The sequence below is a fragment of the Pseudomonas luteola NBRC 103146 genome (assembly GCF_002091675.1).
Classification (GTDB): domain Bacteria; phylum Pseudomonadota; class Gammaproteobacteria; order Pseudomonadales; family Pseudomonadaceae; genus Chryseomonas; species Chryseomonas luteola.
The window spans coordinates 1-115,343 of record NZ_BDAE01000005.1 but is presented as its reverse complement, the minus strand read 5'-3'; the positions used below and the strand labels follow the sequence as shown (position 1 = coordinate 115,343).

The following is a 115,343-nucleotide window of genomic DNA, read 5'->3' as shown; positions in this document are numbered from 1 at the left end:
CACCGCCGAAGTCAGCGTGACCGGGTGTATCCACGATGTTGATGTTATAGCCGTTCCACTTGATCGCCGTGTTCTTGGCCAGGATGGTAATACCACGCTCTCTTTCCTGGTCGTTGGAGTCCATGACGCGCTCGCCTTCGGCTTCCTTGCGGTCCAGCGTACCGGACAGCTTCAGCAGCTTGTCTACCAGCGTGGTCTTGCCATGGTCAACGTGGGCGATGATGGCGATATTACGAAGATTCTCGATCACTTTTTCAGTCTCGTTATCAAGTTGAGCCGGGCCGCAGCGGCTGATCACAGCAAGCCCGACACGACATTCAGCAAAATTCATTCAAGCCCAAAGGGCATTTAATCCAGAGAAACAAAGGCGCCAATGAGATCTGCGCCTACGAGCAGCCCGACAGGCCTGCCCTCAACCCCGGTCGGGAGGGCGATGGCGAATGCTGCCGCCAAACAGCCCGGGCTGTTTAGTCCGGGCGATAAACACGTACATTCGCATGCCCCTCATTGAGCAAATGATGAGCATGCAGGCGACTCATGACCCCTTTGTCACAGTAGAGAAGGTACTGGCGACTCTCGTCCAGCTCCTTGAATCGATTGTTCAGTGCAAAGAATGGCATAGCCTGCACTTCGACACCGTCCACGGCCAGAGGATCATCCTCCTGACTATCTGGGTGACGAATGTCGAGCACGATCTGACCAGGCAGCGCCTGGCTGACTTCCTCAACCTTCAAATCCTTGCCAAGCTCGTCGATCACCTTGTCGACTGTCATCATCGTAGCGCGCTCAAGGGCTGCGTCCAGGATGGTCATGTCGAATTTGGTTTCTTCGTGCTCGATACGGTAGCCCTTGGCCTTGGTCGTCGGGTTCACCGAAATCACGCCGCAGTACTCCGGCATGTGCTTGGCAAATGCCGCCGTGCCGATCTGTTCGGCCGTGTCGATGATGTCCTGCTTGTGACTGGCCAGCAGTGGACGCAGCACCAGCGTATCGGTGACACGGTCGATTACGGCCAGGTTGGGCAGGGTCTGGCTGGAAACCTGCGAGATCGCCTCGCCCGTGACCAGCGCATCGATGTCTAGGCGCTCAGCCATGCGGCTGGCTGCGCGCAGCATCATGCGCTTGAGGATGACGCCCATCTGGCTGTCATCCACCTTGGTCAGGATCTCGCCGACCACCTCTTCGAACGGCACGCTGATAAACAGCACGCGCTGGGAACGGCCGAATTTCTCCCACAGATAATGGGCAACCTCCATAACGCCCAATTCATGAGCACGCCCACCCAGATTGAAGAAGCAGAAATGACTGACCAGGCCGCGACGCATCATTTGGTAGGCGGCAACGGTTGAGTCGTAACCACCGGACATGAGCACCAGCACCTGTTCGAGAGCACCCAGTGGATACCCTCCCAGACCGTCGTGCTGCCGATCAATCACGAACAGGCGGTCATGGCGGATCTCGATGCGTGCAAGCACCTCGGGATCCTTGAGGGAAATCCCCGCACCGCCACAGCGCTGGCGCAGTCCGCCCCCGACGTAGCGCTCTATGTCCATGGAGCTGAAATCATGTTTGCCGGCCCGCTTGCAGCGCAAGGAGAATACCTTGCCGCGAATGCGCTCACCGAAATGCTGGATGCATTTGTCGAGAATATCTTCGAAGTCGCCCAGCGGGTATTCATGGACCTCCAGGAAATGACCGATCCCTGGCGTGCAGGTCAGGCGCTCGATCATCTCGCGCAGAACCTTCGGCTCGGTCTGCTGTGTTTCGACTTCCAGGTTATCCCACTCACCCTCCACCGTCAGGTTCGGGTCCAGATCCCTCAAGACCACCCGGATATTCTTCGCCAGCTGGCGAATGAAACGCTTGCGCACCGGACGACTTTTGATAGTGATTTCCGGAAAGACTTTGACGATGAGCTTCATGAAATTTTAAAGAAGAGCGGAAACGACGAGAAAAGGTCGACAAGTATAGCTCAAACTGAAAGTTCTGACTTCCATTGGTCTAAATACATAAAAGCACCAATTTGGTGCTATAAAAAATATAAAGCACGCTTTTGGTGCTCAGTGGTCTATTCCAAAGGCACTATTAACGGCCAAGGCCTAGTGTTAGTGCGGCCCTGTCCATTACAGGGCACTGGCACGCTACTTGCTCCCTTGTGAGGCAGTAGCCCTTAGGCGAGGATAGGGCTCTTCTGAAAGCGCAACCGTTTTCAGAAGTGCCCTTGCTACGGGTACACCTGATCCTGGGAGTTACGCCAACCGCTCCCAGCCTCAATCCCTCTGGAGGAAAACATGTCGAAGGCGGTTCAACTGATCAAAGAAAACGACGTGAAGTGGATAGACCTGCGCTTCACGGACACCAAGGGAAAGCAGCAGCACGTTACTATGCCCGCTCGCGACGCCCTCGATGAAGACTTCTTCGAACACGGCAAAATGTTCGACGGCTCCTCCATTGCTGGCTGGAAAGGTATCGAAGCTTCCGACATGATCCTGATGCCGGACGACAGCACCGCCGTGCTGGATCCGTTCACTGAAGAGCCGACCGTGATCCTGGTCTGCGACATCATCGAACCGTCCACCATGCAGCCTTATGAGCGCGATCCCCGTGCTATTGCCAAGGCTGCCGAAGAGTATCTGAAGTCCACCGGTATCGGTGACACTGTATTCGTAGGTCCAGAGCCCGAGTTCTTCATCTTCGACGAAGTGAAGTTCAAGTCTGACATCTCCGGCTCCATGTTCAAGATCTTTTCCGAACAGGCATCCTGGAACACTGACGCTGATTTCGAAAGCGGCAACAAGGGTCACCGTCCGGGCGTCAAGGGCGGTTACTTCCCGGTTCCGCCGGTCGACCACGACCACGAAATCCGTACGGCCATGTGTAATGCGCTGGAAGAAATGGGTCTGGTTGTTGAAGTTCACCACCATGAAGTGGCGACTGCCGGCCAGAACGAGATCGGCGTGAAGTTCAACACGCTGGTAGCCAAGGCGGACGAAGTCCAGACGCTGAAGTACTGCGTACACAACGTCGCTGATGCCTACGGCAAGACCGTAACCTTCATGCCGAAGCCGCTGTATGGCGATAACGGCTCGGGCATGCACGTTCACATGTCTATCTCCAAGGAAGGCAAGAACACGTTCGCAGGCGAAGGCTATGCCGGCCTGTCCGATACTGCCCTGTACTTCATCGGCGGCATCATCAAGCATGGCAAGGCTCTGAATGGCTTTACCAACCCGTCCACCAACTCCTATAAGCGTCTGGTTCCCGGCTTTGAAGCACCGGTCATGTTGGCCTACTCGGCTCGCAACCGTTCCGCCTCGATCCGTATCCCCTACGTTTCCAGCCCGAAAGCCCGCCGTATCGAAGCGCGCTTCCCGGACCCGGCGGCCAACCCTTACCTGTGCTTCGCTGCACTGCTGATGGCGGGCCTGGATGGTATCCAGAACAAGATTCATCCTGGCGATGCTGCCGACAAGAACCTGTACGACCTGCCGCCAGAAGAGGCCAAGCAGATCCCGCAGGTATGTGGCAGCCTGAAGGAAGCACTGGAGTCCCTGGACGCTGACCGCGCGTTCCTGACCAAGGGTGGCGTCTTCACTGATGAGTTCATCGATACCTATATCGAGCTCAAGAGCGAAGAAGAGATCAAGGTTCGCACCTTCGTTCACCCGCTGGAATACGACCTGTACTACAGCGTCTAAGCCACCGGTTGTACAGCAGAGGCCTCCTTCGGGAGGCCTTTTGCTTATGGGCGCTTGTCATAAGGGCCTGTCAGTGCAACGCTTATGACTTACTTCTTTCTCTATGTGACGCTAGTGTCACCCTAGGAACAGATATGCGCCTGCTGTTCGCCAGCCTAGTGTTTGCCATGACCTTGCCTGTTCACGCCGAAATCTATCGCTCGGTAGGCCCGAACGGCCAAACAGTCTTCAGCGACCAGCCGCCAGCGAACGCGCCTGCCGAACGGGTCGAACTGCAGCGCCCCAACACCGTGAAAGCCGAAACGCCGGCGTCGACCGCGCCCTCTCCGTCCCCGCCCGACACGGGCGCAGCCACGAGTCAGCCTTATCAAACCCTGCGCCTGGATGCGCCTGACGATGAAGCGCTACGAGCGAACAATGGCACTTTTTCCATTAGCGCGACCATAACGCCTGCCCTATCGCCCGGCCATGAACTTCGCCTGCTGGTGGATGGGCAACCTTATGGTGAGCCGACCCGAGCACCTTTTTTTCATCTGACTAACATAGACCGTGGCACCCACAGCCTGGCCATAGAGGTGGTCGAAGGTACACGTGTCGTACAACAGAGCGAGCCCGTTGAGATCACGGTGCAACGCATCAGCCTCAACAGTCCGAGTCGTTGATCCTTACCGATGCGCTTCATTTATCTGCTTGTACTACTCTTCCTGACGCAGCCGGCCTTTGCAGCCGTGTACACCTACACCGATGCCGAAGGTAACCGCATCTTCACGGACAGTCCTCCAAAGGGCATCAAGGCCAACCCTGTCACGATTCAGCCTTCCAACAGCATGCCGTCGCCTGCTGCACCACGCACGATCAAGCTGTCACCCTCCAATCCGGATATTCGTAAACCGGTGCAGCCATCCGCCCCACCGCCACCTGCTCAGATCGCGTCCTACCAGATGCTGCGCATTCTTGTACCGGAGCCGGACGCTACGATTCGGAGCAATGCCGGTGAGCTGATCGTAACAGCCACCAGCGATCCAGAACTGATGCCTACTCATTTCTACCGGCTGATTCTGGATGGCCAACCCGCAGGAGCCCCTGGGCGCAGTCCGGTATTTCCACTTGAAAACCTGGATCGGGGCACGCATCAGATCGCGGTGGAAATCGTTACGGAAGGCGGCGTCGTGGTCGAGCGTACGCCTAGCCAACCTTTCCATATGAAGCGCATGTCGCTGTCTCAGCGGCGTCTGGCCAAACCCTGCAAGGACGGTGAGTGGGGTATTCGTCCCGAATGTCCGCTTTCTGAAAAACCCGAAGAAGAATAAAGCGCCAGCCCCTTATGCACCATATCAGTGCAATACTGTAGGCCGCACCAAAACGAGACATCCTGATTAGCCAGAAAACAGCTTAAGGCTACGTGCAGTGCACAGGTTATGGGCTTGCCCTAACACAGGGCAGCCTATTTACGTAGCTTGGTTTGTTTCTTGCATTTTCATGGATCGTCACATCAAAGCTGATTCGCCATGCCTACGGAAATGATGCATCGTCTGCTGCTGGATAACCTTACGACGGCAGTCATTCTGCTCAACGCCGAGCTGCGCCTTGAGTACATGAATCCGGCAGCTGAAATGCTGTTGGCTGTCAGCGGTCAGCGTAGCCACGGTCAATTCATCAGTGAATTGTTCACCGAGTCGCCGGAAGCGCTCCAGGCCCTTCGTCAGGCAGTGGAGCACTCGCACCCGTTTACCAAGCGTGAAGCACTGCTGGTGTCCACTACAGGCAACAACCTGACGGTGGATTATGCTGTTACGCCTGTGCTCAGCCCTTCTACGACCTACCTGTTGCTGGAGGTGCATCCCAGGGATCGTCTCCTGCGAATTACCAAAGAGGAAGCCCAGCTTTCCAAACAGGAAACGACCAAACTGCTGGTTCGCGGGCTTGCCCATGAGATCAAGAATCCCCTTGGAGGTATCCGTGGCGCTGCGCAACTCCTCTCTCGAGAGTTACCGGACGAGTCCCTGAAGGATTACACGAACGTCATCATTGAGGAGTCTGACCGCCTGCGCAACCTAGTGGATCGCATGCTCGGCTCCAACAAGCTGCCCAAACTGGCACGTACCAATATTCATGAGGTGCTAGAGCGTGTTTGCAGTCTGGTGGATGCCGAAAGCCAGGGTGGTATCTCTCTGGTACGCGATTACGATCCGAGCATTCCGGACCTCCTTATCGACAAGGAGCAGTTGATCCAGGCAGTCCTCAATATTGTGCGAAACGCCATGCAGGCCATTTCCGAACACAATGAGCTGCGCCTGGGACGTATCACGCTGCGGACGCGTGCGCTCCGCCAGTTCACTATTGCCCATATTCGCCATCGGTTGGTGTGCAAGGTCGAAATCATCGATAACGGCCCGGGTATTCCTGCCGACATGCAGGAAACCATCTTCTATCCGATGGTCAGCGGTCGCCCAGACGGGACCGGTCTGGGCCTGGCCATCACGCAAAACATCATTTCTCAGCACCAAGGCCTTATCGAGTGCCTGAGTCAACCTGGACACACTGCCTTCAGTATTTTCCTGCCGTTGGATAAGGAGCCTTTATGAGCCGTTCGGAGACCGTCTGGATCGTCGACGACGACCGTTCCATTCGCTGGGTACTAGAAAAGGCCCTTCAGCAGGAAGGCATGACGACCGTTGCCTTTGAGAATGCGGACAGCGTCATGAATCGGCTCGGCCGCCAGCAGCCGGATGTCATCATTTCCGATATTCGCATGCCTGGCGCCAGTGGCCTGGACTTATTGTCACGCATTCGGGAGGTTCACCCTCGTCTGCCTGTGATCATCATGACGGCACATTCGGATCTCGACAGCGCTGTCGCCTCCTATCAAGGGGGCGCGTTTGAATACCTGCCCAAGCCGTTCGACGTCGATGAGGCCGTCGCGTTGGTCAAGCGCGCCGGCCAGCATGCCCAGGAACAGCAGGGATTCGAGGAGCCCGCTCACCTGACGCGAACACCGGAAATCATTGGTGAAGCGCCGGCAATGCAGGAGGTGTTTCGCGCCATCGGCCGGCTCTCCCATTCCAACATTACGGTTCTGATCAATGGCGAGTCGGGCACAGGTAAAGAGCTGGTTGCCCATGCCCTGCACCGCCACAGCCCGCGTGCGGCTGCGCCTTTCATTGCGCTGAACATGGCCGCCATTCCCAAGGACTTGATGGAGTCCGAGCTGTTCGGCCACGAAAAAGGGGCCTTCACAGGCGCGGCCAACCAGCGTCGAGGCCGTTTCGAGCAGGCCGATGGTGGAACCTTGTTTCTTGATGAGATCGGAGACATGCCAGCCGATACCCAGACGCGCCTGCTGCGGGTCTTGGCTGATGGTGAGTTCTATCGCGTAGGGGGCCATACCCCAGTCAAGGTGGATGTCCGCATCATTGCCGCAACCCACCAGAACCTGGAGGGTCTGGTCCGGGATGGCAAGTTTCGCGAGGACCTGTTTCATCGCCTCAACGTGATTCGTATCCACATCCCTCGTCTGGCTGATCGCCGCGAGGATATTCCAGCGCTGGCCCGGCATTTCCTGGCACGAGCGGCGCAAGAGCTGGCGGTAGAACCCAAAACGCTAAGACCGGAAACCGAGGAGTACATGAAGGGCCTGTCCTGGCAAGGTAACGTCCGGCAACTGGAAAATACCTGTCGCTGGATCACGGTGATGGCGTCCAGCCGGGAGGTATTGATCGATGACCTGCCGCCGGAACTCCTTAGCCAGCCGCAGGATGCGCAACCCGCCGCCAACTGGGAACAAGCCTTGCGTCACTGGGCGGATCAGGCATTGACTCGTGGACAGTCAAGCCTTCTAGACAGCGCCGTGCCTGCTTTTGAGCGAATCATGATCGAGACCGCGCTCAAGCATACCGCCGGCCGCCGTCGTGATGCCGCGGTTCTCCTGGGCTGGGGACGCAACACGCTGACCCGGAAGATCAAAGAGCTGGGCATGAAAGTCGATGGCCCCGATGAAGAGGGTGAAGACTAAGCCCTATAGGCTAAAAGGCGCCTTAATCGGCGCTTTTTTATGCCTGAACTTTTCGTTCAGAAAATTATGAAAAGTTGGCACGACGCCTGCTATGTACTTGGTAACCAACCTTTTTGGGGACCTCGGTACAGGCAGGCTGGGGAATCCCCTTTTTATTTCAAGACCACCTTCGGGTGGTCTTTTTTTGTTCTGAGATAAAAGGCTACTTCTCAGGCCTTTAAAATCAATAGGTTACAGATACAAAGCTGAACCCCTTCAATTGGACTGGCTTTACAAGAAACACAGCACCATAAAAGAAGAATAATGTTTAGCACTCAAGGCTTGCACCAAAAATGTGCATCACTTGAAATTTGCCTTAATTGTGCGCACGTTTACTGGCCAGCTGAGATCAGTGGAACCTCAATGACCAATTCCCAGTGGTCGCCTTCCTTTTTGTCCAAGTGGTCCTGAGTAGCCAGGGCTCCTCCTAGTCCAACTACAAGCACGTTGACGTCCTTGCCCTGCTGAGTGACTGACCAGGAAAAGCTGCGTGACTCTTTTGTCTTTACCTGAGCACTTTGATTGCCGCCTATCAGACTTATGTTGGGCAAACGCAGATTCAACGCGCCGTCTGGGCGATAACGCTCATACTGAAGGGCCTTGTTCAAGGACAGCACCAGACGATACATAGGCTTCCCAGAGTCTTCGTCAACGTACTCTGCAGCCTGAGCCACGCGTACCTGAGGAACGATTGGCTGCCGAGGCCCTACATCGCCATGATAGATCCGGCCGACCATCAGCCCGAACAGCAGCCCGCCCAATGACATGGCGCCCAACCACACCAGGAGGCGGCGATTGCGAGTCTGTAGCTCACGGCGTAGCTCTTCAGGGTCATCCACCCGTTGGAGTTCTCTTTCACGAGCAGCCTTGGCTTCGCGTACCTCGAGAAACAGACGGCGTACGGCATGAAACAGACGTCTCAACATGCCATCGTTCCGCAACCAGCCCATATCCACCGTACGAAGCAGCAGCCATTGTCGCCGGGTGGCGTTACCATACCGCTCTTTATTCCTGTGTTAGCTACCATGTTTGACGTCATTTTGTTCGAGCCGGAAATTCCGCCCAATACGGGCAATATCATTCGCTTGTGTGCCGTTACCGGCTGCCGTCTGCATCTGATCGAGCCACTTGGCTTTGCGCTTGACGACAAAAAGCTGCGTCGCGCCGGGTTGGACTACCATGAGTGGTCGACCGTGCGGTGTCACGCATCGCTGTCAGCTTGTATAGCAGATTTACAACCCCGTCGGCTGATGGCCTTTTCTACCAAGGCTACACAGTCCTATGCCGATGTCCGCTATGAAGTAGGCGATGCCCTGCTGTTTGGTCCCGAGAGCCGCGGGCTGCCAGCCGAGGTGCGTGATGCCCTTCCCCACGAGCACCTGCTACGCCTGCCCATGCTACCGGATCGTCGCAGCCTCAATCTCTCCAACGCGGTAGCCATTACCGTTTACGAAGGCTGGCGCCAGCTGGGCTTTTTCATGCCGGAATAAATCACTGCGGCATAAAAAAACGCCCCGAAGGGCGTTTTTTCTACAGCGTAGATCAGGCCTGACCTGCAGTCTGCATGCGCGACAGCTCTTGAGCGTACAGCGCATCGAAGTTCACCGGCGACAGCATCAGCGCCGGGAAGGAACCACGCACGACCATGCTGTCCAGTGTTTCACGTGCATAAGGGAACAGGATGTTCGGGCAGAAGGCGCCCAGCGCATGACTCATGGAAGAGGCATCCAGACCCTTAATCAGGAAGATACCGGCCTGTTGTACTTCAGCAACAAAAGCGGTGTCTTCACCGTTCTTCACCGTTACGGTCAGCGTGAGGACGACTTCGTAGAAATCTTCGTTCAGCGCCTTCTGGCGGGTGGATAGATCCAGGTTGACGTTTGGCTGCCAGTCCTGACGGAAGATGTCCGGGCTCTTGGGCGCCTCGAAAGACAGGTCGCGAATATAGATACGTTGCAGGGAGAACTGAGCGCCTTCTTCAGTCTGCTGCGCTCCGTTTAGGTTATCAGTCATGACAGAACCTTATTGTTTATCGGTTAATTCAGGCAGAGAGGAGCGGGTCGAGACGGCCTGAGCGCTCGAGCGCATACAGATCGTCGCAGCCACCCACATGGGTTTCGCCAATCCAGATCTGCGGAACACTGGTCCGGCCGGCCTTGCGTGTCATTTCACTGCGCACTGCAGGCTGGCCATCGACGGCAATTTCTTGGTACTTCACACCTTTACTGTCGAGCAGGTGCTTGGCTCGATGGCAGTAAGGACACCAGGCACTGGTGTAGATGATGACTTCAGGCATGAGAGTACCTCCTGTCCGACAATTAGTTTTTCACGAGCGGCAGGTTTTCCCCACGCCAGGTAGAGAGACCTCCCGTCAACCGGGCCGTAGTGAATCCGGCCTGTTGTAGCGGCGTGCAGGCAGCGCCGGCCTGCTGACCATTGCTGTCGACAACGATAAGGGTCTTATCCTTGTGCTTCTCCAGTTGGGACAGGCTGCTGGCCAGTTTGTCCTGAGGAATGTTCACTGCCCCGACGATATGACCAGTAGCGAACTCCTTCTTCGGACGAATGTCCAGCACAATGCCCTGCTCTGTATTGAGAAGCTTAGTCAGCTCCGCCGTTGACAGGCTGCGCCCGCTACGACGTGTCTCGTGTATCAGCAGAAGGATCAAGAGCACCAACAAGGCGCCAACAAGCAAGTAATGGTGAGTGGCGAACTCGATCAGCCGGGAAACGAATTGCATGGCACGAAGTATCCGGAGTCAAAAAATGCTGGCCAGTATACACACGCGACCTCATGCACCATACCCTGCATGCGTGGCGTCGCTAGGCGTTTGGCAGTTACACTTCAGATAACCGTTGCCTTTCGAAACAGCGCTAACAAGAGTCCGAAATCATGGCATTCACACCCAAACCTCTGGTCCTGATCATCCTCGACGGCTTTGGCCACAGCGAGGAAACCAAGCACAATGCCATTTACGCGGCAAAAAAGCCGGTCTGGGATCGCCTGCTGGCGACACAGCCCCATGGTCTGATCTCCGGCTCCGGCATGGATGTGGGCCTGCCTGACGGCCAGATGGGCAACTCCGAGGTAGGACACATGAACCTGGGAGCCGGCCGTGTGGTGTATCAGGATTTCACCCGTATCACCAAGGCCATCCGCGATGGCGAGTTCTTCGAGAATCCGGTCATTGGCGAAGCCGTCGACAAGGCAGTCGGCGCAGGCAAGGCCGTCCATATCCTGGGCCTGATGTCCGACGGCGGCGTCCATAGCCACCAGGACCATCTGGTTGCCATGGCAGAGCTGGCGGCCAAGCGTGGCGCCGAGAAGATCTACCTGCACGCCTTCCTCGACGGTCGCGATACACCGCCCAGAAGCGCCCAGAGCTCGATCGACCTGCTCGACGCCACCTTTGCCCGCCTGGGCAAAGGCCGTATCGTGTCGCTGATTGGCCGCTATTTCTCCATGGACCGCGACAATCGCTGGGACCGCGTATCCGCTGCGTATAACCTCATTACGGACGGCACCGCGGAATACCATGCGGCAACGGCCACCGAAGGCCTCAACGCAGCGTACGAGCGCGGCGAGAGCGATGAATTCGTCAAGGCAACGACCGTCGGGACTCCCGTCAAGGTGGAAGACGGTGACGCCGTGGTCTTCATGAACTTCCGTGCTGACCGCGCCCGTGAACTGTCCCGTGCGTTTGTCGAGCCGGACTTCAAGGAATTCCCCCGTACCCGGACGCTAAACCTGGCAGGCTATGTCATGCTGACCCAATATGCTGCCAGCATTCCTGCACCCAGTGCCTTTACCCCGGAAAGCTTGAACAATGTCCTGGGTGAATACCTGGCCAAGAACGGCAAGACTCAGCTGCGGATTGCCGAAACCGAGAAATATGCGCACGTCACGTTCTTTTTCTCGGGCGGTCGGGAAGAACCCTTCGAGGGCGAGGAACGTATCCTGATCCCCTCCCCCAAGGTTGCCACCTATGACATGCAGCCTGAAATGAGCGCCCCGGAAGTTACCGACAAGATTGTCGATGCGATTGAAAACCAGCGCTACGACGTCATCATCGCCAACTATGCCAATGGCGACATGGTGGGCCATACCGGTGTATTCGAGGCGGCAGTCAAAGCAGTGGAATGCCTGGACGCCTGCATGGGACGCATTGTGGAAGCGCTGGACAAGGTCGGCGGCGAGGCCATCATTACGGCAGACCACGGCAATGTCGAGCAGATGGAAGATGAATCCACGGGTCAGGCGCATACTGCGCATACCACCGAGCCGGTTCCGTTCGTTTATGTAGGCAAGCGCTCCGTTCACATTCGTGAAGGCGGTGTACTGGCCGATGTAGCGCCCACCTTGCTGACGCTTATGGGTATGGAGCAACCCAAGGAGATGACCGGTCGTACGATCATTACCGTGAATTAAATATCACGGCCTGCTCATTTACCCGATTGGGAGTATCGTTGCGTCCCTGAGGACTCAGCGGTACTTCTGATCATCAACCAATAAAAGAGCACCTAGTCATCTACGGCTCGTCTCGCCGTTTTTTTTGCTAGCCGCCCCGTGCATACTAGGGCGCTTCCTCATGGGATATTTGTTACTCGATGCTTCGCGCCCTTACCCTCGTTCTTCTTGCATGTCTGCTTACTCCGGCCGTGGCCGATCAGCGCGAGGATACCCAGCGCCAGTTGGAAGCCACCAAGCGTGACATCGCCGAACTGCAGAAGCTCTTGCAAGGCATCCAGACCGAAAAGTCCGGCGTGCAAAAGCAGCTCAAATCGACCGAAACGGAGATGGGCGACCTGGAAAAGCAGGTCAAGGATCTCCAGGATCAGTTGGATCAAGGTCAGGAAAAGCTGAAGAAGCTGGATGACCAGAAAAAAAAACTCGATCAGTCACGCCTTGAGCAACAAAAACTGATCGCTATTCAGATTCGTGCCGCTTATCAAAGCGGCCGTCAGGAATACCTGAAGTTGCTCCTCAATCAGGAACAACCGGAAAAGGTCAGTCGCACCCTGACCTACTATAACTATGTCAATCAGGCCCGCCTCGACCAACTCGCGACATTCAACGACACCCTGAAACAGCTAGCCGGGGTAGAGAGTGACATTCGTAACGAGCAATCGCAGCTGACCGCTCAGCAAGCCGCTCTGCAGGAGCGGCAGGACAAGCTGGCCGAAGTCCGCAAGGCACGCCAGGAGACCCTGGCCAAGCTGAACAGCGACTACTCCGACCGCAACCGTGCGCTGCAATCGCGTGAGCAGGATCAGGCTGAACTCGGCAAGGTCCTGAAAACCATTGAAGAGACACTGGCCCGCCAGGCTCGTGAGGCTGAGCAGGCTCGCCAGCGTGCACTGGCACAGGCGCGGGAAGCGGAAGAGCGTAGTCGCGCAAGCAGCAAAACGACACGGCCAACGAACACACCGGGCCTTGCGGTGTCTAGTTCTGCACCAGGCTTTGGCGGTCCGTTTGCCAGCGCACAAGGCAAGCTGCCTTGGCCTGTGAACGGTCGCCTGCTGGCACGCTTTGGCAGTCCGCGTGGCGATGACCCGCGCGCCAAATGGGATGGTGTACTGATTTCAGCCAGCGCAGGCACCCAGGTACACGCTATTCATGCGGGCCGGGTAGTGTTTGCCGACTGGTTACGAGGGGCCGGACAGCTGGTGATCATTGATCACGGCAACGGCTATCTCAGTTTATACGGGCATAATCAAAGCTTGTTAAAGAGTGCAGGTGATCAGGTCAAGGCGGGCGATGCGATTGCAACCGTCGGGACCAGCGGAGGTCAGGATACCCCTGCCCTCTATTTCGCCATACGTCAGAAGGGTCGTCCGTCGGATCCGCTTACCTGGTGCCGTGCCCAGGGTTAGTGCCGGACACATTAGGAGCTACGCATGCCGCATTGCTTTCGTCTCACCGCCTTGGCTTTCTCGCTGATAGGGCTGATTGGCGTTTCAACCGCCTGGGCCCAGCAACAGACGCCAGGAGAAGTGCCCGCTGCGGTGACCCCGGTCGAAGGGGCAGCAGCGCCCATCAACAACGCGCCGCTTCCACTCGAAGAGCTGCGTACGTTCGCTGAGGTGATGGACCGCATCAAGGCAGCCTATGTTGAGCCGGTGGATGACAAGACTCTGCTCGAAAACGCCATCAAGGGCATGCTGAGCAACCTGGACCCGCATTCGGCATACCTTGAACCCAAGGATTTTGCTGAGCTTCAGGAAACCACCAGCGGCGAATTTGGTGGTCTGGGGATCGAAGTGGGTCAGGAGGACGGTTTCGTAAAAGTGGTCTCCCCTATTGATGACACGCCGGCTGCCAAGGCCGGTATCCAGCCGGGAGACCTGATCGTCAAGATCGATGGCCAGCCCACCAAGGGTCAGTCCATCAGCCAGTCCGTAGACAAGATGCGCGGCAAGATCGGCAGTCCGATTACCCTGACTATCGTACGCGGCGGTGGCCGCCCCTTCGATGTCAAACTCAACCGGGCCGTCATCAAGGTCAAGAGCGTCAAGGCGCAACTGCTGGAGCCTAACTATGGCCTGCTGCGCATTTCGCAGTTCCAGGTAAACACGGGCGATGAAGTAACAAAGGCCTTCCAGCAGCTTCGCAAAGAGAACAAGGGCAATAAGCTCAACGGCCTGGTGCTCGACCTGCGAAATAACCCCGGCGGCGTTTTGCAGGCCGCTGTCGAGGTTGCGGATGCCTTTATGACCAAGGGGCTGATCGTCTATACAAAGGGTCGCATCCAGAACTCCGAGCTGAGCTTCTCGGCCGACGCGGCTGACCCCAGCGAAGGTGTTCCGCTGGTCGTCCTCATCAATGGTGGCAGCGCGTCGGCGGCGGAAATCGTGGCGGGCGCGCTGCAGGATTCCAAGCGCGGAATCCTGATGGGTACGGATACGTTCGGTAAAGGCTCGGTGCAAACAGTTCTGCCGCTTAACAACGACCGCGCACTCAAATTGACCACAGCGCTGTACTTCACACCCAAGGGCCGATCCATTCAAGCGCAGGGCATCACCCCTGATGTGGCGGTCGCACCCGCCAAGGTCACCCCGGAAGACAATCCTGAGTTCTTCAAAGAAGCTGATCTGGCCGGTCACCTGGGTAATGCCAACGGCGGCCCGGATCGTCCTACCGGAAGCAAGGCGCCTAACCAGACGCCCCGCCCGCAAGATGATGACTTCCAGCTGTCCCAAGCCCTCAGCCTCCTGAAAGGGCTGAGCATCACGCGCAATCAGTGATCAGGCGTTGGATTGGCTCGCTCCTGCTGCTCGCTCTGGCAGCTGGAGCCGCTGCGGCTGAGCCACCACGCCTGAGCATCGTAATCGATGACCTGGGACAGAACCTCTCCCAGGATCGTCGCGTTCTTGGTCTGCCCGGGCCGGTGACCCTGGCCATCATGCCGGGCACATCCTTCGGCGCGACATTGGCTCGCGAAGCCCATAAGGCAGGCCGTACGGTCATTCTGCATCTGCCTATGGATCCCGCGGGCGGCCCCTTCGCCTGGCATCCCGAGCTTTCCGGTGAGGAGCGCCTTAAGCGCCTCGAAAACGCCCTGGCGACTGTCCCCTATGTCAGCGGGGTCAACAACCATGAAGGTAGTCGGATGACGGCTGATCGTCCGGCCATGAGTCAGCTCATGCAAACCCTGCAGGCCAAATCGCTATTTTTCCTCGATAGCCGTACCAGTGCAGCCACGGTTGCAGCCGCCGAAGCTCAGAGGATTGGGCTGGCGAGCCTTTCCCGCGATGTGTTCCTGGACAATGTAAACCAAGCTGATGCAATCGCAGCGCAATTGCAGGAAGGCGTCAGGCTGGCACGCAAGCAAGGCACGGCCGTTCTGATTGGTCATCCTCGTCCAGCCACGCTAAGCGTTCTGGAGCGAGAGCTGCCCACTTTGATCGCTAATGGCATCGAGATTATCGATGTCGAGCAGATGATTGCTCTACGCAGCAATAAAGCCATGGCCGGTCATGGCAAGAATGGTGTGTACCGCTGAAACAAAAAACCGGAGCCCAGGCTCCGGTTTTGCTACAGGGCCCCTGAAGGGTCACAGGTAGTTATTGGTAATCTGATCGACTATGCCTTCCTTGCGCATCTCATCCAGCGTCTTCTGCAGCTTGGCAACTACATCATCCGGCGTATCCTTGTTGACCGCCAGGTATAGGTCTGCCTCATCGATGACCAACGCGGTTTGCAGATTGGACACCCCTTCCTGCTTGGCCAGATACCGAGCCACAACATCGGTCGTTGCCCAGAAGTCGATTTCGCCCCTCTCCAGCTTGCCGACGTTTTCCTGGTCGCGAAGGGACTCGGTAAACGGAATCTTCTTGTCAGCCAGGATCTGGCTGACCGCCGAGCTTTTGTAAGTACCGATCTTGTACTTGTTCGCGCCTTCCAGGTTGGTCAACTTGATATTGCTGGCGTTAGTCGACATTAACACCTTACGCGTCTTGCCCAGGGGCCCTACCCATTTGAACTGCGACTCGCGGGCAGGTGTGCGGGACGTGGAGAACAGCGCGTAATTAGGGTTTTCCAGCGCCAGGTTATAAAGCCTGTCCCAGGGGAAACGCAGAGAAAGGGAATAGTTGACTCCGGCACGCTTGAACATTTCACGGACAATATCCGTGCTGATGCCGTCAATCCCGTCATCCTTGGCGAAATTCTTTTCGTCGACAGCCATATTGAATGGCGGGAAATTCTCAGTCAGCAGGACCATCGAGTAATTATCGGAGACCGCAGCCTTTGCTGCGCCTGCTCCCAATAACAACCCCAACATCACCACACGCAATATCGACTTGGACATCACTTCAGCTCCTTGTTTCTTATAACTGCTGTGCCACCGGCAAAGGCACAATCGAATGCTTATTTAAAGGTAATGCTCCAGGATGCGCTGGACTTCACCATCCTTGCGCATCTGCTCCAGTGCGTTTTGCAGTTTTTGCACCACATTGTCAGGTGTCTGCTTGTTCAAGGCTAAAAAGAGCTGGCTTTCGTTAAACCGCAGAACGGTCTTGAAGTCAGTAACCCCTTGTTGACGCGCCAGATAACGGCCCGCCGGATCGCCGGTGGCCCAGACGTCAATCTGCCCTGCCTGAAGTTTTTGAACGTTTTCCTGATCCCGCAGTGAGAGGTCTAGGTTTATGCCTTGCTTCACTAAACTTTCGGCGATCGCGTCACCTTTATAGGCGCCAATGCGCAAACCCTGACGCTTTACGTCATCCAGGCTGCCAATTTTTAGCGATGAGTCCGCACGGGCAAGCAGAATCCAGTCATCAGGTCCTATCGGCCCCACCCACTTGAAAGAATCTTCCCGTTCGGGGAGACGAGCCGTCACGAAAACACCGTAGCCAGGCTGCTCCAGCGCGGTCTTGTAGATACGCTCCCAGGGAAAGCGGAGCGTCATCGAGTAAGCAACCCCGGCCCGCTTACAGGCTTCCCGGACGATATCCACGGCTATTCCGCTCAGGCTTTCCTCCTGTGCGAAGTTCTTGCCATCGACCGACATGTTGTAAGGGGGAAAATTTTCTGTCAGCAGATCAATACGATTGTTGGCACTGGCTGCCTGGGCGGCCCCAGCACTCACCATCAACACACTGACCCAAAACGCCATGACAACGTTGAACATGGACACGCCTCCTGCTTTGTTTTGGGCAATTTCTTTAACAGGAAGCGTGCCAAGCGTGACGCAAATCTCTATTTATCGGACCACAATACCCCGTTCAGCCATATAGGCCTTGGCTTGAGGCACGCTGTATTCTCCAAAATGGAAAATGCTGGCAGCCAATACCGCCGAGGCCTTGCCTTCCAGAATACCGGCAGCCAGGTGCTCAAGATTACCGACACCACCTGATGCGATAACAGGAATATTGATGGCCTCACTGATGGCACGTGTCACGCCGAGGTCGAACCCGCTCTTGGTGCCGTCCTGATCCATGCTGGTCAACAGAATTTCACCGGCTCCCAGGTCCTCCATCTTGCGTGCCCAGGCAACGGCGTCCAGCCCGGTCGGCTTACGGCCACCGTGGGTAAAGATCTCCCAGCGCGGCGTTTCGTCCGGTGCCGAGACCTTCTTGGCATCGATGGCGACAACGATGCATTGCGAGCCAAAACGGTCTGCGGCTTCTCCGACGAACTCGGGCGTAAAGACTGCTGCAGTATTGATTGAGACCTTGTCTGCACCCGCGTTGAGCAGGTTACGAATATCCTGCACGGTACGAACGCCACCGCCCACAGTCAGCGGAATGAACACCTGACTCGCCATACGTTCGACCGTATGCAGAGTGGTATCGCGGCCCTGGTGGCTGGCGGTGATATCCAGAAAGGTGATTTCATCTGCGCCCTGTTCGTTGTAACGACGGGCAATCTCTACCGGATCTCCGGCGTCACGGATATTTTCGAATTTGACGCCCTTCACCACGCGGCCATTGTCCACGTCGAGGCAGGGAATGATTCTCTTGGCAAGTGCCATACGGTATCCCTCGTCTGTCGGCCTGTCTTATGCCTGATAACGATCGCACAGGGCCTGAGCCTCTGCGACGTCCAACGTGCCTTCGTAGATCGCGCGACCGGTAATGGCACCGATGATGCCGGGTGCCTTGGCATCCAGCAGATTCTGGATATCGCCCAGGTTATGGATACCGCCCGATGCGATGACAGGAATTCGGGTAGCGTTTGCCAGCGCGGCAGTAAACGGTACGTTGCATCCCTGCATCATGCCGTCACGGGCAATATCGGTGTAAACAATCGCCGAAACGCCGTCTGCCTCGAAGCGCTTGGCCAGATCGATTACCTGCACCTGACTGACTTCCGCCCAGCCATCAGTCGCCACGAAGCCGTCTTTGGCATCCAGCCCAACAATAACCTTGCCTGGAAAGGCTCGGCAGGCTTCGGCGACAAACTCTGGTTCCTTAACAGCCTTGGTACCGATAATTACGTAGCTGACGCCAGCCTTTACATAGTGCTCGATGGTTTCCAATGAGCGGATACCGCCACCGATCTGGATAGGCAGGGAGGGATAGCGCTTGGCGATCGCAGTAACCACTTCGCCATTGACCGGCTGGCCTTCGAACGCTCCATTAAGATCAACCAGGTGCAAACGACGGCAGCCGCCTTCGACCCACTTGGCCGCCATGCTTACAGGATCGTCGGAGAAAACCGTGGAATCTTCCATACGGCCCTGGCGCAGACGCACGCAGGCGCCATCTTTCAAATCAATCGCAGGAATAATCAGCATAGATCTCTACCCAAGGCATTCGGGGCGGCCTGCATGGCACAGGTTCAGCGCCAGGAATGCGTTCGCTAATGGTGATAAAACGCCACGGGTTGGTTTTGTGCTTGCGCTCAAGCCTTGCCATGGCGGCTAGTACAGTCAGCCAGGCTTACCAGCGGCCATCCCAGGCAACGAAGTTCTGGTAGAGCTGCAAACCGCAGGTTGCGCTCTTTTCGGGATGGAACTGCGTGGCAAAGCGCGGACCGTCAGCCAAGGCGGCGGTAAAGTCCACGCCATAATGGCCTTGACCGACTACCTGGCGAGCGTTGGCGGCCTCGATGTAGTAGCTGTGCACAAAGTAGAAGCGGCTCTGGTCTGGAATACCATGCCAAAGCGGATGATCAAGGGTATGCGCCACCTCGTTCCATCCCATGTGCGGGACTTTAAGCTTTTCACCATTCTCTACCATATCGGCAGGGAAGCGGCGCACCCGACCGGGAAACAGGCCGATACAGTCAACACCGTTGTTTTCCTCGCTGGTTTCCATCAAGGCCTGCATGCCCACACAGACGCCCAGGAAGGGACGATCCTGGCTGACTTCGCGAACCAGCACATCAATGCCCAGGCGGTGGATCTCAGCCATACAATCGCGGATAGCGCCTACGCCCGGCAGGACGATGCGGTCTGCCTCCCGAATGATCTGCGGATTGCCCGTGACCAGCACGCGTGCGCCGCCTGAATACTCAAGCGCCTTGGCAACCGAGTGCAGGTTGCCCATGCCATAGTCGATGACTGCTACCGTCTGCATCAGAGGCACCCCTTGGTAGACGGCATCTGTCCGGCCATGCGCTCGTCCTGGCTGACTGCCATGCGCAGCGCGCGTCCAAACGCCTTGAAGACCGTCTCGATCTGGTGGTGAGTGTTGATGCCACGCAGGTTATCCACATGCAGCGTTACCTGCGCATGGTTGACGAAGCCCTGGAAAAACTCGATGAACAGATCGACGTCGAAGCCTCCGACCGTAGCCCGGGTAAACGGTACATGCCAGTGCAGACCGGGACGCCCGGAAAAATCGATGACGACCCGGGACAGGGCTTCGTCCAGTGGCACATAGGCATGTCCGTAACGGTAGATGCCTTTCTTGTCGCCAATGGCCTGGGCAAAGGCCTGACCCAGCGTGATGCCCACGTCCTCAACGGTATGGTGATCGTCGATATGCAGGTCGCCCTTGCAATGGATGTCCAGGTCGATCAACCCGTGGCGGGCGATCTGATCCAGCATGTGCTCAAGAAAGGGAACCCCGATGTCGAATCGGGCTTGCCCGGTGCCATCCAGATTGATGGATACCTTGACCTGGGTTTCCAGGGTATTGCGCTCGACGGCTGCCTTGCGTTCGGCCATTACCTGCTCCGCGAAATGAGAGGGCAAAAAAGGGTAAACAGTATAGAAGCCATAGCCAGGAAGCAGAAGCCGTGAAAGGTACCTAAACGCAAACGAGAGGAAGGATGGGACGAGTGGCGGGAAACGCGGCAGGCATTGCACCTGCCGCGAGCGGTATCGCTTAGCCGAACAGCACAGCCGTTTTGCCCAGGGTAATGAGAACACCCCATGCCAACGGAATGACGACCACAGCCCACGCCAGAATGACCCAGGTCTTGCTGGACGGGTCAGCCGACCATTCGATTACCAGATTGTCGAAGTTGTTGTCGTTGCTCTTGGAACGCTCAACAGCCAGCTCGGCCTCGGTCATAAAGTGCTTGTCTGCCACCGGGCGTACCAGCAGGTTACAGATAAAGCCGAGGATCAGCAGGCCCGACAGGATATACAGCGTAGTGTCATAGACAGCTGCACGCGGAACCCCCAGGCCCAGCTGGTATTCACGCAGGTAGTTCACCAGCACCGGACCGAAAATACCGGCAGCGGCCCAGGCCGTCAGCAGACGACCATGGATCGCCCCCACCATCTGCGTACCGAAGAGATCCGCCAGATAAGCCGGCACGGTAGCGAAGCAGCCGCCGTACATGGACAGAATCAGGCAGAACGTGAACACGAACAGCGCTACGCTGCCCATGTGGCTGGTCCACGGAATGATCGCGTACAAGGCAAAGCCCAGCGCAAAGAACACGAAAAACGTGATCTTGCGACCGATAAAGTCCGAGAACGATGCCCAGAAGAAACGACCGCCGATGTTGAACAGACTGAGCAGGCCAGTAAAGCCGGCAGCGATCGTGGCGATCTGCGCCAGCTGATCCTTGTTCAGGTCATTGAAGCGGATACCAACGCTGATCAGGCGACCACCGAATACTTCCTGCAGCATGGGCGATGCCATACCCAGGATACCGATACCAGCGGAAACGTTCAGACAGAGTACCGCCCACACCAGCCAGAATTGAGGCGTGCGCCAGGCCTTGCTGACATGCACGTGGCGACTGGTGATCATGTCATTACCGGTCTTTTTCAGCGAAAGCGACCATCCTTCCGGACGCCAGCCAGGCGGCGGTACGCGGTACGCAAGCGCGCCACCTATCATGAAGACAAAATAAACGCCGGCCAGGACCAGGAAGCACTGCCAGACACCAACATCTTCAGCCGTTGCGAAATGGCGCATCAGCATGTCGGCCAGGGGCGCACCGACCATCGCACCGCCGCCGAAGCCCATGATCGCCATGCCGGCCGCCATGCCCCGCTTGTCAGGGAACCACTTCATGAGTGTCGAAACTGGCGAAATATAGCCAAGCCCCAGCCCGATCCCCCCGATCACACCAGCCCCCAGCCAGAGCAGCCAGATATGGTGGGTGTAAACGCCCATGGCCGAGATCACCAGACCGCCACACCACAGGAATGCCGACACGATGCCTGCCTTGCGAGGACCGGCGTGCTCCAGCCAGCTACCGAAAAAGGCAGCCGAGCAGCCCAGGAACAGGAAGAACAGGGTATACATCCAGCCTAACTGGGAGATTTTCCAGTCGCAGCCCGTGGCGAAAAGCTGATCGAAAAAGCCCATGGTGGGTGCGCAAGCAATGGGTGCATCAATGCCAACGGCGCGAGATAGCGGCAACCAGAATACGGAGAACCCGTAGGCCATGCCGATACACATATGAATGGCCAGTGCTGCTGGCGGTACCAGCCAGCGGTTGAAGCCATGGGTGGCAACGATCCGTTCCTTGGATAGGAAAGCGGGACGAGCGGAAGTGCCGCTCTGTGTGAGCGTAATGCTCATGAGAAATCCCCTATATGAAGTGTTGACGACTCGCTGAAATGTTCGCAGAAAAGACCGGGCATTCCCCAACGCACCGTTTTTTTTCAAAAACGCGAACGAATTCTCCTTTAGTCGGGGCGCGACAATAGAGCGCATGGCGTGTAAATACCAGAGCACAGCACTCAATTTTTCGTGCCTACACGCCAAACGGCATTTACAGCGCGACAGAGAGTCTGAGGCCGATATCGCGCTTCTGACGTTCATCCAGCCAAAACGACCACTTGGCAGCGTTATACTCGGCCAATTACTTAAGTTTTTAGATAAGGACCCGTCAATGAAAGCGTTCGGAAAAGTGCTCGGCCTTGTCTTTCTTGGGCTGCTGCTGATCATCGTGGCGCTGGGCTTTGCCTTGACCCACTTGTTCGACCCCAACGATTACAAAGACGAAATCCGCCAACTTGCCCGGGACAAGGCCAACATCGAGCTGACCCTTAATGGCGATATAGGCTGGAGCCTCTTTCCATGGCTTGGCCTGCAACTTCATGATGCGACCATCGCCAGTGCCACCACACCACAAAAGCCGCTTGCCAACGTACAGCGGTTGGGCTTCTCGGTGCGCGTATTGCCGCTGCTTCGCCATGATGTCGAGATGAGTGATATTCGCGTGGACGGCCTCAACCTGACGCTGGCTCGCGACGAACAAGGCCAGGCCAACTGGGAAAACATTGGCCGCCCCGCACCCGATAAAACCCCCGGTACGCCAAACGACCAACCGGCGGAGCAGCCAGCCGGCCAGGATGATAAGCCACGCCGCCCACTCAAGCTGGATATCGATAGCCTGACGGTCAAGGACTCACGCCTCGATTACAGCGATGCCCGCAGCGGCGCGCATTATGCGTTCGAAGGCCTTGACCTGAGCACTGGCAGCATCCGCGAAGGCACCAATATTCCGCTGAAACTGCTGGGCACCCTCACGACCAATCAACCGCCCGTCAATGCCTCGGTGGTCTTGACTGGCGAGCTGCGCTTTGACAATGCCTTGCAACGTTACCAGCTGGACAATGCCAACCTGTCCGGCGATGCCACAGGCGAACCCTTCGGCGGACAGCTGCTGAAATATTCAGCGGAAGGTCAACTTCTTCTGGACCGGGCCGCTCAGGTTGCTGAGTGGAACGGCCTCAAGCTGACTTTCAACCAGCTCAAGGCGCTGGGTGAACTCAAAGTGCATGACCTTGAAAAGGCACCCAAGCTTGAAGGCGGCCTGTCCATTGCACAGACCGATCTGCGTGCTTTTCTGACCAGCATTGGTGTCGCCCTGCCGGAAATGGCTGACGCCAACACGCTCAAGCAGGTTGAGTTCAATACACGCTTGTCTGGCAGCCAGAACAGCCTGGCGCTGGAAGACCTGAACCTTGTACTGGATGGCGGCACCTTCTCGGGTCGTATTGCCGTAGAAGACTTCGCCCGTAAAGCCTTGCGCATTGACCTTAGAGGTGATCGCCTCGACCTGGATCGCTACCTGCCCGCCAAGACGGCTGCCGCTCAGCACGAGAGCAATACGGCTCGCCAGAACGAAGTGACTGCAGCCGATGCGGTTGCCAGCCAGGGCAATTCACCGCTTCCCTCCTCCCCCACTCAGCATGCCTGGAGCAGTGAGGACATTCTTCCTGTAGAGCGGCTCAAAGCACTGGATCTGAACGCTTCGCTCAACCTGGATCACTTCGTGGTCACCAAGCTGCCTATTGATAACGCCAGCCTCAAGCTCAACGGTAAAGACGGCCTCGTCACACTGAGCGAATTGCGTGGCGACTTGTTCAGCGGTCGCTTTCAGGCCAATGGTGCCCTTGATGTTCGAGGAATCACACCCAAACTCAATGTGACCGAACGCATTGCTCAGGTACCGGTTGAAAAAATTCTCCAGGCCCAAGGCCAAAAGCCACCCGTACGGGGGGCGCTGGATCTGGATGCTAACCTGACCGCGCAAGGCAATAGCCAGAAGGCATGGATGGATAGCCTGGATGGAACGGCGCGCTTTCGTCTGAGCAATGGTGTACTGGCCAATGCCAACCTAGAGGGCCAGCTCTGCCAGGGCATCGCGCTGCTCAACAAAAAGACACTTGCCAGTGCGCATGATGGCCAGGACACTCCGTTCCGCGAGCTGAGCGGTAGTCTGACCATCAATAATGGAGTCGCCAGCAACCAGGACCTGATTGCCCGCATTCCCGGCCTGACGGCCAAGGGCAATGGTGACATCGACTTACGCGTGCTGGGCTTGGACTACCGCATTGGCGTAACCGTCGAAGGCGACAAGAGCGACATGCCCGACCCGGCCTGTCAGGTCAATGAGCGCTATACCGGCATCGAGTGGCCGTTGCATTGCCGGGGTCCGCTGGAGCTGGGCGCCAAGGCCTGCCGCCTGGATCGCGACGGCATGAGCAAGATCGTCGCCCGACTGGCGGGTGATCGACTTAATGAGAAACTGGATGAAAAGCTCGGAGACAAGGTCAGTCCCGAACTCAAAGATGCCATCAAGGGGTTATTCCACAAACGATGAATCCGGAACGCTTTTCCAGCGCAGTCCTGAATTGGTACGACATTCATGGCCGCAAGGACCTGCCCTGGCAGCAGAACATCACCCCTTATCGGGTCTGGGTCTCGGAGATCATGCTCCAGCAGACCCAGGTCAGTACAGTGCTGGGCTATTTTGACCGTTTCATGCAGGCGTTACCCGATGTCCAGGCGCTTGCCGCTGCCTCTGAAGACGAAGTACTGCACCTCTGGACGGGACTGGGGTATTACAGTCGCGCCCGAAATCTGCACAAGACGGCAAAGATTGTCGTCACCGAGCACAGCGGTGAGTTTCCACGTAGTGTCGAAGCCCTCGTGGACCTGCCAGGCATAGGCCGCTCGACGGCAGGTGCCATTGCCAGCCTGTCCATGAACATTCGCGCACCGATTCTGGACGGCAACGTCAAGCGGGTTCTGGCGCGCTATTCGGCACAGTCCGGCTATCCCGGCGAGCCCGCCGTCGCCCGAGCGCTATGGGACGTGGCGGAGCGCTATACACCTCACATTCGTGTGGGCAACTACACTCAGGCCATGATGGACCTGGGCGCTACACTGTGCACACGCAGCAAGCCCACCTGCCTGCTCTGTCCATTGAAAGAAGGCTGCCAGGCCCATCGGCTGGGACGTGAAACGGATTTTCCCGAACCCAAGCCACGGAAGACCTTGCCGCAAAAGCGGACCCTGATGCCACTGATCATCAATGATGACAATGCCATCCTGCTCCACCGGCGCCCTTCTTCCGGGCTCTGGGGTGGTCTCTGGAGTCCACCTGAGCTCGATACGGTCGATCAGCTGGGGGCCCTGATTGAGCGCCACAGCCTGATCATGGAACAGCGTCAGGCCTTGCCTGGCCTTACACATACCTTCAGCCATTTCCAGCTCAACATCGAGCCCTGGCTGATTCATGTGGACAGCCGCAATCAATCCATGACCGAACCGGACTGGCTTTGGTATAACCTCGCCAATCCGCCACGCCTGGGGCTGGCAGCCCCGGTCAAGAAATTGCTCAAGCGCGCCGAAGAGGCGTTGAAAGGAGAAACCGTATGACCCGCACTGTCATGTGCCGCAAGCTCAAGCAAGAACTGCCTGGCCTGGATCGCCCGCCTTATCCGGGCGCCAAGGGCGAGGACATTTACCTGAATGTATCCAAGCAGGCCTGGGATGACTGGCAGAAACATCAGACCATGCTGATCAACGAGCGCCGTCTGAACATGATGAATGCCGACGACCGTAAATTCCTTCAGCAGGAAATGGATAAATTCCTTTCTGGCGAAGACTACGCGCAAGCCGAAGGATATGTACCGCCCAGTGAATGATCTGGGGGCTAGCCCTTCTGATTTTGGGGCAAACACTTAAGTCACGGTAAAAATTGAATTTTTTTTCAACTCGCGCTTGACACAAATCGTTTATAACGGTTTAATGCGCCCCGTTGCCCAGGTAGCTCAGTTGGTAGAGCAGGGGATTGAAAATCCCCGTGTCGGCGGTTCGATTCCGTCCCTGGGCACCATGATTCTAAAAGCCCGATCACTGCTCGGGCTTTTTTTTGCCTGCATGTTTGTCCCGCCTCGTATCACTGCCCCGAAAAGGCTTCAGCACGATTCTCTCCCGTTCGCTCAATTGCTCGTCTTGGGTCTTTTATTTGACAACCTGCGGTTAAACAGCTGTAAAGCTTATACAGACCTGTAGATGGAGGAATGAATGAAGCGGCTCAAGCGATGGGTTATTTCTTTGATGGCGGGCTTAAGCCTGTGCGGCACAGCTCTGGCAGCCGACGTTCTCAAAGTGGGCGCTCAAGGCTCGCTTCCCCCGTTCAGTAGCGTTAGTGGTAACGGCAAGCTGACCGGCTTCGATGTGGATATTGCCCAGGCACTGTGTGCAGAACTCAAGGTGCAATGCCAGTTCGTGATCACCAGCTGGGATCGCATGCTGCCTTCACTGAACGCACGCAAGTTCGACGCCATCATTTCCTCAATGTCGATCACACCGGAGCGCGAGCAGCTCGTCTCCTTCACTATCCCCTACTACATGAACAGCATTCAGTTCATTGCCCCCAGGGATAAACCGTTCAGCACAGACCCCCGCGGACTCAAAGGCAAGGTTATCGGTGCCGGCCGCGCGACGCTTTCGGCAGATTGGCTCTCCAACCATCTGGGCGGTCAGGTCAACATGCGCTTCTACGACTCCCAGGAGGAAGCCAACCAGGCCCTTGCAGATGGGCGTGTGGATGCCGTACTGGGAGACCGCTTTGCGCATTACGCCTGGCTGCAGACCCCAGAGGGGCAACGCTTCGAGCTTAAAGGCGAACCCGTCCTGCAAAAGGACCGCATTGCGATAGCGGTACGCAAGAACGATCCGCTGAAAGCCCGCCTGGATGAAGCTCTCAAAGGTATTCTCGCCAACGGGACATACCAGCAGATCAACGCCCGATACTTTCCGTTCAGCCTCTACTGATCACAGCGACAGGGCGGTGCGTTATGCTTCGCCGCCCCGTTAGCCTCCGTGATCGGCATGAGTGAGACCTATCCTGCTTCCTTCCTCCAGGGCAGTGCGTTAGAAGCACGCTTCAATGCCTTGGACAGCTTCCTGATACAGCACCAGGCGCTCTGGCGACCCAAGCCGTTCACCCAGCCAACACTGCCTTGGGAGAAGGCCAACCCGGGGCTATCCTCGTGGCTTCGCACCCGCTCACTTGAAGAGGCGGAGGCTACGCATACACATCCCCATGCACTCAAGGCCCCCTCGCCTTTTCCAGCCTGGGCCGAAGAGGCACGTCAGCTGTGCATGATCGGCGAGTTGCCCAGACAGTACAGCGAAGCGCCTAACAGGCTGAGCGTGGACGTGCCGGGACGCAAATGGCAGCAGGTGGAGGCCTTCGCTCACCACGCCTTGTTCAACAGCCCTCCCTCGCATTGGCTGGACTGGTGCTCAGGCAAAGGCCATCTAGGACGACGCCTGGGCGTCCATGGCGCTGCGTTCGACTGTCTGGAATACGATTCCTCACTGGTAGAGACAGGGCAACGTATCAGCAAGCGCCTGGGGCTTTCAGCCCATCATTATGAACAAGATGTAATGGCTGATTCTGTTACGGAAAGGCTTAAGGCCTTTCACACGCCTGTAGCGCTGCATGCGTGCGGTGATCTCCATGTGCGGTTGATGCAGGTAGCCAGCCAGACAGGCTGCCCTGCCTTGGCGTTAGCGCCCTGTTGCTATAACCGTATCAGCGGCGATGAGTACCGCCCGCTTTCCGCGAACGCCAGGCAGTCAGCACTTCTCCTGAGCAAGGAGGACCTTGGGCTGCCCCTGTGTGAAACCGTGACCGCCGGTGCCCGGGTTCGCCGCCAGCGTGACCTCTCCATGGCCAGAAGGCTGGGATTCGACCTGCTTCAGCGAGAGATCTGCGGAATCGATGAATACCTTCCTACTCCTCCACTGGCAACCCATTGGCTGCAGCGCACCTTTCGCGACTACTGCCTGGAGCTTGCCACGCTCAAAGGCTTGCCGCCCATCCCTGAGCGCAACTGGGAGGCACTTGAGGCCGCCGGCTGGAAGCGTCTCGCCGCTGTTCGCAATCTTGAACTGGTCCGCGGGCTTTTCCGGCGACCACTCGAACTCTGGCTGCTCCTTGATCGGGCGCTCTTTCTGGAGGAACAGGGCTACGAGGTCAGACTAGGCAGCTTTTGCGACCCTAGCCTGACACCCCGCAATCTGATGCTGCTGGCTGAGAAACCTTAAAGAACGGCCGGCGCGCGCCTTACAGGTCGAGCCGGCAGAATGGCTTTCTGTAACGCCACTCCAGCCGGATGCTCAAAACGCAGCCCCGTGGTTACCTTACACTCTTCGGCCAGCCGCCCCTGATCCAGCACAGCCACCCGATGGCACAGCCGCTGTACCAGGCTTAGATCGTGGGTAATCAACAGAAAGGCTGTTCCTTGCGTTTCACGTATTTCGCTGAGCATATCCAGTATCTGCACCTGAAGGACTCGATCCAGATTGGACAGCGCCTCATCCAGTACAATGAGCGAGGGGTTTGATGCCAGCGCCCGCGCAATGCCGACCCGCTGGAGCTGTCCGCCACTGAGCTGGCCGGGGAGCCTGTCAGCCATGGAAGCCGCCAATCCAACCTGCTCCAACAGCTGAGCAACTCGCCGCAAACAGTCCGGCCTGGAAAGACCCATCAAGTGTCGAAGCGGTTCAGACAGACTCCAGCCAATCGAGTGGCGAGGGTTGAATGCGCCTGGTGCATCCTGGAAGACCAACTGGACACGGCGCTGAAACGTACGAAGCGCTTCACCCCGTAGCTCGGATAGCACCTCATTCCGAAAGCTGACGCGCCCGGTTATCGGTCTTTCAAGTCCCAGCAACAGACGCGCCAATGTACTTTTACCACTGCCGCTGTTTCCCAGAAGACCAACGCTTTCCCCTTCGTCAATGTGAAAATCCACACCCTGCAATACGGTCTGCAAGGGCCGCCGTGACCAGAAACCTCCCGAGCGATAGCCGTGCCCGATACCCTCAGCGCTGAGCAGTCTCATTCATAATCCTCCGCCAAGGTGAGCGCCTGATGCGCAGCCAGCAGATCACGCGCGGCAGGGCTACATGGTGCGTCAAACAATTGCTCGACAGACGTAGCCTCCACAAGGCTCCCTTCATCCATCACCAGCACATCGTGGGCGCAACGGGCAACAACTCCCATGTCATGCGTTACCAGCAGAATTCCCAGACCTTTCTCTTCAACCAGTCGATCAAGTACATCCAGCACACGTGCCTGCATGAGCAGATCAAGATCCGTTGTTGGTTCATCGGCCAATAGAAAAGGGGTTTCAGCCAGCAGTGCCAACGCAATCATCATGCGCTGTAACATGCCGCCACTCATTTGAAAGGAATAAAGGTCAAGCACCTGAGAGGAAGTATTCAGGCCAACATCCACCAGGCAGGCGTCCAGACGCGCCTGGGCATCTGCACCACGGATGTTACGCAGCGCCAGCACCTCGTAGGCATGCGCCCGCATCGTCAGTACAGGATTAAAGGCAGAACGGGGATTCTGCATGATCATGGAAACCTGACGCCCCCGCAGATGCTCGCCGCTCGTCCTTTGTCCGTCGCACAGCACGTGTCCTGACACCCTTGTCACGCCTGCGGGAAGTTGATCGAGCATGCCCAGACAGGTCATGGATTTGCCAGAGCCACTGGAACCCACCAAAGCGGTAATACGCCCGGTCCTGACCGTCAGGCTCAGATCCTTGACCAAGACGTGATCATTAACAGCCAGGGTCAGGCCCTGGACTTCCAATACACGACTCATCAATGCCCTCCTGTGCGCAGCGAAGGATCCAGGCGATCCCGCAACGCATCCCCAAGCAGGTTGAAGGCCATTACGGTCAGAAAAATCATAAGGCCCGGCCAGAGTAAGAGTTGAGGATGCGTCCAGAGAAACTCTTTGGCGTCGTTGATCATCACACCCCACTCCGGCGTAGGTGGGCTGACGCCCAGACCGAGAAAGGATAAACCTGATACGTGCAGCATCATGTGGCCGATATCTAGCGAGGCCAGGACCATCAGTTGACCCAGCACGCTCGGCAGGATGTGGCTGACAAAGCTCTGCAGACGTGACGCACCCGCCAGACGGGATGCCAGCAAATAGTCTCGCCCACGCAGCGAGATCACCAGGCTGCGAACCATCCGGGCATACCAGGCCCAATGCGAAAGAGCGATGGCCAGGATGACATTCGAAAGCCCTGTTCCCAGCACACCAATAAAGAAGAGCGCCAGAACAAAGGTGGGTACGGTCATGAACAATTCGCCGACTCGCATCAGCACCGTGTCCAGTCGACCACCGATAAACCCGGCCACACCGCCTACGACAATGCCAAGCGTGAGGATCAGGCATAGCGTCAGCACAACCGTACCCAGGGACAAACGTGCCCCAGTAATGAGGCGCGACAGGACGTCACGCCCCAGATGGTCGGTTCCCAGCCAATGCGCTTCGCTCATCCCCTGTAACCGCTGGCTCACATCGACGGCAGTCGGATCGTAGGGAGCCAACCAGGGCCCCAGCAGCGTCAAGGCGAGCAGAAGGATGACCAGTACACCACCCAGCCAAGCCCCCCATGAGCGCGTCCGGGGCGCGTTCATCGTCTGTACTAGCATGCCTGTGCTCCTTCCAATCGCGTGCGAGGGTCGAGCCAGGCGTACAGTACATCCACAACCAGATTGCAGAGGACAAACAGCCCGGTCATCAGCAGCGTAAAGCACTGCAATACGGGAAAGTCCCGGTTGTAAACGGCACTGACTGCAAAACGGCCCAGCCCGGGCCAGGCGAAAATCGTTTCGATGACCAGCGTGCCGCCAATCAATTCACCGACATGCATCCCGATGGCTGTCACGACGGGTAGCCAGGCGTTGCGCAGGATATGTCTGCGCCATACCTGCCCTTCCGGCAGCCCACGCAGGCGTGCGTACAACACGTGTCGCTGCCCGCTGGCTTCCAATAGGCTGGCACGAAGAAGCCGCGCGTTGATCGATAACGACATCAGCGCCACTGCCAGTACCGGCATGACCAGATGCGCTATTCCTCCCCGCCCCATGGGAGGCAGCCATCCCAGGGTCACGGAAAACAGGGCAACCATCAGGAAGGCTAACCAGAAATTGGGCATCGAGACGCCAAAAAAGGCGATAAACCGTACAAGCTGATCCGGCCAGCCACCCGGTCTGCGGGCCGCCCAGATGCCCAGCGGCAAGCTGACCAGCAAAGTGACCGCCAGCGCAGCGCCTCCTAGCTGAAGGGTGGCGGGCAGGTAATAGAGAAGATCATCCAGGATGGGCCGTCCCGTCACGAATGATGTTCCGAAATCCAGATGCAGCGCGCGCCAGAGCCACATCAAGTACTGCTCAACCAAAGGACGATCGAGCCCCAGCGTATGCCGCGCCTCCGCCAGGGCCGCGTCCGTAGGCGGAATCTGGGAGAGACGCAGGTAATCCAGAGCAGGATCACCCCGCCCCATATGCAGCAGCACGAATACCAGTAGCGAAACAGCAAGCAGGATGGGTATCAGCAGGGCCAGCCGATAGGCGATATAACGCAGCATAAGTTACTCTCCGCCCGGCTTCATGACCTCGAAAGGCACGTCGAAAAGAGTCGCGCCGAACTGCACGTTTTCGACTGAATCGCGGCTTACGCTGGTAGCGGTCAGGTATGAAATCGGCACGTAAACCGCTTGCTCATGCAAAGTAGTTAACACGTCCTTGTAGAGCGCCTGCCGTTTGCCCTCCTCTACCGACGCCAATATTTCACCGATCTCTTGGTCAATGGCGGCCTTCATTGGCAGGCCTTGCTGTGCCTGATAATCCGCATGCCCGGCATAACGCATGGAGCTGACGAAAGAGTGCGGATCGTAGGGTGCGCCCCATGTCTCTGCGAAGATCATTCCAAAGCGACCATCACGTTGGCGCTCTACCAAAGCCCCCTCGTCCTCTCCCTTGAGAACCACATCGAAACCCAGACTACCCAGGTTGGCCTGAACAACCTCAGCCACACTCTTCTGCAATGCATTTGCCCCATAGAAGCACAGCTCCAGGCGTAACGGCTGCCCATTCTTGTAGCGAATCTTCTCGCCTGGACTCAGTATCCAGCCAGCCTGTTCCAGCGCCTCGCTAGCCTTCTCAGGAGAATAGCCATACGGCTTCAGGCCAACATCGGTATACGGCAGGTTGGTTGAGAAAAGCGTATCGGCCCGTGGTTCCAGGCCATACAGGACGTGCTTGACGATCGCATCCTTGTCGACGGCCCAATTGATGGCCTGTCGCACCGCCAGCTCATTGGTAGGCGCAAGGTTGGTATTGAGTGCAATGACCCGGGTCGCCAGAGGCGCTGAGATAGCCGTATGGTAGCCCACCTGTTTCAAGCGAACGAAAGTGTCGGCGGAAACCTCACCCTCGGAACCCTGGATCAGGTCAAGCTGCCCCGTTTCGAGCGCAATCGCCCGCCCACTCGGGTCAGGAATGACCTTAACCAGTACCTCGTCATAGGCAGGCTTTGGGCCCCAGTAATAAGGGTTACGGGCAAAGCGATCAAACTCGCCTCGACGACTTTCAACCAGTTGCCAGGGGCCTGTTCCTATAGGCTGTCCAGGTTGAGCATTGGGCACTGCAAACCGCAGGGGGCGCACCTGTGCCAACTCAAGCAGGGTAGGATAATAAGGATGCTTTAAAACCAGACGCAGCGTATGGGCATCTGGCGCTTCGGCATGATCGATGGTTTCAACCAGCTCCATCCAGGCATGCCGTTTGCGATTTGCCAGAACGGCTTCGATGTTGGCTTTTGCCGCTGCCGCATCAAACGCGCTGCCGTCACTGAAGCGCACGCCATCGCGCAGGGTAAACGTATAGGTCCGTCCATCCGGGGATATATCCCACCGGGTCGCCAGCCAGGGCTCGACACTGCCATCGGCCTTATAGCGTACCAGTGGCTCATAGACCATCGCCTGGGCATACATCTGGTTCGGTGAATAACCGCGAGGATCAAGCGGCCCGGCATTCGTCGGCCAGGAGTAGGTAAGCCCCTCAGCTTGCGCCATAACAGGCAGAACCAATCCCGCTGCCAATAGAAGCACCCCGAGCTTTCTCTTGAAGCCAAGCTGATTCACACTCCCACTCCCGTTATGCGTAGACAAGCGCGGGAGAATAGTCAGGGAAGAGTATGATGTCTACGAGAAAACTTCATACTGAAGGTGATTGGTTTTTATGCAACGAGTAACGATTACACTGGATGATGACCTGTTGGCCGCTGTTGACGATCGTGTGGCGAGCCACGGTTATCAAGGACGCTCCGAGGCCATCCGGGATCTGTTGAGAGAAGGCATGCGCGAGCCCGTCGCGCAGGATCTGCCAGCCGACTCCACCTGTATCGCCACCTTGAGTTATGTCTATGACCATAATGCTCGTGAACTCTCGAAGCGGCTGACCCGTACGTTTCATGCCCACCACGACCTTACGCTGGCTACTTTGCATGTCCATCTGGATCATGGAAGCTGCATGGAGGTCTCAGTGTTGAAGGGAACTACCGCGGAGGTCCGAGAGCTGGCCCAGCATGTCACTGCAGAGCGTGGGGTACGCCATGGCAGAGCGTTCATCGTACCGATGCCCCCTGCCACTCATACCCATGAGCATGACCTCTAAAACCTGTGGATAACTCTGTGCGCAGTTTCTGTATAGCCTGTAGGAAAAGCCCTGATACCAAGGCTCTTGGTAATTTTCAATAGGTGAATAAGAAAATTTCAGCCTTAGAAAAAAGCACTATAAAAAGGAGGCAGACCTGTCCTTATTAGGCCTTATCCATACATTGCTACTGATACTACGAAGCGATCATGGAAACAGACCGGTATCGTTCCTATCTTATCGAGAATGCAGTTGAACTCAGACGCGGCACGTTCACATCGCATAAAGGCCATTATGCCGGCACCCATGCTGGCTATTTTGCTGGCCGCTCTGGATCAAACGATCGTGGCGGTTTCGCTGCCGGCCATCTCTGCACAGCTCAATGACACCGGACTTCTAGCCTGGGTAATATCGGGCTACATGGTTGCCATGACCGTCTCGATGCCGCTCTACGGAAAGTTTGGCGACCTCTATGGCCGACAAAAGATGATGTCGGCAGCTTTCAGCCTCTTTACGGTAGCGTCACTCGCTTGTGCGCTTGCCCAAGACATGCCCCAACTGATCCTGGCCAGACTCTTACAGGGCTTGGGCGCAGGAGGGCTGATTGCCGTAAGCCAAGCGGTTATTGGCGACGTCGTACCGCCACGCGAGCGAGGCCGTTATCAAGGCTATATCAGCAGCATGTATGCGCTGGCCAGTATCGCAGGCCCCGTATTGGGCGGCTTGATGACCGAGTATTTATCCTGGCGCTGGGTTTTCTGGATCAATTTGCCCGTTGGCATTGCCGGGCTCTTCATTTGTTACCGCGTTCTAGCCAGCCTTCCCGTGCCCGGCCGCAAGGCCATCATTGACTACCCGGGCATTCTGCTATTGGCTACCGGCCTTACTGCGCTTTTAATGGCTACAACATTGATCGGCAAAGGAGCGCCCTTAAGCAGCCGCTATCTTCTCTGGCTTGCCGCTGCGGCAATAACAGCTTTGACATTATTCGCATACCATGAGCAGCGCGCCAGAGAACCACTTCTGCCCTTACGCCTACTCCAGAACAGAACGGCCGGGCTCTGCTGTATGCTCAACTTTCTTACCAACTTCCAGGCCATAGGGCTAACGCTGCTGATCCCCTTATGGTTTCAAGCTGGCGCCGGCCATGACATGAGCAAAGCGGCACTGCATCTGATTCCGTTTGCAGCGGGCATTCCCTTGGGTGCCTTTACCTGTGGGCGGCTGACCGCCGTGCTGGGACGTTACAAACCTCAGATCCTGGTGGGTACGCTAATCATGCCATGCGCGCTGGTAATGCTTGCCTTTATTGATCCGCGCAGCGGGTTACTGGCCGGCGGCAGTCTGTTTCTGGCAGGACTTGCAACGGGCATGCAGTTTCCCACTGCACTGGTTGCCGCCCAGAATGCTGTTCCACAGGCTGATATCGGGGTTATGTCCAGTACGATTTCGCTGTTCCGTTCATTGGGGGGCGCGGTAGGCGCCGCTGGCTTGTCCGCACTACTCCTGCTATGGCTACCTCCTATGCAGGGTCATGAGGGCTCCGTTGAAAACGTGCTGCAGACATACCTGGTTGAGTCAGCCGGTACGATCGATCCATTACGCCAAACGCTTCTTGCAACCTTTCATAAACTGTTTCTGGTATCGGCTGGGCTTTCCCTGCTCGCACTTGCCTGCGCCTTGTCTGTACCCGAGCGTCCCTTGCGCGGCCGGACCGACAAGGCAGATCGATGATCCAAGCGATACGCGGAGCGGTATATCGAGCACGCTCCATCTGAAGCACTTGAAGGAATCCAATGATCTTTCAAGCCGCAAAGACAACAACTGTCACTCAAGGTCTAACGAACGGGCTTCAAAAAGAATTTTCTAGAATTTGTAACAGATTCACAGCGACCTTTTATCCCCATGAGCACCGCTTATCGGTGTTGGAATACCTATAAAACTTGAACATCCGCCCACTTTTAACCATTAAAAGGTGATCCAGTTCACCTTTTAAAACGACTATAACCACGCCTTCATCTTTTGCTCCTTGAATGAGTCGGTGACCACTTATCGAGGGCTTCAAAGTCAAGGAACCTTTGAATCTTCGGGCGGTCCTACCGACGGCTATAGTCACCGTTGAAGCATTCCCTGAGTCAGCGCGATGGAATCCTAAACACGTTCGGTTGTTATCGACTACGAATGTTCATCGATCGTTGTCCATGACTATTCGGTCCTGTTGAAGTTCGTGCATACGTTTATGCACAAGGATGGAACTATGAATTTTAAAGAACGTGGTATTTTACATTCGAATTCATCAGCGATCTCACTATCACATCGCTTGTTAGATTTAATGGTAATTTCAGGAACAGCTTATCTGGCTGGCTCCGTGATTCCTGGCGTCCCCATGAAACCTGAGCACTGGGTAATAGTATTCCTTGCTCTTTTGATATTTCATTTCCTGACAGAAATGAATCAAATGTATCTTTCATGGCGTGGCGAAAGAATATCCAATGAACTAATAAAAATATCAACTTATTGGGTATTAACATTCTCAACTGTTTTCATGGTTGATTATTTCTTCTTTAATGAATCCTTTTTAATCAGCAGCACCATGAAGGCATGGCTGGCCCTTTCATTGATTGGCCTGTGCGGATATCGGGTGCTGCTGCGCTCTGTTATGCACTCACTGCGAAAAGCCGGTTTCAATACGCGCCGAGTAGCCATCGTAGGTGCCGACAAGATCGGTCAGCGTCTTGCCCATACAATCGACAGAGCGCCATGGATGGGCCTGCAACTGCTCGGTTTCTATGTCGAGAATCCGCTAGACCATCCCGAGCTCAACCGTAGCGAGCCCGGTTTTTCGATTCGCGGCAACCTGGAACAGCTGGTAGACGATGCGCGCGCCGGTTATATCGACAAGGTCTACATCACCCTGAGCATGGCGCACCAGGAGCACATCAACTGGCTGGTGCAAGAACTCAGCGATACGACCGCTTCGGTCTACATCATTCCTGACGTCTTCATGTTCCACCTGCTCCATGCCCGCAGCGAAAGCATCGATGGTTTGCCCAGCATCAGTATCTTCGATACGCCAATGGATGGTGCCAGCCTGATCGTCAAGCGTATCGAGGACATCGTTCTGTCCCTGATCATTCTGTCGATCATTTCCATTCCCATGCTGGTTATTGCCATTGGCATCAAGCTGTCCTCTCCTGGCCCGGTATTTTTCCGCCAGAAGCGTTATGGCATGGACGGCAAGCCGATCGAAGTCTGGAAATTCCGTAGCATGAAGGTCATGGAGAATGGCGAGAAGGTGACGCAGGCGACCAAGAACGATAGCCGCATCACTCCCTTTGGCTCGTTCCTACGACGCACGTCACTCGATGAGCTTCCCCAGTTCATTAACGTACTGCGTGGTGAGATGTCGATCGTAGGCCCACGACCCCATGCGGTTGCTCACAACGAACAGTACCGCAAGCTGGTTCAAGGCTACATGCTGCGCCACAAGGTCAAGCCCGGTATTACAGGGTGGGCCCAGGTCAACGGCTGGCGTGGTGAGACGGATACCCTGGACAAGATGCAGAAGCGCATCGAGTTCGACCTGGACTACATCCACCACTGGTCCTTCTGGTGGGACGTCAAGATCATCTTCCTGACCCTCTTCAAGGGTTTCATCAACAAGAACGCTTACTGAGAACTGCTGCCGGACCTGACGACCGAAAGGTGATTCAGGCCGGCAACAGCTGAACTTTCTAAGGTAGAGATGTCAGAGCTTGCCTGATCGAATCCCAGTAGGAGTTCAGATGCGGAAGACATGTCAGGGTGAGCTCCAGATACGATTGGTAAATGCCATCAAGAGCATCTGATTTCCCGTCTGGAAGAGTTTTCATGATTAAGTCAGTTTTAGTGGTTTGCGTTGGAAATATTTGCAGAAGTCCAATGGCCGAAACGCTTCTAAGGGAAGGCCTGAAAGGGCGGAATATAGAAGTCAGTTCAGCGGGTATTGGTGCATTGGTAGGCCGCCCTATGGATAGTACGGCTCAAGAAGTACTAAGAGAAAACGGACTTGAGCTATCGACACATAAAGCTCGCCAGGTTGATGCAGAAATGCTTCGGAAGGCAGACCTTATTTTGACGATGGAAGAATTTCATTCTCGTTCTGTTGAAAGTATGGCGCCAGAAATCAAAGGGAGAGTTTTTCTGATTGGTAAATGGGTAAATAACCGTGAGGTACCCGATCCATACCGCCTCTCAAAAGAAATGTTCAAAGAAGTACATATACTTTTAGCAAAATGCGTAGATAGCTGGCTTCCATACATTAGATAAGGGGAAGAAGGAATTTCATGACCACGATGCCTCGTTTTACGGCCACTGAAGTTAAGAACGATACCGATATTAATTTCTCAGCACTCTTTGGAATCCTCGTTGATTACAAATGGCAGCTTCTTTCTATTATCGGTATCTTCACTTTCCTCGGTATTGCTTATGCCATGCTGGCTACGCCCATGTATGCATCCAATGCAATGCTGCAGATCGAAGAAAAGAAAGGTGTAACACGCCTGACTGATCAAACATCCGGCATGCCACCGCCACTTCCGGAGGCAGTGACTGAGATCGAGTTGCTCAAATCCCGTCTGGTGATTGGCAACGCGGTCAAGAATCTGCACCTGGATGTTGTCGTAACGCCCAAGTACTTCCCTATTTTTGGTGGCTATGTCGCTCGTCATTTCAAAGCTGAAAGCGAAGACGAAGTTGCCTCCCCTGTTCTGGGCCTGAACAGCTTTGCCTGGGGCGGTGAGGATGTAGAAGTCGCTGAGCTGCGCGTCCCCGACAGCGCCCAGGACAAGCCTATGACACTGAAAGTCGAAGAAAACCAGAGCTTCACGGTTTTCGATGCCGACAATCAGATCCTGCTGCACGGCACTGTCAACCAGCCTGTCGAGCAGGATGGCTATTTCATCCAGGTCAGCAAGCTGCAAGCACGTCCCGGTACTGAATTCACAGTCATGAAGAAGCGACTGTCCAGAACGATTCAGGAATACCAGGGCCGCATCAGCGCAGGCGAGCGTGGCAAGCAGTCAGGCATTCTGTCTGTTGCCCTGCAGGACTCTGATCCTCTGCGTGCTCAGCGCATTGTTCAAGAAGTGATCGATCTGTACGTTGCTCAGAACATTGACCGCAACGCAGCAGAATCGACTCAGAGCCTTGAGTTCCTGCGTAGCCAGATTCCTTCTGTCAAGAAAGAACTGGAAGACGCGCAGCGTGCGCTGAACGAATATCAGACCAACCGCCGCTCTGTTGATATCGACAGCGAGACCAAGGGTGTTCTGGATCAGATCGTTTCGCTGGATGGCCAGATTTCCGAGCTGAACCTCAAGCGTGTTGAGATGAGCCGCAAGTTCACCACTCAGCACCCGGCATTCCAGGCCGTACTCGGCCAGCTGCGCCAGCTTGAAGTTGAAAAGGACAAGCTTGAGAAGCGCGTAGGCAATCTGCCTTCTACTCAGCAAGAGCTGCTCCGCCTCAAGCGTGACGTTGACGTGACCAGCCAGACCTACACCCTGATGATGAACAAGGTGCAGGAGCTTGATGTTATCCGTGCTGGTACTGTCGGCAGCGTACGTATCATCGATAATGCAAACGCGAACATTGATGATCCTGCAAGCCCCAACAAGCCGCTGATCGTAGTTGCTGCACTGGTTCTGGGCTGCCTGCTGGGCCTAGCCGTTATCTATACCCGCCATACCCTCAAGCGCGGTATTGAAACACCTGAAGCCATCGAGCAGTTGGGTCTGCCGGTTTATGCTTCGATTCCGTACAGCCGCAACCAGTCCGAATCCGAAAAGCTCTTTGGCCGCGGCTCCCGCAAGATTGGCGAATCGGCGCTGCTGTCCATCGCTCATCCTACGGACCTGAGTACCGAGGCGCTGCGTAGCCTGCGGACCAGCCTGCACTTTGCGATGATCGAGGCTAAGAACAACATTCTGATGATCTCCGGCCCAAGCCCGGATGTCGGTAAGTCCTTCGTTTCGTCCAACCTGGCAGCTGTTATTGCCGAGTCGGGTCAGCGCGTTCTGCTGATCGACGGGGACATGCGCAAGGGCTACATGCACAAGATCTTCAATGTGAAGCAGAAAGACGGTCTATCCGACCTGCTGAGCAATCGCATTGCAATCAACGATGCCATCAAGAAGACCGAAGTCGACATGCTTGATTTCATGTCTTGTGGCCAGTTCCCGCCGAACCCTTCCGAACTGTTGATGAGCCATCGCTTTACCACTGTTCTGAAGCAACTCGGCGACCTGTATGACATCGTGATCATCGATACTCCGCCGATCCTGGCCGTAACCGAAGCCGCCATCATTGGCGCCCATGTAGGTACCAGCCTGATCGTCGCCCGCTTCGGCATGAACAGTGCCAAGGAGCTGGAGGCTACCAAGCGTCGCTTTGATCTCAATGGTGTACCGCTCAAGGGTGTGATCCTGAACGCTGTAGAGCGCAAGGCTTCCAACTATTCCTCTTACGGTAACTATCAGTACGCCTATGAGAGACCAAGCAAGAGCTGAAGCCTGTTATAGGCAGCAGCGCTTGCAAACATGGAATGGGACTAAAAAGCACCATGCATAGCATGAGAAAGCTTCAATTGAACGATGAAGCATAAAAGTCCATAGGTAGGAGCTCTTTTGAGCTCCTACGTTATTTCAAGGCTTTTGACCGTTTCAGATCAGTAAATTGATTTTCTAGGCTAAAGGGATATCGAAATGAACGTTGCAATGGTGCTGAACTACAAGGCTCCGCAAGAAAGCATTTCCTGCGCTGAAAGCATTCTTGGCTTTTGTAAGACAATCGACCACGTCGTCCTTATAGATAACGACTCCAAGGACGGCTCTTACGAAGCGATGAAACAATGGAAAGAAACCCATAACGTAGACCGGGTTTCCGTTATCGCCAGCCCTATTAACAGCGGCTATGCCGGTGGTAACAACTTTGGAATGAAATGGGCACGCGAACAGTTCAAGGTTGAGAACTTCTGGATTCTCAACAACGACGCCTATGTTAAAGACGATGCCTTTAAACCGTTACTGGATAAGATCACCGCTGACAAGAACACCATTGCCGGTTCGGTCATTCTGAGTTCTCAAACAGGAAAGATCGAATGCTATGGCGGCGGGATCATGTATCCCCTGTTAGGCAAATCCAAACTTCTCGGCAAAGGGCTTTCTATTGATGAGATCGGCCAGCTCAACCGTGAGCCGGACTACATCATGGGCTGCAGCCTGGCTTTCAACGCCGAGATATTGGATAAGGTTGGCTACATGGACGAATCCTACTTCATGTACTCCGAAGAAGTGGATTGGCAGCACCAGGCGAAAAAGCACGGTATTGCACTGTATGTCGCACCGGATAGCCAGCTCTATCACTATGGTTCGATGAGTTCAGGCGGAAAGTCCGAGTTTTACTACTACTTCCGTAACCGTGCAGCCACTCGCTTCAATAAGAAGTTCTATGGCTCACCGTATGCACTCATGTCTGCGGTTTTCCTATCCGGCATAACCGTATTGAAGGAATACAAAAGTCCAAAGCTGGCCTGGTCTGGTATCAAGGGCGCGTTCAAAGGGGCAACAATGCATGTCTAATGGAGTAGTAAGCCAGGCATTCGGTATCGACTTTTTCCTGGGCACCAAGGATGAGCTACTGAAGCATATTTCAGCCAGCCTGAAAAAACCCTACACCTATATCGTTACGCCAAACATTGATCACGTTGTCCAGTTCCAGGAAAACGAGAATCTGCAAAAAGCGTATCGCACCGCTGACAAGCGTGTCTGCGATAGCCGTATCCTGTCGCCCTTGCTCAAATCCCTGGGCGTTGAGATCAAGGAAGTGATCACAGGCAGCGACCTTACGGTCTCGCTTCTGAAGAAAGCCGACCAGGAAGACTTGTCCATTACGCTGATTGGCTCCGAAGAAAAGGACGTGGTAAAGCTCAAGGCTTTGTATCCACGTATCCGGTTGAATCACTACAACCCTCCGATGGGCTTTATCAACAAGCCTGACGAAGTGCAGAAGTGCCTCGACTTCATCTATGCCAACCCTTCGGACCTCATTTTCTACGCGGTTGGTGCGCCACGGCAGGAAATGCTGGCCAGCATGGTCGATGCTACCAAGCGTACAGGCGTTGGCCTTTGCATCGGGGCCTCGATTCTGTTTGCTACCGGCAGCCTGAAGCGAGCGCCGGTCTGGATGCAGAAAGCCCGTATCGAGTGGCTGCATAGAATGCTATCGGAGCCCCAGCGTCTGGTGCGTCGCTATGTTCATGACGCCACCCATATTCTTCCTATCTATCTCAAAGAAAGATCAGGAAGACGAAGCAGTGAAGAAGTAAATTAATCGATTGCGACTGCATTTTTTGGCCAGTCTGAGGACAGGGAAGACAGCCATGCTGGATGGAATGCAACGTTACGCTGGATGGGAAGCGATATGAGAGCAGTAAGCAAAAGCGGTGCCTACTTCATATTATTAATTTTCGTCTTCGTATTACATTTTGGTATTTTCGAAGAAACCCCCCATAACCCGATTGGCATCTTGTATGTCAGCGAGTTGTATCTGGTTATTTGTCTGGCGTTTACAGCCTTCTATGTACTGGCGTCCGTGGGAAAAGAGCAAAAGGATTTGAAAATCCTTTTAACTTATTGCGCCTACTCGTCGGTTATCTTCATTCTGCTGCCAGCGATTTTCTCGAATCTCTACTATGGGCAACCATTGATATACGGGATTATCGAAGAGCGTCGCATACTGTATTGCTTCACTTTTTCCGTCATGCTTTACCTCGCCCGGAACATGAGTGCTGCCCAATTTGAAAAGGCGTTCCTGTTTGTAGGTTTCATGGCGTGCATTCTGGCCTGGATGTTCAAGTTCTCTGTATTGCCGGACCTGCGGGACAAGGTGGCATCCTTCGACCGGCCAGACCGCTCCTCAATCGGTGCACTGGCACAGTGCCTGGCTTATTTCTATTGCATTCAGGTATGGAATAAAGGGATATCGCCCATTGATGGCTCGCCCAGGTCCAAGACGCCTTATATTGTGTTCGCCTGCTTCATTTTGCTGACTCTGGTCTTTGCAACACAAACGCGCCAGCTGATCTTCCTGTCCCTTTGCTTCACGCTGCTTTGCCTGAAGAGCAAGTCGGTTATCTGGATCGTGGTATCGGGTATTTTGATTTCTCCTCTCTACCTGTTCCCGGATCTGCTGAAAGAGCTGGGACTCAATCTTGACTTCTATGCCGAATCGCTGGAAAACGGTCCAACCGATAATGTCCGTGAACAAACCATCGGTTATATCTTCGGCCATTTGCATGCGAATAACTGGTTACCCAGTGGCTCCTTGTCCCTGATGTGGAACAATGGCTTTATCCCCCACTTTGGCGAGTACTTCTTCCTTTCCGACGTTGGGATATTCGGTACGCTGTTCAGATTCGGCTTCCTGGCCTTCCTGATCGTCCCACTGACCCTGTTCTGCTATTACTACTTCGCCAAGCGCTTACACAGGGATACCAGCTTCACCGTTACCGCCCTGCTGGCGTATATGGTGATCTGGCCGCTTCAGGGTATCTTCGAATATATGCAGGCAACGATTGCGTTCCTGCTTGTGATTCAGGCACTCAAGGCCTACCACCGAAACGTGGAAAGCCCAGCGCTGGATTCGTATGTTGAAGAGCATCCACTGATGCAACCCAGCTTTAGATAGTCCCCTCCCCTGCATGTCTGTCCAACCAGGGCAGACATGCCTTCTGCAAAAGAGCCCTCCATGACAATGCTGAAAAACAGCACCTGGAATATTCTGGGTGTAGTCATTCCAAGCCTTATCGCACTCCCTACCATGGGTGTTCTTTCTCGAAAGTTAGGTATCGAGCAATTCGGCCTGTTTACACTGGCGTTTGCCATTGTCGGTTATGCCACCATTTTTGACGCGGGACTGACACGCGCCGTCATACGAGCCGTGGCCATGCACCATGGCAATGTTGAAAAGAATAAATCCGTTATCGCGACTGCTACTTATGCGGTGGTCGGTCTGAGCGTACTCGCGGTGCTCTTGTTATGGCTGGGCGCAGGAGAACTCGTTTCCCTGCTACACGTTTCGGCAGAAAACGTTGACGTTGCGGTGGCCGGCTTCAAGTGGCTAAGCCTTTCGATACCGCCCTTTCTACTCACCATGATCTGGTTTTCCTATCTGGAAGGAAACGAACGGTTTGCAGAATTCAACCTGTTACGCACCATCACCAACTCCATTCTGGCTGTTTCCCCCCTGGTAGCCGTGCTGGTCGATAAGTCTTTTACCGCGACGGCAATAGGGCTTGTCATCGCCCGCCTTATTTCGATGGCCGTGGCGTTCATTCCATGTTGGCGAGAATTTCCGCCGGGCTTTTACCGATTTGAAAAGAGCGTCTTCAAGGAACTCTTCGCGTTTGGCAGCTGGATGACTGTGAGCAATATCATCAGCCCTGTCATGGTCTATTTCGATCGTTTCATCCTGTCCAATATGGTCGGAGCCCAGCGCGTTTCCTTTTATACCGCGCCCTCTGAAGCCATCTCGCGCATGCTGATCATTCCCAATGCTGTCGCTCGGGTTATTTTCCCGCTTCTGAGCAAGCGCTCGGCGGATGCGACCGCTCAGGCCAATCGAGCGTTCTGGGCCCTGCTCGCCGCCTGTGTAGTCATGGTGCTACCTCTATTCATACTCGCCCCCATGGTCATGACTTTATGGATGGGACCGGAATATGGTCAGGAAGGCGCACAGGTGCTGCGTATTCTCCTGATTGGCTTCATCTTTAACGCGCTGGCACAGATTCCCTTTGCGAAAATCCAGGCGAAGGGCCATTCGAAGATCACCGCTTTTATCCATCTGGCTGAGCTTTTGCCTTATATAGGCTTGCTGGTCGTGTGCATACACCTGTTTTCTCTTCAGGGAGCTGCCATTGCCTGGTCGATCAGGGTGGCTGTTGACTTCATTGCTCTGGAAGTTATGTCACGAAAAATCAGCTAGTGGCTTATTGACATATAACGTCAGGATAAAGCCAAAAATTGGATCGATTTACTTTTAAAAAGAGTGTTTCCGCAAAAGTGAACTAATTTTTTAAGCTTCTGTCACAGCCTGCGCTGATATGTATGGTTTGGTTGGATACGGAGCTGTTACGAATTATCCAGCGCCAGGCGCGCCACAGGCCTACATGATTCATAAAGTTTCTTATGCCCAAACACGTTCTGACGCTTATAAATCGATCGATACGAAGTTTTTAAAAACTTTTTTACAGCGATCAAGGAAGAAAATAGATGAAACGTACCTTTACCCTTGCACTACTTTCCACCCTGCTTCTGCAGGGCTGCGTATGGTCTCCAGGCCAATACCTGCACCGGGACGATTTGAAGACCAACGGCTCCATTGAGGGGACAAAGGTTGAGCTGATTCCTATCACATCGGCTTATTTGAAAAGTCATGACTCCGTTAACCCGACTGCAGACACTGGGAACTGGCAGGAACTGCTCAAGTATCATCCAGCGGCTTATCGTGTAGGCAAGGCGGACCTGCTGTATATCACTGTATGGGATCACCCCGAGCTAACCGCTCCTTCTGGTGCCCAACAGCAGATCGAGGCGAACGGTCGACTGGTACGTCCTGACGGTACTATTTTCTATCCGTACGTTGGCACCCTGACAGCAGAAGGCAAGACGCTTGAGGAGATCCGTAAGGTCATCTCGACTCGTCTGGCGGCCTTTATCGACAATCCTCAGGTCGACGTGAGCGTCCTGCGCTTTGGCAGTCAGAAAGTCACCTTGTCAGGTGCTTTCACCAAGGGCGACTCCATTCCGCTGACAACTGTGCCGATGACTTTGGTCGAAGCACTGGGCCAGGCAGGCGTTGACACCCAGACAGCTGACCTGAGCGGCCTGACCCTGGTACGTGACGGCAAGGAGTACCGCCTGGATGCCGATACCCTGAACCGTAAGGACTCCAAGCTGTATGGCGTATACCTCAAGGATGGCGATAGCATTCACCTACCCTACAATGATAACCGCAAGGTTTACGTGATGGGTGAAGTGAGAAGCCCGCTGGCAGCCAACTTCAAGACCACCAGCCTGACGCTGATGGATGCACTCGGCCAGGCAGGCGGCCTGAACCAGGAAACTGCCGATGCGGATGAAGTGTATGTAATCCGTGGTCCGGAGAATTTCAACTCCTCTCCAGCCGCGAAAGCTCAAGTGTTCCACCTGAGCGCTTCCTCACCAACCGCTTTCGTTCTGGCACAGCACTTTGCACTACAGCCGCAAGACGTTGTATTTGTAGGTCCTGCCGGAATCACCCGCTGGAACCGCTTCGTCAGCCAGCTGCTGGGCTCCTCGAACGTGCTTAGCTCCACTGCAAACGCCAACCAGAGCTTCAAGTAAGAGCTTTCTGGATGGTCAAAAAGCCCTTCGTTTGAAGGGCTTTTTTTATGCCTTAATAAATCCTTCGGAACCGCCTTACTGTTACTGCAGGCTCCCTACAGGTATTAATGCTCAGGACAGGCTTGGCTGAATCTTCAATGCCGCGATATAGCCATAGCTGCTACATATGTACTTACAAGCAATAACTACCTGCAGCACTCAGCCGATACTAGGTCAAGTCAATACGCGACACTCTGCGAAGGGATCTTTATAACGAAGTTATTTGGCAGGCATAAAAAAGCCCAACGTTAGTGTTGGGCTTTTGGCTTATTACATGCCTTAACTAAGCGAGACTTTTTCCTGCAACTTCATTGCAGGCTTCTTCTTTGACTGTATACCAAAGAACGCCAGATTAAGCAGACTGAAACGACCGACTGCCTTCTTGAGGGCCACTGGCAGGATAAGCCCCAGAATCATACTGACTGTAAAGGTAATCCATACATCATGGATTGCCAGTTTGTTCAGTACGATACGGCTGCCCGCCGTTCCAAATACATGGAATAGGTAGATTTCAAAAGAGAAATACCCCAGCCACGCCAACGGTTTGAAATAGACCCGGCGGGTAATGATCATGTAAATGGCAGTAATCCCCAGAGCCGTCCCTATGTAATCCATTCCACGATCACTGATGGAAAGTTGATTCCACAGATAGGCCTGATCAATGACAACCAATGCCGCCAGCACGACGCCAATCACTAGCTGTTTTGAAGCGGTATTCAACTGGTCGGAGAAGCGATAAAGCCCCAGTCCCAACAGAAAGAAGGGCAGCAATTGGATGGCCTTGTACAGGCAGAAGAAGTCCGGGAATACTTCGTAATGCAAGGAGCCCACCAAGGCGATACACATGATGATCAGGTAATTCCTGAGAGAGGACAGCAGGCTGAACTTCTCCATCAGGGCAATCATGACAAAGATGCAGAAGATGGACTGCAGGAACCAGAAATGGGCATAACTGAAGAAATAGATACCGAACACATCGCTCCATTCCGGCTTCGTATTGGTGTTGGGCACCAACGCTTGCGAGATGAAGAAGAGCGTTGAGACAACGATCATCGGGATCAGAATCCGGCGAAACTTGCCCTGGTAGAAACGCGGCAGGGAGCTTGCGGAAGTAACGGGTCTCAAGGCATATACATACCCCGAGATGGCCGTGAAAAGCGGCATGCGAATGTAAACAAGCGAGTCGTAGAGATAACGGAGGAATGAGTCATCCGCGACTTTCATTCCCTGATCACCCGAACTGCCAATAACGTGACCGGCTACCATTAAAAATAGCGCCAACCCCCTGATCGTTTCGATCCTTAAATCTTTTTCGGGTTTGGTAGTGCTCATTAGGCGCCCTTCCTTAAATCAATACATATGATATCGCTCGGATATCGACCACTATTAATCTACTGACCTGAGAGGATAGGCCACAGAAAGCCCTCCATTTTTATATTCACTCAATACTTGGCTTGTATTTGAACTGAATCACTTTCTAACTGCCATATGCTGACTAATGTGCAGCTTTTAAGCTCGGAAGGATGCAGTAGTTTCAATTAATATCGCGTCTCTTCATTGAAAACCTGTGAAATAGAGCTCGCTAGGTCGATCAATTATCTTTTGTATCTGCCAGTGTCAAACTAAGCGACATATCGATATCGTATTGATATCAGACTTCAGCGAACTCAAGCAGGATAAGGACAGATCAATACCCTTATTGTTCGGGTTTATATATTTTTTTTGAGTGAAACTCATTACAAATAGATAAACGGGACTGTTTTGATGGCGGGCGTATCTGCAACGGTCCGCATTTTAGCCGCATGCCGTGACAGATACGCTATGAGCATTATGCGTTAGACGAATGCTTTACCGTCCAGGACTGCTTTACGCCACCGTACGATATTGACCTTTTCTGGCAGGCCAACCTGGCTGAAGGGATCCTGTGCCAAAAAGGCCTCGGCTTCTTCGCGGGTTTCGACATCCACGATGTAGACACTTCCGCTGGCGTTTGCCCCTTCGTCGTCAAGCTTGGCTCCACAGGCGAGCAGCTTGCTGGCATTTTCACGGAGGAAATCCAGATGGGCAGGACGGTTGTCCTGGCGCAGCTGGGTAGTGTTGGGCTTGTCCCAGGTTTCGATCAAAAAAGGCATGGCGTTTTCCTTGGTTGATAGCGTCTCCCTAGCATACCTGTATGACCAAGCCCTGGGTAAAGCGTATCGATCAAGGAGGCATGTCCTTATGCCTCGCCAACCGCGTTATGCCGCGCGGAACAAAGCGTGCGGATCAATCACAAACTTCTTGGGTACGCCCGCATCAAATTCGCTATAGCCCTTGGGTGCATCATCCAGGGTGATAACGTCGACACCTACAATGTCAGCAATCTTGATACGATCCCACATGATGGCTTGCATCAACTGCCGGTTGTATTTCATGACTGGTGTTTGCCCGGTATGGAAGCTATGGGACTTGGCCCAGCCGAGGCCGAAGCGAATACTCAGGCTACCCTGCTTGGCCGCCTGGTCGGCAGCACCAGGATCTTCCGTCACGTAGAGCCCAGGAATACCGATCTTGCCGGCGACACGTGTAACACCCATCAGTGAGTTAAGGACTGTGGCAGGTGCTTCGTGCTGTGATCCGGAGTGACCATGGCCGCGGGCTTCGAAGCCGACCGCATCCACGGCGCAATCCACCTCCGGCTCGCCTAGAAGTGCCGCAATTTGCTCATGTAGGGGCGTGTCTTGGGACAAGTCGGCAATTTCAAACCCTTGCGCCTTGGCATGGGCCAGACGTACCGGATTGACGTCACCCACGATGACCACGGCAGCCCCTAGCAGGCGAGCCGACGCGGCGGCAGCTAGGCCAACGGAGCCTGCACCGGCGATATAAACGGTACTACCCGGTCCGACGCCCGCCGTGACGGCTCCGTGGTAGCCAGTGGGCAGAATGTCCGAAAGGCAGGTCAGGTCGCGGATCTTTTCCATGGCCCGATCCCGGTCAGGCAGCTTGAGCAGGTTGAAATCGGCATAGGGCACCATGACGTATTCCGCCTGGCCACCGACCCATCCACCCATGTCGACATAGCCATAGGCACCGCCAGCGCGGGAGGGATTTACCGACAGGCAGACGCCGGTGTGTTGCTCTTTGCAGGTACGGCAGCGGCCACAGGCTACGTTGAAGGGGACGGAGACCAGATCCCCTACCTTGAGGTTTTCCACCCCTTTGCCCGCCTCGATGACTTCTCCAGTGATTTCATGGCCCAGTACGAGACCCTCGGGGGCTGTAGTACGGCCACGCACCATGTGCTGGTCGGAGCCACAGATGTTGGTGGAGACGACTCGCAGGATCACACCGTGGTCGATTTGACGTCCCTGGGGCGTTTCCATTTTGGGGAAGGGAATGTTCTGTACTTCGACTTTACCAGCGCCCAGGTAGACGACGCCTCGATTGCCTGACATACGCGTTTCCTCTTGTTGTTGTAGTGAGCCCATGAGTGGGCGGTGGTTCATGGAAAGCAGTAAAACATTGAATCCGATAAGGTATCGCTGCGCTTGAACCCTCCTGCGACGGGTATGTTGAGCGTAGAAAGCACGAGCCGAACGTCAATCAAAGCGTGCGATGAGCGCACAAAAGTGGCAGGTTCTGCTTTTGTAATGGTTATCGGCTGGACTGGATTTGATGGGTATCCCGTTGCTCAACCCTCCTACAGGCCACGCTCCATTGCATTATCCGGCGAGCCTTGATTCATCGCGCTGCCAGAGCCCTCTAGAAGGCTCAACCTATCCTTTCGAGAAAAGCGCTTGTAGTGACATGGAGGGTGGCGGTTACAGCACCACCGTCCGGTTGGCATTTAGGAAGACGCGGCGCTCCAAGTGATATCCCACGGCTCGGGCCAAGGTCAGGCATTCGATATCTCGGCCCTTGGCAACGAGATCTTCCGGGTAATACGCATGATCCACGCTCTCTACGCCCTGCGCGATGATTGGCCCTTCGTCGAGGTCATTATTGACGTAATGGGCGGTGGCACCGACCAGCTTTACCCCCTTCTGATAGGCCTGATGGTAAGGCTTGGCGCCCTTGAAGCCTGGCAATAGGGAGTGATGGATGTTAATTGCCCAGCCATCGAGACGACGGCACAACTCGGGCGAAAGCACCTGCATGTAGCGTGCAAGCACGACCAGTTCCGCCTGGGTATCCTGCAGCACCTGCCAGACGCGGGCTTCCTGGGCAGGTTTGTCGTGGGGGTCCAGCGGAAAGTGGTGATAGGGAATGCCATGCCAGCGGGCCAGGGGTTCAAGGTCCGGGTGATTGGAAATCACTGCGACCACATCCATCGGTAATTGGCCGATGCGCTGGCGATAGAGCAAGTCGTTCAGGCAATGATCGGCTTTAGAGACCATGATCACCACCTTTGGGCGGTAGCCTGGCGCGGTCAGCTCCATTTGCATGTCGAACGGTCCCAAGGCATCGGCAAGACCGGCACGAAAAGCAGTCTCGTCGAAGGCAGTCGGCGCCTTGAACTCCACGCGGATAAAAAAGCGCGCGGCCAGTCGGTCATCAAAGGAGTGATGCTCAGTGACGTAGCACTGCTGCTCGAATAGAAAGCGGGTCACGACGTCCACGGTCCCCAGTCGGCTTGGGCTCTGGGCAGTGAGAATCCAGGTATCAGGGGTGCGGCTCATGGATAGCTACCGAATAGGTTGGATGTTGTGGGTTGAATAACCTGGGGCCAGGGACATAGGTATCGCTGCGCCCCACGCACCTTACTGATCAAATGTATACGTTTAACCTGTGGTATCCAGCCAAATGGTTAGTTCGCGGAAGGATGGAATCGATACGCACAACCCATCCTGTCCGTACGCGGTCAGTTGGCGATGGCCAATCCGTATTCGGCGCTGGCGTCCTGTAACCAGAGCCAGATGTAGTCGGCAAAACTGCGGCGAACGATCAGCTCCCACGTCTCCTCACCGGTGTGACGGATAACCAGCTGGGATTTGGCAAATACCGTCCCGACCGCCTTGCCTACCGGAAATTGACTGGGGTGGACATCGTAGGATGTGGACTTCATCAGGACGTTGCGTACATTTGGTCCTGTCAGCTCATACAGGGTCTGGCCACCGCTGACATTGACAATGGAAATATGCCGATCGCCGATCGCCTCACGCAGGCTCAGTTCGGTGGAGTACTCCTCGCCCTGCGGAACGATCAGGAGCCACTCATCCGGCCCCAGCCATTGCAGGGAGGTTTCACCTTTCACAGTCAAGCCCAGGGCGGCGGGCAACTCCAAACCCAGTACGGATTCGAACGCACCGGTAAAGCCGGTATCGCTGGCCTCTCCCCGCAGGACCAAATGGCCCCGCAGCTTTTTCTCGCGCAAGGTCACGCCTGCGCTGCCAACGCTCCGGCCCGCCAGCTTGTCGAGCTCAGCATGGAACAAGGGGGATTCGGCGCGTGCAGGTCCGGCGGGACGCTGCTGATAAACGTTCACGTTAGACATGCTGACGCTCCCCTTTCGGATCATAGAACACGGAAGAAACGATTTCGGCTTCGACGAACGTGCCATCCCTGAGCGCGGCATAAACCTTTTGTCCCATCTTGCCCAAGCCACCCCTTACAACGGCCAAGGCGAAGCCAAAGCCCATCGAGGCGCTGTAATAGCTGGATGTAACGTGCCCCACCATGGTCATTGGAATCGACTGCTGAGTGTTGAACACCAGCTGTGCGCCTTCCGGTAGAACCGCCTTGGGATTGACCGGCTTGAGGCCCACCAGCTGCTTGCGGTCTGCTTTAAGGCAATCCTGCCGGTTCATGCCGCGTTTGCCGATAAAGGAGAACGGTTTGTTCATGCTGACGGCCCAGCCCATGCCCAAGTCCTGTGGGGTGACGGAGCCATCGGTATCCTGACCCACGATAATGAACCCCTTCTCGGCCCGCAGCACGTGCATGGTTTCGGTACCGTAGGGCGTTAGGCCGTACTTCTTGCCAGCCTCTATCAGCTGCTCCCATACGCCCATCGCATAATCGGCCTGGACGTTAATCTCGTAAGACAGCTCGCCGGTAAAGGAGATGCGGAACACCCGAGCCGGTACGCCGCCCACGGTGCCTTCCTTCCAGCTCATGAAGGGGAACGCATCCTTGTCCAGATCGATGTCGGTCAGCTCGGCGAGCAGGTTACGGCTTTCCGGACCAGACAGGGTCATGGTCGCCCAATGGTCGGTTACTGAGGTGAAATACACCTTGAGGTCCGGCCATTCGGTCTGATGGTAGAGTTCCAGCCACTCGAGGATACGCGCGGCGCCACCGGTCGTGGTGGTCATCAGGAAATGATTGTCGGCCAGGCAGGCCGTGACGCCATCGTCCATGACCATGCCGTCTTCCTTGCACATCAGGCCGTAACGGGCCTTACCGACCTCCAGCTTGGTCCAGGCATTGGTATAGACGCGATTGAGAAACTCACGGGCGTCCGGGCCCTGAATATCGATCTTGCCGAGGGTCGAGGCATCAAGGATGCCGACTTTCTCGCGCACGGCCTTGCACTCACGGGCCACGGCGGCATGCAGATCCTCTCCGGCCTTGGGGAAGTACCAGGGGCGCTTCCACTGACCGACATCTTCAAACAAGGCACCCTGCTTGACGTGCCAGCCATGAAGCGCGGTGAAACGTACCGGCTCCATGAGATGGCCACAGTGACGGCCAGCGACGGCGCCAAACGTGACCGGTGTGTAGTTAGGGCGAAACATGGTAGTGCCGACTTCGGGAATCGCCTTGTTTTGTACGCGCGCGGCGATGGCGAGGCCGTTGATGTTGCCCAACTTGCCCTGGTCCGTGCCAAAACCCAGGGCGGTGTAGCGCTTGACGTGCTCGATGGACTCGAAACCCTCACGGCACGCCAGCTCGATACCCGCTGCCGTCACGTCATTTTGCAGATCGACGAACTGCTTGGGTGCACGGGCCGTGGATTTTTCATGAGGCACCTGGAAGAGCGCCAACGATGGTTCTTCGAAGCGGTGCTCCGCCCGGGGCACTTCGCCGGCTACCGGCTTCAAACCCGCCTCGCCAGCAGCCGTGGCGCCCGCCTCAAAGCCATCAGCCAGCACATCGCCCAAGGCGAACACGCCGTTCACAGCGCCAGCACAGACCCGTTTTTGCGGAGCCGGGCCCGGTACGAACGCCTGGATATCCTCGCGCCACAAGGGACGCCCGCCCAAGTGAGATGCCAGGTGTACAACAGGGCTGTAACCACCGGACGTGGCAATCAGGTCGCAGCTCAGCCACTCGCCGGGACTGGTAGTACGGAACCCCTTAATGTCGATGGCGACGACACGCGCGCCGGTCACCCGCGTTGAGCCACGGGCTTCGGTGACCGCTGCGCCGGTCAAGACGCGAATCCCCTTCGCCCTCGCCTCTTCAACCCAGGCCCCACGCGGATTTTGACGTGCGTCGGCGATGGCAACGACTTCACGCCCTGCTTCCAGCCAGTCCAGCGCGACACGGTAGGCATAATCATTGTTGGTGGACAGCACCAGCTTTTGTCCCGGTGCCACCCCATAGCGACGCACATATGTGGAGACGGCACCCGCCACCAGGTTTCCGGGCAGGTCGTTGTTGGCGTATACCAATGGGCGCTCATGGGCACCACTGGCCAGAACGACACGCCTGGCGCGGACACGGTGCACTCGGTGGCGCACCTGTCCCATCGGGGCCTTTTCACCTAGATGATCGGTAAGACGCTGATGGATGGTCAGAAAATTGTGATCGTGATAGCCGTTGACGGTCGCCCGAGACAGCAGGGTCACGTCGGGGGTGGCTTCCAGCTCCGCGATGGCCTTGGCAACCCATTCGTCGGCGGGCTGGCCATCCAGTAGCTCACGCGTGTCGAGCAGGCTGCCGCCAAACTCTTCCTGCTCGTCAGCCAGGATGACACGCGCCCCACTGCGGGCAGCCGCCAGAGCGGCAGCCAGACCGGCCGGTCCGGCACCTACCACCAGCACATCGCAGTGCTGGTTCATGTGATCGTAGCTGTCCGGGTCGACTTCGGTCGGCACACGACCCAGCCCCGCCGCCTTGCGGATGTACCTCTCATACGTCAGCCACAGGTTTTGCGGGTACATGAATGTCTTGTAGTAGAAGCCGGGCGGCATCATCTTGCCGCCGACCTTGCCAAGAATACCCATCAGGTCATTGTTCACGCTCGGCCAACCGTTGGTGCTGGCGGCCACCAGCTCTGCGTAGAGGGGCTGTTGGGTAGCACGCACGTTGGGAATCTGCGTAGCCTCGGTGGAGCCGATCTGCATGATGGCATTGGGCTCTTCAGCCCCGGCGGCCACGATGCCGCGCGGGCGGGAATATTTGAAGCTGCGCCCGATGACATCGACACCATTGGCCAGCAGCGCCGACGCCAGCGTGTCGCCGACAAAGCCCTGGTAGCGCTGACCATTGAAGGTAAAAGTCAACGGCTGACGGCGATCGATCCGACCACCGTGGGTAAGGCGATTGACCTGACTCATACGGTTTCTCCTTCGATAGCCTTGGCCACTACGACCGGCTTGCCGTTTACCTGCGGTTGCTCGCCAATCTTGTACGTTTCGAGAATTTCGTAGGTTTCCGTATTGCGGGTCACGTTGAAATAGTGACGGCACCCGGTGGCATGGACCCACAGTTCATGGTGGATGCCCCGCGGGTTATCGCGAAAGAACATGTAGTCGCCCCACTCCGCATCGGTGCAGTTGTCCGGGTCCAGCGGGCGCGGGATATGCGCCTGGCCTGCCGCATGAAATTCCTCTTCGGAGCGCAGTTCCCCACAATGAGGGCAATGGATGTGCAACATGATCAGGGCTCCTTAGTGCGCGACAGCCGCCGCGCCATGCTCGTCGATGAGCGCGCCGGTATGGAAACGGTCGATGGAGAACGGAACCGCCAATGGGTGCATTTCCCCTTTGGCGAGCGAAGCAGCGAAGACGTTGCCGGAGCCGGGAGTGGCCTTGAACCCACCAGTGCCCCAGCCGCAATTGAAAAACAGGTTTTCTACCGGTGTCTTGGAAATGATTGGACAAGCATCAGGCGTGGTATCGACGATGCCGCCCCACTGGCGATTCATCCGTACGCGGGAGAGAATCGGGAACATCTCGACGATGGCTTGCAGAGTGTGCTCGATGACCGGGTACGAGCCGCGCTGACCAAAGCCGACATAGCTATCGATACCGGCACCGATCACCAGATCGCCTTTGTCCGACTGGCTGATATAGCCATGCACTGCATTGGACATGATCACGCTGTCGATCACCGGCTTGAGCGGCTCGGACACCAGCGCTTGCAAGGGGTGGGATTCCACCGGCAAGCGAAAACCGGCCAGCTTGGCCATATGACCCGAATTACCGGCCGTCACGACACCGACGCGCCGGGCCCCAATAAAGCCCTTATTGGTCTCGACGCCAACGACTGCGCCATTTTCCTTACGGAAGCCAACGACCTCAGTGTTTTGAATCAGGTCCACGCCCAGCGCATCGGCTGCACGGGCGAAACCCCAGGCTACCGCATCGTGGCGGGCTACCCCGCCCCGGCGTTGTACCGTCGCGCCCATGATCGGATAACGAGTGCTCTTGCTACAGTCGAGGTAAGGCACCTCTTCGGCCACCTGCCTGGCGTCGAGCAGTTCGCCGTCTACGCCATTCAGGCGGTTGGCACTGACGCGGCGCTCGGCTTCGCGCATGTCCTGTAACGTATGGCACAGGTTGTAGACGCCGCGCTGCGAAAACATGACGTTATAGTTCAGGTCCTGCGAGAGCCCTTCCCATAGCTTCATCGCATGCTCATACAAGTGAGCCGATTCATCCCACAGGTAGTTGGACCGTACGATGGTGGTGTTGCGCGCCGTATTGCCACCGCCCAGCCAGCCTTTTTCGATGACCGCGACGTTTTTGACGCCATGCTCCTTGGCCAGATAATAGGCCGTTGCCAGACCATGACCACCGCCGCCCACGACAATTACGTCATACACCGGCTTGGGGGTTGGCGTGCGCCACATGCGCTGCCAGTTTTCATGATGGCTTAGGGAATGCTTGAAAAGGCCGAAACCGGAATAGCGCTGCATCTGTTTGACTCCTGAACCTGTCCCCACGCATGAATAAGGATTTTCGTAGGGTGGCCTATGACTAGCTGACTCAATCGAACAAGGGTGGGTTACGCGCCTGCCAACCCACCTTATGAAGGGCTAATTAGCGGTAGACGGGATAATCTGCGCAGAGCCCGGCCACACGTTCGGCCACATGCGCCTCCACATCGGCATCGCCCAAGTGATCGAGGATGTCGCAGATCCACCCGGCCAGCTCCTGGCACTGGGCCACGCCCAGGCCACGCGTGGTCACAGCCGGAGTGCCGATTCGCAGGCCGGAGGTCACAAAGGGCGACTGAGGATCATTGGGCACGGCGTTCTTGTTGACCGTGATACCGGCGCGCCCCAGGGCGGCGTCGGCATCCTTGCCCGTGATGCCCTGTTTGATCAGGCTGACCAGGAACAGATGGTTGTCTGTCCCACCGGAGACCACGTCGTAGCCGCGCTTGATGAACACCGCAGCCATGGCCTGGGCGTTGTGGATGACCTGCTGCTGATAAGTTTTGAAGCCGGGTTCCAGGGCTTCCTTGAAGCACACCGCCTTGGCTGCAATCACGTGCATCAGAGGCCCGCCCTGCCCCCCTGGGAAAACGGCGGAATTGAGCTTTTTCTCCAATTCCTCGTTGGCCTTCGCCAAGATCAGCCCACCGCGGGGGCCACGCAGGGTCTTGTGGGTGGTGGTGGTGACCACATCGGCAAACGGAAGGGGATTGGGATACAGGCCTGCCGCAACCAGCCCCGCCACGTGAGCCATGTCGACGAACAGATAGGCACCGACCTTGTCGGCAATCTCACGGAAGCGCGGGAAGTCGAGCGTTTTCGAATAGGCCGAAAAACCGGCAATGATCATTTTCGGCTGATGTTCTACGGCCAACCGCTCGACCTCGTCATAGTCGATCAGGCCCGTTGCGGGATTCAGCCCATATTGCACCGCGTTGTAGAGCTTGCCGGAAAAGCTGACCTTGGCACCATGGGTCAGATGTCCCCCATGAGCCAGACTCATGCCCAGCACTGTGTCACCTGCTTGCAGCAAAGCCAGGAAGACCGCTGCGTTAGCCTGCGAGCCGGAGTGCGGTTGGACGTTGGCATAGTCGGCGCCAAACAGCTGCTTGGCCCGCTCGATGGCCAACTGCTCGACCTTATCGACGAACTCGCAACCGCCGTAGTAGCGCTTGCCTGGATAGCCTTCGGCATACTTGTTGGTCAGCCCGCTGCCCTGCGCCTCCATTACCCGTTGGCTGGTGTAGTTCTCCGAGGCGATCAATTCGAGGTGAGCTTCCTGGCGACGCTCCTCTTCGCTCATCGCAGCGAACAAGGCGTCGTCGTAACCCTGGATGCGGTCTTGCTTGGTAAACATCGCGTCTCTCCTGCAGCGCAGCGGAAGGCCGGCATGGCCGTCAATGGGCTGATCCTTGAGAGCGATGGTAGGACCGAGGCTGCGCATCAGAATGCCTGTTCACGCCACAAGGCGGTGCGTTTGCGACATCGCCCTCGCATCCATGCGCCAGACGAGTCGGCTGCATCGAACAGGCCGTCGATCACAGGTGCACAGGCAGGCATACATAAGAATGGCGCCATTGGTCTCTTGTCACCTGAGAGTCAGGAACCCCGGCATGCCCTTACGGCTCACACCAGAACGGTGCCGATCTGGCTAAAACCCTTATGCCAGAGCGGATGCATTTATCCTGTGATCGTGTGAGGCCTTATGACCACACCCCGCTTCGCCATCAGTCAACTCACCACCACACCCTGGCCACTCACACGTGACCTGGAGCTGTTTGCCCGTCTCAACGCCGACATTGAGCTGGCGGAAATGAAATTCGACAAGGACGCCGGCAAGCTCGCCGAACAATTCGCTCAGTTGAATGCGCATGGGTTAAGGCCCGTCTCGCTGCAGCCTGAAGTCCGTACGATTTATTCGGCGACCAGTGCACTCGAACCGGCTGATCCTGCTGAACGTACGGCCCTGATCAAGGCTACGATTGATCGCTTCGCCCCCTTCTGCACAGGCATTCCGGTCATTACCAATACCGGCGCGCTCGGCCAGAGCGGCAACGAGGCGGAAGTCTGGGAGGGCTGCATAAAGCACTACCGCGAACTGGCCGATCACGCCGCGGACAAAAGGTTGAGCATTGCCATCGAGCCGCTCAGCCCGCCCATGATGAGCCGCGACAGCATTCTCTATACCTTCATGCAGGGGTATGAGCTGGTGCAGGCGGTGGCACGAGAGAATGTAGGGCTGTGCCTGGACCTGTATAACAGCTGGCAGGATGCAGACCTCACCGACGCCATTCGACTGGCAGATGACCGAATTTTTCTGACCCAGCTTTCCGACTGGCAGCGCCCGCGGTCCTATTTTGATCGTCGTACCCTGGGCGATGGCATCATCCCGGTCAATCGCCTGCTCGCTGCCGTGAATGAAACCGGCTACGACGGGCCCTACGTTCTGGAAATTTTCTCGTCTGATGTACCCGGCGCGCTTTGGGAAGACGATGACGCGCTTGAGCAGGCCATTCTTCGCAGCAAGGCCCGCTTCGAAGAAGCCTGGGCCACAGGAGATGCGTTGGCTAATCTGGGCATCTAGAAACCCTCAGGGGGCCTGCTCGTGTCGGGGCGCCGGCCGATCCAAAGGCGGTCGGGCGGCTGAGGGTGTCGGCCGGTGGGCTTCCAGCTGGCGAATCTGGCGATCCTGCAACCGCGAGCAGGTCACGAGCGCTACTGTTGCACCGATCAGGGCATAGAACATGTCGGACTGGGTATCCCACTCATACCCCTGCGTACCTAGAAACTCCTCTGCGCCCTGCCCCAGTGCCAATGCAGCCCACCACTCGATCATCTCGTAGACGGCGCTGACCGCCACCGCCACGCACCCGGAGAGAAACGCGAGCATTTTGTAACCGGACACCTGCCGCTCACGGATCAGGATCTCGCGAGCCAGCAGGCACGGCACGAATCCTTGCATGAAGTGCCCCAGCTTGTCATAGGGATTACGGTCCATATCCAGCCACTCCTGAATCCAGCTACCCAGGGGCACGCGAGCGTAACTGTAGGCGCCTCCTGCAATCAGCCCCAAGGCGTGAATCGTAATCAGGATATACAGCAGCGGTGTGAGGCTGAAGCGCTCATGCGTGGTGATCAGCAGCGGCAGCACAATCAGCACCGGAAAGATTTCCATTAGCCATGTCGTGCGGTCATAGGGCGCGATGCTGGAGACGACCAGTGCCGCACATACGATGAGGACGAGTGATCGAAGCAGCCATTTGTGTTGAGTCATTCCATCCGCCTTACGTCGTTCCGCAGTCAGGCCAGCCTGCGAGGAGCAGACCGCATTACAGAACGGTAGACCGCAGGAAGCCAGCGTTGGGTCGGTGGCAGACTCAATTCGTTACGTTACGTTTATACCTTGCGCCAGACCGACGCCAGCCAGGGCTGCTGCTCCCGAGGCAAACCGGCGGGCCGGTAATAGTGTTCCAGTTCGACGAACCCCGTGTCGGTCAGATAACGCTTCCAGCTGTCGAAGTCGTGGTAGGCACCATAGCGCCGACCATTCCAGCCTTCGCGGTTGTCACCTCGCGGATTGGAGCTGAACAGCACGCCGCGCGGCTTGAGCGTGGTATGCAACGCCTTGAGTACGCGTGGCAACTCGCTGAGCGGGACATGAAACAGCGTGGCGTTGGCAAACACCCCATCGAAATGCGCTGGCGGAAGATCCAGGGCAAGAAAGTTTTGATGCCAGACCTCGCACCCCGAATCGGCGCGAGCCATGGCTACGAATTCGGCAGACCCGTCGACGCCCACGGGAGAGTGTCCCAGACGCGTGAACGTTTTCAGGTCCCGACCCGGCCCGCAGCCAAAGTCGAGAATGCGCTGCGGGGCCTGACCTTCCAAATGCCTGAGCAGCGCCTCGATGTTCTGGCTGACATCATGATCTCGCGTGCCCTCGCGAAAACGCTCGGCCGTCTGGTCGTAGTCCGCCAGCGTCAGGGCAGTGATTCGTTCGAGCTCATCAGGCAAGGTCATGGCGTCGTCCAGTCAATCAACGGTTTCGTTCAAATGCCGCTTCCAGGGCATCGTTGATGGTACGCAATACCTTGACCCGGGCGAAGCGTTTATCGTTGGCTTCGACCAGTGTCCAAGGGGCAATTTCGGTGCTGTTGCGCGCGACCATGTCTTCGACTGCGGCGCTGTACACATCCCACTTGTCACGGTTGCGCCAGTCTTCCTCAGTGATCTTGAACCGCTTGAACGGGGTCTCCTCACGTTCTTTGAAGCGCTTGAGCTGCGTATCCGAATCGATGGCCAGCCAGAATTTGACCAGTACGATACCGGCATCTGTCAGCTGCTCCTCGAAATCGTTGATTTCGCTGTAAGCCCTGAGCCAGTCCGCCTCGTTGGCAAAGCCTTCTACCCGCTCTACCAGCACGCGGCCATACCAAGAACGGTCAAAGACGGTAAAACCGCCTAATCGTGGAATATGCCGCCAGAATCGCCACAGATAGGGTTGCGCACGCTCCTCTTCAGACGGTGCGGCAATGGGAATGATGCGGTATTGCCGAGGATCGAGTGCCCCGGTTACCCGGCGGATCGTGCTGCCCTTGCCAGCGGCATCGTTTCCCTCGAACACGGCGACCAGCGCATGACGCTTGAAGCGCTTGTCCCGCACGAGTCCGGCCAGCCGTGCCTGCTCGGCGATAAGCTGCTCCTTGTATTCGTCCTTGCTAAGGAACTGGGACATATCCAGGCTGCTCAACACGCCACGTCCATCCAGGTTAGGCGGTAGTGGAGCGGTGTGTGGGCTGCGGGGCGGCTGTGCGTCTCGCTCAAGCGCGCCGTTCAAGGCTTCGAGCAGGATGTTGCCTACCATCAGGCTGCGGTAATTTTCGTCGTAACCGGCTACCACATACCAGGGCGCATAGTCGCGGCTGGTCCGCCGCAGAACGTGCTCGCCGTGCTCGACAAACTTGTCGTAGGTCCGGGACTGTTGCCAGTCCAGCGGGCTGATGCGCCAGCTATGCAATGGGTCGTCCTTGAGGACCTTGAGCCGGTGCTTGAGCTGTTTCTTGGACAGGTGAAACCAGAATTTGAGGATCAATGCACCCTCGTCACTGAGCATGCGCTCCAGGCGCTCGGCGTCGCCGATGCCCTCCTCCAGCTCAGCCGATTTGATGCGTTTTTCCACGCGGGCGTGCAGGAGCTGGCTGTACCAGTTACCAAAGAAGATGCCAATCCGCCCCTTGGGCGGCAGGCGCTGCCAGTAGCGCCAGGCCGGTGGGCGTAGCCGCTCTTCCTCGGTTCGCTCCAGAAAGGATTCGACCTGGATCAGGCGCGGGTCCATCCATTCGCTCAACAGCTTAACTGTTTCGCCCTTGCCGGCACCTTCTACGCCGTTGATCAGCAGAATGACCGGAAACCGTCCCTGCTCCTTGAGTTTATACTGCGCATCCAGCAGCGCCTGACGCAGCTTTGGTACAGCCGCCTCGTAGGTTTCCCTGTCGATGACGTGATCGGTTTCGGCGGATTCAAACATGCGGCTCTCCCCTGTCAGCCCAGCCTTTCAAGCGCGTATGGCACAGTAATCGTCTTGTATTGGAACCCAAGCGATGCGGGTCGTTCGTTCCAGTGAACGTGACTTTACCGGGTCTAACGACCCCTACATTCAAGATACCGTAATTACCGGACGCTTCATGAAAGAACACATTACGCCTTTTCAACTGCTGATCCTGGTCTTGTCGTTTTATGTATTGGGCTCACTGGTAGCCGATCTGTTTTTTGCCCTGCCGCCGGAAGTCTCGCAATTGCTCGGTTATCTGGATAATGGGGTTTGTGTCTTTTTCTTCATCGACTTCTGTTTGCGCTTTCGCGCAGCGCCCAACAAATGGCACTTCATGCGCTGGGGCTGGCTTGATCTGCTGGCCTGTATTCCTGCAGCCGGTTTTCAGGGCGCCAAGCTGGTCCGCGTGGTGCAGATCTTGCGCATCCTGCGTGCGATCAAGTCGCTTGCGATGATCTGGCGACTCCTGTTTCGCAATCGCGCCGAAGGCATTGTTGCATCGGCCGCCACGGCGACCCTGCTTCTGGTGGCATTTGGCGCCATCACCATGCTGATGGTCGAAGCGCCCAACCCTGAAAGCTCCATCAATACGGCCGAAGAAGCGCTCTGGTGGGCCTTTGTGACCGTGACTACCGTAGGCTATGGCGACTTTTATCCAGTCACTACACTAGGCCGCATCGTGGCTGTCATGCTGATGATTGGCGGCGTGGGGTTATTCGGCAGCTTTGCCGCGTACATCGGCTCGCTGGTTCTGACGGACAAGGATGAGCAGGACGCCCACGAGCAGAACACTGACCGCGAGATGATGCGTGCCTTGATGGCCAAGGTAGATGAGCTGCACGAGGAAGTCCGAACGCTGCGCCAGGAGCTGCATGCCACCCGCGCGGCGGAAATACCGCATCCGACCAAGGATAGCTAAGGCTGCGCCCTGCTGAATTGACCGGGATTAAAAGAAAACGTCGATGGGCATCGGTTGGACTGGCGTCTTTCTCAGCACGCTAGATCTCTAGCGGTAAAACTCCCCGGCGTGAACGGCCACACGCTCTAGGGCCGAACTAACCCCCTGCTTTTTCACTCATCTTTACTGAATCCACCGCTTGGCTGACAGCGAAACGCACAGGCAAATCTTTAACTATTGTCAGGCTTATATGACAGTTTGATGAAGATTGATCGACGCCACTGGTTCGCCAGCAATGCCCCCGATACTCTCGGAGGCGATATGCTCAGCTGAGCACCAAGTCCTTACAGGAGAGGGAAATGTCGTTTCGTATTCAAGCGCGTAAGCGGGTTGACGATGAGATCCGCCGTGTAGTGGTTGAACGGATAGAAAAAGCCCAGGAATCCTTGAGCGCAGGCTCGGCCAAAGGCGTGCACAACGCCCGCAAGCGGCTAAAAGAAATCCGCGCCGTGCTGAGACTGGTGCGCGAACCCTTAGGCAAAAAAGTCTTCACGGCTCAAAACATTCGCTTTCGCGATCTCGGTCAGGGCTTGTCCAGCCTGCGTGATGCCGCAGCCGTCATCGAAAGCTGGGATGCCCTGACCGAAACCAACCGCAAGCGCTTCAATTCACCGGCCATGAAGCGCGTCAGGGGCCGACTCGTCGAGCGGGCTGAAAAGACGTCCCAAGGTGAGGCAGCCAGTTCCCATGCCGATCTGGTGGAAGCATTGGAAGACGCCAAGTACAAGGTGTCTACCTGGAAGTTCAAAGGCAAAGACTTTGGCCTTTTGGAAAGCGGCATTCTCAAGACCTACAAAGACGGCCGTCTGGCACTCAAGGTCGCTCGCAGTAATGCCACTGACGAAACCCTGCACGAATGGCGCAAGCGTGTGAAGGATCACTGGTATCACACACAGCTGCTGATGGACGCCTGGCCAGAGCACTTCAAATCACGCCAGAAGTGCCTGGAAAAGCTGTCTGCTTATCTGGGTGATGACCACGACTTGGCGGTGATGCAGCTTTTGCTCGAGCAGGAGTCTGATCTGTTTGGTGCCGTCAGCACACGTCAGGCCATCAACGAAAGCATTCTTGTCCACCGCGCGCAATTACAGGCCAAGGCCATGGAGCTGGGGCAGCGTATTTACGTAGATAAGCCGGGCGCGCTCCTGGAGCATTGGGAAAAGCTGTGGAACATCACAGCCATGCCGAGCAAAGCTAAAAAAGCCAAGAAACACGAGCCAGCCGGCCTGTTGCCCTATCTGGTCGAGCCGGTCACCGCATAAGCGGATCGACTCGCCTCATGCGGGTCAGGGCAGCTAATCGCCGCTCTGGCCCGAGCTAGACATGTTCCTGCCTTTTTCTGCAAATTTCGCAACATTAACGGGCACATTTCCTTCAATTAGCCTTGGAACTTGTCTTCCTCGGTGCGCTTCGAAGCTAGTGTTCGATGCGGGATGGTCGGTCAAGCCAGGCAAAAAGATCAAAGGGAGCGGCAACAGCGCCTGCACTCTTTCAGATATGGCCAGATCAAGCCGACCGTCACAAATCAACACTTTGTGCATGACGCATGCTGGACGAGACGTGCCAGCCCGTGCGGCGGCCATCCCCTATTTCCTTGAGGTGTGTGCCATGAAGACGAAACACGTGATTGCAGGTCTGTTGCTGTCGGTTGCCGGCACTGGCTTCGCCTGGGCCGATCAGCCTGGTGCGGACTGGATGCCCAAGAAAGAAGTCGAAGCCAAGATCATTGAAAGCGGTTATACCTCCGTGAGCCGCCTGGATGCCGAAAATGGCGAATGGGTTGGCAAGGGCCTCAAGCTCAACTCGGAGAAGTATCGTTTCCGGGCCGATCCCCGTACCGGCAATATCATTCAGGAAGAAATCGATCGTGAAGAAGTAGGTCGTAAGACGATCGATTGATCCGCTGTTCACCAGCCCTGCGTAGAACTTGGTCTCTTGCAGGGCTGAAACCTATTCTCCATCAGCCTCTTCTCGTGGACGGATCTTGCCGCGGAACACCCAGAAGCCGTACGTACTGTACGCCAGGGTGAACGGAATCAGTACGGTAAACCCAGTCAGCATGAATGCTTGGCTCGCGGTCGGTGACGATGCCTGAAAAATGGTCAGCGCAGGCGGGATGACCAAGGGGTACAAGGCCAGGATCAAGGCGGCGTACGCCACCATAAACCAGCCCAATACGGCAAACAGGGGCAGGTAATGGATGCGGCACGGCAATGCCTTCCAGAAGGCCAGCGCCAGAAGCGCCATCAGTCCTAGAAGGGGGATCACCCACTCGCCCTGGGCCCAGCGCTCCCGATACAGAGGGTGAAGTCCTGCGGTCCACACGATGACCAGCCCCATGAGCAGCAAGGTGAACCCACCCAACAGCGATGCCTGTTTTCGGGCCCGAGCCTGCAAGTCACCCTCCGTGCGCCAGACCAGCCAGCAGGCTCCCAGTAGCGCGTATCCCACCACCAGACCGATCCCACAGGTCAGCGTAAAACCACTTAGCCAGTCCCAGCCATTACCCGTGTACCGGCTGCCATCGTTTGGAATCCCCTGAATCAACCCACCCAGGACAATGCCCTGGCAAAGGCCGGCCAGCGTAGACGCCCCGGCGAATGCCACATCATGCCAGCGCCGATGTGCCGGAGTTGCGCGGTCACGAAACTCCAACGATACGCCCCGAAACACCAGAGCCAGCAACATGGCAATGATGGGTACATACATGGCGGTAAAAAAGATGCTGTATGCCGCGGGAAACAGAGCCAGCAATCCGCCGCCACCCAGCACCAGCCACGTCTCGTTGCCATCCCAGATGGGGAGAATGGAAAACGCCATGACATGGCGGCTCTGCGTCTCCTTGTGGAACGGAAACAAAATACCGACACCCAGATCCGTCCCGTCCAGTACCACATAAGTGATGATGGCGAATGCCAGCGCCGCGGCGGAGAGTTGATGGATCAAATCGGCGGACATGGAGTTACTCACCGGTCTCGTTGGCAAGGGAGGGTTCGGGGCCCTTTTCATCAGCCCTGGGTGCCCTGGCCATGGCCCGAAGCATATAGAGAAGCCCAATCCCGAAGACGATCACATAGGCAGCCAGAATGCTTAAGGTTGAGGTCATAACGAAAGAAAAGGACTGTGCCGAACTGCTGTCAGCCGTGCGCAACAATCCATAGACCGTGAATGGCTGTCGCCCGGTCTCGGTCACGACCCATCCGGCCAGCATGGCGATAAAGCCGGCCGGTCCCATCGGGAGCACGATCCAGTGCAGCCAGCGGGCGGTGTATAGGCGCCCACGCGTACGCACGATCAGGCTGGCAATGCCGACGGTCGCCATCAGCAGGCCCAGCCCCACCATGAGCCGAAAGGCAAAGAATACGATAGGAACTGGAGGGAGATCGCTGGCCGGAAACTCGCTCAGGCTTTGGATGGTGCCGGCCCAGTTGTGGCGCAGGTACAAGGAGCCAATGTGCGGGATCGCCAGCTCCAAATGATTACGCTGCTGCTCCATATCCGGTACGGCAAACAGCCGTAGCGGCTCGCCCTCCCCCGGTGCCGGTCGGTTCCACGACCCTTCCATGGCTGCAACCTTCTGCGGCTGATGCTCCAGGGTGTTTTCCCCATGCAGATCCCCGGCAATGATCTGCAGTGGCCCAACGATGGCTACTACCCACATGGCCATGGAAAACATGATCCGCGCCCGCGGATTCGACGCATCGCGCAGCAGATGCCAGGCGCCAACAGCCCCCACCATGAAAGCGGTGTCTAGAAAGGCGGCAAAGGTCATGTGAACGAAGCGGTAAGGAAAGGAGGGATTGAAAATAATGGCGAGCCACTCTTCCGGCACGAAACGGCCATCCGGCCCGATGGAGTAACCGGCAGGCGTGTGCATCCAGGAGTTGGCGGCCAGAATCCAGAAAGCGCTGAACAGCGAACCCACCGCTACCGCACAGGTTGTGAAGAAGTGGAGCTTGGGGCCTACCTTCTTCATGCCAAATAGCATGACGCCAAGGAAACCGGCCTCCAGAAAAAACGCCACCATGACTTCATAGAACATCAACGGGCCGATGATCGAACCCGCCTGGGTCGAGAGGCGTCCCCAGTTGGTGCCGAACTCGAACTCCATGACCACACCCGATACAGTTCCGACCGCCACGTTCAGCGCAAAGATCTTTAGCCAGAACTTATAGAGATCAAGATAGGCCTGCTGTCTTTTCCACAGCCAGAGCCCTTCCAGGGCCATGAGAAAATTGGCGAGTCCGATGCTGAACGCAGCCAGCACGATATGAAAGCCGATAGTGATGCCAAACTGGGCTCGGGCGATCTGCAGGGCGGGATCAGTGACGTCCATAAAAACCTGAAGGGCAAGCGTTACGAAGCGAGAGGCTTTGGCCGCTCGGCTTCAAACCTCGCTATTGCGACAACAGGGATGGCGTTTCAATTCCATTTTAATACTGACCCAGCGCCTCACATCTTGCTTAGCGGAGGATAAACCCGGTCGCGCCCGGCCGCCTTGGCGGCGTAGAGCGCCTCATCGGCTGACTTGATCAAGTGCTGGCTGGTCGCCCCCTTGCCCTTGGGAACACAACTGAAGACACCGGCACTGATCGTGACGATACGGCCGTTTTCATTACCCTCATGCAGGATCGCCAATTTGCGAACAGCGTTGAGCATGTTTTCGGCCACCTGATGGGTACCGGCATCGTCTGTATCCGGGAGCAGCACTGTAATCTCTTCGCCCCCATAGCGGACAGCCAGGTCGACAGCGCGACGGGTACAGGACAGCACGGCTTCCGCTACGGCCTTGATGCACTCGTCGCCGGCTGGATGACCATAGAGGTCGTTGTAGCGCTTGAAATGATCGATGTCGATCATGATGATGCCCAGCGACGTCTGCGCCCGCCGAGCCCGGCTGATCTCGGCCTTGAGGGCCATGTCGAACTGCCGCCGGTTCGCAAGCCCGGTCAGGCTGTCTTCCATGGCCATTTTCTCTAGCGCATGGTGCGACTCACGTAGCGCCCGCTCCGTCTCCAGGTCGATACGGATCTGCCGAATCAGGGCCAATCCGAACCCGGCTACGGCAATCAGCAGAATCCCGGTAATAAACGACCGGCTCATGTCCTTGTACCAGGACGCCAGGGCCGCTTCCTTGGAAACAGCCGCCATGACCACCAGTGGGTACTTGTCCATCTTGCGGTAGGCCGACATACGCTCGACCCCATCCACAATGGATTTCACCATGCCCGTCCCGGTTGCTGAGACCGGTAGCAGCTCGCTGAAGATACGCCCCTTGGCCAGGCTTTTGCCGATCAAGGCTTCGTCAAACGGGCGGCGCACCAGTATGGTTCCGTCATGGAGGGCAAGGAAGATAGTCCCCTGCTGATCGATATCGAAGTCTGCGTAGAAACGATTGAAATACTCGACTCTCAATGTTGCCAGCGCGACGCCGGCGAAGCGCCCGTCGGGATGATTGATCCGCCGAGACACCGGAATCACCAGCTCGTTTGTCGTGCGGCTACGGATGACCGGCCCGATATGCGGTCCCAGGTCCTTATGGGTACGGTGATAGGCAAAATATTCCCGATCCCCATTGTTCATGTTTACCGGATCGTGACTGTTCGAGGTGACGATCCAGCGCCCGTCCTGGTCGTAGATGAACAACCCATGCAGCTGGGGCAGTGCATTTATCCGATCCTGCAACCAGGCCTTCATGCGGACCCGGTTGGTCTCTTCGATTCCATCCCAGGCTAGTCGCTCGGCAATGCCGGCCAGAACAATATCGACCTCTTCGACCGTATCATCGGCATGTTGCGCCAGTGAGCGTGCCAGGTTGGAAGTGGCGACCTCGGCCTCCTGAAGCCGCTCGCCCCGCCCCCGTAAGGCCTGCCAGATATCCAGACTGAAAAGGGACAGGCAGACCAGGATCACGAAGCCGAGCGCGAGACGCTGTGACGGCCATCGGCTGGCCCTCTTCGAGATCTCGTGGGGGTCTGGCATGCTTCGCTATCCTTATAATCTTCTTACGACGGCGAACCCATCACCGCAGTGTTTCAATCATAGCCAAAGGTCATCAGACAAGCCGCTGTTTTATTTGATCTTCTGGTGTCAATGAGGTCTGGGACAGCGCGAACCCCTTCTTGCCGCGCCGCTTGACCTCATACATGGCCCGATCGGCATTCTTGAGCAGCTCGTCCAAATCCACACCCTGCTCCGGATACAGAGCGATACCGATGCTGGTAGAGAGGTAAAGGCGGTGCGGTCCGATGATCAGGTCAGCCTCAATGGTCTTCAGGATCTTCGTGGCGACATTGCTGGCATCCTCGATCCGCTTCAGATCACCCAACAGCACAACAAACTCATCGCCCCCCAGGCGGACCACCGTATCACTCTGACGTACAGCACTCTTCAGGCGATGCGCTACTTGCCTGAGGACTTCATCGCCCACGTCATGCCCCAGGGTGTCGTTGATCTCCTTGAAGTGATCGAGGTCCATCAGCATGACCCCCAAGACCTCCTGGTTTCGCTTGGCCCGCTCGATGGCCATGCTCATCCGGTCGGCCATCAGCGTGCGATTGGGCAAGCCGGTCAAACCGTCATGCAGAGCCTGGTAGCGCATCAGCTCCTCGGCCCGCTTGCGCTCGGTAATGTCGTAGGCAATCCCCAGATACCCCGTGATCTGCCCCGTCTGGTCACGCAACGCCGTCACGGCCAGGTTGACGGGTAACCGTACCCCGCCACGGCAGACAAAACCGCATTCGTGTTCCTCCTCGGGCTTTTCCTGCGCCAGCCTGACAAAACTCTCCCACTCCGTCACCGTACGGCCCAGCGCCTGGCTCAGCTGCTCGGCCTTGACCGATTGCTCATTGGCATCCAGCAGGTCGCTGATGTACTGCGTCTCGACCAGCTCTGCCCGGGAGTAGCCCAGCAGCCGTTCACCGGCCGGATTAACTGTACGCAGGCGGCCCTCAGGATCGGTCGAGAAGATGCAGAACGGCGAATGCAGCAGGATCGCCTCGTTCAGGGCACCTGTCATCAGAGCCTGCTGCCGTGCCTGATGCAGGTCAGTCTGGTCACTGATCAGCACAATCAAACGCTGGACTCCATCTTGCTCGGCGACCGTAATGGCCATATTCAGGCTGCGGCACTGACCTTTTGCCGACGCGTATTGCGTGTCGAGCCAGACACTGCTGGTCGCGCCCTGACGCAGATCATTCAAAATGCGATCTCCCTTCACGGTCAGCAGATGCGCCAGCGAGCGCCCCTTGGCCTCAGCAGCCGGCAAGCCCAGCATCTGCTCACCTGCTGGATTGATTTTCAAGACAGTCATGGCCGGGTCGCTTTCCGTGATCACGATGCCTTCCGCCGCCCCGTCGATAATAGAGCGTATCCGCGCTTCGCTTTCCCGGTAGGCGCGACTCATACGATCTGCCAGTTGCTCGGCACGGGCACGCATGGTGGCCAATGACGCCACCAACACACAGAGCAGCAGGGTAAGTCCCAGACCACTGAACAATACGACCTGTGCACGGCTGGCAGGGGCTGCTGTCTCGAAGGCAGGCAGGGTAACGAAACGCAATGTCCACTGCCGTCCGGCTACGTCAATATGTTGGAGGCTGTCGAAGCGGGGTATGTAACCTGGCAGGGTACTCACCAGATCCATACGCCTTGAATACAGGCGGTTTGCCGCTGCAGGTTGCTCACCATCGTAGATTTCAAGTGCCAGATCATCGGCACGGTCTTTCAGGGCGGCCGTCATCAGATCGCCCATCCTGAAGGGGGCGAAAACAAATCCTCGCAAGGCCTTTCGTCGCTGCTCGACCGTCTGGGTCGGCATGTCGCTGAAATAGGACGGTACGAACATCAGGGTACCGGCCTGAGGGTTCTCGGTCTCCTGCACAAGCGTGATCTTCCCGCTCAGGCTTACCTGGCCTGAGTCACGGGCCTGTTCGGCCGCCGCTCGCCGGTTCGCTTCAGAAAACATATCGAACCCGAATGCCCTCAGGTTGCGCCCCATAAAGGGCTCGATATAGAGAACAGGAATGAACGTATCGCGTCCGCTGTCGGTTCTGATCTCGTAACCTGGAAAGCTCTCTTTGCGAACACGCGCCTCAAAACTGTTTTTATTACGCGCAGCAATCAACGGGGCGAAACCAAAACCCTGCATCCCTGGGTAATCCTCTTCGAGCCGCATGTTTTCGGCAAACTGGCGCCATTCCAATCGGGAAATCTCATCGCCGGCATTGAACAGACTGCTCCCCGCCCGCAACAGGCGTTCATAACGTGCCATTGCGCCATCCAGCTCCCGGGTAATTTCCGATGCGCCACGGGAAAAGCGCTCACGGGCGGCCTCCTGCTCAGAACCTTGCAGGATGTGCCAGGCAAACAGCGTCACGGTAAGCCCAAGGGCTGCCACACTGGAGACCAGTACGAGGGAGCGCTGGGTTAGCCACAGGGAAAACGAGGATCGAAACATGATCATTCAACGAGACAGTCAGATGGATAGGCGGTAACCCAGTCTTCATATCGGCAGAAAGCAATGGAGTTTAAGGTCTGACCTGCAGCGAATACCGACCGGCGTGAGGCATGCGGATGCAGATGAGCGCAGAACAGGTATAGCCAAAGGCTTACACGCACAAGGCGTCATTGGCTCTAGGTATGAATGCATAAGGTGCGTAATCTACACCTATCGGACTGCAGCGCAGGAAGCGCTCAGGTAGATCAAGGATGAATGACCAGGCCAGGATGGCAGCTCTACAGGACGTTGAGTAAGGTCAACCAGAAAACCCGCTTCGGCGGGTTTTTTGTTGCCTGCCAGAAAGTCTTCCCCCCCGCCTTACCATCCCCGCGTACCCATGCAAGTCGTTTAGCCTGTTTTTCTTGCCGCGGTCACATAACGTGATCAGAAATCAGTAGCAGGATGCCAACCGTTTCACTACCCTACGCCGCTTCTTGTTGGCAAATAGCCATCAATCGGCAAGGCTAGCAGCAGATGATCGTCCGTCTGCCCGTTGCACCTTCGTACTCATGTTTTCGTGAGGGGCGCCGATACAACGATCAAGCTGATTGAGCTGATGAAGCCAACTGAAAACGCTCAGGCATGAGCCTTAGGTGGCAGGAAATTCGACGGACCGTAAATACCGTCCAGTTAGTTTGCGTCATCCAGTTTGCTGAGCCTTGTTAGCCCTTAGAAGCAAATACAGATCATGAATACACACAACACTCAAAAGCATTACGAACAACGCCAGCCGCAAGCCTATCGGGGCACGCCGTTTTGTGTGCATTCGACCCAGTGGCTGGGCGCTGTACTGCGCAAGTTTGATGTCGCTGAAACCAATTATGCTTCGGAGCAGGCCCGCTATTCGCGCCTGAATGCCAGCTCCGATCCGGAAGAGGTACTCGCCTTCTTCGTCCTGATAAGCACCCTGGTAACCCAGGCACTGGACTGCCATCCGTTCCCCGAGCCGCTGCAGGCTGAGTTGGAGCGTCTGGAGCAGCACCTTGAGATGACTGTCAACGGCATGCGCGCCCTCTGCGACGCGTGACTGTTCAGGGGTAGGCCTTGCCAGACAATGCCTGCCCCCCCTGCATTATCTCCTCTTCTTGATACCCCGCCCCGCCTGCCAAACTTGGCGCCTGTCTATTTGCTTTTATCCGTTGTAGACCATGACACAGGCTCGCCCTGCCCGCTTGGCCTCATACAGGGCTTCGTCAGCATGACGCAGCAGGGTGTGCACAGACAGACCGGCATCAGGGTAAAGCACCACACCAATGGACGAAGTGGTCTTGAGCTCTCCACACGGCAGCATCCATGGCGCTTGCAAGGCCAGACATAACCGCTCGGCAATGGTGACCGCCTGAACCTCGTTTACCTGGGCCAGTACGATCACGAACTCGTCGCCGCCAATACGGGCATACAGGTCGTTGGCACGCAGGTTCTGCTTGAGCCTGCTGGCGAACCTAATCAGCAGCTCGTCCCCCACATCATGCCCCCTCTCGTCATTGATGGGCTTGAATCGATCAAGATCCAGATACAGGACGGCAAAGTTTGAATCGGCCGATGCCTGATCGATCCTGAGCTGAATCTGGTCCATCAGGAAGCGTCTGTTGGGCGCTCCCGTCAGAGGATCGTGGTAGGCCAGCGTTTGAAGATGCTGATCGTAGGCTTTACGTGCTGAGATATCACGGCAGGCAAAAACGACATTGTCCAGAACGCCCTCATTCGTATAGGTACTGGAGAGATGCGTTTCGAACCATATGCAGTGCCCTTGGGCATGGTAACAGCGGCATTCGACCGTCGTATGCGAGACGCTACCCTCCAATAGCATTCGAAACGCACTGCGCAAGGGATCAATATCGTCCGGGTGGATCAGTTCGAACATGTCACGCCCCAGATAGATAGCCGCCCGATGCCCCAGGACATGCTCAAAGGAAGGCGAAACATATTCGATGCCTACTTCCGGCTTGAACACACCAATGATGTCGAGCATGTTGTCAGCAATCAGCCGATAACGCTGTTCACTGGCTTCCAGTGCCTGCTCAGCCACACGACGCTCGGTAATATTGCGGCTGACGATCACAAGCTGGTGGCGATTACCCGCTTCATCGAAACTGGGTGTCTTGATCACTTCCCACGTGTTGAGACGGCCGTCCAGCCCCATGAAGGATTTCTGGATACGCAGCGCCGACCCTTTTTGCCAGGCCTGCTCGTCGGTCTGCACGTTGTAGACAAAAGCCTCATGGAACTCCGGTCGAATCAGCGCCAGCTCCATGTCGGTCTTGCCCACATAGTCAACGCCTTGCAGGCGATAGGTGTCGATCACGATCCTGTTGGTAATCAGCCATCGTCCCCGCCCATCCTTGAGCACAATGAACTCCTGTATGGCATCGATAAGGCCACGGAGCTGAGATTCGCTATCGAGCATGAAAGCAGAAGTGGTCATGGCAGAAGTCTGGTAACTGGGGTGCCTCCAGGTAGGACGCATCTTGTACACCCTGTATCGGCGCAGCCTGCAACAAATTGACATGACCATCCGATCGCCCGATGGATGACCATCAGACCGTGGATACCTCATGCAGGCAGCAGGCGCTCAGCCAATCTCAACTTTTCGTTGAGATGCCTTAAATTATTTCTCATAGAGCAAATCTGCCCAGCGCTTAGAGTGGATCGTTCAATGGAGCGGAGACGATCATGATTGTTCTCAACAAGGCGGTTGGTGACGCCCTGCGTCAAAACAAGTTTGCCAATGTGAAAGGCGCAGACTTCAGCCTGACGGGCAACTTTGACGAATTCGTCCGGCTGACCCATAGCTGGGAAGCTATGGAGCGCGACAGTTATTATGGCCAGGCCGAGTCGGGCGCACGGTTCAGACGCTACAGCGATTTCGAGTACCACCCCGTCAATCAGGAGCTGCGCCAGCTCGAACATCGCCCCTATGTACAATCCTTGGCTAACAATCGCTATGTAGGCGGCATGGAGCGGCATTTTCAGGACTTCTCCGATGAAGTAATCGCCTCCCCTGTTCTTCGCAGCCTGATCGCCCTGGATTTCGAGGTGTACAAAAGCGTATTGCCAGCGCACCTGCATAACGATATGTGGCAGTGCCAGATTCACCAAATTCGGATTGAGATCAACCCCGGCCAGCAGGTCGAAATCACGCCTGAGGGAATTCACTGCGACGGCTACCCCTTCAGCGCAATGCATTTCTGGGGTCGGCATAACATCGCAGGCGCCGAAAGTCGGTTATATAACGTACAAGAGGAGCTGCTCGCCGCGCTGACTTACGAGCACATCCTGGACACGACGTTTTTCCTGGACCGGGAGATGCGTCATTACGTGACGCCTGCGTCCACGAAGGACCCAAAGCGCCCGGCATTCCGTCAGATCATTGCTATCTCTTTCTCCAAACCCGGGACGGCCCATGACATTGTGCGGTAAACCTATGAACGGTCCGATTTCAGCCCGGCAATGAGAGGATGGTGTGAATACGCGTGTTTTAATCCGGAAAGCTCCTGAGCTACGCACCTTCAGCGAGGCCAGTCCGGTCGTCGCTGGCTATTTTACGGTCTCGTTCGTTTTCGGCCTGATGGCCGTGAATGCAGGCTATCCGCTCTGGTTACCGGTCGCCATGTGCTTGTTCGTCTATGCCGGTGCCTCGCAGTTCGCCGCTCTGGCACTGATGACGGCGAACGCCTCGATCGTCACTATCGTGATGACCACCTTTCTGATCAACGCCCGTCACATGCTGATGTCGATGTACATGTCCAGAGCCCTGCGCACGACAGGCCTGAGCCGTCTGGAACGATGGGTGTATGCGGCGGAGCTGACGGACGAGTCCTTTGCCTTTCACAGCAGCAAGTTGCAGAAAGGCGTTGCGGTCAATGCCCGTTACCTGATCTCGTTCAACCTCTTCTGTCACAGTGCCTGGGTGCTGGGCGCGCTGCTGGGTGCTCTCAGCTCGACCTACACTGCCCACCTGATCCAGTACAAGCTCGACTATGCCTTGACCGCCATGATGCTGTACGTGCTGGTCTCGCTTTGTGATTCCAAGGGCAAGCTGGTAGCTGCTCTAGCGGCGGTGACCTGCATGGGTGTGCTGAACCTGCTGTTCGAGTCCGCCCTGAATGTCTTTATCGCCACGTTCTTTGGCTGCTGGGTAGGCGTATGTCTCAAGAAACGTTCCTGATCCTGATAATCGTCCTGATGACCGCGGTGACACTGCTGCCACGGGTGCTACCGATGCAGCTCAGTACCGAGCGCTGGCCAGGATTCCTGACGCGAACGCTGGAGTTTCTGCCGGTCTGCATCGTCGCCGCCATTACCCTCACACCACTGGTGGTGACGGAAAAGCATGTGAACCTCATGCGGCCCGAATTCGTTGCTGCCATACCGACGCTGTTATGCGCTTATTTCAGTAAGAACCTGCTCCTCAGTGTGGCGGTAGGCCTGTTGTCTTATATTGCGCTGGGGCGAGTGCTGTAAGGGACGGGTCAGCTGCTCCAGGGCACGAATAGGCAAGTCGACATTGTTGACGACCAGGCGTACCGGCAGCGAATCCTCAAACCCCGGTACGATGGACAATCCATGCTTGCAAGCCGCCGCCCGTGAAACGACGCCCAAGCCATCGAGTTGTTTGATCAGCGAGACGGTTAGGGTTTCGCTACCCGAATAGATCATGCGATGCCCCCATTGGCTCACCGTCTGACCACTGTCCAGAAACCGCTCGAAACTGGTGGAATAAGGGCAGTCGCTGGTCGGCCTAACAAGCAGCTTGTCACTCAGGTCGCTGTACGCCTCTGCATCGGCACCGTGGTAAGCACCTACGACATCAATATGAATATCAGCCAGCTCAAGGCTGGCCAGATCGGCTTGCGGTGGTCCGATCAGTACCGCAAGGTCGATATTGTCGTTACGCAGCTTGCTGAGGTTCTCGATGGACTCGGCAAAGCTGAACTCCAGGTGATAATCGCTGAAGACCTGCATCATCCGCTTGACGATGCACTGATTAATATCGGCCGGTAGCGTGCTGTTCAGTGCGGCCCGCAGCAGCCGTGGCGTGGCTTGGCTTAACTCGGCAGCTTTGCTGTCCAGTTGCCGGGCGGACTCCACCACCTTCTCGATATAAGGCATGAGCGCGTGACCACGCTCGGTCAGGTGCAATCCCTTGTTGGATCGCTTGAAAATCCTGAACCCGAACTGGTCTTCCGCCTTGTTCAATTGCGCCGCCAGGGCCTGCACGGTCAGGCAGGCCTCATCTGACGCGGCAGACAGAGAGCCTGTACGCGCCACCCGCGTCAGGTTGCGCAGCGTTCTGACATCCATTTTGACGCCCTCGATCAGAAAGGAGCGATGCTGTAGCGATCTGATCACACAATGCTGCGATCTTCTACCTTACCTTAGCAGCTGTCTCAGTGCCTGGCGGTATTAGAGCAGGAATAGCCCCTATGAAAAATAGGGGCATTGTGCCGCTGCGGTAATATCAGACGGGAAAAGGAAACGGTGATGGACACGCCCAAACAGGCATGTCCGCTGCAGGATATTTAGAAATCGATTTCAACGTCCCCTTGCGGAACGCTGCAGCAGGACAGGATGTAACCTTCGGCCTCGTCCTCTTCGGTAATGCCGCCGTTGTGCTCCATGACAACCGAACCACGGGTCTTGAGTACCTTGCAGGTGCCGCAGATGCCCATGCCGCATGCCTTTGGAATATGCAGGCCCAGCTTGGCAGCCGCTCCGTGCACAGTCTCTCCTGGTCCGACACGTACACTCATGCCGCTGCCCGCAAATAATACCTCGCACTGATCCGCCAGCGGAACCGGCGGTGTGTCGGCCGCAAGACCGGCCTGCTCGAGAACCTCTTCCTTGACATCTGCAGGCGTCGCGCCAAAGGACTCCTCGTGGTAACGGGCCATGTCGTAGCCCAGCTCGCGCAGCATGGTTTTCACAGCATTCATATAAGGTGTCGGGCCACAGCAGAACACCTCGCGATCACGAAAATCCGGCGCCATCAATTCCAGCATGCGCCGATCAAAGAAACCGCGATATCCCGCCCAGGCCTCCCCAAGATCACTCCGCTCGCACACGAGATGCAGCGAGAAGTTAGAGACCCGCGAGGCCATGTGCTCCAGCTCGCGGTGATAGATGATGTCCTTTGGCGTGCGGGCACTGTGTACAAACACCATGTCCACGTTAGCGTTCGTGTCGAAGAACCAGCGGGCCATGGACATCACCGGTGTGATACCTACGCCACCGGAGAGCAGCAGGACCTTGTCGGACGGGTAGTCGATGGCATTGAACAGCCCCACCGGCCCATGCACCGCAAGCTCCTGCCCTTCACGCAGGTTGTCATGCAGCCAGTTCGATACCTTGCCACCCGGGACACGCTTGACCGTGATCGAGAAGCTGTAGGGCACGGAGGGCGAGCTGGAGATTGTGTATGAACGCATCACCTGCTGACCCTCAATCTCAAGCTCCAGCGTCACGAACTGACCGGGTTTGAAAAAGTACATCAGGGGTACGTCCGCCATGAAGCAGAAGGTTCGTACATCCCAGGTTTCCTGAATCGCCTTGACGCAACGTACCGCATGGCGACCATTGGCCCAGGTCTGCGTAGTAACCGGATTCAGAAAGCTGTTCATGCACGTGCCCTCACGCGTTAAGACCCGCCGCATCTTCAGGCGGTGATGGGGCGATTGTGGAGAGGCCCTTTCGTCGGCATTTACCTGCCAACGACATCGGCATGCTTAGAGCGACCAGCCCAGCGTCCACGGGACTTGCCGCGTCGGGAAATGATTCGACCATGTCGCGCGTGGATAAGGCCCTATCCAGACGCAGCCCCACACTGATTTCACCAACCACACGGGCAGTCTTGAACAAGCTGTCCAAACGCCTTGCATCACAACCCTATCAGCCACTTTTTCACCGGCGCACCTGTATGCCGCCGCATGAGGATACCGATGGACGTCACCTACCCTTTGAGTCTGGGCGATCCGCTGGAATCGGCCCGCAAGGCCACCGCAGAGATGCTGCGTACCCGTGAGCGAACTTACTCGATGCCACAGCCGTTCTATAACGATGAGCGTCTGTTCCAGATCGACATGCAGGAGATCTTTGGCAAGGAGTGGCTGATTGCCGGAATGACGAGTGAAATCCCTGCCAAAGGCAATTTTCTCACGCTGCAGATTGGCGATAACCCCGTCATGGTGGTGCGTGGTGCTGAAGGCAAGGTACACGCTTTTCATAACGTGTGTCGGCACCGCGGTTCTCGCCTGTGCATCAGCGAGAAAGGCAAGGTGGCCAAGCTGGTCTGCCCCTATCATCAATGGACCTACGAGCTGGACGGCCACCTGCTGTTTGCCGGTACCGAAATGGGCGCTGACTTCAACATGGCGGACTTCAACCTGAAGCCGGTGCATGTGAAAACGGCGGGCGGATACATCTTTATCTGCCTGGCCGAAGAGCCTCCCGCTATCGATGACTTCCTGCGTACGCTCGACCATTACATGGAACCGTACGACATGGAAAACACTAAGGTCGTAGCCCGTACGGACCTGATGGAAGCCGCCAACTGGAAGCTGGTGCTTGAAAATAACCGCGAGTGCTACCACTGCAACGGCTCGCACCCAGAGCTGCTCAAGACACTACTGGAATGGGACGATGTAACCGATCCGCGCGCCAACCAGGCCTTCAAGGATCACGTTGCCGAAAGCGCCGCCGCTTGGGAGGCCGAGCAGATCCCGTATGCCCACGCCAGCTTTGGCCTGCGTAACCGCATTGTGCGCATGCCGCTACTCAAGGGCACGGCGTCCATGACGCTGGATGGCAAGCCCGGCTGCAAGAAGCTGATGGGACGTATCAAGAACCCGGAGTTGGGCTCCATGCGCATCCTGCACCTGCCGCACTCCTGGAACCACGCCATGGGGGATCACCTGATTGTGTTCACTGTTTGGCCAATCAGCGCCCAACAGACCGTGGTTACCACCAAGTGGCTGGTGCACAAGGATGCAGTAGAGGGCGTCGATTATGAGGTAGAAAATCTGCGCAAGGTTTGGGATGCCACTAACCAGCAGGACCGAATGCTTGCCGAGGAAAATCAGCGCGGCATCAACTCCAAGGCCTACCAGCCCGGCCCGTATTCACAGACCTATGAATTTGGCGTCATTAATTTCATTGACTGGTACAGCGAACGCCTACTGGCCAACCTGGGCGAGGAACAGCCTGTACCCCATCTGCGTCAAGTGGGTGCCGATGGCTGATTGACTACTCTGTTTTAAGAACCCCGCTTCGGCGGGGTTTCTTTTGTTCAGTCAAAAACCGTTGCATTTTCAACTGCCAAGCACTGCACGCTTCAGGAAAGCGCAGCGCAATGCAGACTTGTCGCTATGAAATAATCTGGCCAGTCGTTGGGCCCTGGCTGCCAAGCCTTTCGGCACCCAAAGGACTCAACGCAATCCATTCAAGGATCTGACATGAACAACAACAGCCTGAAAATGGCCCTGGCTTCGGCTGCCCTTGTATTCGGCCTTGTCACTCTACCGGTCCAGGCTGCCAGCAAGGCCGAAACCACCCAGACAGCCAATAGCCACTCCATCTCCCTGCTGAACCATCAGCTAGTGCTGGCATTACCCGAGGGGTTCGATGTCAGTCCCCTGCCGCCCGGCACAACTGCCGAAGACCCGTCAGCACGCGGCAAACTGTATATCAACAAAGCCAGCCAACAGTTGATCGTTACCTCTGAAACACCAACGCCAGAAGATAAAACCGCCAGCAACCGAGTCGTGCTTGCTAAGGCCAAAGCCGCATTCTATGCACGGCAGAAACTGAGCGGCAGCAAATTCAAAGTGCTCAAGGAAAAGACCCTAAAGCGCGACGGCCTGACCCTTCAGCAACTGGAAACCACGTCAGTCATGAACGGCACGCCCATGCGCAGCACTGCCTTTATTGCCGAGGCAGATGCGCGGGTTGCGGTTGTACAGCTGCTGTCCGACCGAAAGGACGAAGCCGCTCACAAGGCCCTGGTACAACACGTCCTGGGCGAGCACTGATTCTGTCTTAACCTCTTAAGCGGTCTTGCCCTTTTCTGTAGAGGTCGCAAACGTTTGGCTTTTAGCTGATGGCTACCCTTAAGCATTCCCGATCGCGTCCGATATGCAGGCATCCCTTACAGAGCGAAGGATCGCCTGCCCTTATTTTCTAACAGGACCGATCATGTTCAGACATTTGAAGATCTCTTACCGGACCCTTCTGAGCTTTGGTGCAGTAGCCCTGCTACTGATCATTCTTGGCATTTCCAACTTGGTGCAAATGGCTGATATCCGCCGTGCCGGACAAGTCATCGAAAACAACGCCATGCCGAGCCTTGCAACGGCAGACGAAATTGCGCTGAACATCACCCGTCTTCGTGTCGAGGTGCTTCGCCTGGTAGCGAACCCGGACAAGGCGGTGCAGGCCAAAAGCAACCAGACCATTGCCACACTGGATGGCAAGATCCAAGAAACTTTCAAGAAATACGAGACGCTGATTTCCAGCGAACAGGAGCGCCAGGCACTCTCCACGCTCAAAACCACCTTTCAGGAATACATGAGCATTCTGGCCAAGGTACAGGGCTTTGTAAGCGAAGAGGATCTGTCCTCCGCCAACAAGCTGATCAATACCGAACTGGCGCCTCGTGGCATCATCGTCAACGATCAGAACCTGCTGCTGCAAAAGATCAACCAGGATGCAGCGACCAAGGCTGGTCAGGCCGCAGCCGAGAGCTACAGCCAGGCCCAGGCGATCGTGATCGGTATCATTGTACTGGCCGTGATCGTCACGATCGCATTGGCCCTGCTGCTGACAGCCAGCATCGTCAAACCTATTGGCCAGGCAGTAAGCGTTGCCAAACAGATTGCCGGTGGCGACCTGAGCCAGAACGTGAAAGCCGAAGGTCGGGATGAGGCAGCGGAACTGCTTCAGGCATTGGCCGCCATGCAGGTCAACCTACGCCAGACCATCGGCCAGATCGGCGACTCGGCTACTCAGCTGTCATCGGCGGCTGACGAAATGAGCGCAGTCATGGAAGAGTCTACCCGGGGTCTTCAGCGCCAGAACGATGAGATCGAGCAGGCGGCTACCGCTGTGAACGAAATGACGTCTGCCGTAGAAGGCGTTGCCAGCAACGCGGTCAGCACCTCTGAAGCATCACAGGCGTCCAGTCATTCGGCTCAACAGGGCCGTGCACAACTAAGCGACGCCATTGCCTCCATTGAAGCACTGACCAGCGATGTCTTGGGCGCTTCTCAAAGTGCCGAGGAACTTGCCGAGCAGGCCCTTAATATCAGCAAGGTTCTGGATGTGATCCGCGCCGTGGCTGAACAAACCAACCTGCTGGCGCTCAACGCCGCTATTGAAGCCGCCCGTGCAGGTGATGCCGGCCGTGGCTTTGCCGTCGTGGCCGATGAAGTCCGTGCCCTGGCACACCGTACCGGGGAGTCGACCCGTGAGATCGAATCCATGATCGGTAGTATCCAGCAGGGGACCGACCACACCGTACAAGCGCTTCAGAGCAGCGCCGAGCGTGCCCGCAGCACGCTGGAAAAAGCCAACGCGGCCGGCGAAGCCCTGTCGACCATCACGTCGAATGTGGCCGACATCAACGACCGTAACCTGCTAATTGCCAGCGCCTCCGAGCAGCAGGCTCAGGTCGCCCGCGAAGTGGACCGCAGCCTGGTCAGCATCCGTGACTTGTCTGTGCAAACGGCAGCCGGTGCACAGCAGACCAGCGTTGCCACGCAGGAGCTTGCCCGCCTTGCCGTAGACCTCAACGGTCTGGTGCGTCGCTTCTCGCTGTAACCCTGATACAACCGGTGCCATCACACTTGGCACCGGTTGTATTTGTCGCAGGCGTCCGCCCCGGCTACTCTCTTCTCTTCCTATCACGGCCAGCCGCCCTGCCCATGCGCTACCAACTCGTCATTTTCGACTTTGATGGCACCCTGGCCGACAGCTTTCCATTCTTTCTCGAGTCGCTCGACACGCTGGCTCAGGCACATCGCTTCAACCGGTACGACCCAGCCGACTTCGATCGCATCCGCAGCTACGGCACCCGTCAGCTGCTGCGTTACTTTGGTATTCCCTTGTGGAAAATTCCACGTGTCGCGCGCCACTTTCAACACCTGATGGCGCACGGCGGCCATACCGTGCGGCCCTTCGAAGGGGTACCGGCCATGCTGGAAGCCCTGCATCAGGCCGGAATACAGTTGGCGCTGGTCACGTCCAATTCACTTGAAAATGTCGAGTGCATTCTTGGTCCGTCGGCTCGCTATCTGGACCGTGTCGAGTGTAACGCGCCCCTGCTCGGTAAAAGCTCACGCCTTAAACAGGTAGTCGCCCGCTGTAATGTCTCGCCCGATGCCGCGATCTGCATTGGCGATGAGTTGCGGGATATTCAGGCGGCGCGCAAGGCAGGTATTGCCTGCGGTGCGGTCAGCTGGGGGTACGCCAGCCCGGAGGCGTTACGCAGAGCCGGGCCCGACTGTTTTTTCGAGCGTCTCGACGCGATTACTCACACCCTTGTCTCTCACCCTACAACGGAGCTTGCATGAAGCGCTTGCCCCTATGCGTTTTCGGCCTTATCTGGACACTGGGCCGTGCCCATGCTGCTGATCTCAACGTGACCTTTACCGATATCGAGGAGGCCAAAGGTGAATTGCTGGTAGCCGTATTCGCTTCGGCCGACGCGTGGGATAACGACAAACCATTGGAGGCATCCGCCCATATCCCAGTTACAGGGACCACGGTGCAGCATACCTTCAAGAACCTGAAGCCCGGCACCTATGCGGTATCGGTCATTCGAGATGCCAACGGCAATCAGAAGCTCGATACGAACTTTATCGGGATGCCGACTGAGCAGTATGGCTACAGCCAGAACCCTCCACTGAAGATGCGTAAGGCCGCGTTTGAGGAAACACGCTTCGAGCTCAACGACTCTATTGAAGCTATTACCATCAAGCTTCGCTGACCAACAAAACTGCTCAAAAAACGATCAATTCTCTGGAGGCCTTGTATGTCGTGGCCTCCAGGCAATCATGAACACTGTATCCACAAGCGAAACCACAGTAATAGTGAGTAGAAAAATCGATCTTGAATTAATTGATCAATAAATGAGCAACTGTCTGGACGCCGCATGGCGCAAGGCTTGGCGACATTAACGAACATGCTGTCCACAGCCAGACGCACAGTAATTGTGGGAAAGCGGTTAGGTATGGCTTGAGCGGGCGAGCCCTTCGGATGGGCTCTGCCTGAATAAAAGGCTAAACCGTCTCATAATTGGCTTGTAATGGCTTAATAATGGCCTTTCTGGATGACAGAGTTTTGTCATCCAAGTCATTGACAGATGAGTTAACCAACCCTCAGCAACAGCTTATCCACAGCTCTTCCCACGGTTCATTCACCTTTTCAGGGCATTTTTAGCTTTATATCGGGTGGATAACTCAATGAAGCGCACGCTCTTCATACAGTGCTGAAATAGAGGGCTCATTAGCTTTGTCAACACTGATCAACAATACAGCAGTTGCCTCTATCCCTTTAAAATCAAGGCTTACAGCCTCTTCCAAACATATTACTCACAAACTTATCCACAAGTTGTTGTGATTACAGGAAAAGCCATCTCTGTCATTTTGATCAAAAAGTGACCACTTCAGCTAAAGCCGCATGGTTACTAGGGTCGAATAATTATCCAACAGATTATCCACAGGCTCGTGCACACAATTTGTGGGCTTGAAGGGATAAAAAGACAGGCACTCAAAAGCCTCCAGCAAGCCGGAAGCCGACATGAGATATGAAAGTCGTCCTACCGAACGACGCCTTCCTCACGCAGGACCTTGAAAATGGCTTCTGCGCCCGCCTGCGGGGTGACATCTCTCAGGATCTGACCGCCATCTCCTGTTGCCTTGGCCGTGGCGGCGCGAAAACGATCGGCAGCCGTCTTGGCCTTGATGACTTTCAGCCGCTTCGGCCGTGGACGAGCCGGCTGCAAGACGGCCTCTTGCCACAGGAGGTCATCGACGATATCCACGTCTTCAACCTTGATCTCTCCACGCCTTGCGGGCCCAAAGGCGCTTTGACGGGCGGCTGGCGCTGCGTTGTCTACACTGGCGACAAAAGGCAGGCGTACCCTTAGCCGTCGCCTTTGTCCGCGCGGCAGGGCTTGCAGTACCTGGGCATGTCCGGCGTCTACCGATTCAACGTCTGCCAGCCCAACTACCAGGGGCCAACCCAGCGATTCGGCCAGAAGATAGGGCAGCATGCCCGACCCTTCCCCGGTCTCGGCTTGAGTGCCGGTCAATACAACCTGGACCTGAGCCTCCCGAAGGTATTCCACCAGCACCGGTAGAGCATCGGCGCCCTTGGGCTGCTCCAGGACATGCAGGGCAGGCAACCCCATACCCAGGTAGGCGCGCAGCGACTCCTCGTAGGGATTACCGGCATGCAGTACCGTGAGTCGATCACCCGCCAGATGCAGCCCCAGTTCGACCGCTCGGGCATCCTGCTCTGCGCGGCGGGCACGGGCCGACATGGGATGCGACCCCACCGATACCAGCGTAATCACGTTCAATTGGCCGTCGGACATACCGTTTACCTCCTTCAAGACTCACGTTGCGTTGCTGAAGCGGTAGTCCTGCGGACGACCGCTTCAGGCCGCTTCCTTCTGCTCACCGCGGCGGTAGGCCTCGACCAGATCGATCAAGGCTTCCAGCACGGCGTTCGAATCTGCAATGACTGACAGGTCTGCCCGCTTGATCATGTCGCACCCCGGATTGAGGTTAATGGCAATGACCTTGTCGCAGGCACCTATGCCCTGTAAGTGCTGTACCGCGCCGGAAATCCCGACTGCCAGGTAGACCCGTGCCGTTACCCAGGTCCCCGTAGCGCCTACCTGCCGGTGACGTGGCATATGCCCGTCGTCTACCGCCACCCGCGAAGCCCCTTCTGTTGCCCCAAGCGCCCGGGCTGCCCGATGGAAGAGATCCCAGTCCTGAACGCCATTGCCACCGGACAGGATGAATTCCGCCTCGGCCATGGGAACAAGCGCCGGATCGACGGCCACGGCTCCCATGTCCTCGATACGCACAAGCGCTCGCAACTGATTGCCGTCAGCCAGCGTGACCGTACGTGCCTCATATCGTGTTTCACTGACCGGCTCCGCACACTCGGCGCAGGCCAACACTACCCTGGGGACAGGACGCGTCAGATCTTCGCTGCCTGCGCCGGCACGGCCGGTACATAGGCCATCCTTTATCTGCCAGACACGTGTGGCAGGCCGCTCATGTAGCGTAGCAGCGAAACGACGACCCAGCTCGCCACCACCGGTACGGCTGTCCGGCAACAACCAGTGACGTGGCAAGAACTGGCTCTCTACTGCACGCAACGCCAGCACGCGCTGTTCAGGCGAGTATCCCGTGTATTCATGACCGCTCAATTGCAATAGCCGGTCAACACCTGCCTTATCGAAGCCAGACTCCTTGTGCTCACCAAAGACAATGGCCAACACCGCCCCTGTTGAGCCTGCCAGCTGTCGCGCCAGACCGAGCAAATCGCGGTCGTGGCTGGAAAGCCGTCCCCCTACCAGATCGGGCACTACGGCAATAATGAAGGCGGGCTCTTCGACCCGATGCAACGGCAGTAGCACCTCCTGGGCCTCACCCAGCCGACGAACCCCGTTGCCCTGCTGAGCGCCACTGCGATCGATACGGCGCAAGCCGCTAGGCCCCTTGAAGCCCAGAGCTGCGTGGGGATTCTTACGAATGATGCCGTTGGGGCCTATCCAGCGAGGCTGCTCATCGCGCGTACTCGCCTGCATCAAGGCGTGCAGGGGATGAAGCCGATTACGGGCGATCCATTCGGCATGCGGATCACGGCGGATGATGTCAGTCATGCCCTGCTCCTTTGAAAAACGTCCGTGCGTGATTGGATATCGCGGCACTCAGGGCCAATCGGGTAATACGGGATGCGCTCATCAGGAGATCTCCACCGCTTCACGCCGGGGCGTGATTGGTTGCTTTACCGGCACGGCGGGTGCCTCGATTACAACTTCGGCGACCAGCTCGGCAATGTCCTTTACCTCCGGACGGGGCGCGACCACCCCCTCCAGCATGGCGGTACATTGAGGGCATCCCACAGCGACAACCTCCGCTCCAGTCGTCTTGATATCGGCCATGCGCATGTCGGGAATCCGCTGCGTGCCGGGAATATCGGTAATTGGCGCGCCTCCTCCACCGCCACAGCAGCGAGCCCGGAAGCCGGAGCGCTCCATTTCCTTGACCTCAATCCCGATGGCCTTGAGTACCTTGCGAGGCGCCTCGTACTCTCCGTTGTATCGACCCAGATAGCAGGGGTCGTGGTAGGTCACGTTGCCCCCCTTGTGCTGCCCGAGATGAAGCGCCTGGGCATCCAGCAGCTCTGCCAGAAAGGTGCTGTGATGCAGGACCGTATAAGCCCCGCCCAGCGCGCCGTATTCGTTTCTCAGCACGTGAAAGCTATGCGGGTCGCATGTCACGATCCGGTTGAAGCGGTACCGCGACAGCGTGGCGATATTGCGTCTGGCCAATTGCTGAAAGGTCGCCTCGTCCCCCAGTCGTCGCGCCACGTCACCGCTGTCGCGCTCCTCCAGCCCCAGCACGGCAAAATCAACCTTGGCAGCCTTGAGAATCTTGACGAAAGCCCTAAGGGTCCGCTGGTTGCGCATGTCAAACGCGCCATCACCCACCCAGAACAACACATCGACGCGCTGTTGGTTGGCGATCAACGGCAGATCAAGGTCCGCAGCCCAGTTCATCCGGTTGACCGGGTTGAAGCCGTTGGGGTTATCCGTGGCAATCAGATTATCGAGCACCTCAGCGCCCTTGTTGGGGGTTGCCCCTTTCTCCAGGGTCAGATGGCGACGCATATCGACGATGGCATCGACGTGCTCGATCATCATCGGGCACTCTTCCACACAGGCCCGACAGGTGGTGCAGGACCATAGCGTCTCGGCATCGACCAGCGCCTTGCCTTCAAATGAAACAATGGGCGAATGGGCATTGCCGCCGTGCTCACCAATTGGCTTTCCGGGATAAGGCGAGCCGAAATAACGCGCGTCGGTGCCACCCGCCATGCCGATAACCATGTCCTGGATCAGCTTTTTCGGGTTGAGCGGCTGGCCGGCCGCATAAGCGGGGCACATGGCCTCGCAGCGCCCGCACTGCACACAGGCGTCAAAGCCCAGCAGCTGATTCCACGTAAAGTCCTTGGGTTTCTCCACACCCAGCGGTGCAGCAGGATCATTCAGGTCCAGGGCCTTCAAGCCACTGGATCGCGCCGCGCTGGCATTGAACGGCGTACGAAAGCGCTCGGGACGGCGGTGAAAAGCCAGATGCAAGGCACCGGCAAAGGCATGTTTCATCGGGCCACCCCAGGTCATGCCGAAGAATAGTTCCGACACGCCCCAAGCCACGCCTACAGCCAGCACGGCCGCCAGTATCCAGCCGCCAAAATCTTCTGGGAGTACGCCCGCTACGGGCAGCGTAGCAATGAAAAAGCTCGCGGAAAACATCACTAGGCTTTTGGGCAAGCGCATCCATGGCCCTTTGGACAGGCGTGCCGGTGGGTTGCGGCGACGCTTGGCCACAAACAAGGCACCCGTGAACATGCAAGCGGTGGCCGCCAATAGCGCCCAACCCAGAATACGGTTATGCAGGCCAAATCCATGAACCAGTACAGCCAGCACGGCGGCCAGAACGAAGCCGCCTGCAGTGGCCACATGGGTTCGCGACATATAGCGATCCCGCTCGACCACATGGTGCAAGTCCACCAGATAGCGCCGCGGCATGGCCAGCAGACCCCGAATCAGATCGACATGGGCGGGCCGGCCCTGCCGCCAGAGCCGTACGCGTCGAAAACCACCGATCGCAGCCAGTGCCAGGGCCGTAAAGAGCAGAACGGGAATAAGGATATCTAACATACCGGAGCCTCGTAGGATGGGTGAGCCAGAGGCATTACCCATCCTCAACATGTCAGGCGGTACCTAAACCGCGGGTAGCCCTCGTGGTGGGTCAGACTGCTCTGCAGCTAACCCACCCTGCGGTTCGCAAAGGCGCGTACTTAAAAGTCCTTGCACAGCCGCAATGCGTCGTAGATTGCGGCGTGGGTGTTGCGCTGCGCCACGCAGTCCCCGATGCGATACAGGAGATAACCGCTACCCTGCTCATTCAAGGCGGGTTGTGGCTCGATAGCGAACAAGGCCTCGATATCGATCTGGCCCTTGTTACGCGAACCCTCCTTCAGCGCGTAGTACAAGGTCTCGTCCGGTCGCACGCCGTTCTCGATGACGATCTGATCGACCACCCGCTCCTCCTTGGCGCCGGTGTATTCGTTTTCCAGTACGGCAATCTTCTTGTCGCCCTCGGGATATACCTTTTCCAGCATGAGATCGCCGGTCATGATCACCTCCTTCGGGTAGAGGCTGCGGTAGTAGGTCGGGAACGTGGTCCCGCCAATGGCTACGCCCGGTTTGATGTCATCGGTGACAATTTCCACCTGTGCGCCTTTATCGGCCAGATAATCAGCCGCCGACATCCCGGAAAATTCACAAATAGTGTCGTAGACCAGCACGTTTTTGCCCGGCTCGACCTTACCGGAAAGAATGTCCCAGCTGCTCACCACCAAGCCTTCGGCCGCGCCCCAATGCTCGTTCTGCTCCATGAATGGATGACCGCCATTGGCCAGCACAACGATGTCCGGACGTAGATCCATGATCGTGTCAGGATCAGCCGCCGTCCCCAGCCGCAGGTCGATATTCAGGCGAGCCAGCTCCAGTTGATACCACCGCGTGATACCCGCGATCTGGTCGCGCTGAGGCGCCCGGGCCGCGAGAGTAATCTGCCCACCCAGCTGCTCCTGCTTTTCGAACAGGGTCACGTCATGCCCCCGCTCAGCCGAGACGCGGGCCGCCTCCATTCCCGCCGGACCGCCACCTACGACGACCACCTTGCGCCTGGCCCCGGTGGATTTCTCGATGATATGGGGTACACCCATGTACTCACGGCTGGTCGCGGCATTCTGAATGCACAGCACGTCAAGCCCTTGATACTGGCGGTCGATGCAGTAGTTGGCCCCCACGCATTGGCGAATCTGATCCACCTGCCCCATCTTGATCTTGGCAATCAGATGCGGATCGGCGATGTGGGCACGGGTCATACCGACCATGTCCACGTAACCGCCCTCAAGGATGCGTGTCGCCTGGTTCGGATCCTTGATGTTCTGCGCATGCAGTACGGGCACGCTGACCACATCCTTGATACCGGCCGCCAGATGCAGGAACGGCTCCGGCGGGTAGGTCATGTTGGGAATCACGTTGGCCAAAGTATTGTGGGTGTCGCAGCCGGAGCCGATCACGCCAAAGAAGTCCACCATGCCGGTGTCGTTGTAATACTTGGCGATCTGTTTCATATCGTCATGGGTCAGGCCGTCCGGGTGGAATTCATCACCACAGATCCGCATGCCGACACAGAAGTCATCGCCAACTTCGGCCCGTACAGCCTTGAGCACTTCCAGGCCAAAGCGCATACGGTTCTCGAAGCTGCCGCCCCATTCATCGGTACGCTTGTTCACACGGGGCGACCAGAACTGATCGATCATGTGCTGGTGCACAGCAGACAGCTCCACACCATCCAGGCCACCCGCTTTCGCCCGGCGCGCGGCCTGGGCAAAATTACCAATTATCCGCCAGATTTCCTCCGGCTCGATGGTCTTACAAGTAGCGCGATGCACAGGCTCGCGGATACCGGACGGCGACATCAGGGTTGGCCAGTGACCACCGTCCCAACGGGAACGGCGACCCATGTGGGTAATCTGGATCATGATCTTGGCGCCGTGCTTGTGCATGGCATCCGCCAGGTTCTGAAAATGCGGAATGATGCGGTCGGTAGCGAGGTTTACCGAACTCCACCAGTGCTGCGGGCTGTCGATCGCCACGACTGAGGAACCGCCGCAAATGGCAAGGCCAATGCCGCCCTTGGCTTTTTCTTCGTAATATTTGACGTACCGTTCGGTCGTCATGCCGCCATCAGTGGCATACACTTCGGCGTGCGCCGTGCTGAGTACGCGGTTGCGAATCGTCAGCTTGCCGATCTGGATTGGTTGGAACATTGCTTCAAAGGCCATCACGGCACCTCATCTCAGCGAATTACGCACGGTCGGTCTTGTTATCGTTCATTGCGCCGTTACAGCGGCTTCACCACGAAAAGGCCGTCGTCATGGCCCTCTTCCGCCCCGCTGTACACCTGCTCGGCCACGGTACGGACCGCGCTGCCTCTGGCGGCAAGGATCTGGTCCATGGCCCCGGCAAACCAGCCGGTAAACATGTAATCCACCTTGCGATTAACCTTGCCGTACACGTAAACGAAGGCGGAGTGCCGCAGCCGAACCTGGGCCGTACCGGCATCCACGTCGATCTGCTCGATATCGAAGAGTCCCCAGCCGCGCTGGGAGAGGCGCTTCATGTAGTGCTCATACACCTCGACGCCAACCAGTCCATGGCACTCGGCCTCTTTCTCACACCAGTGCCAGGCGGACTTGTAGCCAGCTTTGTAAAGAATCTCGGCATACTTCTCTGCACCGAGCACCTCTTCGATCCCCATATGGTTATTGACGAAGAAATGACGCGGTACATACAGCATGGGCAGTGCATCGGTGGTCCAGACGCCGGTTTCGTCGTCGACCTGGATTGGCATTTCGGGAGCATGTGTGGCCATGGTGAAACTCCAAACGAATGTGCTTGTGTAGGGTGGGCTACGCCGCGGTACGGTTGATCCACCCTACCGGTGATCGTCGAAGATCAGTGCAGGCTGAATCAGGTCATGGCAGGATCCAGCCGCGGATCTTCAAGAAATGAAATGACTTACTCGCCCCACACCTCGCTGAGCACCTTTACCCAGTTCTCGCCCATGACCTTGCGCACAGTGCGCTCGGACATGCCTCGCTTGAGCAGCGTCTCGGTCAGGTTGGGAAATTCGCCTACGGTGCGGATGCCCAAGGGGTTCACGATCTTGCCGAAGTTGGTTAATCGACGGGCGTAACCCTTGTCATGGGTGAGGTATTCGAAGAAGTCCTGGCCGTGGCCCTGGGTAAAGTCGGTACCAATGCCGATGGCGTCTTCGCCAACGATATTCATCACGTACTCAATGGCTTCGGCATAATCATCGATAGTGGATTCGATGCCCTTGGCCAGGAACGGCGCAAACATCGTAACGCCCACGAAACCACCATGATCGGCAATGAACTTAAGCTCTTCGTCGGACTTGTTGCGTGGATGCTCCTTCAGGCCGGACGGTAGGCAGTGGGAATAACAGACCGGCTTTTGGGATTCGAGAATGACTTCTTCAGAGGTCTTGCTGCCGACATGGGACAGGTCGCACATGATGCCGACGCGGTTCATTTCGGCAACGACCTCGCGGCCAAAACCGGACAGACCGCCGTCGCGCTCATAGCAACCTGTGCCTACTAGGTTCTGGGTGTTGTAGCACATCTGCACGATGCCTACGCCCAGCTGCTTGAAGATCTCTACGTAGCCGAGCTGATCCTCAAAGGCATGGGCATTCTGAAAGCCGAAGATGATGCCGGTCTTGCCTTGAGACTTGGCCTTACGGATGTCAGCGGTGGTGTAGACAGGCATGACCAGGTCACTGTTTTCGCGCATCAGCTTCTTTTGCGCCGCGATGTTGTCCACGGTCGCCTTGAAGCCTTCCCAGACCGACACGGTGCAGTTGGCTGCCGTCAGCCCTCCCTTGCGCATGTCCTCAAAGAGCTCACGGTTCCATTTGGCGATGATCAGCCCGTCGATAACGATGCTGTCGGCGTGCAGTTCAGTGGCATTCATCAGGGCAGCTCCCAGGTTTCGCGACGCCGGATCATGTGCCGACGCTTTGAAAGGAGCATATCCCTCAGGTTTTCTGCGCTATCGCGTAAAAACGACAGGGGGATTACCAGAAGCGTCAATGCGCGTTCAACAGGCAGTAACGGCTGACCGCGCCCTGTCTCCAGCGCCAGCCAAAAGCCGGGCAGACGCCTGGAGCAGAACGTTCTAATGCAGACGAAGGACGGAAAAGCGGAAAAATGTCGAAAAAAAACCCCGCAATGCCTTAGCAAGCACGCGGGGTTAAAATGCCCTGTTGGGCCTCAGTGTGTTTCGTCCAGACCAAGCGTAAGGGCGCTTTTCCCGGAAATTCGAGGAGCTAAGCGGCTCAACTCGACAAGAAGCGCTACTTTAGCAGCACCTTCCCAAAATCACCCTGTGACATATTGCCCCTCCCTGACGCCATTAGACTTTCGTTTTATTACAGATAAATAACCATCAGGCGCTCTGCTTACTGGAAAGCGACCTGCATGTATCCAGTACCGTCTTGTGCACTTGCCTTGCCGTTGACCGCTGCCAAGAATCGGTACGGGACTTAACGGAGGATTCGTCATGATGCATGCAGACCTAATCGACCAGGACGACTTCAGGGACCGCCTGATTGCACTGGGTATCGCCGTACCGTCGGGTACTACTCCCGAGCAAGCCTGCCAGCAGGCGCTATGCGGGCTGAACCCTGAACGAGTCACAGCCCTGCGGCGTCTGGTCGAAGAACTCCTGTCAGGTCATGCGACACTATTACCGTCCGTTCGCGAAGCTATTGCTCGTCAGCTGCTACCTGCCCTGGCCCAGCATCGCTAGGCCAGGGCAGCACGTCTATCAGCCAAGCCTTACACTGGCAAACGTCGACTCTCCTTGCGCCTGACTGAGCGCGGCCAGGGCCGAGGATGTCGGGAGTAAGGCCAACTCCTGCGGAACCGGCACCAGCATCACAGGCTGCCCCATCGATACGCCCTGCCGCTCATCACGCGGGGGAATCCCAAAATACTCCCGGTAACACTTCGAGAAGTGCGGCGTGGAAACGAATCCGCATACCGATGCCACTTCGATGATAGACATGGTGGTCTGTTTGAGCAGTTGTCTGGCTCGAATCAGGCGCAGCTTCAGGTAATAGCGCGACGGCGAACAGTGCAGGTATTTCTGGAATAAGCGCTCCAGCTGGCGACGCGACACATTCACGTAGACGGCCAGCTCGTCGAGGTCAATGGGCTCCTCCAGGTTGGCCTCCATCAGCGCGACGATTTCCTGCAGCTTGGGTTGATTGGTGCCCAGCATATGTTTGAGCGGCACACGCTGATGATCCTGCTCGTTGCGGATACGTTCATAAATGAACATTTCAGAAATCGCAGCGCACAACTCGCGACCGTGCTCACGGCCGATCAGGTGCAGCATCATGTCCATGGGAGCAGTACCTCCCGAGGAGGTGAAGCGGTTACGGTCGATGGAAAATAGCCGCGTCGTCAGTGATACACGCGGGAAGGCTTCCTGCATGGAGGCCAGCATCTCCCAATGCACGCTGCACTCGTAACCATCGAGCAGCCCGGCCTTGGCCAGCGCCCAACTGCCCGTGCAGACAGCGCCCAGCTTGCGGCCCTGCCGTGCCTGCGCCTGCAGCCAGCTCACATGTTCCCGCATGACGCTTCGCTGAATGCCCACACCGCCACACACGATGACCATGTCCATGGCCGGTGCAGCCGCGACAGCACTGTCCGGAGTAATTTGCAGGCCGTCACTGGCCTGGACCGGACGGCCATCCAGGCTGAGCGTAGACCAGCGGAACAGCTCACGACCCGACAGCTGATTGGCCATCCGCAGTGGCTCTATCGCCGACGCCAGTGAGATCAGGGTGAAGTTGTCCAGCAGCAGGAACCCGATGGATTGCGGAACACGGTGTTGTGGCTGACTTTGATTCAATGACATTGGAACGCCCTCTTCACGCTAAGCCCGGTATGGCCTCATCGAGGCTCTTTTTATCGTCGTGAGTCGTGTCCAGCTGCTGACGGAATCACCCGTTGTCACGGGATGTAACACCGCCAGGCCGTATGACCTTGGATAGAGGCTTCGCAAATGTCATGCCTACCTTGAACAGCCATTAAATTAAAAAGAAAGAAGATGCTTGGCAAAGCGGTTCCGAGGCTGGTAGTGCCAAAGGCCATCAGTGACCGATGGGTCATGGCAGGCTGTGTCCGTGTGCAAATCCGTAGCAACTCGCAGAGTTGGCTTGTGTGGAAAAAGATTTCTACAGTAACAAAGGGCGGATCGAATTTTCGCTTTCTGCCAAGCATTCCCTGCACAAAGATGCGCCAAAAGGTGGCAAAGCTTTCCCGGCGTGTGCAAATTCAGTTCAGGCTCACTAATTACCCACGGATCGCATTGCGGTGACGCTCATTACTTAACGTGAAATCCCCCTCAAAAAGCATATCTATTCCTTTTAGGCCGCCCCGGTAATCAATAAAAAGGACTATTAACTGTCCTATCGCCTACAGCCCCTATAGGCCATGGTCTGCATGTCTTTAGCCTGTACACGTAGAGGCAAAAAACAGCGTTTGGGACATAACAGGCGCAGCCACAGGTTGCAACATTGTCGGCTGCCTGGATGTTGGGTAACCTGAATGACTGAGCATGGCGACCGGCCATCTCGCAAGACGCTATCTCTATTTCGAGCACGGCTTGCCGGCTCGATGAAACTGGATGAACCAGACAGCTTGGCTGCCATGGCTATTAAAACGATAAAACTACTCGGCACCGAACCGGGCACCTTCTCGCTTTACCTTTGCGCCAATTCCAGGGCAGAGGTCGCCGTCGCTTTCCCGTTAGAAACCGGAAATGTCCAGGCATGCTCCCTTGGTCACAGGGAAGCGCTCGCGCTTTGATGCGTGAAACCTGGGTTTATCAGGCAGGCCGCTCAGGTGCCCTGCCTCTTACCGGTAGATCCTCTCCCTCAATGAATGGATTCTCTCTCATTCGTGAGGTCACCCAGAAGGCGAAAGTCATTACCTCTGGACCGCTTTCCGCCGCCTCAGGCACGGCTCTTTCCGGCCGCCCTGTTTCACCCGTTGTTTTAACGAACACTCCGATCATGAAATTGCCGCGGTCAGGGCCTGCCATACGGCACAACTGTGCTGGCTACGACGCCTCGACCTCTGGTTACGACGCCGCCTGCACTGGATGCGACGTGACTGGTAGGCGGTTGATGAACGATCGGTTACAGATAACCTATCACGCAGCGGAGTACATCGGCCTGACCCTTGCCGAACCACGCCCGTCTGCCACGATTTGCTGCCCTATGCCTTGTGCATGCGCGGCAGCATCAGGAAGGAGACATTCACCATGAAAGGTTGCAATGCGTTACTACTGGCCCTGAGCTTAGGCGCCCCGCTTCTGGCCCAGGCGGCCGAGCCCGAGTCCTGCGCCACCGTTCGCTTTGCCGATGTCGGCTGGACCGACATTACCGTCACTACCGCCGTAACGTCCGAAATCCTGCAGTCGCTGGGCTACAAGACCAAGACCAACATGATCTCCGTTCCTGTGACTTACAAGTCAATGCAAAACAAGGATATCGATGTCTTTCTGGGTAACTGGATGCCGAGCATGGCGGCCGATATCAAGCCCTACAGCGACAACGGCAGTGTCGAAACCCTGCGCGCCAACCTCGAAGGGGCCAAATACACCCTGGCAGTCCCGGAATACGTGTACGACGCCGGCGTGAAGACCTTTGCCGATATCGTCAAGAATGCCGACAAATTCGGCGGCAAGATCTACGGCATCGAGCCGGGTAATGACGGCAATCGCCTGATTCAGAGCATGATCGACAAAAATGCCTTCGACCTGGGCAAGTTCAAGATGGTCGAGTCCAGCGAAGCGGGCATGCTCTCCCAGGTTCAGCGAGCCGAGCGTCGCAAGCAGTGGGTCGTCTTTCTGGGCTGGGAACCGCACCCCATGAATACCCGATTCAAGATGAAGTATCTGGAAGGCGGTGACGACTACTTCGGCCCCAACCTGGGCGGCGCCACGATTTACACTAATGTGCGTAAAGGCTACGTCCAGGAATGCCCGAATGTCGGCAAGCTGCTGACCAATCTGAACTTCTCGCTAGGCATGGAGAACCAGCTCATGGACGACGTACTCAATGGAGGTAAGACGCCGGAGGCCGCCGCAAAATCGTGGCTGAAGGCAAATGCCCAGGTAGTGGACACCTGGCTGGCCGGGGTGACGACTCGAGACGGCAAGACCGCCTCCGAAGTCATGGCCAAGCTCACGCAGTAACCACCCCAACGACCTGGACAGCCCGGCCGCTAAAGGCGGGCTATCCAGGTCGCTGGATTGTTGATACTCAACTCCAGGGATTTTATCTATGTTCCTTACCGACCATAAGCTCCCGCTGGGGCAAGCCATTTCCGATTTTGTCGACTGGCTGATCATGAACTTCTCGGGATTCTTTGACCTGATTTCCGATGCCCTTTCTACCGTCATCTCAAGCACCACGGGAGCCCTGCTCTGGTTCAACCCCCTGGCCCTGACCGCGATCCTTGTGGCGTTGGTCTACCTCATTCAACGCAGCCTTGCCCTCACGCTGTTTGCCGCCGCCTCGCTACTTCTGATCATTAACCTGGGATACTGGCAGGAGACCATTGAAACCCTGTCTCAAGTCATCTTCGCCACCCTTGTCTGTATCGCCATTGGCGTGCCGCTGGGTATCGTAGCGGCCCATAAACCCTGGTTCTTCGCCACATTGCGTCCGTTGCTGGACTTGATGCAGACCGTGCCGACGTTCGTGTACCTGATCCCCACGCTGACCCTGTTCGGCCTGGGCGTCGTACCCGGCCTGATCTCTACCGTAATCTTTGCGATTGCCGCCCCGATCCGCCTGACGTGCCTGGGCATTCAGGACGTTCCGGAAGAACTCATGGATGCCGGTAAAGCCTTTGGCTGTTCCCGCTGGCAACTCCTGACACGGATTGAGCTGCCCCATGCCATGCCCAGCATTGCCGCGGGTATCACGCAATGCATCATGCTGTCGCTCTCGATGGTAGTAATTGCCGCACTCGTAGGTGCCGACGGCCTCGGCAAGCCTGTGGTGAACGCTCTGAATACGGCGGATATCGCCCTAGGCTTCGAAGCGGGCCTGGCCATCGTATTGCTGGCCATTCTGCTCGACCGTGTCTGCAAGCAGCCCAATGCCAGAGGAGAACACTGATGAGCGCAATTCGTTTCGAGAATGTCGACGTCATCTTCGGCAAACAGACCAAACAGGCCGTCGAGCTGCTGGACAAAGGCCTTGGCCGATCCGAAATCTTCGAGCAGACCGGCCAGGTACTGGGCGTAGAAAATGCCTGCCTGGAAATCCAGAAAGGTGAAATCTGTGTCCTCATGGGGCTGTCCGGCTCAGGCAAGTCCAGCCTGCTGCGCTGCATCAACGGCCTTAACACAGTCAGCCGCGGTCGCCTGCTCATCGAGCACAATGGCAGCGAAGTGGACATCGCCAATTGCTCGCCCTCGACCCTGAAGGAAATGCGTACCTCCCGCATCGCCATGGTGTTCCAGAAATTTGCCCTTATGCCCTGGCTGACTGTTGCGGAAAATGTTGGGTTCGGCCTGGAAATGCAGGGCCGCTCCACGGCCGTGCGCAAGAAAATCATCGATGAAAAGCTGGAGCTGGTAGGTCTTACCCAGTGGCGCAACAGCAAGCCCTCCGCACTTTCAGGCGGTATGCAGCAGCGCGTCGGTTTGGCCCGTGCCCTCGCCATGGACGCCGACATTCTCTTGATGGACGAACCTTTCTCCGCGCTCGATCCGCTGATCCGCCAACAACTGCAGGACGAGCTGCTCGCCCTGCAGAGCAAGGTCAACAAGACCATCGTATTCGTCAGCCACGACCTGGATGAAGCGCTCAAGCTCGGCACCAATATCGCGATCATGAAAGACGGACGCATCATCCAGCATGGCAAGCCCGAAGACATCGTGCTCAATCCGGCAGACGACTACGTACGAACCTTCGTAGCCCATACCAACCCGCTCAACGTGCTATGCGGTTACAGCCTCATGAAGCCGATCGAACAGTGTCGCCGCGAAGGCAATGAACTCTGTCTGGACAGCACCCGTGACTACTGGGCCAGCCTGAGCGATGCACGCAACGTCAAATCACTGCGGCGCAGCGGCGACAGTGTCAGCGTACAGCGCTGGGCGCCTGGCGAGCCGGTCGAAGCGCTCAAGCGTCAGCCTACCCTGGTCGACGCCAGCATTCGAATGCGCGATGCGCTGGAGATCCGTTACCACACCGGCAACAAGCTGATCCTTCAACAAAATGGCTGCGTGGTAGGTATTCTTGGAGATACCGAGCTGTATCATGCCCTCTTGGGTAAAAACCTGGAAAAAGGTCATGAGGAGTCCGAGGTGACTCCTCTACCCACCACCTTTTCCCAAGCAGGCTGACCCTTAATTTGCCGCTCGCCAGGGCGGCTTCAATCCTTCTGACATAAGCTTTTCGACTACTTTGGGCCTTGTACCTATAAGGCCCAAAGTAGTCTACGCACGCCTTAAGGTTTTTATTGATTGATCGTTCAATTAAAAAACAGTAGACTGAAAATAACTCAGGTGATGCGTGAATGCGAGGAGATAACCGCAATGCCAAAAGTCGGCATGCAACCTATCCGTCGTTCCCAGCTGATTGCTGCCACGCTGGAAGCGGTTGACGAAGTCGGGATGAGCGAGGCGAGCATTGCCCTCATTGCCAAGAAGGCCGGTGTATCCAACGGGATCATCAGTCACTACTTCCAGGACAAGAACGGCCTGCTCGAAGCGACCATGCGCCATCTGATGTCAGCGTTGCGCACTGCGGTTCGCGAGCGTCGCGTCACGCTGACCGATAACAGCCCGCGTGCCCACCTGCGCGCCATTATCGAAGGCAACTTCGACGACAGTCAGGTTAACGGTCCGGCCATGAAGACCTGGCTGGCCTTCTGGGCCAGCAGCATGCATCAGCCGGCCCTGCACCGCCTGCAACGCATCAATGATGCACGGTTGTATTCGAACCTGTGCTGTGAATTCCACAAGGCGCTGCCTGCACAGGAATCCCGCCGTGCCGCACGCGGTCTGGCCGCAATCATCGACGGCCTGTGGCTGCGCGGTGCCCTGGCAGGCGGTGAATTCGACATCGACGAAGCGCTGCGCATTGCCTTCGATTATCTAGACCAGCAGCTGGCCCGAGCGGCTAACTGAAAAGGGAGAGAATCATCATGACCCAGTTCGACACTCAAAAGCTCTACATCGGCGGCGGTTACGTCGATGCCACCAGCGGCAAAACCTTCCAGGCAATCAATCCGGCCAATGGCGAGGTCATCGCCCACGTACAGCAGGCCAGCCGGGAGGACGTTGATCGGGCCGTGGCCAGTGCTGCCGAGGGCCAAAAGGTCTGGGCCGCCATGACGGCCATGCAACGTTCCCGCATCCTGCGCAAGGCCGTAGATATTCTCCGTGAGCGTAACGATGAGCTCGCCGCCCTGGAGACGCTGGATACCGGTAAGCCGCTGACCGAAACCCAGGCCGTGGACATCGTGACCGGTGCCGACGTGCTTGAATATTACGCGGGCCTGATCCCCGCACTGGAAGGCGAACAGATCCCGCTGCGCGATACCTCATTTGTCTATACCCGCCGCGAGCCGCTGGGCGTGGTCGCAGGCATTGGCGCCTGGAACTATCCAATCCAGATTGCCCTGTGGAAATCCGCCCCAGCCCTGGCCGCCGGTAATGCCATGATTTTCAAGCCCAGCGAAGTCACTCCCCTGACGGCGCTCAAGCTGGCCGAGATCTATACCGAGGCAGGTGTGCCCGATGGCGTGTTCAATGTGCTCAACGGTGCTGGCGCCGAAGTAGGCGTAGCCCTGACCGAGCACCCGGGCATCGAGAAGATTTCCTTTACCGGCGGCGTGCCCACCGGCAAGAAGGTTATGGCCAGCGCTGCCGGCTCGACGCTCAAGGAAGTCACCATGGAGCTGGGCGGCAAGTCGCCACTGATCATTTTCGATGACGCCGACCTCGACCGTGCGGCCGATATTGCCATGATGGCCAACTTTTTCAGCACCGGTCAGGTATGCACCAACGGCACCCGCGTCTTTGTGCCCAGCGCGCTCAAAGAACGTTTCGAGACCAAGATCCTGGAGCGTGTACAACGCGTTCGTCTGGGCGACCCGCAGGACCCGAACACCAATTTTGGTCCTCTGGTCAGCACGGTACATATGGAAAACGTCCTGCGCTACATAGAGCGTGGCCGCAGCGAAGGTGCGCGTTTGCTGTGTGGTGGTGAGCGTATTACTACCGGTGAGTTCGCCAACGGCTGTTACGTGGCCCCTACGGTCTTTACCGATTGCCGTGACGACATGACGATCGCCCGCGAAGAGATCTTTGGTCCGGTTATGAGCATTCTGGCGTACGACACCGAGGAAGAAGTGATCCGCCGCGCCAACGACACCGAATACGGTCTGGCGGCGGGTCTTGTGACCAAGGACCTCGCCCGTGCTCACCGTGTGATCCATCGTCTGGAAGCCGGTATCTGCTGGATCAATACCTGGGGCGAATCTCCGGCCGAGATGCCTGTCGGCGGTTACAAGCACTCCGGCGTAGGCCGCGAAAATGGCCTGGTCACCCTCGGCAACTACACCCGCATCAAGTCCGTACAAGTTGAGCTGGGCGACTACGCCTCGATCTTCTGAATCGCATCACCGTTACCCGTAGGGTGGGTCAGCCGACGCGCATGACCCACCGCTTTCGCGCGAGCCGCTGCGTCACGCAGCCAATCTCGACGCCCTTTACGGAGGAGTGCCACCATGGCTAAAGAATTCGATTACATCATCATCGGTGCCGGTTCTGCCGGTAACGTTCTGGCGACCCGTCTCACTGAAGACAAAGACGTCACCGTCCTGCTGCTGGAAGCCGGTGGCCCCGACTATCGCCTCGATTTTCGCACCCAAATGCCTGCCGCCCTGGCCTACCCGCTTCAGGGTACCCAGTACAACTGGGCTTACCAGACTGACCCCGAACCACACATGAACAACCGACGGATGGAATGCGGCCGCGGCAAGGGCCTGGGTGGCTCTTCGCTGATCAACGGCATGTGCTACATCCGCGGTAACGCTATGGACTTCGATGGCTGGGCCAAGCTTGATGGTCTGGAGGACTGGACATACCTCGACTGCCTGCCCTACTTCCGCAAAGCCGAGACACGTGACGTCGGCCCGAACGATTATCACGGCGGTGACGGTCCGGTATCCGTGACCACTTCCAAGCCCGGCGTGAACCCACTGTTTGAAGCCATGATCGAGGCAGGTGTACAGGCGGGTTACCCCCGCACGGAAGACCTCAATGGTTATCAGCAGGAAGGCTTCGGTCCAATGGACCGTACCGTGACGCCCAATGGGCGACGTGCCAGCACCGCCCGTGGTTATCTGGATCAGGCAAAGGGCCGCCCCAACCTGACCATCATCACCCATGCCACCACGGACCGCATCCTGTTCAGTGGCAAGCGCGCCATCGGTGTAGCTTTCCTGGAAGGCAACAGCAGCGATATCACTACCGCTCATGCCACCCGTGAAGTGCTTCTGTGTGCAGGCGCTATCGCTTCGCCACAAATTCTCCAGCGCTCCGGCGTAGGTGCAAGTGACCTGCTACGCCAGTTCGATATTCCCGTCGTGCACGATCTGCCCGGGGTTGGCCAAAACCTGCAGGACCACTTGGAGATGTACCTGCAGTACGAGTGCAAGCAGCCAGTTTCCCTATATCCGGCGCTGAAATGGTACAACCAGCCGCAGATCGGTCTGGAGTGGATGCTCAAGGGTACCGGCATCGGCGCCAGCAACCACTTCGAGGCAGGTGGCTTTATTCGCTCCAGCGATGAATTCGAGTGGCCGAACATCCAGTACCACTTCCTGCCGATCGCTATCAATTACAACGGCAGCAATGCCATCGAAGCCCACGGCTTCCAGGCTCATGTGGGCTCCATGCGCTCGCCGAGCCGTGGTCGCGTTCACTTGAAATCACGCGATCCGCGCCAGCATCCCAGCATCCTTTTCAACTACATGAGCACCGAGCAGGACTGGCAGGAATTTCGTGACAGCATTCGTCTCACCCGCGAGATCATGCACCAGCCAGCGCTTGATCCCTATCGCGGTCGCGAGCTGAATCCAGGCGCGGATTGCGTAACGGATGCCCAACTGGATGAGTTCGTGCGCCAGCATGCCGAAACGGCCTACCACCCCTCCTGTACCAACAAGATGGGTACCGACGACATGGCTGTCGTCGACGGGCAAGGCCGCGTCCATGGCCTTGAAGGCCTGCGTGTGGTGGACGCATCGATCATGCCGCTGATCATTACTGGCAACCTCAACGCCACCACCATCATGATTGGCGAAAAGATTGCCGACCACATCCGCGGCCGTCAGCCCCTGGCCCGTAGCACCGCCTCCTATTACATGGCAAACGGCGCTCCGGTACGCCAAACACCGGCTCGAAGTGAAAAAAAAGAAAATAGAGTAAATTCACCAGTTTACAACTGATTTAGAATCGTTATAATGCGCCCATTGATGCCGGTATAGCTCAGCTGGTAGAGCAACTGACTTGTAATCAGTAGGTCCCGAGTTCGATTCTTGGTGCCGGCACCATCAAATTCAAAGGCTCGCAGAAATGCGGGCCTTTTTCTTTTGCGCTCAAAAATTCTTACGCCAGAACGCTTGGTTTACCTCTTTGCAAACAGAGGCGAAACATTCTGTTGCATCTTAACAATGCTATACATCCATCTGTTGAAACCTCGACTCACTCCGGGACTCAGGTCTATTGAGACAAGAGAAGAAGAGAGGTAAACAATGGCTAAGGCATTGATGAAGCTCCTGAAAGCACCTACCGACAGAGGCGTATTCGACTGGTTAGGTGATATGGAAGGACGCTTCGAATAACAGCTCCTAGTCAGCGATATGTTATTCAGCCCGCTGGGAGCAGGTCGCACGCAGGAATGGCCGCACCTCTCCCAATCAACCTCGCCTCCCCTACTTCAGTCTCTTGATCAGCTTCACCGCCCGGCTCCCTTATACTGGCGCCGCTTCGCTATCAAGCAGGCTCCAGAGTCGAACCTCGCCCGGTCGCGCGCTGGAAGGACATCTAACTTGAAAGGAAACCATTGTGGCAGCAGGTAGTTTTTTTGCACTTTTCGATGACATCGCCACGGTACTGGACGATGTCTCCGTCATGTCCAAGGTGGCTGCAAAAAAGACAGCCGGCGTATTGGGTGATGACCTTGCACTCAATGCGCAACAAGTAACTGGAATCAAGGCAGAGCGAGAGCTGCCTGTGGTCTGGGCCGTAGGAAAAGGCTCACTGATCAACAAGGCCATTCTGGTTCCCGCCGCGCTGCTCATCAGCGCCTTTGCACCGTGGCTGGTAACACCTCTCCTGATGCTAGGCGGTGCGTACCTCTGCTTCGAGGGCACAGAAAAGCTTGCGCATAAGTTTTTACCCTCTCATGGTCACGATTCTTCAGAGCACGTAAAAGCTGTCGCTGATCCAAACATTGACCTTGTGGCCTATGAAAAGGAAAAGATCCGCGGAGCGGTTCGAACAGACTTCATTCTGAGCGCGGAAATCATTGCCATCACCCTGGGTATTGTGGCTGAAGCGTCACTCATGCAACAAGTCGTGGTCATGTCACTGATTGCCATAGCCATGACTGTTGGCGTCTATGGATTGGTCGCCGGTATCGTAAAGCTGGATGATCTTGGGCTTTATCTATCCAAGCGCGGCGGCTCGGCTGTACAGGCAATCGGGCGAGGCCTTGTGAATGCGGCTCCGATGCTAATGAAGGGGCTATCCGTTGTCGGAACGATTGCCATGTTCATGGTAGGCGGTGGCATTCTGACCCATGGCATCCCGGCTCTTCATCATCTGATTGAAACCCTGGAACACGTGGCTGCAGGCGTACCGGCAATAGGCCCTGTTCTAGGCGTACTGACGCCTACGCTGTTCAATATTGTATTCGGCATCCTGGCCGGCGCAGTGGTCATGATAGTAGTCGGCATCGCCAGCAAGCTGTTTCGTCGCAAACCTTCCACCAGCCATTAAGCTCCGCCCGATCATAAGGCAGAACAACAGCAGGCCCAGGAGGCATAACCACTTCGGCCTGCCGTTAGCCTTTGCCATGAGCCGCAAAGGCTGCGTTCATTTGTCGATGGCCGCCTAGCCTTATTGAAAGACTCAGCCCACGCCATTCCTCTTGATCTCGACTATGGCGGCTGCCAAGCCATGAAAAATGCCTGGATCCAGACTCAGCTACTACCACAGCACAACGATATATAAACAACACTGGAAGCGTACGCCACCTCCATCATCACTCGCGCCCACAACGCATTAAGACCAGCCATAGTCATGACTCGGCGCCACACAAGCGTGGTGTCAGGAGCTGACAAGAGATACGGGAGAGGAGGCCTTGGCAGGAATTGAAAAGACGGCTGGAAGGGGGCAGCTGAAGTAATTTTCAATCCTATTCATACCTTATTTATGTCGCTTGCACAACGTTACTGTCCCCAGCTCAAGAGGCTACTAGAGCTTATACTCAGCCCTTGCGCAGCCTATCCAGAATCTTCTGTGTCTCCCGCTCTGCCTTGGCTTCGCTCGAAAGCTCTTTGGCCAGTATGCTCAATACCAGCATCAAATTGCCTCGACCTTCCTCGCTCAACACGTCCCACTCTTCAATCAGGGTCTCGAAAAGCAGGGCGCCTGTCATCGAGGGGCTGAAATCAGGTAAATCACCTGAATCAATGGCACGGGTAACAATAGCGATCAGCTCTTTTTCGTTCATCAACAGCTCTCATGATGTCGGGCGAATATGTAGAGCCTAATAGACAGCTATCTAGGCTCTAAAATACAAAAGGCCTGCATAAGCAGGCCTTAGCGTTAACGCGGAGCTTACTCAGAAGCACTGGTCTCCACGGCGGAAGTCAGCGCAAGCTTTTTGGCCGAGGCAATATCTGCCTTGCCGGAGCCTAGCTTAGGCAGCGCATCCACGTGAATCCAGGTAGAAGGCACCATGAGCGGGTTATAACCTGCTTCAAGCATGCGCTTTTCCAGCGCACCAGTGTCCAGAGGCTGCTCATGAAGAATCACAATACGTTCGCCTTTCTTGGCATCCGGCACATTGACAGCCATGACTTCGATTTCGGGGTTGTCGATCAGCTTGATGAGAGCCTGTTCAACAGAGCCCAGGCTAACCATCTCGCCCCCGATTTTCGCAAACCGTGAATACCGGTCCACGATGGTCAGGAAGCCATCCTCATCCAGTCGTCCCTTATCGCCTGTCACGTACCAACGTACGCCGTCAAGCTCATGAATGGCACTGGCTGTCTTGGCAGGATTGTTCAGGTAGCCCTGCATGACCTGAGGGCCGCCGATAAGAATCATGCCTTCTTGGCCTGTAGGTAACTCTTCAAAGCTTTCTGGATCAACGATCTTGAGACTGGTACCAGGTAACGGCATCCCTACTGTGCCCTGTTTACCGCCGCACTGTACCTGCATATAGGCTACATCAATGGCGTCCGGCAGGTTGACCGAGGCGACAGGCGCCGTTTCAGTCGCACCGTAGCCCTCATAAATCTCCTTGTTGAATTTGAGTTTGAAGGACTCGCGGACATCATCACTGAGCTTTTCGGCCCCTGCGACGATGATGCGCAAGCTGTCCAGCATAAGCGGGTGCACCTTGCGGTTACGGGTAAAGAGCCGCAGGAAGGTGGATGTGCCACACATGATGGTTGCACGGTACGTTGTGACAGCCTTGGCAATGCCCATGACATCGGTCGGGTCCGCATGGCAGACCATTGGCAGTCCTTCGATCAATGGCAGGAACTGTGTAACCGTCAAACCAAACGCATGGAACAGCGGCAGCGAGGCCATGACAACGTCGTCATTCTCAGTATTGAGCACATCGGATGTCTGCTTCAGGTTCGCCATGATATTACGGTGACTGAGCATGACCCCCTTAGGCGCACCCTCACTGCCACTGGAGAACAGAATGGCCGCGGTTGCCTCAGGATTGTGCGCTCGACTGAGTAGCGGCCGCAGCATCCAGGCAGGCAACAGGCGGATCGCCAGCCAGGTTGCCGCAAGCTCGGTCTTGCTGAACTCCTGTCGCATATCTTCCAGATAGACAACACGCCGCCCTTCCAGTACAGCCTTGACCGGCAACCCTCGCTGTTCAAGCTTTTCGACGAAACGCTTGGAGCTATAGACCGTTTGTATCCCGGCCTGCTCCAGTGCTGAACGGAGGGCCTCTTGACTCGCTGTATAGTTGAGATTGACCAGCGTCTTGCCAGCCAGCAGGGTTGCCATATTGGCCAGCACACCACCGGCACTGGTCGGTAGCAACAGCCCTACGTTCTGCTCTGGGCTGAGCTTGGTGATACGACGCGCCATGGCACTGCTGGCGGCAAGCGCCTGAGCCGCCTTCATTGGCTTGCCGAGGCTGTCGGCAATCGCCAACTGCCCGCTGTGACGCTTGACGGTTTCGATCCAGGCATCGGCCAGGGTTGGCAGGTCTTCCATATAGATCTGCCAGGAGCGAATGGTCTGGTCGAATATCCGTCGCTTGAGAACATCGGCAGGCGTGTCTTTGGGCAAGGTCTTGCCAAAGGCGACGACTACAGAACGGTGCAACGGTGAGTCGCGCAGTTCCTTCAGCTTGCTGGATGAGCGCGAGAACTGACTACCCCACAACCCACGCAAATAGAACGGTACGATCAGTACATCTGCATTGGCCTTTTCACATGCGCGCTCATAGCCCTTCCGAAATTCACCCAGCTGACCGTTGCGGCTGATGGCTCCCTCAGGAAACAGGCAGACCACCTCGCCAGCATTGAGCAATTCTGCTACCTGATCCAACGCCTGGGCAGCACCGGCACCCGGCTGAATCGGAATACAGCCTAAAGACTTGAAGAACCATCGCATGAACCACAGGTTGTAGATGTCCTTGAGCATCACGAAGCGAACAGGCCGTGGGCAGGCAATCTGCACAATCGCCCAATCGACCCAACTGATGTGGTTACCCAGCAACAATACACCGCCCTGTGCCGGCAGGTTTTGCAGGCCATGCACCTCCACTTTGTAATGACGGGTCATGAAGAAGCTGAGCAGAAAGCGGACCAGACTCTGCGGCAGCTTGCCTACCGTGTAAGCGCCACCTATCAACGCAACCAGAGCAATCAGGCCCAGCAGATAGCGACTATCGACGCCTAGCAGTGCAAAAACTGCCGTCAGGATCAGAAAGCCTAGCATGGATAGGTTCTGTATCCAGTTGCTAGCGGCAAGTACTGTTCCCAATTCCTTTTCAGGCGCGTGGAATTGAATCAGCGCGTTGAGCGGCACGATGAACAGGCCGCCCATCACACCGATGAAAACAAAGTTGAGCGCATGAGAGAGCGGTGAATCTAGCAGCAGCAAACCGCCCAGCCCCACGGCGATACCCAACGCCCCCAGCGGAACAAGGCCAGTCTCGATGCGATTGCGCGACAGGCTGCTTGCCAACGCCGAACCCAGCGCAATGCCGATACCGCTGCAGGCCAGGATGCCCTGGACGACCAGAGTATTACTGACGCCCAGACTGTCCTTGGCGTAGGACGGAAAGGCTGCCAGCATGACCTGCCCAACCGACCAGAATGTTGCCAGCCCAACAATGGCTAGGCGAATAACCGATTGCGCCTTGACCGTTTGCAGGTTTGCTACAGCCGCACGACCATGGATGTAATCCTGCCAGTTAAAGGGTCGGCTGGAGGCGGGTACTTCCTTGCCAGGCAAGCAGTACAACAGCGCCAGCTCAATCACGCTATTGATTACCAGAAGCCATCCGAGCGGGGCGATATCCCGCAGCATCTCGTCAGCTGTTTTCGACTCAGCAGAAAGGCTGCCTTCAAAAAGCGCGGTAAAGACAAACGTACCAGCCAGTATCGCTACGATCGAAACAGCCTGAACCAGGCCATTGGCCTCAGCGAGCCGCGCCTTTCCAAACAGGGTCTTGATATAGCCGTACTTGGCTGGTGAGTAAAAAGTGGCCTGTACAGCAAGCAGCAGCGTCATGGCAAACGCCAGCCAGAACCAGCCGGCATAGTACGACCAGGTAATCAGTCCGGTAATCCCGACAGCCGCCCAGGCTGATAGCCGCATGACGGATAGCTTGCGAAAGGTATCAGCCACATAACCGGAAGGGCTGAATAAGAGAATGAAAGGCAGAAGCATCAGCCCATTGACCAAGGCCGTCAGCACAATCTGAGTAGAGCCGTCATAGATTTTGAAGACGGTATTCTGAATGATGATCTTATGGCCCAGATCGACGAATGCGTTCAGAAAGATCGCGATCAGATAAGGCCAGGCGCCCGATAGTCGGTGCAGTTTGTCCATAACAAGCCTCTGGAGCGGGATGGAAGTGCAGGCAGACTGCCGGGGCCCTTCAAAATCCACAACTAAAATACAAAACGTAGCGTTAACAGATGTCTTAGGTATTAGTTTTCGATACTTTTGGTCGCCATTACCTTTTCCTTTCGAGATGCCGAGATGGCCCAAGTTTCTTCCCTGATCGAAACCCTGAAAAAACAGCTCAAAGCACACGGTAAGACGTATGCCGATGTGGCAGCGGCACTTGACCTGAGCGAAGCCTCGGTCAAGCGTCTGTTTGCGGAGGAGAGCTTTACCCTGCAGCGCTTGTCACTCGTATGCAATGTGATCGACATGGACATTACCGAACTCGTGCAAGCCATGTCCGTGCAGCAGCGACAAACCGATGAACTGAGCGAGGCTCAGGAACAGGAGATTGCCAGCGACGGCTTACTTCTGCTTGTAGCCGTGTGCGTGATCAACGGCTATAGCTTTACCAACATCATTGAGCAGTATCAGCTGACAGCCGCCGAATGCACCCGATTACTGGTACGGCTGGATCGTTTGAAGCTTATCGAATTGCTGCCCAACAATCGCATCAAGCTGTTGATCAGCCGAAATTTTCGCTGGCGTCCGGGCGGTCCGATCCAGCAATTTTTTCAGGAGCAAGTCGCCAAGGACTTCTTTCATTCACGCTTCGAAGGGGAGTCGGAGCAACTTCTGGTCTTCAACGGCCTGTTATCACGAACAGGAAATGCACAGTGGCAACAAAAGCTTCAGCGCTTGGGGCGAGAATTCAACAACCTGTGTGAGGAAGAGGCAGGACTGCCCATAACGCAGCGTTTTGGCACTACGACCGTCCTGGCAGTGCGGCAATGGCGCTATGGGCTGTTCGAACGTTATAGCAAGCGCTCCGCCGAAAAGAAAAAATCAGGCAAATGAGAGGCTCCGGTAGTTTCTACCCTATTTCCCAAATTTGATGCATAAGTTTGGCTATTTTATGGTCAAGTTCAAATATCCAAAACATAGAGATACCCAACCCTCGACTATAACTTGACGCCCCTCCGCTACTTTCTAGACTTCGGGATGGCGCTCTGAAATCGTCTGTATTGTTTAGTGCCATCTGTACCAGGGTCACTGTTTCTAGGATCGACCCGCCACTTCGTCAGAGAAATTCTGATTTACAGCAGTGTGCGTAGCCATCGGAGCGCCCGCTCCAGACGCGTCTTCCGCCTGACGTTCATGGCCTGCTGATATTGCCGTCCTGACATACGCATGGAATGCCTGCCACCTGCCGGGCTATCTCCGCTTGTTCATCTGCGCCCGGCTTTTGAAGACCTTTCAGCTATGCCAAAGGGGTAAAGATGAAGAGTTTGGGTTATTCGTTGGAAACGGCCACGTATTCGGAGCAAAAATCTTTCTATTTAGGAATAGTGGCCGTCTGTATCTTATTGGCCATCTCTCTTTTTTTCAGGCTACATGATTTTGAGAAGGTAACAGGCTCCCAGAACCTGGAAGCGAGTTACCATGTCCTGATTACTCTGAATGCGTTAAACGAGTCCGATGTCACGCACCATTGGTATCTACCCACCATTTCGCTAGGCGAAGAAAAGGACAAGCACATCGCCTGGGGCGCGACCATTCCTACACGAACAGGTGATTACGTCTATACCAGTTTTACGCCCTATGGCTTTCTGGCACCCTACTTTGCACTGAAGGTATCGGGCCAGAATATATCGTTGGAAAGCTTGGCCTTTTTCAATTTTGTCCTAGGCTCGGTCATCACGCTGCTGCTGTTTACCTTCTTGTTCAAGGTTCTTCGCTTCAATGGTCTGAACGCGTGGTCAGCAGTCTCCGGCGCACTCATGGGCTGCGTAATTGGTATTTTCAGCCGTGAGGCTTTGCTTTCCCATGGCGTTATCTACTGGGTACAAAGCTTCTATCAGCTGATCCTGCTGTCTTCGCTGTTTGTCTTGTTCAAGTACTGTTCAGTGACCGATATACAGAGTCGTCAGCGCTACGCCTGGGCGCTTTGTGCGCTGGCCTTCTTCGGCGCATTAACCGAATGGACAGGATACTTCTTCAATTTCGGGCTGTTCTGCATTCTTTGGGTAAACACCCTGAGAATCGAGGGCTCACGGTGGCTATCCAAGAAAATCTGTATAGCCACCATCCTGGCAGGCGTTATCACTATCCTGCATTACAGCCTTGCTGCCGGTTTGCTGCCCACACTCAAAGCCTTCGCCAGACGCTTCCTGGCCCGTAGCGCGGGTGCCGGCAGCTTGTCCGATCTGCTGCATGCCTATGTGCTCTCATATGGCTATTTCATCGCAGCCATGCTGATAACAGCGGCGGGACTCATCTGGCTGAAGAAAAGCCAGAGTACGTCAAACAGAGCATTATCGATTACGCTGGTGGTTCTCATCGCGGCCAGCGTACCGCTACTGGAAAACCTGATCATGCTTCAGCATGCCACGCAGTTTTCATTTGACCGTTTGAAGTTCATCTTCCCGGCAGCACTGCTGATTGGGTTGTCCTTGCTTTACTTCAGGACCAAAGGCAGAACCGTATTGGCAGGTCTGATCACCCTGGCAGCAATACAAGGCTGCATGACGTATAAGAAGGACATTACCACTTACGCGACCTGGCCCCAGATTGATGAGCAAAACAAGCAGCTGGCATCGCTGGTCGAGCAGGAGCTGAATGTTAAATGTGCAGTGCTATCTACTGACATGAGCGTTCGCGGCTATGCAAACCTGCTCTTTCATCGGGGTATTTATGAGTTGCGACCGCAGCCAGCAGACTTTCGCAATGACCCGAGCAATTGTGGTGGGGTTTATCTGGAAGGCAGAGATTTTCAGGTCGACTTGCCTGAGTACACCAAGGCAACCATTACCGAGAAGGATAATCGCGTTGTGACTTTTGTGAAGGATCAGGGACAATGGCGGCGATTGGAACGGTTACAGCGACAGAAAGGATAAAGCCAGGCAGTTCTTAACCTGAATTATCCATGAGCGGCGCGGCTATTCCGCGGCGGGCGCGCCGTACGATATAACTGAAGTCATAATCAATCATTCTCCCTATCTTCTATATTTGCTGATCGTTCGGCTGGCAGCGAAGTCCTGTATCGACACCATGGGCCAGCGCATAATAGGAGCCATTATTACACCGTGAGTGTGAGCAATATTTATGCTTCCCAACCGCCCTCGTTGGCGTACCCTGGCTGTATTGGCCCTTCTTCTTGCGCCCTTGCTTTGGCCCTTGCATTACGCGGCTCACAGATACTACAGCCAGCAATTGGCTGAGCAGAACCGACAAACGCTGGATCTCTACGTAGCGAACCTATTGGGTACGCTTCGGCGCTATGAAGTCTTACCGGATCTGCTGGGCGATATGCCCGCGCTTCGCGCCTCGCTGCATGATCCGGTCGATGCAGATACGCAAAGATCAGCTAATCAGTTACTGGAGCGGATTCGGCAGCGTACCGGGGCAGACGTGATTTACCTGATGCGAGCCGACGGATACTGCCAAGCCACATCGAACTGGAATGAGCCGGACAGCTTTGTTGGGCGTGATTTTTCTTTCCGTCCGTATTATCAGGAAGCAATGCAGAACAAATCCGGTCGTTTCTTTGGACTTGGAACCACATCCGGTAAACGAGGCTACTATTTCGCAGCGCCCGTACATGATGGTGGAAACGTCATCGGAGTCGTGGTCGTCAAAGTAGACCTGGATGGCCCTGAAAAGCTCTGGGGACGAACGCCTGAACAACTCCTGGTCACTGACAGCTTTGGTGTAGTGATCCTGACCTCCCGCAATGAGTGGCGCTTTCGAGCCAGCCGCCCGTTGAATGATGAACAACGTGACGTTATCGCACGCAATCTGCCTTACCCCAGGGGCTCACTCGAACCCTTGGAAATTAGTGATAACCAGTGGCTAATCCAACAGCGCTTTCTAGATGAAATTGGCTGGACAGCACGAATCCTGGCTCCCCGTGATTTGCTTGAACGTCAGGTACGTAGCGTTCTATACATCGGAGGGGCGACACTATTAGCCCTGCTGCTTCTGTTGGCCGTCATGACCTTAAGGCGTCGGCACTATCTCGAGCGAATCGCATTGGATGCCCGCGCTAAGCGCGATCTGGAGTTGAGCGTACAGGAGCGTACTCAGGACTTGCAGACGCTAAACCAACGCCTGCAACAGGAGGTACATGATCGCGAGCAGGCCCAGCGTGAACTTATGCGAGCACAGGACGAGGTCGTACAAGCGGGAAAGCTGTCTGCTCTGGGCACCATGTCAGCCAGCATCAGCCATGAGCTGAACCAGCCGCTGGCGGCCATTCGCAGCTATGCCGAAAACGCAGCGGTCTTGTTGGATCATAGTCGAGTGGATGACGCCCGTGGCAATCTGAAGCTGATTGGTGAATTGACGACGCGCATGGCCAATATCATCTCTCACCTCAAGGCGTATGCTCGTGGTGCACGAAGAGCACCAGAAAGCGTTGCGCTACAAGCAGCGCTGGAAGACTCGTTAGCATTACTGGCAGCCCGTCGGCGGGCCATGAACGTCGAGCTGATTAGGGATTTGCCTGACGCTCCATTATGGGTGCAAGCAGGTGAAACACGGCTGCGCCAGATTATCAACAACCTGCTCACTAATGCTCTGGATGCGTTGATAGAAAAAGGGCCGCCTCGTCGACTTTGGTTGATTGCCAGTCAGGATGAGAAAGGCGTGACACTGATTATCCGCGACAATGGCCCAGGCTTTTCTGCTGAAGCACTGGCTAGAGCACATGAGCCGTTTTTCACAACAAAGGCGACTACCCAGGGGCTTGGGCTGGGTCTTGCGATCTGCGATACATTACTTCGCGCATTAGGCGGACGCCTGCACCTGTCCAATCATATGGAAGGCGGTGCCGAGGTTCGCCTGTTCTTATTACACGGCAAGCCTGGCGTAGCATCAGTACCGCAAGAGGAAATGCGTGGTTGATCGCTCGGATCGCTCGGCTTATGCAAAACTTATGACGACAACAATACTTCATTCATGCTTAATGATGATCAGGTTTTAAATTACTCATGACGTCTCCTCTGCCTTTCGATACCAATAGCCAAGTGCTTTTGATCGACGACGACCCTCACCTTCGTCAGGCCTTAAGTCAGACACTAGACCTAGCAGGGCTTAACGTTATAGCGCTTGCAGATGCGCGTACGCTGGACGTGCAACTTGTACGTGAATGGCCAGGCGTTGTAGTCAGTGATATCCGCATGCCTGGTATCGACGGTATTGAGCTCCTAGAGCAATTGCATAACCAGGACGCTGATCTGCCTGTCGTATTGATTACGGGGCACGGCGATGTTCCATTGGCTGTTCAGGCCATGCGGGCAGGCGCCTATGATTTTCTAGAGAAGCCTTTTGCGAACGATGCTCTGCTTGATAGCGTACGTCGTGCACTGGAAGTTCGTCGCCTTGTCCTTGAGAACCGCAGCCTTAGGCTGGCACTGGCTGAACGCAAGGAATTGCAGACCCGGCTGATTGGCCAAGCACCTAGCATGAGCCGCTTACGTGACCAAATCGGCGCGCTGGCATCTACTCATGCTGATGTACTCATTCTAGGAGAGACAGGAGCAGGCAAAGAGGTTGTTGCCCGGGCACTGCATGATCTTTCTACACGAAAAGGCGGGCCCTTTGTCGCTATTAATGCTGGCGCACTGGCCGAGTCGGTGGTCGAGAGTGAACTTTTCGGCCATGAGCAAGGCGCATTCACAGGTGCCCAAAAACGACGCATCGGGAAGTTCGAGTACGCTAACGGCGGAACTGTCTTTCTGGATGAAATTGAAAGCATGAGTCTGGATGTTCAGGTCAAGCTATTGCGGCTGCTTCAAGAGCGCGTCGTAGAAAGAGTTGGTTCCAACCAGCAGATACCATTAGATATTCGAGTAATAGCTGCAACCAAAGAAGACCTGAGACAAGCGGCAGACCAAGGCCGCTTTCGAGCCGACCTTTATTACCGCTTAAACGTTGCCAGTCTGAAGATCCCGCCCCTTCGTGAGCGAAGCGAAGATATCCTGACACTCTTCCGTCACTTCACCGAAGCAGCCGCAGCGCGGCATCATTTACCCTTACGGGAGCTGGATGGCTCACAGCGTGCTGCTCTTATGGGACACCGCTGGCCTGGAAACGTCCGGGAACTACAAAATGCAGCAGAACGGTTTGCATTGGGACTAGAGCTCGCTTTGGACAACCATGATGCTCATAGCTCTGCAGCTCCGTCCGCTCATGTTATGGAAATGTCAGGCTTGACCGGCAACCTGAGCGAGCAGGTGGAGTCATTCGAGCGGGCGCTACTTGTGCAGGAGTTAAACCAATCACATGGCTCATTGCGCAGCATGGCGGAAGCGCTGGGGCTGCCACGCAAAACGCTTTCAGACAAGTTGAAAAAGCATGGCCTACATTTCAACGGTGGAGCAAGCGAAGATATTGAGCAGGGTTCTTAGCCTATAGGCTTCAGGACTTTTTAAGTATCTAAGGGCAGGCATTGGTACAACCTGCCTCTTTTAAGGTCGGGAATAGCCCATCGTTTTTATTTCCTGCT

General features: G+C 56.3%; 99 protein-coding genes, 2 tRNA genes and 1 pseudogene (1 of these 102 running past the window's edge). 54 read left to right on the top strand and 48 right to left on the bottom strand.

Annotation, left to right across the window (positions count from 1 at the left end; all coding sequences use genetic code 11):
* Positions 1 to 250, bottom strand: the 5' portion of a protein-coding gene (gene typA / locus PLU01S_RS08575; protein WP_026004159.1) for a translational GTPase TypA. 1,571 nt of this gene lie to the left of the window's left edge; only the first 250 of its 1,821 coding nucleotides appear in the window; it begins with the start codon at positions 248 to 250; its stop codon lies off the left edge, out of view.
* Positions 251 to 467: 217 nt separating this feature from the next.
* Positions 468 to 1,922: a tRNA uracil 4-sulfurtransferase ThiI gene (gene thiI / locus PLU01S_RS08570; RefSeq protein ID WP_010796127.1), complete on the bottom strand. Its 1,455-nt coding sequence runs from the start codon at positions 1,920 to 1,922 to the stop codon at positions 468 to 470.
* A 369-nt stretch (positions 1,923 to 2,291) separates the two neighbouring features.
* On the opposite strand from thiI, the gene glnA reads away from it, so the two are divergent.
* The 5 genes from glnA (at position 2,292) to ntrC (ending at position 7,710) form a co-directional block, all read left to right on the top strand.
* Complete coding sequence (gene glnA, locus PLU01S_RS08565) at positions 2,292 to 3,698, top strand: glutamate--ammonia ligase (protein WP_010796128.1); 1,407 nt, start codon at positions 2,292 to 2,294, stop codon at positions 3,696 to 3,698.
* Positions 3,699 to 3,832: 134 nt separating this feature from the next.
* Positions 3,833 to 4,360: a DUF4124 domain-containing protein gene (locus PLU01S_RS08560; protein ID WP_010796129.1), complete on the top strand. Its 528-nt coding sequence runs from the start codon at positions 3,833 to 3,835 to the stop codon at positions 4,358 to 4,360.
* Positions 4,361 to 4,369: 9 nt separating this feature from the next.
* Complete coding sequence (locus PLU01S_RS08555) at positions 4,370 to 5,008, top strand: DUF4124 domain-containing protein (RefSeq protein ID WP_074827126.1); 639 nt, start codon at positions 4,370 to 4,372, stop codon at positions 5,006 to 5,008.
* A gap of 198 nt (positions 5,009 to 5,206) precedes the next feature.
* On the top strand, positions 5,207 to 6,283 hold the full coding sequence (gene glnL, locus PLU01S_RS08550) for a nitrogen regulation protein NR(II) (RefSeq protein WP_074827128.1): 1,077 nt from the start codon (positions 5,207 to 5,209) through the stop codon (positions 6,281 to 6,283).
* Complete coding sequence (gene ntrC, locus PLU01S_RS08545) at positions 6,280 to 7,710, top strand: nitrogen regulation protein NR(I) (protein WP_019367298.1); 1,431 nt, start codon at positions 6,280 to 6,282, stop codon at positions 7,708 to 7,710. The genes glnL and ntrC overlap by 4 nt, the downstream gene beginning before the upstream one ends.
* Positions 7,711 to 8,081: 371 nt before the next feature.
* On the opposite strand, the gene PLU01S_RS08540 is transcribed toward ntrC, so the two are convergent.
* On the bottom strand, positions 8,082 to 8,675 hold the full coding sequence (locus PLU01S_RS08540; RefSeq protein WP_139208833.1) for a hypothetical protein: 594 nt from the start codon (positions 8,673 to 8,675) through the stop codon (positions 8,082 to 8,084).
* 99 nt (positions 8,676 to 8,774) lie between these two features.
* Between PLU01S_RS08540 and PLU01S_RS08535 the strand changes: the two genes are divergently transcribed.
* Complete coding sequence (locus tag PLU01S_RS08535; protein ID WP_010796134.1) at positions 8,775 to 9,239, top strand: tRNA (cytidine(34)-2'-O)-methyltransferase; 465 nt, start codon at positions 8,775 to 8,777, stop codon at positions 9,237 to 9,239.
* A 52-nt stretch (positions 9,240 to 9,291) separates the two neighbouring features.
* On the opposite strand, the gene secB is transcribed toward PLU01S_RS08535, so the two are convergent.
* From secB to PLU01S_RS08520, 3 genes are read right to left on the bottom strand one after another with little or no spacing between them, the layout of a single operon-like run.
* The gene (secB, locus tag PLU01S_RS08530) at positions 9,292 to 9,762 is read right to left on the bottom strand and encodes a protein-export chaperone SecB (protein ID WP_010796135.1); all 471 of its coding nucleotides are present in this window, start codon (positions 9,760 to 9,762) and stop codon (positions 9,292 to 9,294) included.
* A 28-nt stretch (positions 9,763 to 9,790) separates the two neighbouring features.
* A complete protein-coding gene (gene grxC / locus PLU01S_RS08525) occupies positions 9,791 to 10,045 on the bottom strand; it encodes a glutaredoxin 3 (protein ID WP_010796136.1) in 255 nt (84 codons plus the stop codon).
* A 22-nt stretch (positions 10,046 to 10,067) separates the two neighbouring features.
* The gene (locus tag PLU01S_RS08520; protein WP_010796137.1) at positions 10,068 to 10,490 is read right to left on the bottom strand and encodes a rhodanese-like domain-containing protein; all 423 of its coding nucleotides are present in this window, start codon (positions 10,488 to 10,490) and stop codon (positions 10,068 to 10,070) included.
* Positions 10,491 to 10,642: 152 nt separating this feature from the next.
* Here PLU01S_RS08520 and gpmI point away from each other — a divergent pair, with 152 nt between their 5' ends.
* From gpmI to PLU01S_RS08500, 4 genes are all read left to right on the top strand, one after another.
* Positions 10,643 to 12,178, top strand: coding sequence for a 2,3-bisphosphoglycerate-independent phosphoglycerate mutase (gpmI, locus tag PLU01S_RS08515; protein ID WP_074827132.1), 1,536 nt, complete (start codon positions 10,643 to 10,645; stop codon positions 12,176 to 12,178).
* Positions 12,179 to 12,357: 179 nt separating this feature from the next.
* On the top strand, positions 12,358 to 13,623 hold the full coding sequence (locus tag PLU01S_RS08510) for a murein hydrolase activator EnvC family protein (protein WP_074827134.1): 1,266 nt from the start codon (positions 12,358 to 12,360) through the stop codon (positions 13,621 to 13,623).
* A gap of 24 nt (positions 13,624 to 13,647) precedes the next feature.
* Entirely contained in the window at positions 13,648 to 14,994 is a 1,347-nt protein-coding gene (locus PLU01S_RS08505) for a S41 family peptidase (RefSeq protein ID WP_074827136.1), read from the top strand.
* Positions 14,991 to 15,752: a divergent polysaccharide deacetylase family protein gene (locus PLU01S_RS08500; RefSeq protein WP_010796141.1), complete on the top strand. Its 762-nt coding sequence runs from the start codon at positions 14,991 to 14,993 to the stop codon at positions 15,750 to 15,752. Before PLU01S_RS08505 ends, PLU01S_RS08500 begins: the two co-directional genes overlap by 4 nt.
* A 51-nt stretch (positions 15,753 to 15,803) precedes the next feature.
* Here the strand turns inward: PLU01S_RS08500 and PLU01S_RS08495 are convergent, their stop codons facing one another.
* The 7 genes from PLU01S_RS08495 to PLU01S_RS08465 form a co-directional block, all read right to left on the bottom strand.
* Positions 15,804 to 16,559 carry a substrate-binding periplasmic protein gene (locus PLU01S_RS08495; protein ID WP_010796142.1) on the bottom strand — a complete coding sequence of 252 codons (756 nt, stop codon included), beginning with the start codon at positions 16,557 to 16,559 and terminating at the stop codon, positions 15,804 to 15,806.
* 63 nt (positions 16,560 to 16,622) lie between these two features.
* Entirely contained in the window at positions 16,623 to 17,342 is a 720-nt protein-coding gene (locus PLU01S_RS08490) for a substrate-binding periplasmic protein (protein WP_230382179.1), read from the bottom strand.
* Between the two features lie 111 nt (positions 17,343 to 17,453).
* Positions 17,454 to 18,224 carry an imidazole glycerol phosphate synthase subunit HisF gene (gene hisF / locus PLU01S_RS08485; RefSeq protein WP_074827138.1) on the bottom strand — a complete coding sequence of 257 codons (771 nt, stop codon included), beginning with the start codon at positions 18,222 to 18,224 and terminating at the stop codon, positions 17,454 to 17,456.
* Between the two features lie 27 nt (positions 18,225 to 18,251).
* A complete protein-coding gene (gene hisA, locus PLU01S_RS08480; RefSeq protein ID WP_074827141.1) occupies positions 18,252 to 18,989 on the bottom strand; it encodes a 1-(5-phosphoribosyl)-5-[(5-phosphoribosylamino)methylideneamino]imidazole-4-carboxamide isomerase in 738 nt (245 codons plus the stop codon).
* Positions 18,990 to 19,134: 145 nt separating this feature from the next.
* Positions 19,135 to 19,773 (bottom strand): imidazole glycerol phosphate synthase subunit HisH, encoded by a 639-nt coding sequence (gene hisH, locus PLU01S_RS08475; protein ID WP_074827143.1) that lies wholly within the window; start codon positions 19,771 to 19,773, stop codon positions 19,135 to 19,137.
* Positions 19,773 to 20,366, bottom strand: coding sequence for an imidazoleglycerol-phosphate dehydratase HisB (hisB, locus tag PLU01S_RS08470; protein WP_010796147.1), 594 nt, complete (start codon positions 20,364 to 20,366; stop codon positions 19,773 to 19,775). The genes hisH and hisB overlap by 1 nt, the downstream gene beginning before the upstream one ends.
* 160 nt (positions 20,367 to 20,526) lie before the next feature.
* Complete coding sequence (locus PLU01S_RS08465) at positions 20,527 to 22,185, bottom strand: OFA family MFS transporter (RefSeq protein ID WP_074827144.1); 1,659 nt, start codon at positions 22,183 to 22,185, stop codon at positions 20,527 to 20,529.
* 313 nt (positions 22,186 to 22,498) lie between these two features.
* Between PLU01S_RS08465 and PLU01S_RS08460 the strand changes: the two genes are divergently transcribed.
* From PLU01S_RS08460 to PLU01S_RS08435, 6 genes are all read left to right on the top strand, one after another.
* Positions 22,499 to 24,718: an AsmA family protein gene (locus tag PLU01S_RS08460; RefSeq protein ID WP_074827146.1), complete on the top strand. Its 2,220-nt coding sequence runs from the start codon at positions 22,499 to 22,501 to the stop codon at positions 24,716 to 24,718.
* Positions 24,715 to 25,779 (top strand): A/G-specific adenine glycosylase, encoded by a 1,065-nt coding sequence (mutY, locus tag PLU01S_RS08455; protein WP_074827147.1) that lies wholly within the window; start codon positions 24,715 to 24,717, stop codon positions 25,777 to 25,779. The genes PLU01S_RS08460 and mutY overlap by 4 nt, the downstream gene beginning before the upstream one ends.
* Positions 25,776 to 26,048, top strand: coding sequence for an oxidative damage protection protein (locus PLU01S_RS08450; RefSeq protein WP_074827149.1), 273 nt, complete (start codon positions 25,776 to 25,778; stop codon positions 26,046 to 26,048). Before mutY ends, PLU01S_RS08450 begins: the two co-directional genes overlap by 4 nt.
* 115 nt (positions 26,049 to 26,163) lie before the next feature.
* Positions 26,164 to 26,239: transfer RNA gene (locus tag PLU01S_RS08445), tRNA-Phe, on the top strand.
* A gap of 191 nt (positions 26,240 to 26,430) precedes the next feature.
* On the top strand, positions 26,431 to 27,183 hold the full coding sequence (locus tag PLU01S_RS08440) for a transporter substrate-binding domain-containing protein (protein WP_074827152.1): 753 nt from the start codon (positions 26,431 to 26,433) through the stop codon (positions 27,181 to 27,183).
* A gap of 57 nt (positions 27,184 to 27,240) precedes the next feature.
* Complete coding sequence (locus PLU01S_RS08435) at positions 27,241 to 28,464, top strand: methyltransferase (RefSeq protein WP_074827154.1); 1,224 nt, start codon at positions 27,241 to 27,243, stop codon at positions 28,462 to 28,464.
* Here PLU01S_RS08435 and nikE read toward each other — a convergent pair.
* From nikE to nikA, 5 genes are read right to left on the bottom strand one after another with little or no spacing between them, the layout of a single operon-like run.
* Complete coding sequence (nikE, locus tag PLU01S_RS08430; protein WP_010796154.1) at positions 28,461 to 29,264, bottom strand: nickel import ATP-binding protein NikE; 804 nt, start codon at positions 29,262 to 29,264, stop codon at positions 28,461 to 28,463. The genes PLU01S_RS08435 and nikE overlap by 4 nt on opposite strands.
* On the bottom strand, positions 29,261 to 30,034 hold the full coding sequence (locus PLU01S_RS08425; protein ID WP_083397934.1) for an ATP-binding cassette domain-containing protein: 774 nt from the start codon (positions 30,032 to 30,034) through the stop codon (positions 29,261 to 29,263). The genes nikE and PLU01S_RS08425 overlap by 4 nt, the downstream gene beginning before the upstream one ends.
* Positions 30,034 to 30,879 carry a nickel ABC transporter permease subunit NikC gene (nikC, locus tag PLU01S_RS08420; protein ID WP_010796156.1) on the bottom strand — a complete coding sequence of 282 codons (846 nt, stop codon included), beginning with the start codon at positions 30,877 to 30,879 and terminating at the stop codon, positions 30,034 to 30,036. Before nikC ends, PLU01S_RS08425 begins: the two co-directional genes overlap by 1 nt.
* Positions 30,873 to 31,817, bottom strand: a complete 945-nt coding sequence (nikB, locus tag PLU01S_RS08415) for a nickel ABC transporter permease subunit NikB (RefSeq protein WP_074827157.1) — start codon at positions 31,815 to 31,817, stop codon at positions 30,873 to 30,875. The genes nikC and nikB overlap by 7 nt, the downstream gene beginning before the upstream one ends.
* Before the next feature lie 3 nt (positions 31,818 to 31,820).
* Positions 31,821 to 33,374 (bottom strand): nickel ABC transporter substrate-binding protein, encoded by a 1,554-nt coding sequence (gene nikA / locus PLU01S_RS08410; protein WP_010796158.1) that lies wholly within the window; start codon positions 33,372 to 33,374, stop codon positions 31,821 to 31,823.
* Positions 33,375 to 33,471: 97 nt separating this feature from the next.
* Between nikA and nikR the strand changes: the two genes are divergently transcribed.
* The 10 genes from nikR to PLU01S_RS08360 all read left to right on the top strand — a co-directional run bounded on the left by nikR (position 33,472) and on the right by PLU01S_RS08360 (position 46,307).
* The gene (gene nikR / locus PLU01S_RS08405) at positions 33,472 to 33,906 is read left to right on the top strand and encodes a nickel-responsive transcriptional regulator NikR (protein WP_010796159.1); all 435 of its coding nucleotides are present in this window, start codon (positions 33,472 to 33,474) and stop codon (positions 33,904 to 33,906) included.
* A 225-nt stretch (positions 33,907 to 34,131) separates the two neighbouring features.
* Entirely contained in the window at positions 34,132 to 35,619 is a 1,488-nt protein-coding gene (locus tag PLU01S_RS08400) for an MDR family MFS transporter (protein ID WP_074827159.1), read from the top strand.
* 523 nt (positions 35,620 to 36,142) lie between these two features.
* On the top strand, positions 36,143 to 37,561 hold the full coding sequence (locus tag PLU01S_RS08395; protein WP_010796161.1) for an undecaprenyl-phosphate glucose phosphotransferase: 1,419 nt from the start codon (positions 36,143 to 36,145) through the stop codon (positions 37,559 to 37,561).
* Between the two features lie 194 nt (positions 37,562 to 37,755).
* Positions 37,756 to 38,193, top strand: coding sequence for a low molecular weight protein-tyrosine-phosphatase (locus PLU01S_RS08390; protein ID WP_019367274.1), 438 nt, complete (start codon positions 37,756 to 37,758; stop codon positions 38,191 to 38,193).
* A gap of 17 nt (positions 38,194 to 38,210) precedes the next feature.
* Positions 38,211 to 40,433 carry a polysaccharide biosynthesis tyrosine autokinase gene (locus tag PLU01S_RS08385; protein ID WP_010796163.1) on the top strand — a complete coding sequence of 741 codons (2,223 nt, stop codon included), beginning with the start codon at positions 38,211 to 38,213 and terminating at the stop codon, positions 40,431 to 40,433.
* A 195-nt stretch (positions 40,434 to 40,628) separates the two neighbouring features.
* Positions 40,629 to 41,504, top strand: a complete 876-nt coding sequence (locus tag PLU01S_RS08380) for a glycosyltransferase family 2 protein (protein ID WP_074827161.1) — start codon at positions 40,629 to 40,631, stop codon at positions 41,502 to 41,504.
* A complete protein-coding gene (locus PLU01S_RS08375; RefSeq protein WP_010796165.1) occupies positions 41,497 to 42,255 on the top strand; it encodes a WecB/TagA/CpsF family glycosyltransferase in 759 nt (252 codons plus the stop codon). The genes PLU01S_RS08380 and PLU01S_RS08375 overlap by 8 nt, the downstream gene beginning before the upstream one ends.
* Before the next feature lie 90 nt (positions 42,256 to 42,345).
* On the top strand, positions 42,346 to 43,611 hold the full coding sequence (locus PLU01S_RS08370; RefSeq protein ID WP_010796166.1) for a hypothetical protein: 1,266 nt from the start codon (positions 42,346 to 42,348) through the stop codon (positions 43,609 to 43,611).
* Positions 43,612 to 43,671: 60 nt separating this feature from the next.
* Entirely contained in the window at positions 43,672 to 44,907 is a 1,236-nt protein-coding gene (locus PLU01S_RS08365) for a flippase (RefSeq protein WP_074827163.1), read from the top strand.
* A 287-nt stretch (positions 44,908 to 45,194) separates the two neighbouring features.
* On the top strand, positions 45,195 to 46,307 hold the full coding sequence (locus PLU01S_RS08360) for a polysaccharide biosynthesis/export family protein (protein ID WP_074827167.1): 1,113 nt from the start codon (positions 45,195 to 45,197) through the stop codon (positions 46,305 to 46,307).
* Between the two features lie 318 nt (positions 46,308 to 46,625).
* Here the strand turns inward: PLU01S_RS08360 and PLU01S_RS08355 are convergent, their stop codons facing one another.
* From PLU01S_RS08355 to glyA, 9 genes are all read right to left on the bottom strand, one after another.
* On the bottom strand, positions 46,626 to 47,678 hold the full coding sequence (locus PLU01S_RS08355; protein WP_010796169.1) for an acyltransferase family protein: 1,053 nt from the start codon (positions 47,676 to 47,678) through the stop codon (positions 46,626 to 46,628).
* Between the two features lie 503 nt (positions 47,679 to 48,181).
* Positions 48,182 to 48,478, bottom strand: coding sequence for a YciI family protein (locus PLU01S_RS08350; protein WP_019367267.1), 297 nt, complete (start codon positions 48,476 to 48,478; stop codon positions 48,182 to 48,184).
* Between the two features lie 105 nt (positions 48,479 to 48,583).
* Entirely contained in the window at positions 48,584 to 49,783 is a 1,200-nt protein-coding gene (fdhA, locus tag PLU01S_RS08345; protein WP_074827169.1) for a formaldehyde dehydrogenase, glutathione-independent, read from the bottom strand.
* A gap of 366 nt (positions 49,784 to 50,149) precedes the next feature.
* Complete coding sequence (gene purU, locus PLU01S_RS08340) at positions 50,150 to 51,007, bottom strand: formyltetrahydrofolate deformylase (protein WP_010796172.1); 858 nt, start codon at positions 51,005 to 51,007, stop codon at positions 50,150 to 50,152.
* A 182-nt stretch (positions 51,008 to 51,189) separates the two neighbouring features.
* A complete protein-coding gene (locus PLU01S_RS08335) occupies positions 51,190 to 51,822 on the bottom strand; it encodes a sarcosine oxidase subunit gamma (protein WP_074827170.1) in 633 nt (210 codons plus the stop codon).
* The gene (locus PLU01S_RS08330; RefSeq protein WP_074827172.1) at positions 51,815 to 54,832 is read right to left on the bottom strand and encodes a sarcosine oxidase subunit alpha; all 3,018 of its coding nucleotides are present in this window, start codon (positions 54,830 to 54,832) and stop codon (positions 51,815 to 51,817) included. The genes PLU01S_RS08335 and PLU01S_RS08330 overlap by 8 nt, the downstream gene beginning before the upstream one ends.
* The gene (locus tag PLU01S_RS08325) at positions 54,829 to 55,152 is read right to left on the bottom strand and encodes a sarcosine oxidase subunit delta (RefSeq protein ID WP_010796175.1); all 324 of its coding nucleotides are present in this window, start codon (positions 55,150 to 55,152) and stop codon (positions 54,829 to 54,831) included. Before PLU01S_RS08325 ends, PLU01S_RS08330 begins: the two co-directional genes overlap by 4 nt.
* A gap of 12 nt (positions 55,153 to 55,164) precedes the next feature.
* The gene (locus PLU01S_RS08320; RefSeq protein ID WP_074827173.1) at positions 55,165 to 56,415 is read right to left on the bottom strand and encodes a sarcosine oxidase subunit beta family protein; all 1,251 of its coding nucleotides are present in this window, start codon (positions 56,413 to 56,415) and stop codon (positions 55,165 to 55,167) included.
* A 124-nt stretch (positions 56,416 to 56,539) separates the two neighbouring features.
* Complete coding sequence (glyA, locus tag PLU01S_RS08315) at positions 56,540 to 57,793, bottom strand: serine hydroxymethyltransferase (RefSeq protein ID WP_010796177.1); 1,254 nt, start codon at positions 57,791 to 57,793, stop codon at positions 56,540 to 56,542.
* Positions 57,794 to 58,141: 348 nt separating this feature from the next.
* Between glyA and PLU01S_RS08310 the strand changes: the two genes are divergently transcribed.
* Positions 58,142 to 59,020 (top strand): sugar phosphate isomerase/epimerase family protein, encoded by an 879-nt coding sequence (locus PLU01S_RS08310; RefSeq protein WP_074827175.1) that lies wholly within the window; start codon positions 58,142 to 58,144, stop codon positions 59,018 to 59,020.
* 6 nt (positions 59,021 to 59,026) lie between these two features.
* Here the strand turns inward: PLU01S_RS08310 and PLU01S_RS08305 are convergent, their stop codons facing one another.
* The 3 genes from PLU01S_RS08305 to pap all read right to left on the bottom strand — a co-directional run bounded on the left by PLU01S_RS08305 (position 59,027) and on the right by pap (position 61,963).
* Positions 59,027 to 59,710, bottom strand: a complete 684-nt coding sequence (locus PLU01S_RS08305) for a DUF2238 domain-containing protein (protein ID WP_074827177.1) — start codon at positions 59,708 to 59,710, stop codon at positions 59,027 to 59,029.
* A gap of 122 nt (positions 59,711 to 59,832) precedes the next feature.
* The gene (locus tag PLU01S_RS08300) at positions 59,833 to 60,456 is read right to left on the bottom strand and encodes a class I SAM-dependent methyltransferase (protein ID WP_074827179.1); all 624 of its coding nucleotides are present in this window, start codon (positions 60,454 to 60,456) and stop codon (positions 59,833 to 59,835) included.
* Between the two features lie 16 nt (positions 60,457 to 60,472).
* Positions 60,473 to 61,963, bottom strand: a complete 1,491-nt coding sequence (pap, locus tag PLU01S_RS08295; RefSeq protein WP_074827181.1) for a polyphosphate:AMP phosphotransferase — start codon at positions 61,961 to 61,963, stop codon at positions 60,473 to 60,475.
* A 157-nt stretch (positions 61,964 to 62,120) separates the two neighbouring features.
* On the opposite strand from pap, the gene PLU01S_RS08290 reads away from it, so the two are divergent.
* The 3 genes from PLU01S_RS08290 (at position 62,121) to PLU01S_RS25335 (ending at position 64,844) form a co-directional block, all read left to right on the top strand.
* Complete coding sequence (locus tag PLU01S_RS08290; protein WP_037030590.1) at positions 62,121 to 62,906, top strand: ion transporter; 786 nt, start codon at positions 62,121 to 62,123, stop codon at positions 62,904 to 62,906.
* A gap of 338 nt (positions 62,907 to 63,244) precedes the next feature.
* Positions 63,245 to 64,207, top strand: coding sequence for a CHAD domain-containing protein (locus tag PLU01S_RS08285; RefSeq protein WP_074827183.1), 963 nt, complete (start codon positions 63,245 to 63,247; stop codon positions 64,205 to 64,207).
* A 346-nt stretch (positions 64,208 to 64,553) separates the two neighbouring features.
* Positions 64,554 to 64,844, top strand: coding sequence for a PepSY domain-containing protein (locus PLU01S_RS25335; protein ID WP_010796185.1), 291 nt, complete (start codon positions 64,554 to 64,556; stop codon positions 64,842 to 64,844).
* Positions 64,845 to 64,895: 51 nt separating this feature from the next.
* Here the strand turns inward: PLU01S_RS25335 and cydB are convergent, their stop codons facing one another.
* From cydB to PLU01S_RS08260, 4 genes are all read right to left on the bottom strand, one after another.
* The gene (gene cydB / locus PLU01S_RS08275; RefSeq protein WP_074827185.1) at positions 64,896 to 65,903 is read right to left on the bottom strand and encodes a cytochrome d ubiquinol oxidase subunit II; all 1,008 of its coding nucleotides are present in this window, start codon (positions 65,901 to 65,903) and stop codon (positions 64,896 to 64,898) included.
* A gap of 4 nt (positions 65,904 to 65,907) precedes the next feature.
* On the bottom strand, positions 65,908 to 67,281 hold the full coding sequence (locus tag PLU01S_RS08270) for a cytochrome ubiquinol oxidase subunit I (RefSeq protein ID WP_074827187.1): 1,374 nt from the start codon (positions 67,279 to 67,281) through the stop codon (positions 65,908 to 65,910).
* 116 nt (positions 67,282 to 67,397) lie between these two features.
* The gene (locus PLU01S_RS08265; protein WP_074827188.1) at positions 67,398 to 68,927 is read right to left on the bottom strand and encodes a sensor domain-containing diguanylate cyclase; all 1,530 of its coding nucleotides are present in this window, start codon (positions 68,925 to 68,927) and stop codon (positions 67,398 to 67,400) included.
* A gap of 73 nt (positions 68,928 to 69,000) precedes the next feature.
* Entirely contained in the window at positions 69,001 to 71,403 is a 2,403-nt protein-coding gene (locus tag PLU01S_RS08260; RefSeq protein WP_074827190.1) for a sensor domain-containing diguanylate cyclase, read from the bottom strand.
* Positions 71,404 to 72,133: 730 nt separating this feature from the next.
* Between PLU01S_RS08260 and PLU01S_RS08255 the strand changes: the two genes are divergently transcribed.
* Complete coding sequence (locus PLU01S_RS08255; RefSeq protein ID WP_010796190.1) at positions 72,134 to 72,472, top strand: hypothetical protein; 339 nt, start codon at positions 72,134 to 72,136, stop codon at positions 72,470 to 72,472.
* Between the two features lie 105 nt (positions 72,473 to 72,577).
* Here the strand turns inward: PLU01S_RS08255 and PLU01S_RS08250 are convergent, their stop codons facing one another.
* Entirely contained in the window at positions 72,578 to 73,870 is a 1,293-nt protein-coding gene (locus PLU01S_RS08250; protein WP_074827192.1) for a sensor domain-containing diguanylate cyclase, read from the bottom strand.
* 248 nt (positions 73,871 to 74,118) lie between these two features.
* Between PLU01S_RS08250 and PLU01S_RS08245 the strand changes: the two genes are divergently transcribed.
* The 3 genes from PLU01S_RS08245 to PLU01S_RS08235 are packed head-to-tail and all read left to right on the top strand — an operon-like array spanning position 74,119 to position 75,909.
* Positions 74,119 to 74,865 carry a 2OG-Fe dioxygenase family protein gene (locus PLU01S_RS08245; RefSeq protein ID WP_010796192.1) on the top strand — a complete coding sequence of 249 codons (747 nt, stop codon included), beginning with the start codon at positions 74,119 to 74,121 and terminating at the stop codon, positions 74,863 to 74,865.
* Between the two features lie 43 nt (positions 74,866 to 74,908).
* Positions 74,909 to 75,613, top strand: coding sequence for an AzlC family ABC transporter permease (locus tag PLU01S_RS08240; RefSeq protein WP_074827194.1), 705 nt, complete (start codon positions 74,909 to 74,911; stop codon positions 75,611 to 75,613).
* Positions 75,592 to 75,909, top strand: coding sequence for an AzlD domain-containing protein (locus PLU01S_RS08235; protein ID WP_074827195.1), 318 nt, complete (start codon positions 75,592 to 75,594; stop codon positions 75,907 to 75,909). Before PLU01S_RS08240 ends, PLU01S_RS08235 begins: the two co-directional genes overlap by 22 nt.
* Here PLU01S_RS08235 and PLU01S_RS08230 read toward each other — a convergent pair.
* The 3 genes from PLU01S_RS08230 to PLU01S_RS25665 all read right to left on the bottom strand — a co-directional run bounded on the left by PLU01S_RS08230 (position 75,826) and on the right by PLU01S_RS25665 (position 78,303).
* A complete protein-coding gene (locus tag PLU01S_RS08230) occupies positions 75,826 to 76,749 on the bottom strand; it encodes a LysR family transcriptional regulator (protein ID WP_074827276.1) in 924 nt (307 codons plus the stop codon). The genes PLU01S_RS08235 and PLU01S_RS08230 overlap by 84 nt on opposite strands.
* A 218-nt stretch (positions 76,750 to 76,967) precedes the next feature.
* Complete coding sequence (locus PLU01S_RS08225) at positions 76,968 to 78,065, bottom strand: FAD-binding oxidoreductase (RefSeq protein WP_010796196.1); 1,098 nt, start codon at positions 78,063 to 78,065, stop codon at positions 76,968 to 76,970.
* Between the two features lie 10 nt (positions 78,066 to 78,075).
* Positions 78,076 to 78,303, bottom strand: a complete 228-nt coding sequence (locus tag PLU01S_RS25665; RefSeq protein ID WP_159435106.1) for a hypothetical protein — start codon at positions 78,301 to 78,303, stop codon at positions 78,076 to 78,078.
* An 80-nt stretch (positions 78,304 to 78,383) separates the two neighbouring features.
* Here PLU01S_RS25665 and gbcA point away from each other — a divergent pair, with 80 nt between their 5' ends.
* The 6 genes and pseudogenes from gbcA to PLU01S_RS08200 all read left to right on the top strand — a co-directional run bounded on the left by gbcA (position 78,384) and on the right by PLU01S_RS08200 (position 83,425).
* Complete coding sequence (gene gbcA, locus PLU01S_RS08220) at positions 78,384 to 79,682, top strand: glycine-betaine demethylase subunit GbcA (protein ID WP_074827198.1); 1,299 nt, start codon at positions 78,384 to 78,386, stop codon at positions 79,680 to 79,682.
* A gap of 213 nt (positions 79,683 to 79,895) precedes the next feature.
* Entirely contained in the window at positions 79,896 to 80,471 is a 576-nt protein-coding gene (locus tag PLU01S_RS08215) for a DcrB/PsbP domain-containing protein (RefSeq protein ID WP_074827200.1), read from the top strand.
* 103 nt (positions 80,472 to 80,574) lie between these two features.
* Positions 80,575 to 81,402: pseudogene (locus PLU01S_RS26565) on the top strand (MCP four helix bundle domain-containing protein); the annotation flags it as partial.
* Positions 81,394 to 82,257, top strand: a complete 864-nt coding sequence (locus tag PLU01S_RS26560; RefSeq protein ID WP_425326529.1) for a methyl-accepting chemotaxis protein — start codon at positions 81,394 to 81,396, stop codon at positions 82,255 to 82,257. The pseudogene PLU01S_RS26565 and the gene PLU01S_RS26560, both read left to right, overlap by 9 nt.
* 104 nt (positions 82,258 to 82,361) lie before the next feature.
* A complete protein-coding gene (locus PLU01S_RS08205) occupies positions 82,362 to 83,009 on the top strand; it encodes an HAD hydrolase-like protein (protein ID WP_074827201.1) in 648 nt (215 codons plus the stop codon).
* Positions 83,006 to 83,425 (top strand): DUF2141 domain-containing protein, encoded by a 420-nt coding sequence (locus PLU01S_RS08200; protein ID WP_074827203.1) that lies wholly within the window; start codon positions 83,006 to 83,008, stop codon positions 83,423 to 83,425. Before PLU01S_RS08205 ends, PLU01S_RS08200 begins: the two co-directional genes overlap by 4 nt.
* A gap of 831 nt (positions 83,426 to 84,256) precedes the next feature.
* Here PLU01S_RS08200 and etfB read toward each other — a convergent pair.
* The 6 genes from etfB to PLU01S_RS08170 form a co-directional block, all read right to left on the bottom strand.
* Positions 84,257 to 85,036, bottom strand: coding sequence for an electron transfer flavoprotein subunit beta (gene etfB, locus PLU01S_RS08195; protein WP_010796203.1), 780 nt, complete (start codon positions 85,034 to 85,036; stop codon positions 84,257 to 84,259).
* A 63-nt stretch (positions 85,037 to 85,099) separates the two neighbouring features.
* Positions 85,100 to 86,341 carry an electron transfer flavoprotein subunit alpha gene (gene etfA, locus PLU01S_RS08190; protein ID WP_074827204.1) on the bottom strand — a complete coding sequence of 414 codons (1,242 nt, stop codon included), beginning with the start codon at positions 86,339 to 86,341 and terminating at the stop codon, positions 85,100 to 85,102.
* An 81-nt stretch (positions 86,342 to 86,422) separates the two neighbouring features.
* A complete protein-coding gene (dgcB, locus tag PLU01S_RS08185; protein ID WP_074827206.1) occupies positions 86,423 to 88,405 on the bottom strand; it encodes a dimethylglycine demethylation protein DgcB in 1,983 nt (660 codons plus the stop codon).
* A 140-nt stretch (positions 88,406 to 88,545) separates the two neighbouring features.
* Positions 88,546 to 90,606, bottom strand: a complete 2,061-nt coding sequence (dgcA, locus tag PLU01S_RS08180; RefSeq protein WP_074827211.1) for a dimethylglycine demethylation protein DgcA — start codon at positions 90,604 to 90,606, stop codon at positions 88,546 to 88,548.
* A gap of 59 nt (positions 90,607 to 90,665) precedes the next feature.
* On the bottom strand, positions 90,666 to 91,196 hold the full coding sequence (locus PLU01S_RS08175) for a DUF5943 domain-containing protein (protein WP_074827213.1): 531 nt from the start codon (positions 91,194 to 91,196) through the stop codon (positions 90,666 to 90,668).
* A gap of 146 nt (positions 91,197 to 91,342) precedes the next feature.
* Positions 91,343 to 92,320: a dipeptidase gene (locus tag PLU01S_RS08170; protein ID WP_074827216.1), complete on the bottom strand. Its 978-nt coding sequence runs from the start codon at positions 92,318 to 92,320 to the stop codon at positions 91,343 to 91,345.
* Positions 92,321 to 92,908: 588 nt separating this feature from the next.
* Between PLU01S_RS08170 and PLU01S_RS08165 the strand changes: the two genes are divergently transcribed.
* Positions 92,909 to 93,157, top strand: coding sequence for a hypothetical protein (locus PLU01S_RS08165; protein ID WP_010796209.1), 249 nt, complete (start codon positions 92,909 to 92,911; stop codon positions 93,155 to 93,157).
* A gap of 18 nt (positions 93,158 to 93,175) precedes the next feature.
* Here PLU01S_RS08165 and gbdR read toward each other — a convergent pair whose 3' ends face one another.
* The gene (gene gbdR / locus PLU01S_RS08160; RefSeq protein WP_010796210.1) at positions 93,176 to 94,276 is read right to left on the bottom strand and encodes a choline metabolism transcriptional regulator GbdR; all 1,101 of its coding nucleotides are present in this window, start codon (positions 94,274 to 94,276) and stop codon (positions 93,176 to 93,178) included.
* Positions 94,277 to 94,968: 692 nt separating this feature from the next.
* Here gbdR and PLU01S_RS08155 point away from each other — a divergent pair.
* From PLU01S_RS08155 to betB, 6 genes are all read left to right on the top strand, one after another.
* Positions 94,969 to 95,229: a hypothetical protein gene (locus tag PLU01S_RS08155; RefSeq protein WP_074827218.1), complete on the top strand. Its 261-nt coding sequence runs from the start codon at positions 94,969 to 94,971 to the stop codon at positions 95,227 to 95,229.
* A gap of 457 nt (positions 95,230 to 95,686) precedes the next feature.
* The gene (locus tag PLU01S_RS08150; RefSeq protein WP_074827220.1) at positions 95,687 to 96,622 is read left to right on the top strand and encodes a choline ABC transporter substrate-binding protein; all 936 of its coding nucleotides are present in this window, start codon (positions 95,687 to 95,689) and stop codon (positions 96,620 to 96,622) included.
* A gap of 88 nt (positions 96,623 to 96,710) precedes the next feature.
* Entirely contained in the window at positions 96,711 to 97,553 is an 843-nt protein-coding gene (gene choW, locus PLU01S_RS08145) for a choline ABC transporter permease subunit (protein WP_074827222.1), read from the top strand.
* A complete protein-coding gene (choV, locus tag PLU01S_RS08140; protein ID WP_074827223.1) occupies positions 97,553 to 98,788 on the top strand; it encodes a choline ABC transporter ATP-binding protein in 1,236 nt (411 codons plus the stop codon). The genes choW and choV overlap by 1 nt, the downstream gene beginning before the upstream one ends.
* 192 nt (positions 98,789 to 98,980) lie before the next feature.
* Positions 98,981 to 99,574, top strand: a complete 594-nt coding sequence (betI, locus tag PLU01S_RS08135; protein WP_074827225.1) for a transcriptional regulator BetI — start codon at positions 98,981 to 98,983, stop codon at positions 99,572 to 99,574.
* A 17-nt stretch (positions 99,575 to 99,591) separates the two neighbouring features.
* Positions 99,592 to 101,064 (top strand): betaine-aldehyde dehydrogenase, encoded by a 1,473-nt coding sequence (gene betB / locus PLU01S_RS08130; RefSeq protein WP_074827227.1) that lies wholly within the window; start codon positions 99,592 to 99,594, stop codon positions 101,062 to 101,064.
* Here betB and PLU01S_RS26305 read toward each other — a convergent pair.
* Entirely contained in the window at positions 101,046 to 101,180 is a 135-nt protein-coding gene (locus PLU01S_RS26305) for a hypothetical protein (RefSeq protein ID WP_256205514.1), read from the bottom strand. The two genes, betB and PLU01S_RS26305, sit on opposite strands and share 19 nt — an antisense overlap.
* Between PLU01S_RS26305 and betA the strand changes: the two genes are divergently transcribed.
* The 3 genes from betA to PLU01S_RS08115 all read left to right on the top strand — a co-directional run bounded on the left by betA (position 101,179) and on the right by PLU01S_RS08115 (position 104,458).
* Complete coding sequence (gene betA, locus PLU01S_RS08125) at positions 101,179 to 102,903, top strand: choline dehydrogenase (RefSeq protein ID WP_074827230.1); 1,725 nt, start codon at positions 101,179 to 101,181, stop codon at positions 102,901 to 102,903. The two genes, PLU01S_RS26305 and betA, sit on opposite strands and share 2 nt — an antisense overlap.
* A 29-nt stretch (positions 102,904 to 102,932) precedes the next feature.
* Positions 102,933 to 103,008 (top strand) — tRNA-Thr (locus tag PLU01S_RS08120).
* Positions 103,009 to 103,522: 514 nt separating this feature from the next.
* Positions 103,523 to 104,458, top strand: a complete 936-nt coding sequence (locus PLU01S_RS08115; protein ID WP_074827232.1) for a DUF808 domain-containing protein — start codon at positions 103,523 to 103,525, stop codon at positions 104,456 to 104,458.
* Positions 104,459 to 104,948: 490 nt separating this feature from the next.
* Here PLU01S_RS08115 and PLU01S_RS08110 read toward each other — a convergent pair whose 3' ends face one another.
* Together PLU01S_RS08110 and PLU01S_RS08105 are read right to left on the bottom strand one after the other, a co-directional pair.
* Complete coding sequence (locus PLU01S_RS08110) at positions 104,949 to 105,194, bottom strand: hypothetical protein (RefSeq protein WP_010796219.1); 246 nt, start codon at positions 105,192 to 105,194, stop codon at positions 104,949 to 104,951.
* Between the two features lie 107 nt (positions 105,195 to 105,301).
* Positions 105,302 to 108,778 carry an acyl-[ACP]--phospholipid O-acyltransferase gene (locus PLU01S_RS08105; protein ID WP_074827234.1) on the bottom strand — a complete coding sequence of 1,159 codons (3,477 nt, stop codon included), beginning with the start codon at positions 108,776 to 108,778 and terminating at the stop codon, positions 105,302 to 105,304.
* 153 nt (positions 108,779 to 108,931) lie between these two features.
* Between PLU01S_RS08105 and PLU01S_RS08100 the strand changes: the two genes are divergently transcribed.
* The 4 genes from PLU01S_RS08100 to PLU01S_RS08085 all read left to right on the top strand — a co-directional run bounded on the left by PLU01S_RS08100 (position 108,932) and on the right by PLU01S_RS08085 (position 115,245).
* Positions 108,932 to 109,693 carry a helix-turn-helix domain-containing protein gene (locus PLU01S_RS08100; RefSeq protein ID WP_074827236.1) on the top strand — a complete coding sequence of 254 codons (762 nt, stop codon included), beginning with the start codon at positions 108,932 to 108,934 and terminating at the stop codon, positions 109,691 to 109,693.
* 422 nt (positions 109,694 to 110,115) lie between these two features.
* Positions 110,116 to 111,732 carry a hypothetical protein gene (locus PLU01S_RS08095; RefSeq protein ID WP_074827239.1) on the top strand — a complete coding sequence of 539 codons (1,617 nt, stop codon included), beginning with the start codon at positions 110,116 to 110,118 and terminating at the stop codon, positions 111,730 to 111,732.
* Positions 111,733 to 111,940: 208 nt separating this feature from the next.
* Entirely contained in the window at positions 111,941 to 113,740 is a 1,800-nt protein-coding gene (locus PLU01S_RS08090; RefSeq protein ID WP_074827241.1) for a sensor histidine kinase, read from the top strand.
* Positions 113,741 to 113,826: 86 nt separating this feature from the next.
* The gene (locus PLU01S_RS08085; RefSeq protein WP_074827247.1) at positions 113,827 to 115,245 is read left to right on the top strand and encodes a sigma-54-dependent transcriptional regulator; all 1,419 of its coding nucleotides are present in this window, start codon (positions 113,827 to 113,829) and stop codon (positions 115,243 to 115,245) included.
* Positions 115,246 to 115,343 lie beyond the last annotated feature (98 nt).

What these genes read in the sequence shown, in the direction of transcription:
- thiI (WP_010796127.1), bottom strand. Translation starts at nt 1,922, where the DNA reads ATGAAGCTCATCGTCAAAGTCTTTCCGGAAATCACTATCAAAAGTCGT.
- glnA (WP_010796128.1), top strand. Translation starts at nt 2,292, where the DNA reads ATGTCGAAGGCGGTTCAACTGATCAAAGAAAACGACGTGAAGTGGATA.
- PLU01S_RS08560 (WP_010796129.1), top strand. Translation starts at nt 3,833, where the DNA reads ATGCGCCTGCTGTTCGCCAGCCTAGTGTTTGCCATGACCTTGCCTGTT.
- PLU01S_RS08555 (WP_074827126.1), top strand. Translation starts at nt 4,370, where the DNA reads ATGCGCTTCATTTATCTGCTTGTACTACTCTTCCTGACGCAGCCGGCC.
- glnL (WP_074827128.1), top strand. Translation starts at nt 5,207, where the DNA reads ATGCCTACGGAAATGATGCATCGTCTGCTGCTGGATAACCTTACGACG.
- ntrC (WP_019367298.1), top strand. Translation starts at nt 6,280, where the DNA reads ATGAGCCGTTCGGAGACCGTCTGGATCGTCGACGACGACCGTTCCATT.
- PLU01S_RS08540 (WP_139208833.1), bottom strand. Translation starts at nt 8,675, where the DNA reads ATGTTGAGACGTCTGTTTCATGCCGTACGCCGTCTGTTTCTCGAGGTA.
- PLU01S_RS08535 (WP_010796134.1), top strand. Translation starts at nt 8,775, where the DNA reads ATGTTTGACGTCATTTTGTTCGAGCCGGAAATTCCGCCCAATACGGGC.
- secB (WP_010796135.1), bottom strand. Translation starts at nt 9,762, where the DNA reads ATGACTGATAACCTAAACGGAGCGCAGCAGACTGAAGAAGGCGCTCAG.
- grxC (WP_010796136.1), bottom strand. Translation starts at nt 10,045, where the DNA reads ATGCCTGAAGTCATCATCTACACCAGTGCCTGGTGTCCTTACTGCCAT.
- PLU01S_RS08520 (WP_010796137.1), bottom strand. Translation starts at nt 10,490, where the DNA reads ATGCAATTCGTTTCCCGGCTGATCGAGTTCGCCACTCACCATTACTTG.
- gpmI (WP_074827132.1), top strand. Translation starts at nt 10,643, where the DNA reads ATGGCATTCACACCCAAACCTCTGGTCCTGATCATCCTCGACGGCTTT.
- PLU01S_RS08510 (WP_074827134.1), top strand. Translation starts at nt 12,358, where the DNA reads ATGCTTCGCGCCCTTACCCTCGTTCTTCTTGCATGTCTGCTTACTCCG.
- PLU01S_RS08505 (WP_074827136.1), top strand. Translation starts at nt 13,648, where the DNA reads ATGCCGCATTGCTTTCGTCTCACCGCCTTGGCTTTCTCGCTGATAGGG.
- PLU01S_RS08495 (WP_010796142.1), bottom strand. Translation starts at nt 16,559, where the DNA reads ATGTCCAAGTCGATATTGCGTGTGGTGATGTTGGGGTTGTTATTGGGA.
- PLU01S_RS08490 (WP_230382179.1), bottom strand. Translation starts at nt 17,342, where the DNA reads ATGGTGAGTGCTGGGGCCGCCCAGGCAGCCAGTGCCAACAATCGTATT.
- hisF (WP_074827138.1), bottom strand. Translation starts at nt 18,224, where the DNA reads ATGGCACTTGCCAAGAGAATCATTCCCTGCCTCGACGTGGACAATGGC.
- hisA (WP_074827141.1), bottom strand. Translation starts at nt 18,989, where the DNA reads ATGCTGATTATTCCTGCGATTGATTTGAAAGATGGCGCCTGCGTGCGT.
- hisH (WP_074827143.1), bottom strand. Translation starts at nt 19,773, where the DNA reads ATGCAGACGGTAGCAGTCATCGACTATGGCATGGGCAACCTGCACTCG.
- hisB (WP_010796147.1), bottom strand. Translation starts at nt 20,366, where the DNA reads ATGGCCGAACGCAAGGCAGCCGTCGAGCGCAATACCCTGGAAACCCAG.
- PLU01S_RS08465 (WP_074827144.1), bottom strand. Translation starts at nt 22,185, where the DNA reads ATGAGCATTACGCTCACACAGAGCGGCACTTCCGCTCGTCCCGCTTTC.
- PLU01S_RS08460 (WP_074827146.1), top strand. Translation starts at nt 22,499, where the DNA reads ATGAAAGCGTTCGGAAAAGTGCTCGGCCTTGTCTTTCTTGGGCTGCTG.
- mutY (WP_074827147.1), top strand. Translation starts at nt 24,715, where the DNA reads ATGAATCCGGAACGCTTTTCCAGCGCAGTCCTGAATTGGTACGACATT.
- PLU01S_RS08450 (WP_074827149.1), top strand. Translation starts at nt 25,776, where the DNA reads ATGACCCGCACTGTCATGTGCCGCAAGCTCAAGCAAGAACTGCCTGGC.
- PLU01S_RS08440 (WP_074827152.1), top strand. Translation starts at nt 26,431, where the DNA reads ATGAAGCGGCTCAAGCGATGGGTTATTTCTTTGATGGCGGGCTTAAGC.
- PLU01S_RS08435 (WP_074827154.1), top strand. Translation starts at nt 27,241, where the DNA reads ATGAGTGAGACCTATCCTGCTTCCTTCCTCCAGGGCAGTGCGTTAGAA.
- nikE (WP_010796154.1), bottom strand. Translation starts at nt 29,264, where the DNA reads ATGAGACTGCTCAGCGCTGAGGGTATCGGGCACGGCTATCGCTCGGGA.
- PLU01S_RS08425 (WP_083397934.1), bottom strand. Translation starts at nt 30,034, where the DNA reads ATGAGTCGTGTATTGGAAGTCCAGGGCCTGACCCTGGCTGTTAATGAT.
- nikC (WP_010796156.1), bottom strand. Translation starts at nt 30,879, where the DNA reads ATGCTAGTACAGACGATGAACGCGCCCCGGACGCGCTCATGGGGGGCT.
- nikB (WP_074827157.1), bottom strand. Translation starts at nt 31,817, where the DNA reads ATGCTGCGTTATATCGCCTATCGGCTGGCCCTGCTGATACCCATCCTG.
- nikR (WP_010796159.1), top strand. Translation starts at nt 33,472, where the DNA reads ATGCAACGAGTAACGATTACACTGGATGATGACCTGTTGGCCGCTGTT.
- PLU01S_RS08400 (WP_074827159.1), top strand. Translation starts at nt 34,132, where the DNA reads ATGCAGTTGAACTCAGACGCGGCACGTTCACATCGCATAAAGGCCATT.
- PLU01S_RS08395 (WP_010796161.1), top strand. Translation starts at nt 36,143, where the DNA reads ATGAATTTTAAAGAACGTGGTATTTTACATTCGAATTCATCAGCGATC.
- PLU01S_RS08390 (WP_019367274.1), top strand. Translation starts at nt 37,756, where the DNA reads ATGATTAAGTCAGTTTTAGTGGTTTGCGTTGGAAATATTTGCAGAAGT.
- PLU01S_RS08385 (WP_010796163.1), top strand. Translation starts at nt 38,211, where the DNA reads ATGACCACGATGCCTCGTTTTACGGCCACTGAAGTTAAGAACGATACC.
- PLU01S_RS08380 (WP_074827161.1), top strand. Translation starts at nt 40,629, where the DNA reads ATGAACGTTGCAATGGTGCTGAACTACAAGGCTCCGCAAGAAAGCATT.
- PLU01S_RS08375 (WP_010796165.1), top strand. Translation starts at nt 41,497, where the DNA reads ATGTCTAATGGAGTAGTAAGCCAGGCATTCGGTATCGACTTTTTCCTG.
- PLU01S_RS08370 (WP_010796166.1), top strand. Translation starts at nt 42,346, where the DNA reads ATGAGAGCAGTAAGCAAAAGCGGTGCCTACTTCATATTATTAATTTTC.
- PLU01S_RS08365 (WP_074827163.1), top strand. Translation starts at nt 43,672, where the DNA reads ATGACAATGCTGAAAAACAGCACCTGGAATATTCTGGGTGTAGTCATT.
- PLU01S_RS08360 (WP_074827167.1), top strand. Translation starts at nt 45,195, where the DNA reads ATGAAACGTACCTTTACCCTTGCACTACTTTCCACCCTGCTTCTGCAG.
- PLU01S_RS08355 (WP_010796169.1), bottom strand. Translation starts at nt 47,678, where the DNA reads ATGAGCACTACCAAACCCGAAAAAGATTTAAGGATCGAAACGATCAGG.
- PLU01S_RS08350 (WP_019367267.1), bottom strand. Translation starts at nt 48,478, where the DNA reads ATGCCTTTTTTGATCGAAACCTGGGACAAGCCCAACACTACCCAGCTG.
- fdhA (WP_074827169.1), bottom strand. Translation starts at nt 49,783, where the DNA reads ATGTCAGGCAATCGAGGCGTCGTCTACCTGGGCGCTGGTAAAGTCGAA.
- purU (WP_010796172.1), bottom strand. Translation starts at nt 51,007, where the DNA reads ATGAGCCGCACCCCTGATACCTGGATTCTCACTGCCCAGAGCCCAAGC.
- PLU01S_RS08335 (WP_074827170.1), bottom strand. Translation starts at nt 51,822, where the DNA reads ATGTCTAACGTGAACGTTTATCAGCAGCGTCCCGCCGGACCTGCACGC.
- PLU01S_RS08330 (WP_074827172.1), bottom strand. Translation starts at nt 54,832, where the DNA reads ATGAGTCAGGTCAATCGCCTTACCCACGGTGGTCGGATCGATCGCCGT.
- PLU01S_RS08325 (WP_010796175.1), bottom strand. Translation starts at nt 55,152, where the DNA reads ATGTTGCACATCCATTGCCCTCATTGTGGGGAACTGCGCTCCGAAGAG.
- PLU01S_RS08320 (WP_074827173.1), bottom strand. Translation starts at nt 56,415, where the DNA reads ATGCAGCGCTATTCCGGTTTCGGCCTTTTCAAGCATTCCCTAAGCCAT.
- glyA (WP_010796177.1), bottom strand. Translation starts at nt 57,793, where the DNA reads ATGTTTACCAAGCAAGACCGCATCCAGGGTTACGACGACGCCTTGTTC.
- PLU01S_RS08310 (WP_074827175.1), top strand. Translation starts at nt 58,142, where the DNA reads ATGACCACACCCCGCTTCGCCATCAGTCAACTCACCACCACACCCTGG.
- PLU01S_RS08305 (WP_074827177.1), bottom strand. Translation starts at nt 59,710, where the DNA reads ATGACTCAACACAAATGGCTGCTTCGATCACTCGTCCTCATCGTATGT.
- PLU01S_RS08300 (WP_074827179.1), bottom strand. Translation starts at nt 60,456, where the DNA reads ATGACCTTGCCTGATGAGCTCGAACGAATCACTGCCCTGACGCTGGCG.
- pap (WP_074827181.1), bottom strand. Translation starts at nt 61,963, where the DNA reads ATGTTTGAATCCGCCGAAACCGATCACGTCATCGACAGGGAAACCTAC.
- PLU01S_RS08290 (WP_037030590.1), top strand. Translation starts at nt 62,121, where the DNA reads ATGAAAGAACACATTACGCCTTTTCAACTGCTGATCCTGGTCTTGTCG.
- PLU01S_RS08285 (WP_074827183.1), top strand. Translation starts at nt 63,245, where the DNA reads ATGTCGTTTCGTATTCAAGCGCGTAAGCGGGTTGACGATGAGATCCGC.
- PLU01S_RS25335 (WP_010796185.1), top strand. Translation starts at nt 64,554, where the DNA reads ATGAAGACGAAACACGTGATTGCAGGTCTGTTGCTGTCGGTTGCCGGC.
- cydB (WP_074827185.1), bottom strand. Translation starts at nt 65,903, where the DNA reads ATGTCCGCCGATTTGATCCATCAACTCTCCGCCGCGGCGCTGGCATTC.
- PLU01S_RS08270 (WP_074827187.1), bottom strand. Translation starts at nt 67,281, where the DNA reads ATGGACGTCACTGATCCCGCCCTGCAGATCGCCCGAGCCCAGTTTGGC.
- PLU01S_RS08265 (WP_074827188.1), bottom strand. Translation starts at nt 68,927, where the DNA reads ATGCCAGACCCCCACGAGATCTCGAAGAGGGCCAGCCGATGGCCGTCA.
- PLU01S_RS08260 (WP_074827190.1), bottom strand. Translation starts at nt 71,403, where the DNA reads ATGTTTCGATCCTCGTTTTCCCTGTGGCTAACCCAGCGCTCCCTCGTA.
- PLU01S_RS08255 (WP_010796190.1), top strand. Translation starts at nt 72,134, where the DNA reads ATGAATACACACAACACTCAAAAGCATTACGAACAACGCCAGCCGCAA.
- PLU01S_RS08250 (WP_074827192.1), bottom strand. Translation starts at nt 73,870, where the DNA reads ATGACCACTTCTGCTTTCATGCTCGATAGCGAATCTCAGCTCCGTGGC.
- PLU01S_RS08245 (WP_010796192.1), top strand. Translation starts at nt 74,119, where the DNA reads ATGATTGTTCTCAACAAGGCGGTTGGTGACGCCCTGCGTCAAAACAAG.
- PLU01S_RS08235 (WP_074827195.1), top strand. Translation starts at nt 75,592, where the DNA reads ATGTCTCAAGAAACGTTCCTGATCCTGATAATCGTCCTGATGACCGCG.
- PLU01S_RS08230 (WP_074827276.1), bottom strand. Translation starts at nt 76,749, where the DNA reads ATGGATGTCAGAACGCTGCGCAACCTGACGCGGGTGGCGCGTACAGGC.
- PLU01S_RS08225 (WP_010796196.1), bottom strand. Translation starts at nt 78,065, where the DNA reads ATGAACAGCTTTCTGAATCCGGTTACTACGCAGACCTGGGCCAATGGT.
- gbcA (WP_074827198.1), top strand. Translation starts at nt 78,384, where the DNA reads ATGGACGTCACCTACCCTTTGAGTCTGGGCGATCCGCTGGAATCGGCC.
- PLU01S_RS08215 (WP_074827200.1), top strand. Translation starts at nt 79,896, where the DNA reads ATGAACAACAACAGCCTGAAAATGGCCCTGGCTTCGGCTGCCCTTGTA.
- PLU01S_RS26560 (WP_425326529.1), top strand. Translation starts at nt 81,394, where the DNA reads ATGCAGGTCAACCTACGCCAGACCATCGGCCAGATCGGCGACTCGGCT.
- PLU01S_RS08205 (WP_074827201.1), top strand. Translation starts at nt 82,362, where the DNA reads ATGCGCTACCAACTCGTCATTTTCGACTTTGATGGCACCCTGGCCGAC.
- PLU01S_RS08200 (WP_074827203.1), top strand. Translation starts at nt 83,006, where the DNA reads ATGAAGCGCTTGCCCCTATGCGTTTTCGGCCTTATCTGGACACTGGGC.
- etfB (WP_010796203.1), bottom strand. Translation starts at nt 85,036, where the DNA reads ATGTCCGACGGCCAATTGAACGTGATTACGCTGGTATCGGTGGGGTCG.
- etfA (WP_074827204.1), bottom strand. Translation starts at nt 86,341, where the DNA reads ATGACTGACATCATCCGCCGTGATCCGCATGCCGAATGGATCGCCCGT.
- dgcB (WP_074827206.1), bottom strand. Translation starts at nt 88,405, where the DNA reads ATGTTAGATATCCTTATTCCCGTTCTGCTCTTTACGGCCCTGGCACTG.
- dgcA (WP_074827211.1), bottom strand. Translation starts at nt 90,606, where the DNA reads ATGGCCTTTGAAGCAATGTTCCAACCAATCCAGATCGGCAAGCTGACG.
- PLU01S_RS08175 (WP_074827213.1), bottom strand. Translation starts at nt 91,196, where the DNA reads ATGGCCACACATGCTCCCGAAATGCCAATCCAGGTCGACGACGAAACC.
- PLU01S_RS08170 (WP_074827216.1), bottom strand. Translation starts at nt 92,320, where the DNA reads ATGAATGCCACTGAACTGCACGCCGACAGCATCGTTATCGACGGGCTG.
- PLU01S_RS08165 (WP_010796209.1), top strand. Translation starts at nt 92,909, where the DNA reads ATGATGCATGCAGACCTAATCGACCAGGACGACTTCAGGGACCGCCTG.
- gbdR (WP_010796210.1), bottom strand. Translation starts at nt 94,276, where the DNA reads ATGTCATTGAATCAAAGTCAGCCACAACACCGTGTTCCGCAATCCATC.
- PLU01S_RS08155 (WP_074827218.1), top strand. Translation starts at nt 94,969, where the DNA reads ATGACTGAGCATGGCGACCGGCCATCTCGCAAGACGCTATCTCTATTT.
- PLU01S_RS08150 (WP_074827220.1), top strand. Translation starts at nt 95,687, where the DNA reads ATGAAAGGTTGCAATGCGTTACTACTGGCCCTGAGCTTAGGCGCCCCG.
- choW (WP_074827222.1), top strand. Translation starts at nt 96,711, where the DNA reads ATGTTCCTTACCGACCATAAGCTCCCGCTGGGGCAAGCCATTTCCGAT.
- choV (WP_074827223.1), top strand. Translation starts at nt 97,553, where the DNA reads ATGAGCGCAATTCGTTTCGAGAATGTCGACGTCATCTTCGGCAAACAG.
- betI (WP_074827225.1), top strand. Translation starts at nt 98,981, where the DNA reads ATGCCAAAAGTCGGCATGCAACCTATCCGTCGTTCCCAGCTGATTGCT.
- betB (WP_074827227.1), top strand. Translation starts at nt 99,592, where the DNA reads ATGACCCAGTTCGACACTCAAAAGCTCTACATCGGCGGCGGTTACGTC.
- betA (WP_074827230.1), top strand. Translation starts at nt 101,179, where the DNA reads ATGGCTAAAGAATTCGATTACATCATCATCGGTGCCGGTTCTGCCGGT.
- PLU01S_RS26305 (WP_256205514.1), bottom strand. Translation starts at nt 101,180, where the DNA reads ATGGTGGCACTCCTCCGTAAAGGGCGTCGAGATTGGCTGCGTGACGCA.
- PLU01S_RS08110 (WP_010796219.1), bottom strand. Translation starts at nt 105,194, where the DNA reads ATGAACGAAAAAGAGCTGATCGCTATTGTTACCCGTGCCATTGATTCA.
- PLU01S_RS08105 (WP_074827234.1), bottom strand. Translation starts at nt 108,778, where the DNA reads ATGGACAAACTGCACCGACTATCGGGCGCCTGGCCTTATCTGATCGCG.
- PLU01S_RS08100 (WP_074827236.1), top strand. Translation starts at nt 108,932, where the DNA reads ATGGCCCAAGTTTCTTCCCTGATCGAAACCCTGAAAAAACAGCTCAAA.
- PLU01S_RS08095 (WP_074827239.1), top strand. Translation starts at nt 110,116, where the DNA reads ATGAAGAGTTTGGGTTATTCGTTGGAAACGGCCACGTATTCGGAGCAA.
- PLU01S_RS08090 (WP_074827241.1), top strand. Translation starts at nt 111,941, where the DNA reads ATGCTTCCCAACCGCCCTCGTTGGCGTACCCTGGCTGTATTGGCCCTT.
- PLU01S_RS08085 (WP_074827247.1), top strand. Translation starts at nt 113,827, where the DNA reads ATGACGTCTCCTCTGCCTTTCGATACCAATAGCCAAGTGCTTTTGATC.